This window comes from Kribbella deserti (genome assembly GCF_042434725.1).
In the GTDB taxonomy this organism is placed as follows: Bacteria; Actinomycetota; Actinomycetes; order Propionibacteriales; family Kribbellaceae; genus Kribbella; species Kribbella deserti.
Genome location: NZ_JBHLTC010000009.1, coordinates 57,510 through 147,556 on the forward strand (window position 1 = coordinate 57,510; position 90,047 = coordinate 147,556).

The window sequence follows — 90,047 nt, forward strand, 5'->3', positions numbered from 1 at the left end:
GCTGGTAGCCCGCCTCGGCGGCGATCGTGTCGAACACCAGCGACGACTTGCCCGAACCGGAGACGCCGACAAAAACGACCAGTCGATTGCGCGGGATGTCGACATCGAGACCGGCCAGGTTGTTCGTACGGACTTGGCGCAGGGTGATGTTTCGCTCGGTCATAGCCAGCACGCTACGAGCAGATGTGGCCGGATCCTGACCGCATTTTGGGGCAGACTGGTAGCCATGGCCGATGTCACCGAACGCATGCTGGCCCTGCTATCCACCTTGCAGACCGGCCGTCGCTTCAGTGGAGAAGAGCTGACGCAGCGGCTCGGGATCAGCCCGCGCACGTTGCGCCGGGACGTGGACCGCCTCCGCGGCTACGGCTATCCGGTGGAAACGCAGCCCGGCCCGGGTGGGTTCTACCGGCTCGCCGCTGGGCGGACGATGCCGCCGCTCGTGCTGGACGACGACGAAGCGGTCGCCACGCTGCTGGCCCTCGCCGCGCTGGCCGCCACCGGGCCCGCGGCCGGAGGTGCCGGCAGCGGCGGCGGGCAGGACGCGAGCGGCGGGATTGATGACGCTGCGACCCGGGCGTACGGCAAGCTCGACCAGTTCCTGCCCGCGCGGTTGCGTCCGCGCGCGACGTCCATCCGCGCCAGCCTAGAGACCAGTCCGCAGCACGCCCCGAACGTCGCCGCCCGCCAACTCGGTCTGGTCGCGGAGGCCATCGCTCATCAGGAAACGATGACCTTCACCTACACGAACGCCCGCGGCGAGACGGCCGCGCGACGGGTGGAGCCGTACCGGCAGGTGCACCACCTACTGCGCTGGTACCTGCTGGGCTGGGATCTCGACCGTGACGACTGGCGGGTCTTCCGTCTCGACCGGCTCACCGACGCGCTGCGCACGGGCCGTCGCTACCAACCCCGGCCGCTGCCGGCTGATTCGGCGCTGGAATACCTGCGCCAAGGCCTGAACCTCGGCAAGCAGCGAGTTGACCTGCGCATCCACGCGCCGGCCACGGATGTCATGGATGCGCTGAAGTTCCAAGACGCCGAGATTCACTCGGCAGGTGACGAGCACACCGACGTAGGCCTCGCGCTGGATTCCTGGCAGTGGCTGGTCCTCAACCTGGCCTGGCTGGACGCCGATTTCGAGATCCTGACCGGTGCCGATTTCGCGACCGCCTGCCGAACTTTCGCCCGCCGCCTGCTCGCCGCGACGGCGGAAGAGGCCGAAGGATAACGCGGTCCGCGGCGCACTGTCCGGTTCTCTCGCAAACCTCTAACGTCCTGGTCGGCCGATACCGAACCTGATGCTTTCGGCCACTATTGTCACCGTCGTTGAAGTGCGAAAGCCCGGCGTGCGACGGAGGTAGTTGATGAGGTGGCGGCACCCCGGCCAGCTGGTGGTGGCGGGGTTCGCGGGCGTGACGCTGATCGGCACGGTGCTGCTGATGTTGCCGATCGCAACAACCGCGGGCCAGTCGACCGGCATGGTGTCCGCGCTCTTCACCGCCGTCTCGGCGTTGTGCGTGACCGGGCTGGTCGTGGTCGACACCCCGACTTACTGGTCCGGTTTCGGCGAAGGCGTCGTGCTGGGGCTCATCCAGATCGGCGGGCTCGGCGTCATGACGCTCGCCTCGGTGCTCGCGCTGCTCGTGGCCCGGCGCCTCGGCATGCGCCTGCAGCTGTCGGCCCAGGCCGAAACGAAGGCGCTCGGCCTTGGCAACGTACGGCAGGTGGTGTGGGGTGTGATCCGGCTCAGCCTCACCGTTGAGGCCGTGATCGCGATCCTGCTCGCCTTGCGGTTCGGCCTGCGGTACGACGAACCGTGGCCGCGCGCGATCTATCTCGGGGTTTTCCACGCGATTTCGGCGTACAACAACGCGGGTTTCGCGCTTTTCACCGACAGTTTGATCGGCTTCGCCACCGACCCCTTCATCTGCGTACTGATCATGGCCGCCGTCATCATCGGTGGACTGGGATTTCCCGTCATCCTGGAGGTGCTTCGGCGCACGCGCCGGGCGCGGCGTGGCCGGCCATGGTCGCTGCACACCCGGATCACCCTCGCGACGTACGGCGGTCTGCTCGTGCTCGGGGTGATCGCGGTGACGCTCGCCGAGTGGCGCAACCCGGCCACGCTCGGGCCGATGAACGTGACAGAGAAGCTGCTGGCCGGGACTTTCCACGGCGTCATGCCCAGAACGGCCGGCTTCAACAGCCTGGATGTGGCGCAATTCGAACCGGCCACGCTGTTGCTGAACGACGTGCTGATGTTCATCGGTGGTGGCAGCGCCGGGACCGCGGGTGGTATCAAGGTGACCACTTTCGCGCTGCTGGCGTTTGTCATCCTGGCCGAGATCCGGGGTGAGCCGACGGTCCACGTGCTGAACCGGCGACTGCCCGGCGCCGTACAACGTCAGGCTCTCACCGTTGCGTTGCTCGGTGTCGGCGCGGTCATGATCGGCACGCTCACGCTGCTGGCGATGACGTCGTTCCGGCTGGACGACGTGCTGTTCGAAACGGTGTCGGCCTTCGGCACGGTCGGCCTGTCCACTGGTATCACCGCGAAGATCCCCGCCGCGGGACAACTCGTCCTGGTCGCGCTGATGTTCATCGGCCGCCTCGGACCCATCACGATGGCCTCGGCGCTCGCGATCAGGGAACGCCCGCGCCGCTACGAACTACCTGAGGAGAGACCCGTCGTTGGCTGACTCGAAACGCTCCAACCAGACCGCACGCGTGGTGGTGATCGGCCTCGGCCGGTTCGGCAGTTCGCTGGCTCGCGAGCTGGCCCGCGGCGGGTACGAGGTGCTCGGTATCGATGCCGATCCGCGTCGGGTGCAGTCCATCTCCGACGACCTTATGCACGCGGTCGTGGCCGATACCACCGACGAGGAGGCGCTGCGCCAGCTCGACGTACCCGAGTTCGAACGGGCGGTTGTTGCCATCGGCAGCAATCTCGAGGCCAGCATCCTGACCACCTCGTTGCTGGTGGACTTCGGCATCCCGCACATCTGGGCGAAAGCCACCAACCGGCAACAGGGCCGCATCCTGGAACGCATCGGCGCGCACCACGTCGTACTGCCCGAGCACGACATGGGCGAACGGGTGGCCCACCTCGTCACCGGACGCATGCTCGACTTCATCGAATTCGAGGACGACTACGCCATCGTCAAGACGCTCGCGCCCGTGCAAACGCATGACGTGGCGCTGGGGGAGAGCCGGCTGCGCACGAAGTACGGCGTGACCGTGGTCGGAGTGAAACGGCCCGGCGAAGGCTTCACCTACGCGACCGCCGAAACGATTGTCCGCCGTGGCGACGTACTCATCGTGGCCGGGAAAACCGCCGAGGTGGAGGCCGTCGCGAATCTGCAGTGACTCATCGTTGGTGCTGCGCGCCGGTTGCTCCGTACGGCGGCGTATGGTGCTCGCGAGGAGGCGTGCATGGTTCGGGTGTGCGGACTGCAGGAGGTTTGGGACGACGGCGAGCGCAACCTGGTGGGCTGGTTAGCCGATGAGCTCGGCTACCACTGGGCGTTCGCGCCCTCGCCCGCGCCGGAGACCTGGCAGCGGCGGAACGGCGAATGGGGTACGGCGTTCGGAAATGCGGTCCTCAGTCGTTGGCCGATCTCCGAGCAGGCTGTCACGGACCTATCGGGTGACGACGGACGGACTTTGCTGTTCGCGCGGATCGATTCGCCCGGTGGGCGGCTTCCGTTCTTCACCACCCATCTGACGTCCACGGTGGGCGGATCGCCGGCACGCTGCGCGCAAGTACGGCAGGTGTGCGAGGTGATTGCCGTCAACTCACCGGCCGGCGGGTATCCAGCGGTACTCACGGGTGACCTGAACGCGGAACCGGATTCGGACGAACTGCGCTTGCTGGGTGGTCACAAAACTGCTCCACCCGTGCCGGGGTTGGTGCTCATCGACGCCTGGCGGTACGCCGATGCGGGTGATCCCGGCTTCCCTTGGCAGCGCCGGAATCCGTACGTGGCGGCGACGCTGGAACCGGACGCGCGGGTCGACTATGTACACGTCGGTCTTCCGGCCGGTGGTGGTGTTGGCCACGTCGAGTCCGTTCGGCTGGTCGGGGACGAGCCGGTGGATGACGTGTGGGCCTCGGACCACTCCGCCGTACTCGTTGAGCTTGCCGATCGCCGGGATTGAGTGGCGCCGTACGGTAGCGTACGGGGATGGGATTGTCACGGGACGACTGGACGCAGGCCGGCCTCAAGGCGTTCGGCGAGGAAGGCCTGGCGGGGCTGGCGGTTGAGCCTTTGGCCCGGCAGCTCGGTACGACCAAGGGCAGCTTCTACTGGCACTTCGCGGATCGTAACGACCTCATCCGGGCCACGTTGCAACGTTGGGAGGACGAGGACACCACCGCGGTGATCGCGGCGACCTCGGCGCTCGAGGATCCACGCGAGCGCCTCAAAGCCCTGGCGGAACGGGCTTTTGGTGACGCCCTCCGGCTCGGCTTCGATGCCGCGGTGCTCGCCGCCGCGGCCGATCCGCGGGTCGAGCCCGTACTGATCCGGGTGACGCGGAAGCGGCTGGACTACATCGTGCGGCTGTACCGCGACCTGGGGCTGGCCAAGCGCGACGCGGAGCGGCAGGCGCGGATGACGTACAGCCTGTTTCTCGGCATGAGCCAGCTCCGGATCGCGGAAGGTGCTCGGCGGCCGGGGCCTGCCGAGGCGCGTCGGTCGGTTGCTCATGTGGTCGAGACCTTGTTGAGTTCGGCCGGCCTGGAGTAGTCCGCCATACGGAGGAGTATGGTAGCTTCCATGCGCAACCGTATGGAGCTGTCGGCGGGACTGTCATGGCGGAGCCGGTTGACCCGGTGGCTGCCTGGGTTGACGATCGGGCTGGGCGTCATCCATCTGGGTTGGGTGGTGGCCGATCTGCCGGAGGAGATCCGGGCGATGCTGGCCGACGGGTTTGTCGGGGCTTCGAACAACGACTCGCGCGACTTCGCGACGTGGTTCTTCATCGGCGGGTTGGTGCTGTTGATGCTCGGGTCCACCATGCGCTGGACGATTCGCCACAGCGGTGAGGTGCCGGCTGTGCTGGGGTGGTGGATTCTGGGGATCGGCCTGTTCGACACCTTGCTGGAGCCGGACGGTGGTGGTTATGGGCTCGCGCTGCTGGGCGGTCTCGTCCTTCTGGCTCGTCCGGTTCGGCCTGTCCGGTTGTAGGTCTTGCTTGTACGCCGGTGCGGTGGCTCGCGTAGTTATGGTTGCGTGAGGCAACGACGGAAGCGGGTGTAGTCGTCGAAGTGGCGCACGGGCTCGAATCCCGCGCGTTGCAGCATCGCGACGCTGGCGTTGTTGCCGTGGCTGACTCCGGCGTACACGTCGGTGGCATCGAGCGTTGTTCGGGCGTAGTCGAGGAGCGCAAGGCAGGAGATGGTTGCGAGACCGCGACCGCAGGCGTTTGCGGCCAGCCAGTAGCCGAGCCCGTACTTCGGCGGATCGACCGGTAGTAGCTCGATCGTGCCGCACAGCAAGTTGCTTTCGTGAATGCCGAAGTTCAGTGGCGGGTCCGACGGCTGTGCGAGGTGTGCGGCGATCTGGGTGCGGGATTGTGCGACCAGGTCGGTGTAATTGCCTATTCGCGTCAGGTGTTCGGCGTTGTTCTGAACGAGCTGGTGGTATTCGTCGGTGTCCTTTGTCGTCAGGGCCTTCAGTACCAGGCCCGCTCGCGAGGTCGGGATGTCCACCCTCCCATCCTCCCTGGCTCTCGCTGTCTGGTCACCCCAGTTTCCAGCCTTCCGCCCCTTGCCGACCGTGGCGATTCGTACCGGCCTGTGGTTTCCCGCAGTTGAGGTCTGCGGAAAACCGCATTCCGCCGACCTTGCGTCGACACTAGTGTGAGTGCATGAGCGAACCCGGCAGTGGAGGCGGAAAGGTAGTGCAGCAATGGGATGCAACGACACCTGGCGTGCTGCGCCTGCCATCAGGCCGACCGGTCCGCGGCCGCGGCCTGCGCAAAGGGCTGCCACCGGGCCAAGAGCCAACTCTGGGCATCTACCTCTTGGGCAAAACCCCGCCTCCAGTCAGCTGGGAGTCCCGCTGGATCCGCTGGCCAGACTTCCGGCTCCCTGCAGACCGGCTGGAGGCACGACGGATCATGACGGAGGCGCTGGAGCGACTAGCTGACGACCGAGTCGAGTTCGCCTGCGGAGGCGGCAAAGGCCGAACCGGTACAGCCCTAGCCTGCCTCGCGATCCTCGACGGCCTCCCAGCAAGCGAAGCCGTAGCTTTCGTCCGTACCCACTACAACCGCCACGCCATCGAAACCCCTTGGCAAAAACGTTTCATCAACACCTTCTAACGCCGGCCCGGCTCCCTCGCCCTGCCCCTCCACCACCGACCGCCCTCCTCGCCTTCACCACCTCCCGATCCCACAAACCCGCCGCCCACTGGTGGTGTGGCGCAAGCCGATGAACGACGTGCCGTTGAGTCGTGCCGGGCGTGCCCTGAACCTCGTGCCGGCGTGCGCCTGGACCGCCGGCTTTTTGTAGCCGTGCCATCTGGTCACCTGTCCCACCTCGGTGAGCCATTGAAGTGGAGTTGATAGGCAAGTGGCGACTTGCATATGATGCGGCTGTGGCAGAGGATGTGTTCAAGGCGCTGGCCGATCCGACTCGCCGGCACATCTTGGATGAGCTGGTGGAGCGGAACGGTCAGACCTTGTTCGAGATCTGTGCCCGGCTGGTGTCCAAGCACGGGTTGAGCCTGTCGCGGCAGGCGATCAGTCAGCACTTGGCTGTATTGGAATCTGCTGGACTGGTTCGTTCGCGGCGGGAGGGGCGGTACAAGTTCCACGACCTCGACACCGAACCACTCGAGGTCATCGTCACCCGTTGGCTTGAGCCCGCCGAATCCGATCGGCCCGACAAGCGCGATCGGCGCGGTCAACCCGACCGACCTGAGTGACTCGGTCGGCCTGACAAGCGCGATCGGGTCGGCTGGCCGAGACGGTTCGGCTGACCCGGGTGGGTCACCGACCTCGTGGGTGCGGCTGACACTAGGTCGGTTCATTAGGCCGGTTGGTTCGAGCAAACTAATTGGTCCGGCAGGCCGGGTGGGTCTGGGCGGGCCGAGGAATGGAGATAGGGCATGAGAATTCACTTGACCAGTGTGTTTGTGGACGACCAGGACAAGGCGTTGCGGTTTTATACCGAAGTGCTGGGGTTTGTGAAGAAGACCGAGGTTCCGTTGGGGGAGGACCGTTGGCTTACGGTGGTTTCGCCGGAAGACCCTGATGGCACTGAACTGCTGCTTGAGCCGAGCGGTCACCCTGCGGTCAAGCCGTACAAGGCGGCGTTGGTCGAGGACGGTATCCCGGCTGCCTCTTTTGCGGTTGAGGATGTCGCTGCGGAATTCAAACGACTTCGCGAGCTCGGGGTCACTTTCACCCAGGAGCCGCTCGAGATGGGTCCGGTTACCACCGCGGTTTTCGATGACACTTGCGGCAATCTCATTCAGATCGCCCAGAGCAAGTAGCAGCCCTGCGTGCGTGTGAAGACCCCGGGAGCTGGAGCTCGGGGCCTTCGCACGTGTGGAGTCAGGGTGAGGTGAGGGAGGCGTAGTCCGACGCTTTGAGGGGGTCGGTGGTTAGGGCGCCGTCGGCGAGGAGAGCCTCTACTGGTGCGCCGTCGCGGATCAGGCGTACTTCGTCGACCGATGCGAGGTCGGTGATCGACAGTACGATCTGGCCGACCGCGAGCACGTTCTCCGTCGCGGAGCGGCCTTCGGTATCGCCTGCCAGTTCAAGGTCCACTCGTTGGCCTTGGTGGGCGACGACTCTCAGTTGCAGCCCGGGCGGTAAGGCCGACGCGATGGCACGGCTTCGCTCGAGATCGTTGGGGCCCTCGGTGAGCAGGCGCAGTACGGACGCAAGGCGCTCGGACGTTGGTTGCTTAGGCGCGTTGCGGCGGAGGCGGACGAGGCGGTCGTCGCGTACGAAGTAGACCGTCACTGGGGAGGTGGCGGGGTCCGACGTATTCGGGGTGGATGGCGAGTCTGTCGCGCCGCTGTGCAACTGGCTCGGTACGGCGGAGGGATCGATCCCCACCGGCTCGTCCTGTCCCGGCACCCCGCAAGCCGTACCCGCAATGAGCATTGCCACGAGCACCACCCCGCCCCACCACCGCCGAACCGCACTCCCGCCGCCCTTACCCGCGCTGCCTTCGCTCATGACAGGGCCGTGGGGAAGCGGACTACGAAGCGCGCGCCGCCGGTGGGGTGGTCGGTGCACCAGACGGCGCCTTGGTGGGCGGTGGCGGTTTCGGCTACTAGGGCTAGGCCTAGGCCGGTTCCGGAGGAGGAGCCGCGGCCGGTTCGGCCGGTGGCGAAGCGGTCGAAGATGCGTTCGCGCTCTTGAAGTGGAACGCCCGGGCCCTGGTCGTCGACCAGGATGACGGCGTCGCCTTCGGCGCGGGTGACGGTGACCGCGGTAAGGCCGCCGCCGTGGCGATCGGCGTTTTCGAAGAGGTTGCGGAACAACCTGCTGAGGCGGGCTTTGTCGCCGCGGATGCGTACTGGCTCGTCGCAGGTCAGCAGCTCCGGCTCGTGGCCAACCTCCGCGAGAACATGCGAAAGCAGTACGTCGACCTCGAAGGACTCCTGGGTGCCGTTGTCGAGCCCGGCGTCCGAGCGGGCCAGTTCGAGTAGATCGTCTAGTAGACGCCGGAACCGGTCGAGGTCGGCGGTAATCAGATCGAGGGCCTGACGTGACCGGGGCTGCAAATCCGCTCGACGGGCGTTGAGCAGGTCCACGCTTGCTACGAGCGTCGTAAGCGGCGAGCGCAGTTCGTGGCTGACATCCGCCGCGAGCCGGGCGTCACGAACGATTCGCTGCTGCAGGGTGTCGACCATGCTGTTGAACGAGCCGACGATGGTGGCGAGTTCAGGGTCTCGGGTTTCCGGGAGCCGGGTGTCGAGGCGTCCGGCGGCAATAGCGGCGGCGGTTCCGGCAACCCGGTTGAGCGGTACGACGACGGCTCGGCTGGCCCAAGCGCCGAGGCCCGCTCCAGCCGCGGTGGCTAGTAGAGCTCCGCCGATCAGCACGACGCTCAGTAGGCGCAGAATCGCCTCAAGCTCGCTCAGCGGCGCCAACTCGTAGAACTCCGCTTCGACGGATGGGAGGTGCACCCCGACCGCGAGAACAGGCCCGGCGGCAGTATGGAGGCGTTGCGTGGCGGCTCCACCTGACGCGATCTTCAACCGCAGCGCCTCCGGGACCGTCTCCCGGCCACGTTCGAGCGAGGACGCGTACCACCGGTTTCGCCACTTGAGCACGACCGTGTTGTCGGCGGGAGCACCAGCGGCCGTAAGAATGGCGGAGATGTCGGCGTCGGCGGATTCCAGCTTGCGGCGAACGAAATCGGCGTCGGCGAACGCCTGGTGCTGGACCGTTCGCTCGCGCTGGGAGAGCAGGTAGTTCCGGGACAGCTCGTACGTGCTGATCGCGAAGATCGCCGGCACCAGCAGGGAGATCGCCGCGATGGCCAGGATCAGCCGATGGCGGAGTCCGAGGGAGCCGGCCACGAAGGTCATATCGGGTCGACCCGATAACCGAGGCCCCGCACGGTCACGATCAGGCGCGGGTGGGACGGATCGCGCTCCACCTTCGTCCGCAGGCGGCGGATGTGTACGTCGACGATTCGCTCGTCGCCGTAGAACCCGTGCTCCCAAACCGAGGCCAGCAGCGCTTGGCGGCTGAGCACCCGGCCCGGTACCTGCGCCAGCTCGGACAGCAGGCGGAACTCCGTCACGGTCAGATGCAGATCGCTGCCGTCGAGCCGTACGGCGCCTCGGGAGCGGGACAGGACCAGACTGCGGCGCGGATCGGAGTCGAGTACGACGTCGGGCTCGGCCGCCTCGGCGCCGGTACGCAATCGCCGTCGCAAGGCGCGCAGCCGGGCGGTGATCTCCTTGATCTGGAACGGCTTGGTGACGTAGTCGTCCGCGCCGGCCTCCAGACCGGCGACGATGTCGTGCGTGTCCGACCTCGCGCTCACCACCACGATCGGGATATCGCTGAAGCGCCGTACCTCGCGAATGCAGGTGTAGCCGTCGATCTCGCCGAGCATCAGGTCGACGATCATCAGGTCCGGCATGGCCCGATGGACGTGGGCCAGCGCGGTCTCACTGTCGGGCGCCTCGTGCACCTCGTAGCCCTCGTCTTCGAGGGCGAGCCGCAGGACCGCCCGGATCCTGTCATCGTCCTCGACGACCAGAACTTGCAGTGGCATCCGCCCATCGTCGCAAACCCGCTTCGAACGTGTCGGCCGAGGGTGATCTCGTCATCTGATCGTAAAGAACCGGCCCGAACGAACTCAAAGTCCGGCGCCGACGCTGGAGGCCAGGTATTTCGAGGTCGGAGGCACCCGTCATGTCGCACACCATTCACAGCCCGTTGCCGCAAAAAGCGATCGTGACCGTATCGAACGAACTCCTGGCCGATGGCCTGTCCGCGTTGCGCTGGCGGCTTCGAGATCTGGTCATGGGCGGCGTGTGCCTGGTCGTGGTCGACATCTCCGACGTGGAACAAATCGAGTCGACGCTGCTGGCCGCGTTGCTCGACACCCATCGGGTCTGCCGGCAGCGCGGTGGTGGCGTCGTGATCCGCCACGCCGACCGCAAGGCCGCCGATCTGCTGCACCGGACCGGCCTGGACCGGGTCTTCGAGGTGGAAGACGAGTCGTGACCGACGGAGACCAGTCGTCCCACCGCAACGAACCACCACGACCACCCGAGGCGGATACCGAACGGAACGAGTCGACGCCTGCCGATCGTCCCGTCCACGACACCGCCGACACAGCGGAAGACGGCGTGGAAATGATCGAGTTCGCCGCGCACACGGCGTACCTCGATCCGCTCAGTGGCGCCGGCCTGTTGCTCATCCCACCACCTCGCGACGATCTGGTGCTCCCTGCGCCCCGTGAGTTCGGACGCCACGGTAGGGAGCCGAAGTCGCTGCACCGGGCCGACTGGGAGTACGCGCTGGGCGAGCTCGAGCGACTCGGCTGGATCATCTTCGACGACGAGAACGGAGTACCGGAGGTGGCCGGTACGAGCGCGGACGGGCGGCTCGCCCTCTGCCTGTTCGGCGACTCGGCGGTGGTGCGCGAACCGAGCCTGGTCGAGATCGCGCGATCTCTCTCGGCACTGCGCCGGGCCGCGAACATCGGGCGGCCGTGATCGGTGGTCCGTGCCCACCGCAGCCACCGGGCTCACCGAACTGACCGCAACCACCGAATCCACCCGGCTCAGCGGTCCGTCATCTTGGTCGGCGGGTTGTACTCGACCCTGGCGGCAACCGGGTTCGTGCCAGGCGCAACGTCGTCCTCGGTGGCGCTCAACCTCCTTCACCTGGTTCTCGGCCTCTGGGCCTTCGTGGCGGCACGGCAGCAACGCACCTCGATCGAGTACCTCATCGCCAACGGAGTCATCTCGTTGAGCATGCACGTGTACGGCGCCTCGCCGCTGGCCGAACTCCTCGCGTGGAGTCCCCCCGCTCGCTGGATGCACCTGGCGCTCACCGGCCTGACGATCACCCTCGCCGTTAGGTCGATCGCCCACCACCGCGACGACCGGCCGAACGACGACCAGCTGCACGGACCGCGCGAACGAAACCCGCATCGCTAGGTGCGTCTGCCAAGCGGTCCGCGTCGATCGGCCTAGGATCGCCGTACCGGGCACCGGAATCGGTGTGTGAGGCCGGCCCGTCTAGCGAGCGTCGAGACAACTCGACCCGGTTTGAGGAGTGGTCCATGTCGAAGATCAATCCGGTTCTGGTGGCAGTCGCGGCTCTGCCGTTGGCCCTGACGGCGTGTTCGGGCGGCTCCGACAGCGGTAGCGCCCCCGCGCCGACGACGAGTTCTACGCCGACGGTCACGCCGAGCCCAACGCCCGCGCCATCGGTCACGCCGACCCCAACGCCCGCGCCATCGGTCACGCCCACCCCGACTTCAACCGCGCCGCGTACTGCCGCGCAGCTGACGAAGGCGCTGATAGAACTCAAGGATCTGCCTTCGGGGTTCTCAATCGAGACCGACGAAGATGGTGATGACGATGTGAAGCTCGCGTCCAAGGATGCCCGCTGCGCCCGGCTGGTCACCCTGATGAACGCGGACGCCCTGCCAGGTTCGAAGGCTTCGGCTGAGCGATCGTTCTCAGGCGGCCAGGAAGGGCCATACATCGACGAGACCCTTGACGCGTTGGGATCGGCGCAGGCTGTTACCGCCTTCCAGAAGTCCCTCAAGAGCGCGATCGGCTCGTGCCGGACGATCACCGTCACGATTCCGGACGAAGGCAGTTCGCCGGTGCAGGTTCGTGAGGTCTCGGCCCCCGTCGCCGGCCAGAACCCGGTGGCGGTCCGGCTCACCGCGACGGGCGGTCCGCTCGCGGGCCTCGAACTGACCATGGTCAGCACGGGGGTCAGTGACGTGGTGCTGGGCCTGACGTTTGTGGCCGCGTTGCCGGACGACGTCGACGGCGCCACCGAAACGGCCGTGGAAAAGGCGACAAAAATCCTCGGTGCCAAGACCGGCGCCTAACCGGCTTGCGGAGGGCGTTGAACGGGTGTTTAACTAACTCCATGGAGTCAGTTGACGCCGTACCGGCGAGCGCCGTGGTGGAAGCCACCATGGCGCGGATCCGCGACGCCGCCGTACGGCGCTTCGGGTCCGACGGTTTCGGCGCCGGGCTGCGAGTGATCGCGGCGGACGCGGGGGTGACGGCCGGTCTGGTGGTCCACCACTTCGGCTCCAAGGACGGTCTGCGCCAGGCGTGCGACCGGTTCGTGCTCGGCCAGATCCGCGAGGCGAAGCTCAAGTCGACCACCTCGAAGAACACCGCGGACCTGCTCGCGCAGCTCGCGGATGTGGAGGCGTCGGCGCCGTTGGCGCTCTACGCGGTTCGCAGCCTGCAGGCGGGTGGCGAGCTGGCGCTGGCGTTCACCGAGCAGATGGTTCGCGATGCCGACGAGTACCTTGCCGCCGGTGTCGAGGCAGGCGTGATCAAGCCCAGCCGCGATCCCGCCGCGCGAGCGCGGTATCTGGCCTTGCAGTCGCTCGGCTCGCTGCTGTTGTGGGTGACGCTGCAGCCGAAGTCGGCACAGGAGGACTTCGCCGGCGCCATGCGCCGGATGTCGGACGAGGTGACCGCGCCGGCATTGGAGCTCTTCACCCAGGGCCTCTTCGTCGACCGCTCGATGCTCGATTCGTACCTGATGTATGTACCTGATCCGCCCGACGGGACCGCCGCGGCGCACTGAGCCGTGACTGGTCGTGGCTAGGCCCTGTTGCCCAGGGCAAGGAATTTCAGGACTACATCTCTCCGGGTCTGACACCCGGCTTTCAGCTGAAGAGGTCGAACGATGACTGCTGCCATCGAAATCCAGCAACTCGAAAAATCCTTCGGACGCGTGCGTGCTCTCGACGCGCTCGATCTGACCGTGCGGACCGGCGAGGTGGCCGGATTCCTCGGGCCCAACGGCGCCGGGAAATCCACCACGATCCGGGTTCTGCTCGGGCTGCTCCGCGCCGACGCCGGTGAAGTCGAGGTGCTCGGCCAGCACCCATGGCGGGACGCGGTCGCGTTGCACCGGCGTATCGCCTACGTGCCGGGCGACGTGAGCCTGTGGCCGAACCTGTCCGGGGGAGAGGCGATCGACCTGCTGTCGCGGTTGCGCGGCGGGGTCGACCAGACGCGCCGGGCCGAACTGCTCGAGCGGTTCGAGCTGGACCCCACCAAGAAGGGCCGTACGTACTCCAAGGGCAATCGGCAGAAGGTTGCCCTGGTGGCCGCACTGGCCTCCGACGCGGAACTGCTGATCCTCGACGAGCCGACATCCGGGCTCGACCCGTTGATGGAAGCGGAGTTCCAGCGCTGCATCGCCGAGGTGAAGGCGGCCGGCCGTTCGGTGCTGTTGTCGAGCCACATCCTGGCCGAGGTGGAGAAACTCTGCGACACCGTCACGATCATCCGCGCCGGCCAAGCGGTGCAAACGGGCACGCTGGCGCAACTGCGGCACCTGACCCGTACGACCATCAGCGCGGTCACCGACACACCGGCCGATGGTCTTGCCGAGCTGCCCGGCGTGCACGATCTGCGCCACGAGGGCGACCGGGTCACCTTCGATGTGGACACCGATCGCATGCCCGAGGTGATTCAGCGCCTGGCGGCCTTCGGAGTGCGGAACCTCGACAGCGCGCCGCCGTCGCTGGAGCAGTTGTTCCTGCGCCACTACGGCGACGATCTGGTTGCTGTGGGCAACGAGTCGCAGGCGGGTGTGGCATGACCACGAAGCTGACAGGGACCGGCACGTTGCTGCGGCTTGCGCTGCGGCGCGACCGGATCCGGCTGCCGATCTGGGTGCTGGCCATCGGCCTGGGCATGGTCTACGCGGTCACCGCGCTCGGTGCCGTCTACGCGACCGCGGCGGATCGGCAAGTTCGGGCCGATCTGATGAAATCGCCCGCCGCGACGATGATGTCCGGACCCGGCTACGGGCTGGACAACTACTCGCTGGGCGCGATGGTCACCAACGAGATGGTGCTGTGGCTGGCTGTTCCGGCGGCGATGATGAGCATCTTCGCGGTCATCCGGCACACCCGCGCCGAGGAGGAGACCGGCCGCGCCGAGCTGGTCCGGTCCGGAGTGGTCGGACGCGCCGCGAGCGACACCGCCGCCGTACTGCTCGCGCTGATCGCCAACGCCGCCGTCGCGATCGTGGTCGCGCTCGCGATGATGGCGGGCGGTCTGCCCGCGGCCGATTCGCTTGCCGTGGGCATCGGTATCGGCCTGACCGGGATCACCTTCGCCGCCGTCGCGCTGCTGACCTCCCAGCTCACCGCACACGCCCGGGCGGCTTCCGGGATGGCGGTGGCCGTGATCGGCGTCGCGTTCGTACTACGCGCGGTCGGCGATGCGGCTGAGCCAGGCGGCAACGCCGTGTCCTGGTTGTCGCCGTTGGCTTGGACGCAGCAAACCCGCGCCTTTGTGGATCTGCGGTGGTGGCCGTTGTTGCTGTCGCTGCCGCTGGCCGTCGCGTTCGTGGCATGCGCGTACGTCTTGGCCGGGCGTCGCGACGTCGGCGCGGGTCTTCTGCCCGCATGGCTCGGACGATCGAAGGCCTCGCACTACTTGGCCAGCCCGTTCGCGCTCGCGGCTCGCCAGCAGCGAGGTGCCTTGATCGGCTGGGGCAGCGGCCTGTTCCTGTTCGCCGTCGCGAGCGGTTCGATGAGCGAATCCGCGGCCGAAGCCGTCACCGCCAATCCCGATATGGCCCGGGTGTTCGCCGAGGCCGGCCAGAGTCCGGTCGACTCCTTCATCGCCACGATCACGTTGTTCTTCGCACTTCTGGTCGGCGCGTTCGTGGTCAGTTCGCTGCAACGCTTGCGGACGGAGGAACGTACCGGCCACACCGAGGCCGTACTCGCCACCGCCGTCGGGCGCGGCACGTGGCTGCGCGCGTGGCTGGTCTACACCGTTGCCGCCGCCGCGGTGCTCATGCTGCTGAGCGGCCTGGGCGTGGGCCTCGGTGCCGTCGCCGTCGGGCAAGACGCCTTCGGCGTCGCGATGCGAGCCGCCGTGACCCAGCTTCCCGCGGTCATGGTGGTCGCCGCGCTGACGGCCTGCCTGTACGGCGTACGGGCGGGCGCCAGCTCGCTCGGGTGGATCGTGATGACGTACGCCTTTGTCATCGGCATGTTCGGCGCCCTGCTGAACCTGCCGTCGTTCTTCGAGAAGTGGTCGCCCTTCACCCACAGCCCAACCGGAGGTGAGGTCGAGCTGGTCCCGATCGTGGTCCTGCTGGCGGTCGCGGCCCTGCTGGCGGTGCTCGCCGAGCGGGCGTTCAGCCGACGAGACCTCGAAACCGCCTGAGGCCCACCGGCGCTGGCGAGGTCTAGCCGGCGCCGGAGGTGGCCTGCCGGATGCGGGCCAGCGAAGCCACGGAATCGGGCCCGGACGGGCTGTACTCCAGACCGATCGGGCCCTCGTAACCGAGGGTGCTGAGCGACAAAAGCTGGTGCTGCCAGTCGACGTCGCCGGAGCCCGGTTCGTGGCGGCCGGGGTGGTCGGCGATCTGGACGTGGCCGATCAGATGAGCGGCTCCGGCCAGTACCTTGGCCGGTTCCTCGTCCATGACCACCGAGTGGTAGAGGTCGTACAGCAGCTTGACGTTCGGGGAGTCGACCTCGGTCAGGATCTCCAGCGCCAACGGAGTCTTGTCCAGGAAGTTGCCGACATGATCCACCCGGGTGTTGAGCGGTTCGAGCACGAGCGTCACCCCGGCCGTCTCGGCGATCGGCGCGGCGGCGCGGAGTCCGGCGACGATCGCGCTCGCCTGGTCCGCTGCCGGTACCCCCGGGCGTTCGTTGCCCGACAGCACGACCAGATTCGGCACGCCGAGCCGGCGGGCCACCTGCACTGATTCGCGAACTCCGCGCACGAACTCGTCGTGCGTGCCCGGATCGACCAGGTGGCCCGTCGGCTCGCTCACCATCGACATGACACGCAGGCCGAGTTCGCCCGTGCGGCGTTCGATCGTGTCGAGGTCCTTGCCGTGCCACGCCCAGAACTCGACCATGCTGATCCCGGCGGCGCGCACCGCCTTCAGTTGTGGTTCCGACATCGGCTCACCGTGCTCGCGGAACAACATCTCCACGCACACCGACAACTCGTACGCCATACCGCGCCCCTCTTCCGGAAGACCACCCAGCCCCGCGAGCGTACGTCGTCCCGGTCCGGCTCCGCGACGCTAGCTGTTGACGAGTTCCGCGGCCGCGCGGGTGACGTCCGGCGGGGCGGTCGCGATGACCGACTCGAGGGTCCGCAACGCCGTGGAGAGTTCGGCGATGCTCGAGGTCAGTCGGTCGCGTTCGCGGAAGAGGTCGAGCAGGAGTTCGGGGCAATCCGCGATGAGCCGGCCGCCGTCGGATCCCATACAGGGAAGGACGTCCGCGATCGTGGTCGTGGACAGCCCGGCTGCGAGCAGGTTCCGGATGTGACCGACCGTGGTCACGTCCGCCTCGGAGTACTCCCGGTAGCCGCTGGCGCGCCGCTCGGGATGCAGCAGGCCCTGCTCTTCGTAGTACCGCAGGAGTCGTTCGCTCACGCCGGTTCTGCGTTTCAACTCGCCGATGCGCATGGTTCTCCCGTTCCGACTTGACTCTCACATCAATGTCAGACTTTACCGTCGCGACATGGTTACTGGAACGACCTCTGTGTCCGCCGGCCCGCGGGAGTGGATCGGGCTGGCCGTGCTCGTACTGCCGACGATGTTGCTCGCGATGGACGCGACGATTCTCTACCTCGCGTTGCCGAGTTTGGCCGCCGATCTGCGGCCGAGCGCGAGCGAGCTGCTGTGGATCACCGACACCTATGGGTTTCTGATCGCGGGCTTCCTGGTCACGATGGGTTCGCTTGGCGATCGCATCGGCCGGCGCCGGCTGTTGATGATCGGGGCGGCCGCGTTCCTGCTCACCTCGGTACTGGCCGCGTACGCGCCCACGCCGGAACTCCTGATCGCCGCCCGCGGATTGCTCGGTATCGCCGGCGCGACGCTGATGCCGTCCACGCTCGCGCTGATCAGCAACATGTTCCGCGATGGCCGCGAGCGTGGCACGGCGATCGGGATCTGGGCCGCCGGGCTATCCGGTGGTATCGCGCTCGGCCCGATCGTCGGGGGAGTACTGCTCGAATGGTTCTGGTGGGGTTCGGCCTTCCTGGTCGCCGTACCGGTGATGGCCCTGCTGTTGGTGACCGCGCCGCTGCTCCTGCCCGAGCACCGCGACGCCGCGGCCGCGCGGCTCGACCTGGTCAGCGTGCTGTTGTCGTTGGCCGCGGTGCTGCCGATGGTGTACGGCGTCAAGCGCCTGGCGGAGCACGGGTTCGGCGCGATCGGCCTGGGCGCCTTCGTTGCAGGGGTGCTTGTCGGTACGGTCTTCCTTCGCCGTCAGGGCAAACTGCAGACACCTCTGGTCGACGTACGACTCTTTGCCGACAGGGGGTTCCGCGGCGCCCTGCTGGTCTTGTTGATCGGAGTGGCGTCTGTCGCCGGGGTCTACCTGTTCACGACGCTCTACCTGCAGCAGGAGCGAGGCCTCTCGCCGCTCGAGGCCGGGCTCGCGTTGCTGCCGTCCGCGGTGGCGATGATCCTGACGTCGGTTGCGGCTCCGGCGCTCGTACGGCGGATCGCGGTCGCCCGGGTGGTTGCCGGCTCGCTGGTGGTATCGGCGCTCGGCTTCGTCGTACTCACGCAGGCCGGCGCCGGACTGCCGCTGGTGGTGATCGGCATGGTCCTGGTCTACCTCGGACAAGGCCCGATCATGGCGCTCGGAACCGACCTGGTGGTGAGTGCGGCGCCACCCGAGCGAGCGGGTTCGGCCTCGGCGTTATCGGAGACCAGCGTGGAGTTCGGTTTGGCCTTCGGAGTCGCCGTACTGGGCAGCATCGGCCTACTAGTACAACGCGAACACAACTCCACCGCAGGCCTGGTCACCGTCGCCACGATTGCCGCCCTCGCCTCCCTGGCCCTAGCCACCCTCGCCCTCCGCACCCTGCGGGCACCGACGGTATGACCAGTCTGTCCAGCGACCAGCGCGGTGCGAACCAGATCCCGGCGGGCAAGGGGATTCCTCGCGATGATGGCACCCGGGTGAGACCGCCGCAATCGGTCGGTGCAAGTGCACCTTGCTGCAACCGCGCCAGGGCCGTTAGTCGACGTAGGTGGAGCCGACTACGCCGAGGGCTAGACCGACACCCATGAGCAGGGTGCCGACGATCATTCGGTAGCGCAGGACCCAGATCAGGCCGCCGGCAACCAGGGCCAGCCCGACGATCCAAAGCGCGGTTCCAGGGGTGGGCACCGCGCAAAGTTACCCGTCGGATCAGTCCACCCTCGGCCTTCTCACAACTCTCTAACACGCGAACAGCAGCAGGACTTGACCTAGAGCCGACTCTAGATTTTACGCTCCTGGCCCGATCGAAGGAGAGCACGTTGAGACGATTCGTTGGTCAGGTCGCATTCGTGAGCGGTGCCGCGCATGGCATCGGCCGGGCAGCGGCAGAGCGGCTTGCCGCCGAAGGCGCGATGGTGGCGGTCGCCGATATCGATACCGAGGCGGCGGCGGACGTCGCCCGTGGGCTCGGGGCGGCGGCGTTTCGCTGTGACGTGACTGACCGGGCCTCGGTCGACTCGGCCGTCGCGGAGGCGGTCGACCGGTTCGGCCGGCTCGACGTACTGGTGAACGCCGCGGGCAACAACCTGGGCGGTAACGCGGGTGCCGAGCTGAGCGATGAGCAGTGGGGGCGTCAGTACGACTTCACCTTCACCGGTGCCGTCCGGTGTATTCGCGCAGCGCTGCCGCATCTGGTGGCGGCACCGGACGGGGCCGTCGTGTTGATCGGCTCCATCAGCGGAATGGTTGCTCTCGGCACCGATCCGTACGCCGCGGCGAAGGCGGGTCTGTCGAACCTGGTCCGCAATCTCGGCGCGACGCACGGTCCGCAGGGCGTGCGGTTCAACGTGGTGGCGCCGGGCACCGTTGCCACCCGGGCGTTCGCGGGCAAGGAACAACTGCTGGAGGACCTGAAGGCGATCTACCCGCTCGGACGCGTCGGCCGGCCGGAGGATGTCGCGGCCGCGGTGGCGTTCCTGGCTTCCAGCGACGCGAGCTGGATCACGGGTGTGACACTGCCGGTCGAGGGCGGCCTGACGACCGGCCCGGGCCACCTGCTGCGGTGACCCGGGCGCAGGCCGGTCAGGCGGTGACGGCGGGCGCGGGGCCGGTCAGGCGGTGACTGCCGGGCGGGGGAGGCGGTTGGTGAGTTTGGCCATGAAGTCGTTCGGCAGCGAGAGGCGGATCACCTTGGACCAGGCCGACGCGACCTGCTTGGGCAGCGGGCCGGTGGTGTAGGTCAGGCCGTACTCCTCGAAGATCGCCTTCACGCGCGGCGCGATCTCCTGGTAACGGTTGCTCGGCAGGTCTGGGAACAGGTGGTGCTCGATCTGGTACGACAGGTTGCCGGTCATCAGGTGCATCGCCTTGCCGCCGCTGATGTTGGCCGAACCGAGCATCTGGCGCAGGTACCACTCGCCGCGGGTCTCGCCCTCGATCGAGCGGCGCTCGAACGTCTCGACGCCTTCGGGGAAGTGGCCGCACATGATGACCGAGTGGGTCCACAGGTTCCGGACCAGGTTGGCCGTGGCGTTGGCGGCGATCGTGTGCAGGAACGACGGGCCGGACAGCAACGGGTGTACGACGTAGTCCTTGGTGACCTGGCCGCGGATCTTCTTCAGTACCTGCCTGGTCCGGGCCTTGAACTCCGGGCTCTTGCGCCGCTTCTCCGAGGCCAGGTTCTTGCCGAGCTCGAGGTCGTACGCGGCGATGCCGTACTCGAACACGCACGCGTTGAGGAAGTTCCACAGCGGCTGCGCCAGGTAGAGCGGGTGCCAGCGCTGGTCCTCGTCGACACGCATGATGCCGTAGCCGAGATCGTTGTCGCGGCCGATCACGTTCGTATAGGTGTGGTGCAGCTCGTTGTGCGAGTGCTTCCACTGCTCCGACGGCGAGGCGTTGTCCCACTCCCAGGTGGTCGAGTGGATCTTCGGATCGCGCATCCAGTCCCACTGACCGTGCATGACGTTGTGGCCGATCTCCATGTTCTCGAGGATCTTGGCCACCGACAGGCCCGCCGTGCCGACCAGCCACGCGGGCGGGAACAGCGACAGCAACAGCACGGCGCGGCTGGACAGTTCCAGCTTGCGCTGCACGCTGATGACCTTGCGGATGTACGCCGCGTCGGACGCACCACGAGCCGCGATGATGTCGGCGCGGATCGCGTCGAGCCGGCGGCCGATCTCCTCGACGTCCTCGGGCGTGAGGTGCGCGATCGGGTTGTTCGCCTTTTTCTGCAGAACGGTCATAGGACGGGCTCCTTCGCGGAGGTCAGTGGTCGATGTCGCAGGCGCCGGCGGCGGCCGAGACGCAGGTTTGAATGAGTACGCCGTCCCCGGGCGCGGCGGTGGTGAGATCGCCCGAGCGCAGGTCGCGCACGGAGCCTTCTCGCAGGGGAAGCACACATGAGAAACAGATACCCATCCGGCAACCCGACGGCATCAGCACGCCGGCCTGTTCGCCGGCATCGAGGATCGGGGTGGCTCCGTCGAGCTCCACTTCGACGTTCGAACCGAGGAAGCGGACCGTGCCGCCTTCACCCGGTTCGGCCAGGGCGGTACGGAAGCGCTCGGTGTGCAGCCGGTCGGCCAGGGCGAGGCCGTTCCACTGCTCCTCGATCGCGTCGAGCAGACCCGCCGGGCCACAGGCCCAGGTCTCCCGCTCGGCAAGATCCGGTACGAGTTCGGTCAGCGCCGCCATGTCGAGGCGGCCGTCGGTGTCGGTGTGCTGCTCGACCAGCTTCAGCCGGCCGTTCTCGGCGAAGCCGCGCAGCTCGCTACCGAAGATGACGTCGTCGGCCGATGCCTCGGAGTGCACGAGTACGACGTCCGCGAGGCGGTCGAGGCCGGCCCGCAGCATGCCCATCACCGGCGTGATGCCGCTGCCGCCGGTGACGAACAGGACCTTTTGCGGCGCCGGATCGGGCAGCACGAAATCGCCGATGGCCTGGTCGAGGTGCACCAGCTGGCCGGGGCGCAACTCCTGCGAGAGGTGCGCGCTCACCACGCCGTCGGGCACCGCCTTGGCCGTGATCGAGATCAGTCCATCGGTCGCGCCGGGCGCGGACGTCAGGGAGTACGACCGCCACAGGCGGATCCCGTCGACGTCGAGGCCGATGCGAACGTACTGACCGGGCTGATGTCCGCGCCAGGCGCCACCAGGGCGCAGTACGACGGTCACGGCGTCCGCGGTCTCCGGGCGGACGTCGATCACCCGGGCCCGGAGATCGGCGCCGGAGCGCAGTGGGCGGAACATATCGAGGTAGTCAGCAGGGTTGACCGGGTGGGTGGCGGCCGCCGCAAGCTTCCAGACCCGGTCGCGCAGGCGGCCCCGGCGGGTGTCCGAGGAACCGCGGTCTGGCACGAAAGTGGTCATGGATTCCAGCATCCTCGACCCGAGGTGTAGTTTCATGACCGTAAGCGGTGAATTAATCTCGTGATCTTGTTCGGAGAGAACAAATGACCGATGTGGATCCCGTTCGGCACGCCAGCCGGACCGCTCGCGGGGCCGCGGAACTCGATCTCGGTGAGGTGGCCATCGGGCTGCTGCGCTCCCGGCTGCCGAAGGTCGCCGAGAGCACGGTACGCGCCGTCATCGTCGAGGTCCCGGGCTACGCGAACGCCTTGGCCGGCTCGATGGGCGGCAATATCCAGGGTGCGGTCCAGCTCGCGCTCGGGGGATTCCTGAACCTGGCGAGCAGCCCGCGCAACGGCGGCGATCCGGGTACGCCGCTGGCTCCCGCGCTCGAAGGTGCGTACATGCTCGGCCGCGGCGAGGCCCGCAGCGGGCGCAGCATGGACGCGCTGCTCGCCGCCTACCGGGTTGGCGCCCGGGTGTCATGGCGGGAGCTGTCCAGCATCGCCGTCGAGGCGGGTCTTTCAGCGGAGACTCTCGCCAAGTTCGCCGAGCTGGTCTTCGCGTACATCGACGAGCTGTCGGCGGCCAGCGTGGCGGGTCATACCGATGAACTCGCTACAACGGGCCGGGTTCGGCAGCGGTACCTCCAACGCCTCGGACGGAGTCTGCTGCTTGGCGAACCTGCGGACCAGCTGGCGAGTCAGGCCGGCCGGGCCGACTGGGAGCCGCCTCGCACGCTCACGGCCGTAATGCTGCCGAACGCGCAAGTGCGGGCTGTGCTGGCCTTGCTCGATCCCCGTACCTTGCGGCCCGAAGACGAAGTACCAGAACTCGAAGAAGAAGTCGGCGCCGAAGTCGCCGTACTGCTTGTTCCCGACGCGGACGGGCCCGCGCGCCTCGCGCTACTTCGCAGCCTGCGCGGACGGCAGGCCTGGGTGGGGCCGTCCCAGCCTTGGACGATGGTGCGTACGTCGTACCTGCGGGTCTTGCGGGCTCGGAGGCTCGGGTTGGTCTCGGAATCCGATGCGCCTGTTGATACCGATCGCCAGCTGGCTGCTTTGGTTGTGGCGGCTGACCCGGCCGCACTGGAAGACCTTCGGCGGAGAGTGCTTGCGCCGTTCGAGGCGCTCCGTCCGGCTACCGCGGAGCGCCTCGTTCAAACCTTGCGGGAGTGGCTGCTGCACCTCGGGCGGCGGGATGACGTTGCAGCCGCCATGCACGTTCATCCCCAGACCGTGCGCTACCGGATGGGACAGATCCGAGAACTGTTCGGCGAGCGCCTAGAGGACCCGCAGGTCGTCGTGGAGCTAACAATCGCCCTAGCCACCTACAGCCCGGCCAAGGCGGAATCTACCGACAAGCCACCTAGCTGACCGCGCCCGCCCCTCCGACTACCGGGTTGTTGCGCGACTACCGGCTTTTGGTGTGACCACTGCCGAGTTGTTGAGCCGCTACCCGGTTGCAGCCAGGTAGTCGTACCAAAAGTCGGCAGCCGGCCGTTCCGGTCGCCGCAGGCGGGCGGCCCCTCACCCGGGCAACCGGACCCATCCCACCCGGCGGATCGAGGGCTAAGTCGGCCGGCTGGCCTCTCCGGTCTGTCCAATCTGGAGGACCTGGGCGAAGTGGCAAGCGGCTTGAGCTTCTGTAGCCGCCGGCAAGATGCTCAGGGGCTTCGACCGGCACAAGTCCGCGACCCCGGCCTCAGCGGCCAGGCCAGACGCAAGTACCTGGCAGCGCGGGTGGAACCTGCAACCCGACGGAATGCGAGTGGGGTCCGGCGGCTCACCGGACAACACCATCCGTTCTTCCGACTCCGGCAGCACCGACAACAACGCCTGCGTGTACGGGTGTTGCGGCTTAGTCAGCACTTCTTCCACACTGCCGGTCTCCACGATCCGCCCCAGGTACATCACCGCGACGCGGTCCGCGATGTTCCAGGCCAGACCGAGATCGTGAGTGACTACAAGTGCCGACAGGCCTAGTTCGTCGCGCAGCCGCAGGAGCAACGCCAGGATCTCGCCCCGGACAGAAGCGTCCAGTGACGCGACAGGTTCGTCGGCCACCAGCACCTTTGGATTGAGCGCCAGCGCGCCCGCGATCACCACGCGCTGCCGCTGGCCACCAGACAACTCATGCGGATAGCGGAGGAAGAACCGCTCCGGAGGTCGCAACCCGGCTCGGGCGAGTGCCTCCGACACCACCTCTTCCTCATTGGCCAGGCCGTGGATACGCGGGCCTTCGGCAACGGCCTCGTACACCGTCTGCCGGGGGTTGAGCGAGCCCGTCGGGTCCTGCAGAACCAGCTGCACCTCCCGGCGGTAGGCCTTCAGCGCCTTCGCCCGATAGCTCAGCGGCACTCCGCCGTACAGGGTGGAACCGGACGTCGGACGTTCGAGGCCGAGCAGGGTGCGGGCGAGCGTGGTTTTGCCGCAGCCGGATTCACCGACCAGCGCGACGATCTCACCGGCGCCAACCGTGAGGTTGACCCCGTCGACGGCACGGGCCCGCCGGCCGCGCGAGCTGAACTCCACGTGCAGGTCCCGGGCCTCGAGCAGGGCGTTCATCGCACGTCCTCCTTAAGACCGGAATCAAGACCGGGGTGAAGACCGGCGTGCACACAGGCCGCCGTACGGCGCTCGCCCGCGGGCCGGAGACCGATATCGAGCGTGGCACATTCGTCCAGTGCCACCGGGCATCGCGGGTGGAACGGGCACCCCGTCGGCAACTGCATCGGATCGGGCGGATCCCCACCCAGACCGCGCGGCGCCAATCGCGAGACCGGATCGCCAACGGTCGGGAAAGCGCCCGCGAGGGCCCGGGCATACGGATGCTGGGCCTGGTGGAACACCTCGGCCGCCGGGCCTTCCTCGACCACGCGACCGGCGTACATCACGGCCAGCCGGTCGCACAGCTCCGCCAGGACCGAGAGGTCGTGCGAGATCATCAGCAGGGAAATCCCGTGCTCGGCGACCAGGTCCCTGATCAGTTGCAGCACTTGCGCCTGGACCATCAGGTCGAGTGCGGTGGTCGGCTCGTCGGCGATGATCAGACGCGGCGAACAGGCCAGCGCCATCGCGATCATCACTCGTTGCCGTTGGCCACCGGACAACTCGTGCGGGTAGCTGCGCGCACGCCAAGCGGGCAATCCAACCTGTTCGAGTAGCTCGGCCACCCGGCGGCGGGCCTGATCCGGCTTCGCCAAACCGTGTACCAGCAGGGGTTCGGCGATCTGGGCCCCGATTCGGTGCACCGGGTTGAGCCCGTGCTGCGCGCCCTGGAACACGATCGACGCCTCCGCCCACCGAACTGCGCGCAGGCGGCCCCACGACATGGCGAGAATGTCCTCGCCATCAAGCAGCACGCGGCCTTCGACGCGAGCGTCCTTCGGCAGCAGCCGGAGCAGGGCCATCGCGAGGGTGGACTTACCGGAGCCGGATTCGCCGACGACGCCAAGCGCCTCACCCGCGTCGAGGCTGAGCGAGACGCCACGCACGGCCGGTACCTCGCCGGACGCGATCCGGTACGTCACCGAGAGGTTGTCGAGTTCGAGCAGCGACATCAGCCGGCCCTCCGCAACCGCGGGTTCAGCACGGTCTCCAGCGCCCGCCCGCACAGGGTGAACGCCATCACCACCGCCACGATGCAGAGGCCGGGGACGAGCACGTACCACCAGGCTCCAGAGGTCGCCGCGCCCCAGTCGTACGAGCCGCGCAGCATCGTTCCCCACGAGGTTTTGTTCGCACTGACGCCCAGGAAGGCCAGCGTCGACTCAGTGACGATCGCACTGGCCACCTCCAAGGTGGTACTTGCCAACAGCAACGGAGCGACGTTCGGCAGCACATGTCGGGTGGTGATGTGCCAGTGCCCACCGCCGAGGGCGGTCGAGCGCTCGATGTACGGCCGGGCCTCGACCGCGAGCGTCTGCGCCCGGATCAGCCGGGCGGTACCGGCCCACGAGGTGACGCCGATCGCGGTGATGATCGTCCAGGTGCTGCCACCCAGGATGGCCGCCAGTACGAGGGCGGTGACCAGCGAAGGCAGCACCAGGAACCAGTCGGTGATTCGCATCAGCACGGCGCCGATCCAGCCGCGGAAGTGCCCGGCGGCGATACCGAACACCGTGCCGATCACCATGCTCAGCAGGGCCGCGAGGAATCCGATCAGCAGCGACGTACGCGAACCCCACCAGATCATCGCGAGAATCGACCGGCCCGACTCGTCCGTACCGAGCGGGTGATCGAGGCTCGGTGGCGCCAGCCGTTCGCCGGTGCCTTGTACGACGCTGGTCACGGTCTCGTCGATGAACAATGGCGCGATCAGCGCGAGCACCACCGCGACCACCAGCACCCCGAGCCCGGCCATGCCCGCGCGCTGATCGCGAAAGGCCCGCCAGAACCGGCCGTAGGCCATCCGTCTGCGTGTCCACGCGATACTCATGCGGACCTCACCCTCGGGTCGAGCAGGTGATAGACGACATCCGCGAGCGTGTTCATCAGAATCACCGAAACCGTGATCAGCATGAACGTGCCCTGCATCAAGGTGAAGTCCGGCACCCGGATCGCCTCGTAGAACAACTGCCCAAGCCCTGGCCAGCTGAAGATCGCCTCGACCGTAACGGCGCCACCCACGACGAAGCCGATCCGCATGAACACCAGCGTCACCGTCGGCAGCAACGCGTTCGGTACGGCGTGCCGGCGGCGTACGTCGTCATCGCGCAGGCCCTTCGCCCGGGCAGTGGTCACGTAGTCCTGGCCGACCTCGTCGAGCAGCGAGGAGCGCATCACCAGCAGGTACTGCGCGTAGACCACGCCCACCATCGTCAGACAGGGCAGCACCATGTGCTTGGCCACGTCGAAGATATAGGCGATCCCGCCGGGCGCGTCGACGCTCTCGATGCCCCGCGTCGGGAAGAGTCCCGGAATCGGTCCGATCCCCGCCGCGAACACCATCAGCAGTAACAACCCGAGCCAGAACGTCGGTACGGACCACAACACCAGCGAAACGCCCGTGGACAACCGGTCGAACCTGCTGCCAGGCCGCCAACCAGCCCGGGCGCCTTGCCAAATGCCCAGGCCGACGGCCATCACCAGCGCCGTACCGGTGAGCAGCAGCGTCGGGCCGACCCGTTCACCGATGAGGTCCAGCACCGGCCGCTTGTACTCGTACGACGTACCGAGATCGAGGTGCAGCGTCCGGTCCACGAACTGGAGGAACTGCTCCGCGAGCGGCTTGTCCAGGCCGAGGCGGCTGCGCTCCAGATCGAGCTGTTCCGGGGTCATGTTGCGGCCCTGGGCCAGCGCCCGGACCGGATCGCCGGGCAGCAGGCGGAACGCGAAGAACGTTGCCACGATCACCATCGCGATGCTGAGCAGGGCCCCAGCCGCCTTGGAGACCGCGTAACGCAGAGCTCCGTGGCGGTTGGGGCGCTCAGCCTCTTGCTCGGTGAGCAGCGCGGGTTGTTCGATCACTCGCGCTCGTCCGCGGCGCCCTTACGCCGGCGCGTCAGCAGCAGGCCGGCCAGCCCGAGTACCAGCGCACCGCCGGCGACACCGACGATGAGCCCGGTGTTGGAACCGCCGTCGTCGGCCGCGCCGTCTTCCTTCGTGACGGCCTCGACGGTGTAGAACGGCCAGTAGCCGCTACCGCCGTACAGGATGCCGTCTTCCTCGGGGATCGGGGTGATCTTGGCGATCCGGTCCTTGCGGTAGCCCTCGAGGTCGTTCGGGTAGTACAGCGCGATCACGGGCGCGTCGGTGTAGAGCCGCTCGCTCATCTGCTTGATGATCTCGGCGCGCTTCGGCCGGTCCAGCTCCTTCAGCTGCTGCTGGTAGAGCGCCTCGAACTGCGGGTCGCAGTAGAACGACTCGGTGCCACCACCTTCGCCGGAAGCGGTCGGCCGGCGGCTGCACAGGTGCGTGGCCAGGACCTCTTCGGGATCGGGGTTGACCGACCAGCCGCTGATCGCGATGTCGAACAGCGCGGTGGTGCCGGTCTCCTCGGTGAACTTGCTGGAGTCGAGCCGCTTGGTGGTCAGCGTGATGCCGATGTCCTTGAGCCAGCCGGTCAGGTACTCGGCCAGCTTCTCCTCGATCGGCGCGTCGGTGTGAATGCTGAAGCGCCACTGCAGTTTCTTCGAACCGTCCGGCATGGTCCGGATGCCGTCGGCACCCTTCTTGTAACCGGCCGCGTCGAGGATCTGGTTGGCCTTCGCCAGGTCGAAGCCGATCAGCTTGTCGCCGCCTGCCTCCCAGAAGAAGTCCTTGTACATCGGCGGAATGATCGAGCCGTTCGCGGGCTTCGCGAGACCGTTCTGCACCTCGTCGACCAGCTTCTGCTTGTCGATGGCGTGGTGCAGCGCCAGCCGGACCTTCGGGTCCTTCAGCGCCGGATGTCCGTCACCGATCGGCTTGTTGTCGCTGGTGGTCGCGCCGTGGTTGATCTGCAGATAGGTGGCGCGACGGCCCTGCTTGTTCCACTGCACCAGGTTGTCGTCCCCCTTGAGCGCCTCGAAGTCCGGCGGCGAGAGCCGGCCGATCAGGTCGATGTCACCCTTCTTCAGGCCCACCACCGAAGCGGCCGGGTTGTCGTAGAAGATGACCTGCAGCTCGTCGATCTTCGGCGCACCCCGCCAGTACGACGGGTTGGCCTTCAGCTTCACGAACTGGTCCTTCTTGTGCTCGACCGCGATGTACGGACCGCTGGTCACGGCCGGGTACTCCTCGGCCTCGTACTTGGCGATGTCCGGCACTTTCTCCCAGACGTGCTTGGGCATGATCGGCACCGGGTTGTCCAGCATCGAGGCCTGCGGGGTCTTCAGCTTGATGGTCAGGTCCTGGCCGCTGGCCGTGACACTGGCGAAGTTCTCCACCGCGGGGCCGTTCGCCGTTTTGGCGCCGTCATCGGTGAGCATCTTGTTGAAGGTCCACGCCGCGTCCTCGGCCGTGATCGGCTGGCCGTCGGACCACTTCGCCGCACGGATCTTGAAGGTCCAGGTCAACCCGTCGGGCGACGTCGTCCACGACTCGGCCAGATCCGGGCTCGGCTGCAGCGACTTCGGATCGGGCACGGTCAGGAAGCCGTACATCCAGCGGTGAATCGACGACGAGACCAGCCGGACCGCGAGGAACGGGTTCATCGAGTCCATCGCCTGGGTCGTACCCACCCGAATGACCTTGGCCGGCTCGCCATCCGCGGCCGAACCGGTCTGCACGGCCGAACCGGTCTGCACGGCCGGGCCGGTGTGCGCGGCCTGGGCGGGCTGACCGGTCGCACCCGCCAACAGCAACAGGCCCAGCCCAGCCAGACCCGCGGTCCACTTCCTCATCGAACGCTCACCTTCAGCAGAGGGTTGTTGAGAGAAAGTCACACTATGGGCCCTTATGGTGTCAACGACTGACGAAACTTTGTTTCATCATCGTGCTCTGCGGTGGTGCATCATTGCCCAACCGGCCGCTGGATCGCCAGAACGGCGGTGAGTCAGGACCGGCGGCGGGGCTTGTTGGGGCGGTTTCCGGTCTGCGGATTGCGGCCGGTTCGCTGCGGCTTTTTGGGTGCGGGCTTTTTCTTCGCGGTGGCTGCAGCCGGCTTCGCGGTGGGCTTGGGCTCCGGGCCGCGGGTGCTGTTGACGGTGCGGCCGCGGACGATGCCGATGAGTTGTTCCACCAGGTCACTGGTCTCGTCCTCGGGCCAGGACAACGCGACACTCGACTCGGGCCCGTCCACCAACGGCCGGTACGTGAGGTCCTTGCGGTGGTAGAGCCGGGCCAAGGACTGCGGTACGACGAGCAGGCCGATTCCCGCCGCGACCAGTTCGATGGCGTCCGGAGTGTTCGCGGGTCGCGCCGGCCATTGACGCCCGGGTGGCTGGTCCCAGTCGAACAGGTCGTCCAGCGGATGCAGCAGCACCTCGTCGGCGAGATCCGCGAGGGACACCTCTTCCACCGCGGTCACCACGTGATCCAGCGGCGCGACCACCACCGTGGTCTCGGTATACAGCGGGATCGCGTGCAAGCCCGTGCGGTCGATCGGCAGGCGAAGCAGAACCGCCTCGACGCCTTGCTCGCGGACCAGGGCGGCGGCGTCGGCGGCCGGGACCTGGATCAGATCCAGGGCGATCCGGGGCAACCGCTCCTTCCAGAGCCGCTCCCACTTGGTCGGCGTCACGCCGGGGACGTACCCAAGCCGGAAGGTTGCGGGCGGTACGTCGGAGCCGGTCACGCGGCCAGATTACCGGGCGTGATCGGCGGCGGCGTGGGCGATCGATACCCTGAGGCCATGACGTCGCAAAAAACTCCCCAGACGATGAAGCCCGCGACAGCGGCGAAGAAGCTGGGCGTGTACCTCGAAGCCACCCCGGCCGAGTTCCAGGAGGGCGTCGTCACCCGCGACGAGCTGAATGCCCTGCAGGCCGATCCGCCCGAGTGGCTGCGCGAGCTGCGCCGTACCGGCCCGCACCCGCGTCCGGTGGTGGCGGCCAAGCTCGGTATCTCCAACAGCGGGCTGGCCCGCGGCGGTATCACCGAGGCGCTCACCACCGAGCAGATCGAGGCCCTGAAGACCGAGAACCCCGACTGGCTCCAGCGCGAACGGGCCACCCAGGCCGAGGTCCGCGCCGAAGCCGCCCGGCTCGCCGCCGCGTCCGCTTCGGAGGCCGACGCCAACTGACATACCGGTCCGAAGAACCGGAGACCTCGTGTCCCCGGTTCTTCGGACCTGACGTTTCACCAGCTGTTGTTGGAGATCTCCGTGCCGAGGTGGGTCTGGTCGAAGGTGTTGCCGTCGTTGTCGTCGGTGTACGCGACCGCTACTTCGGCCCACGGTGAGACCGCGACCCTCATCTGCTCCTGGCGTCCGTCCGTGAACCAGCCGAGCCGCTGAGCCGCCAACCGGCCGGCGTCCGTACCGTTCGTGCCGAAGCCTCGGACCCACACGTCCGAGTCAGCCGCCTGAACGGTCCAGCCGACAACCGAGTTGGCCTGATCGTCCAGTCCGACGTCCGGGCTCTGGCCCCCGGCGGCCACCTCCACGTCGGCGAAGTGCGGGGCACCCGTCGAACCGAACGTGCGGGTCCACGCGCCCGCGGTACCGGTGTGGTCGGATTGCCAGGCGACGGCGAAGTCGCCGTTGAAGTTGGCGGCCACCGCGGCGTGGGTCTGCTGACCACCGCCGCTGGCGTTCGCCGTACGGCGCGAGAGAGTTGCGGCGCCGTTGCCGCGGCCCAGACGGATCAGGCCGATGTTGTAGTACGCGTTGGCGTCACCGTCCTCGTCCCACACCACGACCGCGTCACCCGAGGCGGTGACGGCGACATCCGGGTTGTGGTGCTGCCCGGTGGTCTGCGAGGCGGTGACCTCCCAGGCGCGGGTGGTCGGTCCGGTGAACCCGGCCGCCTTGATCATCGGCTGGGCACCGGTCTGAATGTCCTCCCACACCACGGTGAAGGCGACTGCGCCACCGACCGGAGCGCCATCGGGATCGACGGCGACGCGGGCGTTGATCTGCTGGCCGGTCGCGCTGCTGTTGGCACTGCCGGAGGCAGTGACCGTGCCGGCTGTGTTCACCACCCGGTAGGGCACGTTGTAGTACCCGTTGCCGTCCGGGTCGTCGGCCCACACCACAACGGCATTGCCCTTGTCGTCGAGTCCGACGTCCGGGTGGCGATGGCGCCAGTTGGTCACGCCACTTCCGCCGCCGGCGGACAGCTTCTTCTCGTACAGCGCCGTTCCGTGGCGGAACAGCCGCAGGAAGATCTCGCTGTGCGCGTCGTCCGCGGAGTTGGTTTCGTCCCGGTCGTCCTCCCACACGACGGCGACGTAGCCGTTGCGGTTGGTCGCGATCGCGGGGCCGTCCTGGTCACCGGTGGCCGTGCTGTTCGCGGTGATCCAGGTAGGCGTGACAGCCACGGTCGCGGCCGCGGCGGGGGTGACGGCGAGCGCCACGGATGACGCGGCCACGGCGAGGGCGATGAGCTTCTTCATGGTTGATCCCCTCATGCCGTCTGCAGGCCGGGCCGGCCCTCTTGAATCACGAACGACTTCACCGTGGTCGCCGGAGCGCCGTGTTCCGTCACCTTCGCCACGGCCCGGAAGTCGGCGCGCAGTTCGGTCGGGCTCATCGTCGTACGGACATAGCCACGGCGGTTGTTGAAGAACTTCAGCCACGGGTTGTTGCTGACATCGGGAATCGTGGTGGCGCCGTCGCCGTCACCGCCGGACGAGACCGAACTGGTGACGAGCTCGCTGCCGATGATGGCCGAGTTCGCGTTGTTGTAGTCGGCCATCAGGTTGCTCGCCCACGCGCGGTGCACGTCGCCGGTGAGTACGACGGGATTGCGCACGCCACGGTTGACCCAGCCCTGCTGGATCCGGGCCCGCGAGGCGCGGTAGCCGTCCCACGAGTCCATGCTCGCGCCGGAGGCGTTGAACCGGCGGGCGAAGAACACCTGCTGCCCGATGATGTCCCAGGTGCTGGCCTTCAACCCGAGGCCGTCGAGCAGCCAGCTCTCCTGGGCGTTGCCCGGCAGGCTCCGGCTGGCCAGATCCGCGTCCGAGCAGACCTTCCAGCCGTCGCCGCAGGCCTGGTCACTGCGGTACTGCCGGGTGTCGAGCATGTGGAAGGTGGCGAGATTGCCCCACCGGATCCGGCGGAACAGCGGAATGGCCGGTCCGTTGCTGGCCTGGGCCGGGCGCAACGGCATGTTCTCGTAGTACGCCTGGTACGCCGCGGTCCGGCGGGCGGTCCACTGCGCGGCCGTCAGGGCCGGCGTACTGTCCGCGCGGATGTTGCCCGCGTGGTTGTTCTCCAGCTCGTGATCATCCGGTACGACGATCCAGGGCGCGGCGGCGTGAGCGGCCTGGAGATCCGGGTCCGACTTGTACTGCGCATAGCGGCGGCGGTAGTCCGCCAGCGACACGATCTCCGTAGCGCCCGCGTGGGCCCGCGGACGGCCGGTGCCGGTTCCGTACTCGTAGATATAGTCGCCGAGATGCAGTACGACGCCGGGGTTGTCCTCGGCGATCCGGCGGTAAACCGTGAAGTAGCCCTCCTCGTAATGCGAGCACGAGGTGAAGGCCATCGTGAGGTTCCGCCCGGCCGCGCCGAGCGCGGGCGTGGTGCGGGTCCGGCCGACGGGGGAGAGGTGGCCCTGCGCGCGGAACCGGTAGAAGTAGTCCGAGTCCGGATTGAGGCCGCCCGCGATCACGTGCACCGAGTGGGCGCTCGCGTACGTCGCGACGACCGAGCCCGACGCCACGATCGTGGTGAACAGCTCGTTGGTGGACACCTGCCAGTCCACGGTCACGTTGGCGTTCGCCATTCCGCCGTGGCCGTCGGCGTTCAGCGGCGACGGCGCCAGCCGGGTCCACAGCACCACGCTGGCCGGGTCGGGATCACCGGAGGCGATACCGAGCTGGAACGGGTACGGCACCGCGGCGGTGGCCGCGATCACGGCGGAGTGCAACGGCAGCGCGGTCGCGCCGGCGGTGGCCAGTCCACCGAGGACTAACGACCTGCGACTGATGGGGTTCATGGGCCTCACCTTCAGGTTTCGCATGACGGCAGGCCCCCGGCCCAGCGTCCGGGAAACCCAACGGGCGGCAATTCGCTCCCATCCTGGACCCATACCTGTAACTTTTCTACTACGCACCGTGTCGAACCGGTGACAGCTTCAGGACATACCCCTCCGGCGACCGACGGCTCTCGCCGGTCAAGGGCGACGGCCGACGCGCCCTGCGGAGCGATCGTCGTTGCCTTCGCGAAGCTGTTAGAGGATCGGGAGGGTGAGCGGGAGGCCGAAGCTGGGGAACATGGCGGGGGTGTGGAAGTCCATCACCGAGGCGATCTGGTGGTGGTCGAAGGTGAATACCTGTAGGGCGTGTGCGTGGAACTCGCCGGTCGGCGCTTGGTGGTAGGTGGCGAAGCCGGGTTGGCCGTTGGCGGAGATCGGGACCAGGCGGCGGCCTTGGTTCGGGTCGAGTTTGGCGCGTAGCAGGCCGAGGACCGTGTCGTGGTTGTCGAACCAGGTGGGGATCGGCGGCATCTCCCAGCGGACCTGGTCGGCCAGAAGTTCTTCCAGTACGGCGAAATCGGCCTGTTCGAAGGCATGCGCGTATTGGTCGAGGATCTTGCGTTGTACCGGCTCGGTGGGTTCGAAGAGGTCCTGCTCTTCCGGTGCCACTTGGGCCAGTACGGCGCGAGCGCGTTGCAGGGCGGAGTTGATGGCGGCCGTGGACGTGTCGAGCAGCTGGGCGACGTCGGCGGCCGGCCAGGCGAGTACGTCGCGGAGCAGCAGGGCGGCTCGTTGGCGAGGCGGTAGGTGCTGCAGGGCCGCGACCAAGGCCAGTCGCAGGGTCTGGCGTTCGACCACGACCAAGCTGGGATCCGGTGGGGCCGAGTTGAACATGAGGTCGGGGAACGGTTCGAGCCAAGGGAGTTCGGCCGAGGGCGCGATCTCGCTCGGGTCACCTGGTGCGCCGACGGCCGACGGGATCAGGCGGCGGCTGCTGTGCTGCAAGAGGTTCAGGCATTGGTTGGTGGCGATGCGGAACAACCAGGTCCTAATCGAGGAGCGGTCCTCGAACTGGGCATAGCCACGCCAAGCTCGTAGGTAGGTCTCCTGGACGGTGTCCTCGGCGTCGTGCAAGGACCCCAGCATGCGGTAGCAGAACGAGACCAGCTCGCCGCGGTGTGGTTCGGTACGGCGCTCGAACTCGTCCGAGGTCGCCATCATCGACCAACCTCCTGAGGCGCGACAGCCGCCACCGGAGCAGGCGCGGCGCTTGGTGCGCGCCGGGTGATCCAGATGCCGGCGATACCGCCCGCTAGCGACAAGACTCCGCCCGTCGCGATAGCCCAGGCGAAACCGTCCGAGAAGGCCTGCGGCGAGGTGTAGCCGCCGGTGCTGGCGAAGACGGCGGCCATGACGGCAACTCCGGTGGCACCGCCTAGCTGACGCATCATTCCGTAGACCCCCGAAGCTACTCCGACCGCTTCTGGCGGTACTGACCCTACAACCGCGCTCTGCGTTGCCGTCATGGCAAACGAAACTCCCGCGCCTGCCACGATCACCGGCACCACCAACTCTCCGTACGTCAGGCCGTTGGTGGTCAGGGCCGCCACGGTTAGGAGGCCTAACCCCTGTAGTAGAAGGCCGACGACCACCAGCGGGCGCTCGCCAATTCGGTCGACCAATCGTCCGGCGATCGGGGAGACCACGAACAGGGTCGCCGTCCAGGGCAGGATCTGCAGACCGGCACGCAGGGGACCGGCCTGCCAGACGATCTGGGCGAACTGCGTCAGGAAGAACAGGTTGCCCAGCAGTGCCGCCGTTAGGAAGAAGCCGGCCAGGTTGGCGGCGACAAACGAGTGCAGCCGGAAGAGCGACGGCGGCACCATCGGAGCGGGCGCGCGGTGTTCCCAAACCACGAAGGCCGCGCCTAGTAGGAGCCCTGCTGCGGCCGAACCAAGGACCTCCGCGCTGGACCAACCCTGCTCGGGCCCGCGGATCAGCGCCCAAACCAGGCCTAGCAACGCGAGCGCGGCCAGTACGGCGCCAACCAGGTCCAACCGCCGTACGGCGCCACGCGTCTCGGGGATCTTCCGAAGTATTAGTGGGATTAGCACCAGCCCGATCGGGACGTTGACCCAGAACACCCAGTGCCAGTTCAGGCCTTGCGTGATGGCACCACCGACCAAGGGGCCACTCAGCACCGCCACCCCGGTCAGGCTGCCGTAGACGCCCGTAGCCCAGCCGCGGTTCGCACCGGGGAAGGCGGCTCCTACCAGCCCGATAGCGAGTGGCATAACTACAGCGGCACCAACACCTTGGACGGCGCGAGCCGCGATCAGCCAGCCGACCGACGTAGCCAGGGCACAACCGATCGAGGCCACTGTGAACAGGGCAAACCCCACGGCGAACGTACGGGTCCGTCCCCACCGGTCACCCGCAGCAGCCGCGCTCATCATGAACACAGCGAAGGTGAGGCTGTAGGCGTTCACCGTCCACTCAAGCTCCGCCAACGATGCACCGAGCTGGGACTGGATCGTCGTGAGCGCGGTCGCCACCACCAGCGTGTCGAGCGCGACCACCACCGAACCCAGTGATGCGAGGGCCAGAACCCATCGCTGCTGGGCTGTCGCGCGCGGTTGTTTTGTCATGCGTCCTCCGTCACTTGTCGTCATCTGGTTAGACAAGGGGGAGGGGCGAAAGTCATCGCGGCGATGAGTTCGGGGCTCCTTGGCTGTCAGTACCGGTAGAGACCACCAAGGAGGAACGCCATGACCACAGCAGTAGTCCGCTACCAGACCAAGCCCGACCAGGCCGACGAGAACCAGCGCCTGATCGAGAACGTGTTCGCCGAACTCGCGGCCAAACGTCCCGAGGTACTGCGATACCAGTGCGTCCGGCTAGAGGACGGTGTCACGTTTGTGCACGTCGTCCACGATGCGGAGGGCAGTGAAGCGCTGACGAGCCTCAAGGCGTTCCAGGAGTTCCAGCGTGGCCTGAAGGACCGGCTGGCCGACGAGCCCGAGCGGACGTCCGGCCACCTTGTTGGCTCGTACGTCAGTGATGCCGTACTAGCGCTGGGACAACCGACGGCCTGACTCGGCGGTGGGGCGGGACCGCGGAAATTGGGGGCGGTCCCGCCGCTGGTTGCTGAACGACGGAACCTGAACAATCCGGGACCCTCGAGAGCCCGGCGTCCTGGTCCTCCAGTGCCCGCCGATACCCGGGCCAATCATGCGTATGACCGAAATCTCGCTCAGTTGCCGGTTGTGGCCAGCGATTTGTACATGTGTACGTCGGCATTGCCACCAGGGAAACCGAGGGTCCGGCCGGTCTCGGCGTACCCGTGGCGCTGGTAGAAGTCCGGCGCCTGGAAGGTGAACGACGAGACGGCCACGCGGTCGCAGCCGCGGCGCCTGGCCTCGGCCTCGGCGGCGAGCAACACCTTCGAACCCCATCGATCGCGTCGGCTGTCCTCGCGCACCCACAACATGTCGATGCCGCAGAGTCCTCCCCAGGTCCAGGCGGTGAGACCGGCCACGAGTTCTCCGTCCGCGTCGGTGACCCGGATGGAGAACTCCTCCTGGTCGTCAGCGCCCGTGGCCGCGATGTTGAAGGCCGTCAGTTCCTCGGTTAGCCGCTTGTCGAGTTCCGAATCGGAGCCGCCGACCGTCAGAACCGGCTCATGCTTGTCGTCCACGGGCGCGGAGTCTACTGCCCACGCGGGCAAACCAGCGCGCATTTACCCCAACGGGTCAGTAGCCGACCGTGAAGCGTTTGCGGGGATGGCGAGGTCGCTCGGCCTCATCCAGTAGAGCTATTGCGAAGTCCTCTGTGGAGATTGAGGAATTGCCGTGCGCGTCGACGATCAGATCGTCCAGGCCCAGCCGGAAGCTGCCGGTTCGTTCGCCTGGTTCGAGCAAGGCGGGCGGGCTCAGGTAGGTCCAGCTGGCGGTGGTGTCGGCGCGGAACACCTCCAGTTGTTCGGTGCAGGCCGTCGCGATCGGCAGCAGGTCGGCAGGGAAGCCCGGGGCGTCGGCGACCGTCGTACCGGCTGAGTTGGGGATGACGAGACTGCTTGCGCCGCCGACGGCGATGAGGCGTACGCCGGTACTGGCGACTCCGGCGAGCAGGGCCTTGGCCGCGATGACGAGTTCGTGCTCGCTGCCGGGAACGGGCCGGGTGGCGCTGATGACGAGGTCTTGGCCGGCACTGAGTGCGGCGACATCCTCCACGTTGGCGGCATCGCCCTGCCGGACGGTGATTTCCGCGGGTAGGCCGGCCAGCCGGGCCGGGTTCCGCCCGACGGCGATGAGTTGGTGACCTCTGGACAAGGCTTCGGTGACGACCCGGCTTCCGACGACGCCGGCTGCTCCGAACACGGTGATGCGCATATCGCTCAGTTCCTTCCGGCCGATACGGGCACGGGGGCCGGGACCGGCGTACTGGTTGGGGGTGCGGGCTTCTTTTTGGTCTGGGCGAAAACGAGCGCGGCGAGCACGATCAGCCCGCCGATGACCTGCGCCGGGGTCAGACCCTGGTCGAGCGCGAGCCAGCCGAGAGCGGTCGCGACGACCGGGCTCAACAGGCCGAGAAAGGTGAGATCGGTGGGGGACAACGCCCGCAGGCCGCGGAACCAAAGGCCGTACGCAAGCGCCGATCCGATGATCGTCAGGTACGCGTAACCGGCCAGATTCGCGCCCGTGAACGACGCGGGCGGCGCGCCTTCGACCAGCAGCGCGACCGGTACCAGCAGCAGGCCGCCCGCGACGAGCTGCCATCCGGTGGTCGCCAGCATCGGCGCGGGGGAGGTCCAGCGCTTGCTCAGTACGACGCCGGTCGCCATCACCACGGCACCACCCAGGGCGGCGGCGATTCCCCAGGCGTCGAGCCGGGCGTCCGCCTTGAGGACCAGCAGGCTGACTCCGAACACCCCGGCGAGCGCGGTAAGTACGGTCCGGCGGGTCAGCTTCTCCGCAAGCAGGCCCGACGCGAGTACGGCGACCAGCAGCGGCTGCAGGGCGCCAACCGTGGCGGCGACCCCACCCGGCAGGCGGTACGCCGCGACGAACAGCAGGGCGAAGAACGCGCCGATGTTCAGCCCACCGAGCACGAACGCGCGCCACCACCAGCTTCCCCGCGGGAGGCGCCGGGTGAGCGCGATCAAGATGATGCCGGCCGGAAGCGCGCGAAGCACTCCGGCGAGCAAGGGGCGCCCTGGCGGCAGGAACTCCGTGGTGACCAGATAGGTGGTTCCCCACAGCGCGGGCGCGATGGCGGTGATCAGGAGGAGGGTGACTCGATTGCTTAGCACTAAGCTAAAGTATCTCAGCGCTAAGCAAAATGGAAGAGGTTTACCTCATCGCTAAGAAACTTGCCTCATCGCTAAGGCATCTCGTACTACCCTGAGCCGCATGGCTGATCACGTCGACCGCATCCTCGAGCAGTGGCACATCCAGCGGCCCGATATCGACGCCTCGCCGATGGCGGTGATCGGCCGGCTGTCCCGGCTCTCCCTGCTGGTCGACGGCGAACTGCGGCGTACGTTCGCCCTGCACGACTTGGATCGACCCTCGTTCGACGTGCTGGCGACTCTGCGGCGCAGCAACTCCGAGCACAGTCTCACCCCGGCCGAGCTGATGCGCTCGTCGATGGTCACCTCGGGCGCGATCACCCAGCGCCTCGACCGACTCGAAGCGCGCGGCCTCGTCTCGCGCGCGCCGAGCCCGACCGATGGCCGGGGTGTGGTCGTCACCCTCACCGAGGCGGGCCTGGCCCTGATCGACAAGGCCTTGCCGGATCACGTCGCCACCGAGCACCGTCTCCTGGCCGCCCTCTCCACCGAAGAGCGCGACGCCCTCGCCGGCACCCTCCGCACTTTGCTCGAATCCCTGGGGGACAACCGCCCCACCTGATTGGCCTGGTTACCGGGTTGGTGATGGGGTCGGTGCCACGCTGGACGGGACGCCCGCGGGGCTCGCTGGACCGTCGGCAAGCCGCGCGCCGATGACGGTGCTCGCAATGATGACCGCGACGCCACAAAGCAGTACGCCGATGGTGCCGCGCAGCCCCCTCGCGGAGTCGATCACCTTCGCCGCGGCCTCGCCGGCGGCCGTCACGAGTGGGCCCACCGCTCCGGGCTGACCTTGTGCCGTGATCGCCCTGGTCCGGGCCGGCTCGACGCCGGTGTGGAGCCGGCCCCTGGTTTCGAGTGCGGCGAGCCAGGTCCCGAAGATGAGCAGTAGGACGCCGATCAACGCCAGTGCCACCGCGAGCAGAGCGGCGGTGCGCTGGCCGACCGTGCCTACTACCTGCTGGTCGCCGCCGACGACGGCGCTGGGGATCTCGATCTTCGCCAGGATCACCGTGAAGATGATCCCGACGACTCCCGCGACCACGACCGCGGCTATTCCGGTAAGCCTGGCGAACTGGGCGTCGTACTCGCCGGGCGCGGGCTCGACCACCACCTCGGTCTTCTCGGGTGTGGTGCCTTCGGGTTTCACGGCGGGCGGCGTGGTCATGGTGCCGTCGGCGGGGGATAGTCCGGCGGTGGAGCGGTGGTCTGCATACCTCACCGTGAAAGCACCCGGGGTGATAGTCCAGCCTTCGGCGCAGGTCATGCGCTCGATGGTCAAATGAAAATGATTGTCAATTAGGTCGATCTCGGGCTACCGTCCAGGGCGTGCTGAACCTTTCTCCGGCCGAATGGTCGACCTGGATGAACCGCTGGGATCGCCAGCAGACCGCCTATCTGCCCGATCGCGAGACCGCGCTAGGCCTGATCCTCGACGTCGTTGCAGTGCTCGTCGGCGAACCCACCCAGCTGGTTGATCTCGCCTCCGGGCCCGGCTCGATCGCGCTCCGGGCCGGCGCGCGATTCCCGCAGGCGCGGGTGACGGCGGTAGACGCCGATCCGTTCTTGCTGGCGCTGGGCCAGGCGGGCGCCGGCCGAATCGCCTTTCAGCGGGCCGATCTGCTCGAGCCCGGGTGGGATGTCGTACTGGGGTCGGACCGGGTGGATGCCGTGTGCAGCGCGACATCCCTGCACTACTTCAGTGCGGCGGAGTTCGCGGGCTTGGCCGAGGTGCTTGCGCGGCGGATTCGGCCCGATGGCGTGTTCGTCAATCTCGACACGCTTCGGCTGGGCGCCGAGGTGCCGCGGTTGAGCGAGCTGGCGGCATCACTTCGGGATCACGGCTGGGACGGTTCACCACCGTCAACGCCTTCTGCGCAAGGCGGTTCGGCGGCGAGTTCCGCGGATGAAGACTGGGCGAGCTGGTGGGCGGCCGCGCGGGCCGAGCCGGCGTTCGCCCAGTTGCTCGCCGAACGCGATCGGCTGGCCATCGCTCCGACGGAGGCGAGCCCGGTCACGCTGCCCGAGATGATCGAGTCACTTCGCGCGGCCGGATTCGCCGAGGTCGGCGTACTGCGTCAAACCGCCGACAAACACCTGGTCGTCGCGATCCGCTGACGCGCGACCACTGCCAAGGCCTTAGTGGTGCTGGGCGAAGGCGGCCGTGATCTCGTCCAGGCTTTCGCCGGTGGCCAGGAGCCAGCGCAGCAGGATGCGCGCCTTGTACGGATCGAGGAAACCGCCGTCGATCAGCCCGCGCTTCAACAGGTCGGACTCGGACCCGATCGAACCGTAGGTGTTGCGCGCGATTGAGCCGGCGCCGGTCCGCGAGGTCAGTACGACGGGCATCCGGGCCGCGAGTTCGCCCAGCACGGGTGCCAGCGCGGCCGGAACATGCCCCACGCCGTACCCGGCCACGATCAGGCCCTGGTGGGTGTCGGCCAGTCCGCGAAGCAGCAGTCCGTCGTCGTCGAGCGTGACGGTGTACAGAGCGACCTTGGTGGCTTCGAGCTCGGCCGGTTCTGCCCGCGCCGGTACGCCGTCCAGCCGGGCCGGGCGGGTGAGGATCCGCACCTGCCCCTCGACCACCTGTCCGATCGGACCGGCGTTCGGCGAGGCGAAGGCCGCCGTACTCGTGCTGTGGGTCTTGCGTACCCAGCGGGCGGCGTGGATCTGATCGTTGAACACGACCAGGGCGCCCAGATCCCGCGCGGCCGGTGAGCACGCGACCTGCGCGGCGGCCAGCAGGTTGGCCGGGCCGTCGGGTCCCGCCAGCGTCGGGTTCCGCATCGCGCCGGTGAGCACAAACGGATTCGGGTGCGGCCAGACCTGGTCGACCAGGAAGGCGGTCTCCTCCAGTGTGTCGGTGCCCTGCGTGACGACGATGCCCGTCGCGCCGTCGGCGATCGCCTGAGCGGCGGCGTCAACCACCTCGAGCATGGTGGCCAGTGTCAGGTTGGCGCTCGGCACCGCCTGGACGTCCTGAACCTCCAGGGGCCGGTCGAGCTCGGCGAGCCCCGGTACGGCGGCCATCAGGTCGGCACCGGTCAAGCGGGGAACGACGCCGGCCGACGGGCCACCGGCCATCGAGATCGTGCCTCCGAGGGTGAACAGGGCGATGCTCACAGAGCTGGTCCTCTCGTCCGTGACGGGCCCGCGCAGATTACTACTTCCGCGGATTGGACTCGCGGGTGTGGGTACCGGGCGCTGGACCGAGCTTGTTCCCGATGATGTGGAGGTTGTCGCTCATGCTCGCGCCGGTGGTCCATCGGACGCTGGAGATTGACGGTATGCAGGTGTTCTACCGCGAGTCGGGCCCACCGGATGCGCCGGTGCTGCTGCTGCCGCACGGCTACCCGTCGTCCTCGTTCCAGTACCGCAACCTGATGCCGGCGCTGGGGGACAACTGGCGGCTGATCGCGCCGGACTTCCCGGGCTTCGGTTATACCGAGGTGCCTGACTCGGTGGACTTCTCGTACACCTTTGAGGGCTACGCGAACTTTCTGGAACGCTTCACCGAGCGGCTCGGGCTGGACCGGTTCGCCCTGTACTTATTCGACTATGGCTCGCAGGCCGGCCTGCAGCTCGCGACCCGGCATCACGATCGGATCGCCGCGCTGATCATCCAGAACGGCGATGCGTACGAAGAGACGCTCGGGCCGAACTACGAACCCCTCAAGGAGTTGTGGGCCGATCCGTCGGAGGAACGGAAGGCCCAGCTGGCCGCGGAGGCCCTGACCTTGGAGGGTCTGCGGGCGGAGGTTCTCGGCGAAGTGCCCGAGCACATCGCGGACCGGATCAGCCCGGATCTGTGGTTGCTGTCGTGGCCGGTCATGCAGAAGAACCGGGAGATCATGGTCGGCCTGGCGGCGGATATCCGGCACAGCGTCGAGCGGTACGGCGAGTACCAGGCCTACTTGCGCGAGCACCGGCCGCCGACGCTGATCGTCTGGGGCCCGCACGACGGGTACATGCACGAGGAAGCGGCTCGGGCCTACCTGAAGGACCTCCCCGACGCCGAACTGCACCTACTCCCGGACGCCGGCCACTGGGCCCTGGAGACCCACCTCGATGAGGCCGTGACCCTGATCCGGGAGTTCCTGGGCCGCGTCCACAAATAGGTCCGCTGCGGCCCGAGCGCGAGCGCCGTGCGGTGGCATCAGTTCATGTAATCGAGCGGCCAGGTCGCGAGTTGGCCGAGGCTGCGGCCGGTGGTGTCGATCGCCTCGACCTTGACCGCGCGTTGGTCGGGGAACGACGCATCGTTGCGGCCGATCGTGTAGACGAACCAGCCGTCGTGAACCGGCACCTCGACCGTCCGGGTATTCGTCCGCACTCTCAGCTTGGCGACGTTCAGCGGCATTCGACGTGCTTCGAACAGCAGGATCCGGCATTCGGTCTGCGCGTCGCAGACCTCGCGAGCCTTGTCGAACAGTGGTGTGCTCCGCCACGTCTTCGGCGTCATCGAGTACACCGACGCCGGTGGCGCTTGGACCGGCTTGATGTTCATGAACTGCCTGAGCTGCCACCGCAGGTACGGCACGGTCAGGAAACAACTGGCGACGTACTTGCCGGAGGGTGACACCGCCACCAAGCCGCTGGCGAGACCCGGCTCATGGGACCTGCCGACCACGGTCCAGCCGGTGATGTCGTGCCAATAGCGAGCCGAGCAACGACGGAGCACCTCGCGCTCGTCGGACGGCACATCCGGTGCTTCGACGGCAGCCCGATCTGCGGCGCTCGGCACGGTGTCACCCGGCAGCGAGCAGTCGAAGTCCTTCGGCTCGGCCGCTGAGCCGAGCACGAACCACCCGCCCGGCTGTGCCCACTTGCTGCCGAGGGCCGCCTTCGAGAAGACCTTCCCCCTGGGCGGACGCCCCAGCGCGGTGGTCCACTGCACCGTGCACCGCCGGATCGCCTCGATCGCGTCGACCCCTTCCAGCGCGGCGTCCCCGCGTCCCACGCTCGGCATCGGCGTACCGCTCAAGACGGCCGCCGTCGGCGTCCCGCCCGCGACGGGCGGCTCGACCGTGCGAACGGCGTCGAACGCGGCCGGCGCGGCGAAGGCACCACCGAGAACCAGCGCGACCGTGGCACCGGCGCCCCACCGGCGGCGTCGGCGGATCCGGTCCGCGCGCTGGATCAACGACGTCGCGTCGACCGGCTGGTACGCCTGCCGATCGGCCGCCGTACGCAGGATCGTCTTCAGGTCGTCGTCGCTCATCAGGCCTGTCCCATGCCGGCCTCGGCCGATTGCAGCGCGGCCAGTGCTTGCCGGAGGGTGTCGATGCCGCGCGCCGTCTGGCTTTTCACCGTGCCGGTGGAACAGCCGAGCATCGCGGCGGTCTCCTCGACCGACAGATCCTCGTAGTACCGCAGTACGACGCACGCCCGGCGCCGTGGTGGCAGTTGCGCCAGCGCCGCCAGCACTTCGTCCCGTTCGACGTACGCCGTGACGCCGTCGGGCTCGCCCATTCGCTCCGGCAGTTCCGCCGTGACGCGTTCACGTCGCCAGGGCCGTCGCGACGTGTCAATGGCCGCGTTCACCACGGCACGCCGGGCGTAACCGAGCACGTTGCCGGTGCGATTGACTCGCGACCACGCCAGGTAGACCTTGGTCAGCCCGTCCTGCACGGCGTCGGCTGCGTGATGCTCGTCGGCACAGACGAGATACGCCGTCCGCTGTAACGAGGCGGCCGCCCCGGCCACGAACTCGGCGAACTCCTGCTGTTTGTCGAGCATCCAGCCCCTTCCTCCCGACCTGTACGTGCGGAGTACGCCGCGAGGTTGCCTGGTGCCGCGATTTTTCTCAGCACTCGCGCATTCCGGGCGTCGTATGTCGGGTTGGGGTGGAACGGAGCGTAGAGCAGACCTTGGTCTGCGGTGGTCAGTCGGTTGGCTCGGTCGGTTCGGCGCCGGTGCCGGTGTCCGCGCCTACCTCCTTGCCCTCGTCGAGGGCCCTCTCCACCGCCGGGTCGGTGACCTCCTCGATCTCCGGCGTCGGCTCACCCGGAGTTGGAATCGGCGGATCACCGGTCAACTTGCCGGACTCGTTCTCGTCGGGAGCCATTGGTACCCCTTCCACTTGGTCGCTCTGACCTGGTACCCGGCCGTACCTAGCCCACACGCCACTTCTGCCCAGCCGGCGGCTGGGGGCGTGGGGAGGGTGGTGCCAGAGGTGGGGAAGTGGGCGCGATAGGGTCGGGGCAGGTGCGCCGGGAAGTCTGGTCGGCAGTCTGCTGTCGACCCCAGAAACGAGTGTTATGGCTGCTGAACAACGTCGAGTGCCCACCCTGTTCAGCCGGGGGTCGTGGCCCGAGGCCAGTCGTATCGCCGACATCCTGCGCAAGGAGACCATCGGCGGCGCGTTGCTACTGATCGGGGCGGTTGTCGCGCTGATCTGGGCGAACTCCCCGTGGTCCGACTCCTATGAGTCGCTGCGGAACTTCAAGGTCGGCCCGAGCGCGCTGCACCTCGACCTGAGTCTGGCGACCTGGGCCGCGGACGGTCTGCTCGCCATCTTCTTCTTCGTGGCGGGCCTGGAGCTCAAGCGCGAATTCGTCGCCGGGGACCTGCGGACACCCCAGCGGGCGGTGGTTCCGATCGCGGCGGCGGCGGGCGGCGTACTCGTGCCGGCTCTGCTGTTCCTGGTGATCAACCTGCAGTCGGGTGGTGCGTTGCGCGGCTGGGCGATTCCCACCGCGACCGATATCGCCTTCGCACTGGCCGTGCTGGCTGTGGTCGGGAGGTTCCTGCCGAACGCGCTGCGGACGTTCCTGCTGACGCTGGCGGTGGTCGACGATCTGCTGGCCATCGTGATCATCGCGCTGTTCTACACCGCGCACCTCTCGGTCGGACCGCTGCTGCTGGCGCTGATTCCGCTCGGGCTGTTCACGGTGCTGGTGCAGCGCCGGGTGCGGTCGTGGTGGCTGCTGCTGCCGTTGGCGGCCGCGGCCTGGACGCTCGTGCACGCGTCGGGTGTACATGCGACGGTGGCGGGCGTGCTGCTCGGATTCGCAGTACCGGTGCTGCGTAGCCAGAAGGCCGGTGGACCTGACGCCGGACCGGGCCTCGCGGAGCACTTCGAGCACCGGTTCCGGCCGTTGTCGTCGGCTGTCGCGGTACCGGTGTTCGCGTTCTTCGCGGCCGGGGTGGCGATCGTCGGCTCGGACAGTGGACTGGGCGCGGCGTTCAGCGATCCAGTCGCCATCGGCATCGTGGTCGGCCTGGTGGTCGGTAAGCCGATCGGTATCACCCTCGCCACCTGGCTGGTGGCCCGCTTCACCCGCGCGCGGCTGGATCCGGACCTGAAGTGGGTGGACGTGGTCGGCCTCGCGGCCCTTGGCGGTCTCGGTTTCACCGTGTCGCTGCTGATCGGCGAACTGGCCTTCGGCGCCGGCAGCGATCGCGACGAGCACGTCAAGCTCGCCGTACTGTGCGGGTCGTTGCTGTCGGCCCTGATCGCCGCGGTGATCCTCCGCCTGCGCAACCGCACTCACCGCCTCGTCCATGAGGCGGAGACCGCCGACCTCGACCATGACGGCATTCCTGACGTCTACACCACTGACGCCGACGACCGCTGATGGGCGTTTGGTGCGGCGGACGGCAGTCGCGCGGCCGGCATCGGTAGTACGGTCGGTCCGTGCGGATTCTGTTCGTCGGTAACAGCTTCACCTCGCGCAACGGCCTGCCCGGGTTGCTGACCGCCCTCGCCGGTGCGCGCGGGCGGAACGTCGAGCATCGGCTGATCTCCGCGGGCGGCGCGTCGCTTCGGCAGCACCTCAACGCCGGTACGGCGCTCGCGGCGATCGCCGAGCAGTCGTACGACGTCGTGGTACTGCAGGAGCAGAGCACCCTGCCGGCCAAGAACGCGGCCCGGATGCACGACAGCGTTCGGGATTTCCATGCCGCGATCGACCAGGCGGGCGCGCAGACCGCGCTCTACCTGACCTGGGCCCGGCGGAACGAACCCGAGAAGCAACGCGCCATCACCACCGCGTACGCGAGTATCGCCGCCGAGGTCGGTGCCACCCTCGTCCCGGTCGGCGTGGTCTGGGAACGCTTCCTGCGTACGCACGACCAGCCGGCGCTGCATGCCCCGACAACAGCCATCCGGCACTGGCCGGCAGCTACCTCGCCGCGTGCGTCTTCCTCATCTCCCTACTCGGCGAAGACCCAGTCGGCATCGACGTACCAGTCAAGGGCCTCGACTCCGAAACCGCCGCCCTGATACGCCAATCAGCCTGGGACATCTGCGAAGCCATTGCCAATGGCAACTGAAAACACGCCGAGGGCAACAAAGTATGCGCCGAAGGCAACTAAACGGCTGTTGAAGGCAACTAGTCACTAAGCGTGCGAAAGGCCTTGCGGCGACGTTCGCGATGACGTCGTTCGGGAGCGGTCGCTGGACCGTCGAGCGCCTCGGTCAGCGCCTGCGCGGCCTCGGCGTACAAACCCTGCCGGGCAAGTAGTTCGGCCCGCACGGAGTGCCAACGCGGGCTCGGCGGCAACTCCGCCAGCAAACCCAGCCCAGCAGCGGGATCACCCGCCTCTGCCGTCGCAACCGCCCGAGCCAGTACAACGGCCTGGCTCGGCGCGATTGACATCAGTAGGTCGTACAGCCGCAGGATCTCCGGCCAGTCGGTCTCGTCGTAACTAGCCGCGCGAGCGTGTTCCGCGGCTATAGCGGCCTGCAGTTGGTACGGATCCGCCTGCCGGTTAGTACGGGTCAACGAGTCATTCAACAGGGCAATGCCGCGGGAGATCGTTGAGGCGTCCCACTGGCTACGCTCCTGGCATTCCAGCAGTACCACGTCACCGTGCTCGTCAAGCCTGGACGGCCTCCGGGCCTCGGTAAGCAGTAGTAACGCCAGTACGGCGGCCGGCATGGGTTGTTCCGGTAGAAGCTCGTGCAGCAGTTCAGCCAGCCGTACGGCCTCCGCGCACGCATCCACGTCGTATGCCGCTTGACCCTCTACAGGAGCATGACCGGCCGTGTAGAGGCTGTGGATCACCCCGCATACCGCTGGCAATCGATCCGCCAATTCGCTCTCGGCCGGGACTCGGTACGGAATACCGGCCGCGGCGATCTTCTGCCGCGCCCGGGTCAGCCGCTTGGTCGTGGCCGCCTCGGTGGTCAGCAGTACTTCCGCGATCTGGGCGGGGGAAAGCCCGCACAGCGTCCGTAGCGACAGCGCGATCCGGGTCGGCGGTGAAAGCGCGGGATGGCAGCAGATGAAGATCAGCCGCAGCAGGTCGTCGTTCACCACGTCCTCCGATGGCAGATCCGGTCGCGAGAGTTCGATCAGGCGCAGCGCGTCCTGCTCCTTGTCCGGGCGGACCCGCTCCCGGCGGAGGATGTCGATGGCCTTGCGGCGCGCGGTCACCGTGAGCCAGGCCCGCGGCTGCGGCGGTATGCCCGTCACCGGCCAGGCGCCGAGTGCCGCGATACCGGCCTCTTGTACGGCGTCCTCGGCCGTCTGGACATCGCCGACCGTCCGGATCAAGGTCGCGAGAATGCGCGCGCCCTCGACCCGGATGGTCTCGGCGATCGTGTCGTGCACCTCGCCCGTGCGGTTCACGGAACTACTTGGCGAGAATGACCGGGCGCAGTTCGACGGCGCCGTTCCACGCCGCGGGCAGCTCGGCCGCGATCGCCACCGCCGCCTCGAGGTCGTCGGCCTCGATCAGGTAGTAGCCGGTCAGGGCCTCCTTCGTCTCGGCGTACGGCCCGTCGGTCGTCACCACCTTCCCGCCCCGCGCGCCTTCCACCCGGACGACGGTCGCCGTACTCGTCGGGTGCAGTACGGCGCTCGACTGGATCTCCTTCGCGTGGTCCACCCCGAACTTCCGGTACTCGGCGAGTTCGTCGGCCTGCTCGGGCGCCCACCAGTTCACGTCGGCGGTGTAGGTCATTGCGAGGTACTGCGGCATCGGAAACTCCTTCATCACCATCAGGCCCACCTGGCCTGTCAAGAATGGAACGAACACGCCCCACAAAAAAGGACATTCCCGCGCCGCAATCCAGACGGGACCTTCTGCCGCCAGCCACCTCGAACGTCTAACGGTGATGAGTTGCGGTCAGCTCTGCGGTATCCGCCGGCCTCGCCTCGCCCACCGCGGGGTGCTGCGCCCGGCTGTTCGCCTCGGACCTCACCAAGACGACTCAGACGGTCCAGAGTCCTGGCACCGGGATTGGGGTCCTAGTAGGGGAAGAGGGGGCTGAGTAGGAGTAGTAATAACCCCTGCTCAGACGCCGTTTGGGGTGCTCAGCTCCCAGGAGGTGTCGGGCTTGAGAGGAGGGGTGGGGTCAGCGGGTGGCTTCGGGGTCGGCGTCTTTGGGTCGGCCTTGCCAGGGCCAGCGGCCTTCCAGTTCGACTTCGAGGGAGAAGCTGAGGAAGGTCCGGACGGCCACGATGATCGCGAGTACGCCGACGCTGCGGAATGACGGGGAGATGGCGACCGTGCGGATGATGTCGCCCGCGACGAGGAACTCCAGTCCGAGCAGGATCGCCCGGCCGAGGCCCTGGCGGTAGCGCCGGTAGGCCTGCTGGCCGTCGGTCAGCCGCCGTACCGAGCGATAGGCGAACAACGCGGTGGCTATCGCCGCGCCGATGACGATGACGCCGACACCGGCCAGTTCCATCGCCTTGCCGACATACTCGATGAGCTCCTGGGTCCACTCCATCCTTACCCAGTGACCGATATCCCGCCGGCCAATCCCAGCGCCGTTCCCGCGGAAGCAGCAGCCGGGTCAATCCACCAGGCGGTCGAGGATGGTCGTTACCTCGTCGTCGGTGAGGGAAACGAGTTCGAGCACCAGCGAATCCGGTCGGACCATCACGTAGATCGGCGGATCGCCCGCGCGCAACCGCGCCGCCAGACCAGCCGGGTCATCCACGGTAAGTACCGCTCGCGTAACCGGCAGACCCGCCGGGTCCGGCCACAGGCGCGCTTCGATACCAGGAAGACCGGAGGCCTTCCGCGCAAAGGCTTCCACCTTCGCGGCCTCGGTGGCGATCCACGCGTCGTGATCGGCCGCCTGCCACTCGTCGAGCGCAGCCAGGACACCCACGATGGCCTCCTTCGTGGGCTTCATCCCGCGGCCGATACCCGAGTTCTGCGCCCGAACCGCCGCGACGAACTCCCGTGCGCCGACAACCAGCCCGGCCGTAGGCGACCCCAAGTACTTCTGCCCGCTGATCAGTACGGCGTCCGCGCCGGTCGCAAGCAGCTCACCTATTCGCGGGAACTGCGCCGCGCCATCGATGATCGCCGGTACGCCGCGCCGGTGCGCGGCTCGAACAGCCTCCGCGAGGTCCACCGGTTCACCCGGTTGAACCAGCCGAGACGACACCAACGACAGGCAGGCCACATCGGGACTTGCAAGCGCCTCAGCCAAGTCGTCGGGGCTGCAGCGTTCTGCTGAACCCGCGAGCACAACCTGAGCCCCGGCCAGTCGTACCGCCTGGAGGTTCGACTGCCCGTAGTCGACGGCATGCCCCGCAGGAAGTACGACCTGGTTCGGCAGGCACGTGGTGTCGGGTAAAGCGGCCACGCGGGCTGGATCCGTACCGGCCATGGCGGCGGCGATCGCGATCGTGGTGGCGGCGGCCGTGCAATGTACGACGGCTCCCGCCTCGGCGCCGGTCGCCTTCGCGATCGAGGCGCTGGCCAGATCCGCGAGTTCCTCCATCACGAAGAATTCGGGCAGTGCGGCGGCTACCGCGGCGGCGACGGCCGGGGAACTTCGCGATACGCCCAGTGGGGTCGCCGTACCGCTGGCGTTGATGGCGTTGGCCACTCCCAATTGCTTGTGGATACCCATCTAGTGTCCTGAGTCGGAAGTTCGTGCACATCTCCGGCGCCCAGGCACGCACCTCGCGGCGTTGGAGAAACGGCCACGATGCTAGAGCATCGCGACCGCTTCTCCGCCTTGCGATGCACGCACCTGGACACCGGAGCTGAAGCACGAACTTCCGACTCAGGACACTAGGCGAGATCACTTAACGCCGGGACCGGGCGGCCCGGGGGAGTGAAGGCAGCGAGCACGGTGGCGGTGATGCAGTCCGCGGCCTTGTCGGTGCTGAGGCGGCCTGCGTTGATCTCGTCGGCGGCGCTGTGCATCACGCTGTGCATGGTGCCGACCAGCCAGGAGACGGGCAGATCGGTGCGGAACACGTTTTCGGCCTGACCTCGTTCCACCAGCTGCTGGACGCGTTCCATCGGCCCGGCGTGCAGCGCGCGGATCCGCCCGGGCGGCAGCACGCTCTGCGCGGCCACCAGCAGGGAGCGGAATCGGTCCACCAGCAACCAGCTCGAGTCGATCAACCGGGCCAGCGCCTGGCGGGGATCACCGGTCAGATCGACCGTGTCCAGTGCGGCATGTCCCGCTTCGATGGCGTGGGCGAACGCCGCGTCGACCAGCTCCGCCCGCGACGGGAAGTGCCCGTAGAGCGTGACCCGGCCGACGCCTGCCGCCTTCGCGATCTCGCTGACGCTGGCCTCGGGATTGCGGCTCAGGCTCTCGGTCGCGGCGTCCAGGATCGCGGCGATGCTGCGCTGCGCGTCGGCCCGTTTGGCCGGGATCTTGGTCGTGGCCACTGGCGATCTCCCTCTTGTCGAACACCTGTGTACGAGTTACGGTACACGACATAACTCGTACATAGCTGTTCGAATTAACTTCTGGAGGTACCGGTCATGTCCGATTCCCCTGTCGCCGATCCGCGTCGGTGGCGCCTGCTGGCACTGCTTGGTGTCGCACAGTTCATGCTCATCCTCGACGTCACCGTGGTGGCGATCGCGCTGCCGCACATCGGCACGGACCTCGGTCTGGCGCGGGACACCCTGACCTGGGTGGTGAGCGCGTACACGCTGATGTTCGGCGGCCTGATGCTGCTGGGCGGCCGCGCGGCGGACCTGTTCGGCGCCCGCCGGGTGGTGCTGACCGGTCTGCTGCTGTTCACCGCCGCCTCCCTGGTGACCGGGCTGGCCGGTAGCGCCGCGCTGCTCATCGGCGGCCGGGTGGCCCAGGGCATCGGCGCCGCGATCCTCTCGCCGGCCGCGCTCTCGGTGGTCACGAAGACCTTCCACGGCGACGAGCGGAACAAGGCCCTCGGCATCTGGTCCGCTCTGGGCGGCGGTGGCGCCGCGATCGGCGTACTGCTCGGTGGTGTGCTGACAGCCGGGCCCGGTTGGGAGTGGGTGTTCTACGTCAACGTGCCGATCGGCCTGGTGGTGCTGGTGGCGCTCGCGCGAATGCTCCCGGGCGACTTGCCGCAGGAGAACCGCGCGCGGCTCGACGTACCGGGCGCCCTGCTCGTCACCGCCGGTACGGGCACCGCGATCTACGCCCTGATCAACGCGGGTGATCGCGGTTGGCTGACGTTCGCCACTCTCGGCACGCTGGCCGGTGCCGTCGTGTTGTACGCCGTGTTCGCCGCTTGGCAGCGGACCGCGCGTTCGCCGCTGATGGACCTGCGGATCCTGGCGCGCCGTCCCGTTGCCTCAGGCACCTTCCTGATTCTGATCGCGACCGCCTTGATGATCGCGGTCTTCTTCCTCGGCTCGTTCTACCTGCAGCACCTGCAGGGGTACGGCGCCATGCGCACGGGTCTGCTGTTCCTCCCAGTGGCGGTGGCAACGACGTTCGGAGCGCACTTCGCCGGTCAGAGCATCGGGCGCACCGGGTCTCGGCCGATCGCGCTGGCGGGACTGGCGATCGCGGCACTCGGTACCGGCGTACCCGCGATCTGGACCGGTCCCGTCCTGGTCGTGGCGGGTATGAGCGTTGCCGCCGCGGGGATCGGTGCGGCCTTCGTCGCGGCCTCGACGACCACCTTGTCGCAGGTGGATCACCACGAGGCCGGACTGGCGTCGGGATTGCTGAGCACCTTCCACGAGTTCGGCGCCGCGCTCGGGGTAGCGGTGGTGTCGAGCATCGCGGCGGTGAGTATCGCCGGAACCACCGATACCGGGTTCACCCGCGGGTTCGCGTTCGCCGCGATCACTGCCGCAGTGTCCGCCGTACTGGCCGGGGTCGTCGTACCGGCGGGCAAGCCGGTGGCTGGGGCGGTCGCTCATGCGCACTGACAAATCTGAGGAGTTGAAGGAGTACGTCGTGAACGAATCGACCGATATCCGCCGCGCGGGGCCGGACGACGCCAAGCTGATTCTGACGATGATCCGCGAGCTGGCCGGCTATCAAGACGAGGGCGAGTACATCACCGTCACGGTGGACCAGTGGCGCGAGTTGCTCGGCCGCGACGACGTGATCGTGCTGGTGGCGGAACGGGCCGGAGAGGCGATGGGATACGTCTCGGCGTTGCGAAGGCCGCAGCTGTGGAGTGGCGAGGACATCCTCGCGCTGGACGATCTGTACGTGCGGGAGCAGTACCGCGACGGCGGTATCGGCCGCGCTCTGATGTTCGAGCTGGCCCGTCATGCATTGCCCGAGGGCCTGACGATCAGCTGGGGTATGCGCCCGGAGAACGTCGACGGCCAGCGGTTCTACGCCCGCCTCGGGGCCACATTCCGGCCCAAGGTGGTCGCGGCCTGGCCGGTGGCGTCGTACTCCTCGGCCATCTCGCGCTAGGGCTGGGCCGGTGGCCGGTCCTGGCGGTAGACGTAGTGGAGCGGGTCGTCGATCGGGTTGTCCGGTTCCATCGGGCCTTCGCCGACCCGGTGGAACCCGGCCCGCTCCAGCGCCCGCCACGACGGCCGGTTCGCCGCCACGACCGCGACGATGATCGCCGGCGCCTCCGGCCGGGTGGCCCAGGTGTCCGCGACGAGAGCCTTGATCATCCCCGTACCAATGCCCTGGCCGGTGCTGCCCTGATCGCCGACGAAGTAGTCGATGGTGACGGCGGCCGGCGGTACGTCGACCAAGGCCTCGAACTCCTCCAGGTACTCCGAATAGTCCGCCAGCCCTGATCGCTGCATCAGCCCGACGGGCCGTCCGTCCCGGAACACCAGCAGATCCTCGGACGCCTCGAGCCCGTCGGCGGTCGGACCGAAGTCCCGCTCGATCGCCTCCGCGCTGGTCTCGTGGTTCCACCAGCGCGCGACATGCGGCTGAACCAACCACGACGTCAGCAACGGAAAATCCGCCCGCGTCATCCGCCGGAACTCGTACATCCTCACCTCACCAGCCGCTCGACGACACCACCACGCGGTACGGTACGCCCTCGTCCACCCTGGGGAGGGGACTTCATGAAGCCAGCGGTACGCCGCACCTTGGCCGCCACCACGATCTTGCTTATCGCCGCCGGAGGCTGGTACGTCGTACCCCGCCACGACGGTGGGCCACTCGCCGATGCCGGGGCGAGGCTCTGCGTTCCCGTGGGTGGCGCGACCTACGTGACGCTGACCTCGTCGCGGGTGCAGAACACGGGTTCCGCCCGTGTGGTGATCACCGACGTGTCGTTGATCGGTGCCGATCCGGAGGACGTCGAGTACGGCGGCGCGTTTCTGGATCCGAAGGGCAATCCCGGGCCGAACGTGCGGCCAGGCCGGACGTACGGCAATGGTCCGTGGGACGAGCCCGACGGTCCTCGCCAGGCGGTCGGCGCCGAGGTGTCGCCGGCGACTTCGGAGCAACCCGGTCCCGTGCTGGGGATCCACCTGAAGCGACTCGATGTACTGGGTGAGAGCCGCGTCCGGGGCATCCGCGTCGAGTACTGGTCAGGCGCGCGCCGCTTCGCCCGCGAGTACGACCTCGAGTACACCCTGCGCCCCGGGCCCTGCCACTAGCCCGCCGCTGCCAGTACCCCTCCGCGAGTGGTCGCGTGTGCACACGACCACTAGTCGGAAAACGGATGGGCGGGGGCGTGCGATTCGGCCTCGTCCGCCACACTCGCCGGGTGCTGGTGATCGCGCCTGGCACTGCGGACATGTTGTCCCCTGCGAGGACACCAGGGACTGCCGTCGGTCGCCGGGACAAGATCAGACCAGAGCATCTCGGCGCACGTGTGCACCGCGAGCAGTCGCGCAAGCCACTCGGCCCACCCCACACTCCAACCGTCCGGCTTCCCGCGGGCCAGCTACCGGGTTTCAGTCCCGCTACCGACTTTCCGCAAGCCCGCTACCGGGTCTTGTACCAGCTACCCGGCTACAACCAGGTAGCCGCACCACAACCCGCCAGTCCCCACTGAGCACCGACGCGAGCACTCGCGAACAGCCCCAAAACGAACCACAGCGATACCGAGTCCACGGCCGCTCACGCCAACCTTCAGCTCGGAACGGCCGCACGCCACGGCAGTGCATGACTCGCGGAAGTAAGGGGGCAGATGCGTCCACTCGCGGGAAGGTGTGGGGCAGACGGGTCTACTCGCGGGAAGGTGCGGGGAAAGGGTGCAGCCGCCGCGCCGGAGGGGGCGGCGCGGCGGCTGGGGTACTACTTGTTGATCTGGCCTTCTAGTTCTTTGAGGAACTGGGCGGAGGCGTCTTCGGGGGAGAGGCGGTCGAAGAGGACCTCGGTGGTGTAGCGCTGGACCATCTTCTCGACGTTGCCGCCGCCGACCGGCGGCGGGGCCGGAGCCTCGCGGAGCTCCGGCTGGATCGCCTCGATGAACTTGACCACGCTGGTCTCGGTCGGGTTGAGCTTCGGCGTCACCAGGGCACGCAGTTCCGTGTTCGGCGGAACGCCACGCTCGGACAGCATGGCCTCGGCCGCTTCCTTGCTGTTGGCAAGGAAGTTGACGAACTCCGACGCCTCCTTGGGGTGCTTGCTGCGCGCGGAGACCGACCAGAACATCGAGGCCTTGTAGTACGCGCCGTTGTCCGCGGCCTTACCGGTCACGCTGGGCATGCGCAGCAACTGGAACTCCTGGCCGGCCGCCTTGGACATCGCGGCGACCTGGTTGCTCCACGTGTAACCGAGCGCCTGCTTCTTGGTCACCATGTAGTTCTGCTCGATCGGAATCGTCATGTTCTGCGCGTTGATCGCGGCGGACGGGATCGCCTTGCTGTCGCGCAACTTCTCCAGGAACTTGAAGTAGTTGGCGACGGTTTCCGGCTTGACGCCGATCTTGCCGTCGGGCGTGAACAGCGCCTCGCCGTTCTGCCGGGCCCAGACCGCGACACCGGCCTCGTTGCTGGCGATACCCGAGCCGTGGAACTTGCCGCCGGACTTCGCGGTGAGCTGCGCGGACAGGTCGGCGTACTGGTCCCAGGTCCAGGTCTTGTCGTCGGGCATGGCGATGCCGAGCGACTTGAACATCTGCGGGTTGGCCATCAACGCGAACGAGTTGATGCCGGCAGTGATACCGAACAGGCCGCCGCTGAACTCACCGGCGCCGAGCGCGGTCGGCTCCATCTTGCTGGTGTCGACCGCGTTGTCCTTCTTGAAGTCGAGCAGTGCGCCACGGTCGGCGTACTCGCGCAGGTACTTCTCGTCCATCTGGATGACGTCGGGGGCGTCGTTCGCGGCGACGGTGGTGGCGAGCTTGTCCCAGTAGCCGCTCCACTCACCGAACTCACCCTTGATCTTGATGTTCGGGTGGCTGGCCTCGAACGCGGCGATGGCCTTCTGGGTCGCCTGGTGGCGGGTGTCGGACCCCCACCAGGAGAACCGCAGGGTCACCTGGTCGCCGTCGGAACCGCCGCCGTCCGAACCGCCACAGGCGGAGACGGTGAGAAGCATGGTGGCGAGCGCGAGGCCTGCCAGCCGGCGCCGGAGCGGGCGCCGTTGGAACTTGGTGGACATGGAAATCCTTTCAATCACAGGCCGCGGCAAGGATCGCGGCCCAGCATGGGGTGGGGCTACTTACCGCCGGTGGTGCTGATGCCCTTGACCAGGAATCGCTGGCCGATCAGGAAGGCCACGAAGACCGGCAGCAGGGAGACCACGGACATGGCGAACAGCGAGCCCCAGGAGCTGGTGCCGGTCGAGTCGACAAACGCTCGCAGCGCGACAGGCACGGTGTACTTCGAGGGGTCGGTGAGGTAGATCAGCTGGCCGAAGAAGTCGTTCCAGGTCCAGATGAACGTGAAGATCGTGGTGGTGGCCAGTGCCGGCACCATCAGCGGCAGGATGATCCGGGCGAAGATGCCGGCCCGGCCACAGCCGTCGATGCGGGCCGCGTCGTCCAGCTCGCGCGGAATACCGCGAATGAACTGGACCATCAAGAACACGAAGAACGCGTCGGTCGCCAGCAGCTTCGGCACGATCAGCGGCAGGAAGGTGTTCACCCAGCCCACCTGCGAGAACATGATGTACTGCGGCACGATCACGACGTGGATCGGCAGCATGATCGTCATCAGCATGATCGCGAACCACAGCTTCTTGCCGCGGAACTCCAGCCGTGCGAAGGCGTAGGCGGCCATCGAGCAGGACACCAGGTTGCCGATGATGGTGCCGAGGGCAACGATGACCGAGTTGATCAGGTAGTGGCCGAACGGATGCGCCAGCGCGTCCCACCCGTTCGGGTAGTTGCCGGTCTCCAGGTTCTTCAGCAGGATGCCGGGCTCACGGAAGATCTCGTCACTGGGCCGCAGCGAACTGACCACCATCCACACCACCGGGTACAGCATCAGCACGGCCGTGATGATCAGCAGTACGTGCTTCAGCGTGGGGCGCATCCAGCGGTTGCGCGGCCGGACCGAGGCCGCACCGGGCCGCGTGGGCGATGGGCTCGGCCGGTCGTCCTTGGACAGGCGCGGGGGCTTGATCTCAGTCGTCATAGAACACCCAGTACTTCGCTGCGAGGAAGTTGACGGCGGTAAAGGCCGCGATGATGACCAGCAGGACCCACGCCATCGCGGAGGCGTAGCCCATGTCGAAGTTCCCGAAGCCCTTCTCGTACAGGTAGAGCGTGTAGAACATCGTCGAGTCCGAAGGTCCACCAGTACCGCCGGAAACCACGAATGCCTGCGTGAACGACTGGAACGCGTGAATGATCTGCAGGACCAGGTTGAAGAAGATGATCGGCGTCAGCAGCGGCAAGGTGATCCGCAGGAAGCGCTGCATCTTGCCGGCGCCGTCGACCGCGGCGGCCTCGTAGTACATCGACGGGATCTGCCGCAGGCCGGCCAGGAAGATCACCATCGGCGCGCCGAAGGTCCACACGTTCAGCGTGATCAGGGTGCCGAGCGCCGTGGACGGATCGGAGATCCAGCCCTTGCCCTCGATACCGATCTGCGCGAGCAACTGGTTGACCAGGCCCTCGCCGCCGAAGATCTGGCGCCACAGTACGGCGATGGCGACGCTGGAGCCGAGCAGGGACGGCAGGTAGAACATCGATCGGTAGATCGCGAGGCCGCGCACGCCCCGGTCCAGCACGACCGCCAGCAGCAACGCGACGATCAGCTGCAGCGGAACCGAGACCAGCACGTACGTGAACGTGACCCGCAGCGAGTTGTGCAACCGCTCGTCCGACAGCATCCGGCTGAAGTTCTCCAGGCCGACCATCTTCGGCGCCTGGATCAGGTTGTAGTCGGTGAACGACAGATACAGCGACGCTGCCATCGGTCCGATCGTGATCAGCAGCAGACCCGCCAGCCAGGGTGCCAGGAACAGGTACGCGACCTTGTTCTCGGTCGGCCGGGCCGGGGCCTTGGTCTTGCCGATCCGGCTCAGTTCGCCGAGCGCGCTCATGGCCGGCCGCCGGGCCCGCTCGCGGACCGCCACGGGACCGACCGCCACGGGCCGTGCCGCGGTGGTGCCGTGGATCGCTCGGTAGCGGACATCCAGCCTCCTCGTACGTTCGCTCTCCGGCGTACCTATTTCTTCGGTACTCTGCGGAAAGCGCTATCCAAATGGTGTGAGAGACTGCCTATCACCTATCCACGGGGGAGATCAACGGTGTGGCGCGGCGCTTTCCTGATTTGTTACCGCGGAGTCGGAGGAGACATTGAAATCAGCACGCTCATCGTCGAATAACTGTCGAATTGCCGTCGTAGGGGTGCATGGTTACGGTGCGTCGCACGTCGACCGCGTCGCCCGGTTGGCCGAATCCGGCCAGGTGGTTTTCGCGGCCGTGGCCGACCCGCGTCCCGACGAAGGAAACCCTTCGCTGGCAGGCATTCCGGCGTACGGCGACCTGACCGAACTGCTCGCCGCCGAAGACGTTGACATCGTTATCGTCAGTACGCCGATACACACCCACGTCGATTTGGCCGAGCAGGCGTTACGGGCCGGCGCCGACGTGTTGCTGGAGAAACCACCCGCGCCGACGCTGTCCGATTTCCGGCGACTAGAGAATGTGGTGGCCGATACCGGTCAAATATGCCAGGTCGGATTCCAGAGCATGGGATCATTCGCGGTTCGCGCACTTGTCGAATTCATCGATACCGGCCGGCTCGGGGAAATTGAAGCCGTCGGCGGAGTCGGCGCCTGGGTGCGGACCCAGTCCTATTGGCAACGAACGCCGTGGGCGGGTCGCCGCGAACTCGACGGCCGGCAGGTGCTCGACGGTGCCGTCACGAACCCCTTCGCGCACGCCGTTGTCACCGCCCTCCGGCTGGCCGGCGCGCAGCGGGTCGAGGACGTGGTTTCGGTCGAGACCGAGCTGTTCCGGGCCAACCCGATCGAGGCCGACGACACCTCCGTCGTGCGCATCCGAACCGCCGGCGGCCCACCGGTCGTACTGGCCCTGACCTTGTGTGCGAGCGAGGTCAGGAAGCCGTCGCTGGTGGTCCGGGGCTCGGCCGGATCCGCGCGACTGTCGTACGTCGAGGACCTGCTGGAGATCACGATCGACGGCAGTACCGAGCGGACGTCGTTCGAGCGCGAGGATCTGCTGGTCAACCTGATCGAGCATCGGGCTGACCCGTCCGTGCCGCTGCTTTCCAGCCTCAGTTCGACGGGGGCCTTCGAGTGTGTGGTCGAGGCGGTTCGCCAGGCGAAACCGCCGGCGCCGATCGCCGATCAGCACGTGGTCTGGGTGCGCGATCCGCAGGCGCCCGGCGACGATCGCCCGATCGTGACGGACGTCGAGCAGTGGCTGGGCAAGGCCGTGGACTCGGTCGCTCTGTTCAGCGAGATCGGCGCGCCCTGGGCCGTCGATCAACCGGCCGAAGTCTGATCCGGAGCTGGGGAGAGCCGAACAGCCCGGCGGGGCGGCCACCGGGCTGTTCGGGTAGCGAGAGGTCAGGGCGTGTAGACCTCGGGGCGGGCGGGGGTCGCCATGCCGTCACCGATGAAGAAGCTCGGGTGCGGCGGCTGGTTGTAGGCCGTGTTCTGCCAGGCGATCGCCGTGCGGTACTGCGTGTCGTGCATCAAGGTGGTGATCCGCTGGTTGGTGCGATTCGGGGTGCTGTAGATGCGCAGCGCCCGGTTGTCCGACGTGGCCCAGATGACCTCTTCACGCCAGTCGCCGAACAGGTCCGCGGAGAGCGCGGGGGTCGACTTGGTGCCGTTGTTGGAGTGCACGCCGGACGCCGTCAGCAGGCGCGTGTCTCCGCTGGTGCCGTACTTGTCGATATGGGTGCCGTCGAGAAGCTCCCGGACCGGATCTCCATCCCACCAGGCGAGGAAGTTGGCCGAGGAGGGCTTCCGGCCGACGGCCGTGCCCCTGGGGTTACGGGCGTTGGTGTCCGCGGACGACCAGGACTCGGCTCCGGCGCTACCCGCCCAGACATCAGCCGAGACACCTCGGCCGTTGTCACCGGCGGGAGGCCTGGACCAGAGGATCTGACCGGTCCGCGCGTCGGCCATCCAGGACGCGGGCTGGTTACTGCTCTCGTCGACCTTGAAGTACTCCAGACCCGGGCGGGACGGATCCAGGTCGCCGAGGTGGCCGGCGTCGCCATGGCCGTAACGGGTGTTCCAAAGGCCGCGACCGGTGTCGTCGATGGTGGCCGCGCCGTAGACGATCTCATCCTTGCCGTCGGCATCTACATCGCCGATCGCCAGCGAATGGTTGCCCTGACCGGCATAACTACCGTTGCCCGTGGCATTGCTGTCGAACACCCAGCGCTTGGTCAGGGCACCGTTGCGGAAGTCCCAAGCAGCGATGACCGCGCGGGTGTAGTAGCCGCGCGCCATGATCAGCGACGGCCGCTGCCCGTCGAGATACGCCGTACCGGCCAGGAATCGGTCGACCCGGTTGCCGTAGCTGTCACCCCAGCTCGACACCGTGCCGCGGGGCGGGTCGTAGTTGACCGTCGACAGCGCCGCGCCGGTGGAGCCCTGGAACATCGTGAGGTACTCCGGCCCTCTCAGGATGTAGCCGTCGGCGTTGCGATGGTCGGCGCTCGCGTTGCCGATCACCTGGCCGGTGCCGTCGACGGTGGCGTCGGCGGTCTTCATCGCCACCTCGGCCGCGCCGTCGCCGTCGTAGTCGTAGACCTGGAATTGCGTGTAATGCGCGCCGGCCCGGATATTGCGGCCGAGATTGATCCGCCACAAACGCGTGCCGTTGAGTCGATATGCGTCGATATAGACGTTTCCGGTGACCCCTGCCTGTGAATTGTCCTTGGCGTTCGTCGGGTCCCACTTGAGCACGATTTCGTACTCGCCGTCGCCGTCCAGATCGCCGACGCTGGCGTCATTTGCGACATAGCTGAAATTCGAACCAGCTGCCGGTGGGGATATCGCCAGCTGGTGATAACCGGCGCCGAGCCGCAGGGCCGCGGGGGAGGCCGGCTGCTCGACGCCGTCGACCACCGCGCGCACCGTGTACGTCGCGTCGGCGGCGGCGCCGGGGTCCAGATAGTTGGTCGAACCGGTGATCGGCGACCCGGTCACCTTGGTGCTACCTCGGTAGACGTTGAAGCCGACCGAGGCCGAATCGGTTGCCAGCCAACGCCAACTCACCAGGTTGTCGGCGCCGGAGCGAACGCTGATCAGGCCACGGCCGAGCTTCTCGACCTGGCGGGGCACGGCGGCGGTGCCGCTTTCCGCGGCGGGCGCGCTGGTCGCTGGCAAGGGCATGGCAAAGGTCAACGCGGTGGCCGCCAGCAGGCCCACCGCTGTCTTGCCGGACGGAATCCTCACGAAATTCTCCTCGTACAAATCCGGGCAGCCGGGCAGGGGGCCGACACGCATTGAGAGGTGCGAAACAGCCGATCGAAGGAATGCGGCGAGCCAATATCGCCGTGGCTATTTCGGGCTTCATTGCAGCAAGCTTCGCCAAGGGTGTCAAGTTGTCAAATCGAGCCGTTTATCGTCGCATCCGTTCGATACTGGGGCAATTCAGGCGCCGGTACCGGTGTCGTGGGTAAAAGAATTGACCGATACCGGCCAGCGCCCTTGTGGGTATCACCCGACAGCGCCGACGATGCGATGAAGCCGTCCGGAAAGGGCTTACCGAGCCGCCCACCGAGGAGCGCCCTATGTCTGACCTGACCCGCCGTACTTTTCTTGGTGGGGTAGCCGCCGCCGGCGTGGCCTATGGCCTGCCGTCCACCGCGGACGCCGCAACCGCCGGCACTGCCGCGACAGGATTCGCGGCCGGACCGCCGCCACCGGCCGAGCTTCGCTGGCTGGAAGGCGGCCGGCCCAAGGTGCACGCCGGTACGACGTGGGGCGTGCCCTGGCCGCGCGGCACCGTGCCGAAGGGGCAGACGTTCGCGCTGACCACGGCCGCGGGTGAACCCGTGCCGGTGCAGACCTGGGCGACCGGCTATTGGCCCGACGGTTCGCTCAAGTGGACCGCGCACGCCGTCAGCCCTGACAGTCCCGTGGCGGAGCAGTACCGGCTCGAGCCCGGCCCTGCCGCCGTACCGGCCAAGCCGATCAAGGTGACCGAGCGCGGCCAGCACGTGATCGTGAACACCGGCGCCATCGAGGTGACGGTCCGCAAGTCCGGCGCCGACCTGATCGAGAAGATCACCCGCGACGGTCGTACGACGGTCAAACGCGGGCAGTTGGTCGCCTTGCGGCAGAACGCGGCCGAGGACGACGACACCGGCGTGGTCCGGCGGGACAAGTTCGTCAGCCAGGTCCGCAACGTGATCATCGAGCAGCGCGGGCCGATCCGGGCGGTACTGCGCCTCGACGGCATGCATCGCGCGGTCGGTCACGGCCATCGCGAGTGGCTGCCGTTCACCGTCCGGTTCTACTTCTCGGCGGGTTCTGACGCCGTGCGGATGACGCACACGTTCGTCTGGGACGGCACGGCCGATGACTACCTGCGCGGTCTGGGCATCCGGTTCGAGGTGCCGATGCAGGACGAGCTGTACGACCGGCATATCCGGTTCGGCGGTGAGGAAGGCGGTCTGCTGCGCGAGGCGGTTCGCGGCATCACGGGCCTTCGACGCGATCCCGGCGCCGCCGTTCGTACCGCGCAGGTGGCCGGTCAACGCCTGCCCGATCCGGCCACCTGGGACCAACGCGTCACCAGGCGGCTGCCGTTGATCCCGGCCTGGGGCGATTACAGCCTGAGCCAGTTGACCGCCGACGGGTACTCGATCCGCAAGCGCACCAAGCCCGGACACACCTGGGTGGACGTCGATTCCGGCCAGCGCGCGCCTGGCCTCGCGTACGTCGGTGGTGTCAGCGGCGGTCTAGCGGTCGGCCTGCGGAACTTCTGGCAGTTGCACCCGACCCAGCTGGACATCCGCGGTGCCGCCGACGAGAAGGCCGAGGTGACGGTCTGGCTGTGGTCGCCGGATGCCCGGCCGATGGACCTGCGGTTCTACCACGACGGCCTGGGCATGGACACGTTCCCGGAGCAGCTTGAAGGCCTCGAGATCACCTACGAGGACTACGAGCCCGGCTTCGGTACGGCGTACGGGGTCGCGCGGACGAGCGAGCTGACCTTGTGGGCGGTGGGAGCCACTCCGGCCAACGCGACCCTGGCCGCGATGGCCGAGGCGGTACAGACGCCGCCGCTGCTGGCTGCCGCTCCGAAGCACCTTCTGGACGCCGGAGTCTTCGGTGACTGGAGTCTGGTCGATCGGTCCACTCCGGCCAAGACGAAGATCGAGGACCGGCTGGACTTCCTCTTCGACTACTACCAGGGCCAGATCGAGCAGCGCCGGTGGTACGGCTTCTGGAACTACGGCGACGTCATGCACACGTACGACAACGACCGGCACCAGTGGCGGTACGACATCGGCGGCTATGCGTGGGACAACTCGGAACTCTCGACGGATCTCTGGCTCTGGTACGCCTACCTGCGTAGCGGCCGATCGGACATCTTCCGGGTGGCCGAGGCGATGACTCGTCACACGGGCGAGGTGGACGTCTATCACCTTGGCCAGTGGAAAGACCTCGGTACGCGGCACAACGTCTTGCACTGGGGCTGCAGCGCAAAGCAGCTGCGGATCAGTACGGCGGCCAACCGGCGGTTCTACTACTTCCTCACGGCTGACGAGCGGGTCGGCGACCTCCTGCACGAACTCGTCGATTCGGACAAGACCTTCCTGGCCCTCGATCCGCTGCGCAAGATCCGTACCGAGCCGTACGTGCCGGACCGCAAGGCCTTGGCCGTCGGCCTCGGCACGGACTGGGGTTCGCTCGCGGCCGCCTGGCTGACCGAATGGGAGCGCGGCGGCGACCCGATCGCCCGGGAGAAGCTGCTCGGCACAGTGCAGGACATCAGCGCGCTGAAGAACGGCTTCCTGACCGGCGGAGCCTTGTACAACCTGGACACGGGCCGCTTCGCCACCGATGGCGTGGGCATCAGCGTCTCCCACCTCTCGGCCGTGTTCGGCCTGGTCGAGATCTGCAGCGAACTGGTCGACCTGCTGGACGACCCCAAGTTCGAAAAGGCCTGGGTGCAGTACTGCAGGTTGTACGGCGCCACGCAGGCCGAGCAGACCGCTGAGGTCGGTTCGTCCTGGAACCGCGGCTTCCGCCAGATGCACTCGCGCTGTACGGCGTACGCGGCCGTCCGTACCGGGAACGATGCCCTCGCCCAGCGTGCGTGGAAGGAGTTCTTCGACGGCGAGTCCGGCTACGGTCCCACCACGCCCTGGACGAAGTCCCGGCTCACCGGCGCGGAGGTGTTGCGCCCGGTCGACGAGGCGGCCTTCGTCTCGACCAACGCCACGGCGCAGTACGGCCTCGCCGCCATCCAGAACCTGGCCCTGGTCGGCGACAAGCTCGGCGAGGGCCGATGAGCCGCCAGCTGCGCCGGGTGGTTTCGTTGACCACTTCGTTGACCGCGGCAACGGTCCTGTTCGGAACGGCGGCTCCTGCGACGACCTTGGCCTTGGCGGCGCCGGTGGAGAACTGCGAAGGCGTCGGTACGGCCCAGGTGCTCTGCAGCTTCGACGTGGCGCCCGGGATCTACCGGGTGGCCCTCGCGTTGCCCACGCAGGAGGCCGCCGCCGTCAGTGTCACGGCCGAGGCGCGCCGGGTGATGCTCCCGCCGGTGATGGCGGGGCGGGCCAAGCGGCATCAAGCCTTCGCGGTGGACGTACGAGCTGCCGAAGGGGAACCGACCTTGGCCACGGGCACACCCGGCCTGCAGGTCCGCCTCACTTCGGCGGACGGCGGGCCCGTACGGCTCGACAGCATCGCCGTACATCCGCTGAGGCAGGTCCGAACGTTGTTCCTGGCGGGTGATTCGACCGTCTGCGACCAGGCCAATGCGCCGTACACGGGCTGGGGGCAACGGTTACCCCAGTTCTTCAACGCACATCTGGCCGTCGCGAACTACGCCGACTCGGGGGAGGGCTCAGCCAGCTTCCTCGCGAACGACGCGTTGATGCCGGCCATGGAACAGCGGATCCGCGCGGGCGACTTCGTCATGATCCAGTTCGGCCACAACGACAAGGCAACTACCGCGGCCGACTATCGCCGTAACCTGGGCGAAATCCTGGACCGGGTAATGGCCCGCGGCGGCCGCCCGATCCTGGTCACGCCAACCGTACGGCAGCTCTTCGACAGCACGGGCCAGCTCAACCAGACCGCCTTGCACGTCAACGGCCTCGGGGTGAACCTGCCCGCCGAGATGCGCGCCCTCGCGACCGAACGCGACGTCCCGCTGATCGACCTGACCAGCCGCAGCGAGGAACTCGTCGAATCCCTCGGCCCGACCGACTCGTCGGCGCTCTACCTCCCGGAGAAGAAGGACCGCACGCACAATTCCGAGTACGGCGCCGACCAAATGGCCCGCCTCCTGCTTGCCGACCTTCCGCTTCCCCTACAGCACTACCTCCGCCGCTAAACCCACTGCAGTCATCGGTCCGAATCCGCTCCTCCGCGTAGGGACCACCGTCCGCTGGGATTCAGCGGACGGTGATCCACCACCGGAGGGGCGTTTCGCCGTTCGCGGCCGCCCCCTGCGAGTGGTCAGCCACTCCCAGGCGCCGGTCAGCGGCGTGGCTACCGGGTTACGGGCTGGCTACCGGCTTTTGGTATCCCCACTGCCGAGTTTTCGCTCGGCTACCCGGCTGCAACCGGGTAGCCGAGCAAAAACTCGGCAGCGGGCTCCCCGGCAACCACATCCGGCCGCCCAACGGCCCGCGCGTGCGCGTGTGACTCCGGCGAGTGAACCCGGCAGCCCGGGCGCAGCGACGCTCAACGCCCGCGGGGTATACGAACCACCCGGGCTGCACGGGACCAGGCGACAATCGGCCAGACCTCACCCGTCCCCCTGATAGCCGGCCCGACAATTCGAAAGACTCAGGGGGACGGGTGCCCACGGGTCCACCGGCTTCGGTGATTCAGCGCGGACGTAGGCGACGCGGCGAGGCGAATCGACGCCAGCGTGGGGATGCAGAGGTGGTTAATCGAGCAAAGCGACCAGGCGGTCGGCGATTTTGCGGTGGCCGGTGTCGTTGGGGTGGACGTTGTCGGTGGTGTCGGTGGATTCGACGATCCAGCCGTCGGTGTTGACGAAGTGCACCTTGCTGTCACCGGCGTCGGTCAGCGCCTTCACGGCCGCCTGGGTTTCCGTGCCATAGCGCTTGCGGAACGTCTTCAGCGCGTAGATCGAAGCGTCGGGATACCGTGCCCGCACTCGCTTGAGCAGCGTCACGTAGTTCGTCTGGAAGGCCGGCCCCGAGACGCCATGCCCGACGTCATTCGTGCCCAGGTTGATCACCACGATGGACGCTTTGTACTTGCCGAAGTCCCAGTTCGGCGCGTTGGACGCGATACCCGTCCGCAGCCAGCGATCCACCAGGCCGAAGCAACCGTCCGCGGCCGAGACCAGGCAGGCGCCGCCGAGGGCGATCTGGGTATGGCCCATGCCGAGGCGTTCGCCGGTCAGCCAGCCGTACGCGCTGAGGGCAGGACGGCTCGAGCCGGAGCCAACCGTGATCGAGTCGCCGATGAACTCGATGATCCGGCTCGGCACGCTGGGAACGACCGTTCGAGCGCCGCTGTCGAGGATCACGCCACGGAAGACGGCGTCACCCTTGTACGAGCCGGCCACCGGGCGGTAGCTCACTCGCAGGGTATGGGTGCCCGAGGCGAGCTTTGTCGGCGTCAGGTTGACCGTGCCGCTGACGGCCTTGTACGCGACGAAGGCGCCGCCGTCGATACTCGCGTAAAGGTCGACGGCGTTGCGCTGGCGCAGTTTGACCGTCGTACCGGTGAAGCCGACCGTGACGTAGGCGCCGGCCCACTCGGAGACGAAGGCGCTGCTGTCACTGGTGTTCCAGCGGCCGAAGTACCGGATGTTGGAGTCGGTGGGATAACCGTCGCCGGTGGCGGCCGCGGCCTCGGGCGGTGGCGGGGCGACGGTCCCGGTGAGTGCGAGCGCGGCGACGGCCGCGAAGCAGGCCAGGCGTTTCAGGACGTGCATGGTCGAACTCCTGTCGATGGGCGGAGGGGTCCGAGACAGAAAGCGCGCAGGGGAGTTCCGGAACGGACGGGCACCGGAAATCGTCGAATTCATTCGACAATTCGGCCAGAAAGAAGCCGTGGGCGGAAAGCGCTTACATCTTGGCTCGATCAATTTATGGAAAGCGGTGATTTCTGTCAACGGTGTGTGACCGACCGATCACGGCCGCGAATCGTGACCGGGCTTCCGGCGGAGCGCCGGTCGCGGCTAGGCTGGTGCCGGTGAGCGCTTCCGAGTCGACGTCATTCCCTGTCCGTAGCGGGCCTAGCCGCCTCGACTACCTGCCCTGGGAGTACGACGCGGGCGATGAGGTGGAGCGGAAACGGCAGGCCGAGCGGGTGGCCGAATTGGCCGCCGACGGGCTGATCGAACTGGCCGACGACGTCTTTCTGGCGGAATCAGCGGCGATTTTCTGCAAAGAGTTGCGAATGGGTCCTCGGTCGTATATCGGCGCGAATGCGTATGTCACTGGCGAAATCACCGTCGGGGCGGATTCGACGATCAATCCGTTCGCGGTGATCAGAGGCCGGATCACGATCGGCGACGCGGTGCGGATCGGCGCGCATTCGTCCTTGCTGGCGTTCAACCACGGCACCGGGCCGGACCGGCCGATCTTCAAGCAGGCGCATACCAGCCTCGGCATCACCATTGGCGACGACGTGTGGATCGGCTCGAACGCGATCATTCTGGACGGGGTCTCGGTCGGCTCGCACAGCATCATCGGCGCGGGCGCGGTGGTCACCCGGGACGTCGGCGAATGGGCCGTGGTGGTGGGCAACCCCGCCCGCAAGATCCGCGACCGCCGCGACACCCCCACTGCCAGCCCACCTCCGGCCGCGGCCGACGATGCTCGCCTCGTCGTGCCCGCGGAGGCGACTCGCCCGATTGTGTCCGTACGGCGTGAGGGTGGTGACCTCGCGGAGCGCCTTGCTGCGCTGGGGGAGAAGGCGCGGGACCAGCTTGGCGACGTACTGGCTCGGTGTCATGACGGTGAGCGGTTCATCGATCGGCCCGGCGTCGACCACGAAAGCGTGAATCGCGCGATCCGCCCCTGGTGCGACGCCATCGAACTGTCCGATCTCTTACTGCGCAGGGCTCCGGACGGCTACACCCGCGACGACTTGGTACGGCGCTTGCGCGCGCGGCAAGACCCGGCGTCAGGTCTAGTGGCGCCCGGCGACTTGGCCGACGGAGCGCCGATCCGCCCGGAGGCCGGGTTGTCCGCCTTCGAAGGCCCGGCCAGCTACCACGTACTTTGCGTCGGTTATGCGCTCCAGCTCCTCGGCAGCCGGTTCGAACACCCGATCCGGGCGGTGCACGAATGCCCGGCGGGAGAACTCGAGCAGCGGCTGGACGCCCTTCCCTGGCAGGCGAGTGCGTGGTCCGCCGGCGCGGGCGTCGACGCGGTCGGAACCGCCATCGCGCGAAACATGGCCGACTTCGGCGCGGACCTCGACGACGGCGGCCGGGGGCCCTTGGCAACGCTGTTCGGCTGGCTGGCGCTTCGGGTGGATCCAGCCTCGGGTCTGTGGGGTACGCCACGACCCGAGGACGGCTGGCTCCAACCAGTGAACGGCTTCTACCGGCTCACGCGCGGGACGTACGCGCAGTTCGGCCTGCCCTTGCCGTACCCGGAAGCCGCGATCCGGTCTGTACTCGCGCATGCCCACGACCGGTCCCAATTCACCGGCGCGGGGGATAACGCCTGCAACACGCTCGACGTCGTCCATCCGCTTTGGCTGGCCGGTAAGCAGACGGACTTCGGCCGCGAGCAGGGCCGCCGTTGGGCCGAGGGCGCGCTTGATCGCCTGCTCGGGCGATGGGTGGACGGGCAGGGGTTCGCCTTTGCTCCGCACGCCGATGATCATCAGAGCATTCCCGGCTTGCAGGGGACCGAGATGTGGCTCGCGATCAGCTGGCTGCTGGCCGACTACCTGGGTCATGGCGAAGCCCTCGGTTTCCGGCCGCGCGGTGTGCATCGACCGGCCCCGCTGATCGCCTTGCGGTAGGTCCGCTGATCGCCGGCCAGAGCCGCTGATCACGTTCGATAGGCCCAGTCGTCCCGATGGTCGTCATCGGGACCCTCGAACTGGAACCGGCCCGAGTCGCCTGAGCCCGCACGTACGGCGAGCCCGACGAGCGAAACCGGCCACTCGAGCCCGACCACCGCGATGACCCCATTGGTCCGAGCTGAGTGAAAACGAGGTTCGCATGGCGGACAGCGCGGGTGGGTACCGGCGTACCAGGTGAATCGGCCGGAGCAACAGGAGCGGAACGATGGAGAGTCGCGCAAAAGCACTGGGGCATGCGGTACATCCCGTCCTGATCGTTTTCCCGCTGGGACTGCTCAGTACGGCGGTCATCTTCGACGTGCTGTACCTGATCACCGATCGCGCGAGCTTCGCGACGTCGGCGGGACATACGATGGCGGCCGGCATCATCGGCGGCGTGGTCGCGGCGGTGTTCGGCCTGATCGACTGGCTGGTCATTCCGAAAGGCACCCGGGCCCGCCGGATCGGCTCGCTGCACGGCCTCGGTAACGCCGCCGTGCTGGTGCTGTTCGTGATCAGCTGGCTGCTGCGGTTCAGCCACGACAACTGGGATCCGGGCATGCTCGCGGTGATCTGCAGCGTCGCGGGTGTGGGCCTGGCCGGCGCCACCGGCTGGCTCGGTGGTGAACTGGTCGAGCGCCTCGGTATCGGCGTCGACGAAGGCGCCAACGTGAACGCCCCCAGCTCCCTCACCCAGAAACACCCCGCGAAACCGGCCTGACCCACGGCCGACACGATCACGTCAAGGCATGCGCCGCGGTCAAGGCCGAGATCGCCTGACCCGCAACCTCGGCGCGCTCCCGCACGGTCCGCTCGGACCTGCGCAGCCGGGCTCTCTGGACCGCCGCGTCGGCCGCCTTCTTGATGCCCAGGGCCGTGGTGGCGCTGACGATGCCGAAGGCGCCGGACGACATGAAGCCGACGGTGAGCAGACCGGCATCGAGCACGTAACCGAGTGAGCCGGCGATCAAGATCACTGCCAGGTCGGCCGGGGTCGATGCCTCGGTGAGCAGGTCGTGGGGCTCGAGGTTCACTGGTCACCTCTCGACCGGAGGGCCCGCAACACCAGCAGGGCGAAGTCCGCGTCGGTACCGGCCAGCAGCGCCATCAGTCGCCGCATCCCGTCATCGCCCAGCTCCGTCTGCAATGTGCGGATGATCTTGAGCTGCTGCTGCGCCGCTTCGTCGAGTCCCTGATCGAGGCTGCCGTCCGGATGTGCACCGGCCAGCACGATGTGACGAATGAGGCTGTGCAGGTCGTTGTCGGACGAGACCGCGTCCATGGCGCGCGAGCGCACGTACAAGGTGGACTGTGGTTCGGACAGCTCGTCGGCGGTGGCGACCTCGAACAGCAGATCCCGGGTTGCCACGTCGTTCTTCGACGCCAGTGCCGCGACGGCCATCCGGCGGGCCTGGTCGCGAGGCGTCGTATCGTCCCAGGCGGCCGTATGCGGCCGGCGGGCGAGATACTCCTGCGCGAGCAGGTTGAGCCCCAGCCGCAAGGTGGCCGCGTCATCGGGCGCGGGCGTCCGCGCACGGTTGAACCGATGCGTCAGCGCGATCAGCACGGCCAGCAACACCACCACACCGAACGCGATACCCCAATCTAAGGGCTGCCGGGGGCGAGCGCCCTTCAGAGCCGTGGCGGACCGGGCGTAGGCGGCAGTCGCCTGCCTACGCCCGGCCGGAGCAGCGGATCAGCGGGTGGTGAGGTGCAGGGCGGTCCAGGAGGTGGCGGGCAGGGTGAGGGTCAGCTTGCCGTCGTCAACGCTGACGGAGGTGTTCGGCTTCGGCGTGACCCGGTCCGGCTGGTCGGCGGTGTTGAACGCGTTGCGGTCGTCGTCGGAAACGGTGACCGCCTCGCGCACCCCGGTCACCGGCGTACGGCTGGTATCGATGGCGAGCTCGATCGAGCCTTCGAGCTGACGGTTGACCAGGAACACGGCAAGATCGCCGGACTGCTTGTCGTACGTCGCGACCGCGTCGACGCCGGGTACGTCGCCGAACTTGGCCGTGTTGATCGACGGCGCGTCCAGTTCGACCCGCAGGACCTGACCGGTGGCGAGCCGCGAGGTGATCGCGAACGGGTGGAAGATGGTCTGCCGCCAGGCCGGGCCACCCGGCTCGGTCATGATCGGCGCGATCACGTTCGCCAGCTGGGCGAGACACGCCACCGCGACGCGATCGCTGTGCCGCAGCAACGAGATCAGCAGGTTGCCCACGACAACGGCATCGGTGACGTTGTACTCGTCCTCGATCCGCCGCGGCGCCACCTCCCACTGATCGCCCGGACCGTCCGTGCGCATCGAACGCTTGCCGTACCAGACGTTCCACTCGTCGAACGAGATGCCGATCTTCTTGTCGCTCTTCAGCTCGGCGCCGATACCGTCCGCGGTGGCCACGACCGAGTCGATGAAGCGGTCCATGTCGACGGCCGAGGCCAGGAACGAAGCGGTATCGCCTTCTTCGTCGTTGTAGTAGGCGTGCGCCGAGATGTAGTCGACGAGGTCGTAGCACTCGCGCAGCACCTCGCGTTCCCAGGTACCGAAGGTCGGCATGCTGCGCGAGGAAGAACCGCAGGCCACGAGTTCCAGATCCGGCTCGACCATGCGCATCGCGCGCGCGGTCTCCGCCGCGAGGCGCCCGTACTCCGTGGCGGTCTTGTGGCCGACCTGCCAGGGCCCGTCCAACTCGTTGCCCAGGCACCACAACTTGATGCCGTACGGCTCGCTGACGCCGTGCTCCACACGCAGGTCGGACAGCGCGGTGCCGCCCGGATGGTTCGCGTACTCCTGCAGGTCGAGCGCCTCCTGTACGCCGCGGGTACCGAGGTTGATCGCCATCATCGGCTCCACCCCGGCCTTGGTGCACCAGCGGTCGAACTCGGACAGGCCGAACTGGTTGGTCTCGACACTGTGCCAGGCCAGATCCAGCCGGCGTGGCCGCTGCTCGCGCGGCCCGACACCGTCCTCCCAGCGATAACCCGAAACGAAGTTGCCACCGGGGTATCGCACGACCGAGACGCCCAGTTCGCGGCAGAGCTCGAGCACGTCCTTGCGGAAACCGTCCTCGTCGGCGGTGGCGTGTTCGGGTTCGTAGATGCCGGTGTAGACGCAACGGCCCATGTGCTCGACGAACGAACCGAAGGTCCGCCGATTCACCGGCGCGATCCGGAAAGCGGGATCGATGGTCAGGGAAGCAGAGGTCACGAGGTGGCTCCTGTTGTGGTTGTGGTCAAGAATCCGCGGGTGAAGTCAGCTGACACGCGGCCAGCCGTCCGCACCCCAGGTGAGTTGGCGCAGGTCGAGGCGGAAGTCACCGTTGGCTTCCGCGTCGTAGTAGTGGAAGGCCAGCGTGTCGCCGAAAACGGACTGGCCGCCCGGGCCGATCTTGCGCCCGCTGCTGCTCAGCAGAATCGTGCCGCCGCCTTGCAGCATCGACTTGCCGGCCTGGTCGACGTACGGCCCGCCGGCCGACCGCGAGCGGCCGACGGCGATCTTGTACGTGCTCTCGGTACCACGGCAGCAGAAGTCGAACGATACGAACAAGTAGTACCAGCCGCCACGCGCCAAGACGTACGGCGCCTCGATCGGGTTGGGCGGTACGCGCCGATCGGCCAATCGCAGCGGCGCGCCCTGCCCCGGAGCGGCCAGGCCCGACGGCCATTGCAGCCGGATCATCCGGATGCCACTCCAGAACGAGCCGAACGCCATCCACGGCACGCCCTGGGCATCGGTGACAATGCCCGGGTCGATCGCGTTGTAGTCGTCGGTCGGCAGGGACCGATGCACCAGCCCGCGATCGACCCAGCGGTACGCCGGATCCGCCGGGTTCAGCGTGGTGTTGGTGGCCAGCGCGATCGCGGAGCGGTTCGAGCCGAACGTCGAGGCGGAGTAGTAGAGGTAGTAGGTGCCACCGCGCTTGACGATCTCCGGCGCCCAGAGGTTCGACACCCCGGGCACCTCCGCGGACAGCCAGGCGGGAATCCGGTCGAAGACGGTGCCGGCAAACGTCCAGTGCTGCCCGTCGGTCGAACGCCGGATCTGGACCGTGCCGCCCCTGACCCGCTCGTCCCCGGTGGAGAACACGTACCAGGCGTCGGCCGTACGAATCAATGCGGGATCGTGCGTGCGAAGGTCCCCGGTCAACGTAGGCGCCGCGCTCGCAGGCAACCCGATCGCCAGTAAAAGGCAAGTAAGCAAAGCCAAAAGTCGTTTCATCTCGCTGCCTCCACGTAATGGGATGGAATCTCTCGCCGACAGTTGAGGGAGGACGTCAACCCTTGATACCTGCGTCCCCCACGCCGCGGACGACGTGTCGTTGGAACAGGGCGTAGATGACCAGCAGGGGGAGGCCGCCGAGAACGGCCGAGGCCATGATTTGGGCGTAGCGCAGGCCGTAGGAGCCCTGCACGTTGGCAAGTCCGACCGGAATCGTCATCATCGACGGATCGGTGGTGACGATGAACGGCCAGAGGAAGTTGTTCCAGGCGCCGATGAAGGTGAAGATGCCGACGGCACCGAGGATCGGCCGGGACATCGGGATCATCACGCTCCAGACGATCCGCGGCCGGGTGGCGCCATCCACCCGCGCGGCGTCTTCGTAATCCCGTGACACCCCATCGAAGAATTTTTTCAGTACGAACACCATCACGGGCGCGACTACTTGCGGTAGCACCACGCCCCAATAGGTATCGACCAGTCGCAGCGCGGTCATCTCGGCGAACAGCGGCACGATCAGCACCTGCGGAGGCACCAGAATTCCGGCCACCAGCAGGCCGAACAGCACCCGCCTACCGGGGAAATCCATCCGCGAGAAGCCGTACGCCGCCAGCACCGACACCACCAAGGTGAGGGCGGTGACGAGTACCGCGATGATCGTGCTGTTCAGGAACCAGCGCAGGATCGAGCCCTGCTCCAGCACACTCGAGTACGCCGCCGAGGTCGGATCGGCCGGCCACCAGGTGATCGGGGTCCGGGTGGTCTCGGCCTCGGGCTTGAGCGAGGTGTCCAAGGCCCACAGCAACGGCACCAGCCACACCAGCGCGAGCAGTACGGCGCCGACGGCGAGGGCCACCCGGCCGAAATCGAAGCGGCGCGTCATCGGCCCGCCTCCTTGTTCCCGGAGAAGAGCTTGAACTGGGCGATCGAGACGATCACGATCACGGCGAAGAACATGTACGAGATCGCCGAGGCGTAACCGATCCGGTAGCTGGTGAAGCCGGTTTCGTAGATGTACTGGATGATCGGCCGGGTCGCGTAGTTCGGCCCGCCGTCGGTCATCAGGTAGATCTGGTCGAAGATCTTCAGCGACGCCACCAGTTGCAGCACGATGATCAGACCGGTGGTCCGGCTCATCAGCGGCAAGGTGATCCGCGTCAGCTTCTGCCAGCCGTTCGCGCCATCGATCGCCGCGGCCTCGTACACCTGCTCCGGAATCCCTTGTAGTGCGGCGAGATAGAGCAGGAAGTTGAAGCCGACCGTCCACCAGACGGTGGTGATGACGATGGCGAGCATCGCGCGGTTCTCGGTGTTGAGCCAGTCGATCTCGGCGAACCCGGCCGAGCTGAGTACGCCGTTCACCAGACCGAAGCCCGGCTGGTAGATCCACACCCAGATCAGCGTCACCACCGTGGCCGGCAAGACGAACGGCGCGAAGTAGGAGAACCGCAGGAACCAGCCGAGAAGGCCCTTACGATTGGCGAGCAGGGCCATCACCAAGGCGATGAAGACCAGCGGGGGAGTGCTCATCAAGGTGAAGACCAGGGTGTTCTTGAGCGAGGCCCATACGGCCGGATCGCCGAACATCTCGCGCCAGTTCTGCAGGCCGAGGAACTCCCGGCCGGCACCGGCGAGGCTGGTGTTGAAGAAGCTGTTCCACAGGCCGCTGAGCGTCGGCCAGAGCAGGAAGAACGCGAACAGGACAAGGAACGGCGCGACGAACAGCAGACCGCCCCACCGTTCACTGAACGGCGGTCCGCCACGGGCAGAACCGGTCTCGACGCGAGTGCCCGGTTCGGTCCGGGCAGTCATTTGTACAGCCATGTCAACTCCCACCAGACACTAGACAGGGGACGGGGTGTCGAGCAGCTTCTGGACCGCCGTCTTGAACTGGTCCAGTGCCTGCCGGGGTGTCGCCCGGCCCGAATACACGCCGGAGAACGCCGCGCCGGCCTCGTTCTGCAGTTGTGCGCCCGAGCCGCTGAACCACGCGTCCGGATCGAACAACACCTCGTCGGCGACCGAGCGGTAGTCGGCCTGCGGCTGCAACGCCAGGTACTCCTTGCTGGTGGCGGCGGGTTGATAGGCCGGAATGTGTCCACCCGCGGCCCAGGCGGCGCTGTGCTTCAGCATCCACGCGATGTAGGTGATGGTGGCCTGGGTATCGGCCGCGTTGCGGTTGTTCTGGTGCGGTAGTACGAAGGTGTGCGCGTCGCCCGCGCAGCGCGGTACGTCGTACACCTGGGGGAACGGCGCCATGCCGAACGGCATCTTCGCGGCCTGGTAGGTGGTCACCTCCCACTCGCCGTTGAAACTCAGCCCGGCGTCACCGTTCGTGAACGTGGCCACCAGCGCGGCGTAGTCGGCCGACTTCGGCGTCAGGCCGTCGTTGGCGAGTTTCGCCATCAACTGCAGGGCTTCCAGGGCCTTCTCGTCGTCCAGCGCGAGCCGGGTGCCGCTCTCGTCGAAGAACGGGCCTTCGAGTTGTCCGTACAGCGTCCACCACAGTCGCCACGGGTTGGTCGTCTCGGTCGAGGCGGCGAACTTGCCGGTGACCTCCTTGACCGCGCGCATCGCGTCGACCAGGGCGTTGACACCCTTGAGCGGTTTGATCCGGCCGTCGGGACCGAGCAATCCGGCCTTCTCGCAGATCTCGGTGTTGTAGTAGAGCACAAACGGATGCTGGTCCAGCGGTACGGCGTACAACTGGCCGTCGACCAGGCAGCGCTGCCACGTCTCCGACAGGAAGTCGGCCTCCGAGACACCGGCTGCGCTCAGTAAATCAAGGGGAATCGGGTCCAGCAGGGTGGTCGGGCTGAAGCCCTTCAGCCGCGACAGGTGCAGCGTCGCGACCTCGGGCGCACGTCCACCGGCCGCGGACATCGCGAGCTTGGTGTAGAACGGTGGACCCCAGGCCAGGGTGTGCGCCTGGAAGTCGAGATCCTTGTGCTCGGCAACAAACTGCTCGTGGATCTGCAACAGCCGGGCGCCGTCGCCACCGCCGAACAGGTTCCACTCCCGGACCCGGGGGCGGTCGCTGAGCGAACTGGTGAGACCGGCGCATCCGCTGAGGCCGAGACCAGCGGCCAGGCCGAGCGCGCCGGTGAGTACCGCGCGCCGGGACGGCCCGCGAGACGGCGGCGGAGTTGGTTTGCGGGCAGGGTGCATCGCGTGTCCTCCTGGCGGTTGGCAAGCACGCGCCGCGAATGGTCATGGGGGTGCGGGCTGCTCGTTACGACACGTTTACACCGGTGTAAACAGGGATGATGCCCCTGCGCCGTACGGCCGTCAAGAGCTGACCTGGATCGGGGAAATCAGGCGTTCGCGGCAGTTCCGGTGGTGGATTCGCGCACCCGCAAGGCGTACGGCGCGGTGATCTCGCGCCATTCCGTGCGGTCCCCGGCCATGCGTTCGACCAGCAGTTTGACCGCCAGCCGGGCGATCTCCTTGCGGCTCGGATCCACCGTCGTCAGGGTGGGCGTGCTGTACCGCGCCTCGTCGATATCGTCGAATCCGGCGACGGCGACATCGTCGGGAATGCGCAGACCGTGCCGCGTCAGTACCCGGATCGCGCCGAGGGCCAGGGTGTCGTTCAGGCCGATCACCGCGTCGAAGCGTTTGCCGCCGGCCAGCAGCTGTTCCATCGCGTCCGCGCCGGTCGAGCGATGCCACGGCCCGGCCGGCATGGCCAGCTTCTTGGCCGGTTTCAGGCCCGCGGCCGCCATCGCCTCGAGGTAGGCGCCGTACCGGATGGCGGCCGTGCCTGCCTCCTCGCCCGGATGCACGCCGAGTACGGCGATGCGGCGGCGGCCCGCCGCGATCAGGTGCTCCACCGCGGCCTGGGTGCCGGCGACGTTGTCGATCGCGACGTGGTCCACCGGGCCGCGGAAGATGCGCTCGCCGAGCAGGACCAGCGGGGTCGTGGTGCGGAGGTGGTCCACGTCGGCGGGACCGAGCGCGAGCGGGCTGAACAGCAGGCCGTCCACCAGCTGCCCGCGCTCGCTCGACAGCACGGTCAGCTCGCGCTCCCGCCGGGCGCCGGTCTGCTCGATCATCACGGTCAGCCCGTGCTGCTCGGCGGCGTTGATCACCGCGTCCGCGAGTTCGGCGAAGTACGGCAGGCTCAGTTCCGGTACCGCCAGGCCGATGATGCCGGTCCGGCCGGCGCGGAAATTGCGGGCCGAAAGATTGAGCTGGTAGCCGAGCTCCTCCACCGAGGCGAGCACGCGGGACCGGGTCGTCTCGCGGATGTGCGGGAAGCCGCTGAGCACGTTCGACACGGTTTTCGGGGACACCCCGGCGTGCTTGGCGACGTCTCGCATGGTGACGGCCAAACCGAGTCCCCCGTTCGCGGAATCGGACGGTCCGTCGGTGTCCGCCCGGAAGCGCTCGCTTCGAGTCCACACGGTAATACACCGGAGTCGTTCCAGTCTGCGGAATCGCCAGGCGCCGGCGCCGTACCGCTGATAACCGGTCAGCGGCAGGCCCTTGCGGGATAGGAGTGTTAGCGCTAACAATATCCCGGACAGTCCAGCCCGGTGACCGGTCGCCACGTGGTGGCGCCGGTCGGGAGCTGTGTTCGTCCAGGTCAGAGATCAGCAGAGATTCGCCCGGGAGAGTTTGTGAACGTTAATCGCGCGTGTGTGGTCGGAGTCGACTTCGGCACGTTGTCCGGCCGGGCCGTGGTCGTGCGGGTTGCCGACGGCCGGCAGCTCGGCACGGCGGTGCACGCCTACTCCCACGGCGTGATCGAGGACCGCCTGCCCGGCTCCGAGGTGAGGCTGGGCCCGAGCTGGGCCTTGCAGTCGCCGTCGGACTGGGTGGACGTGCTGCGCAACGCGGTGCCCGAGGCATTGGCCGCCGCCGGCGTCAGCCCGGGTGACGTGATCGGCATCGGCACCGACTTCACCGCCTGCACGGTGCTGCCGACGCTGGCCGACGGCACTCCGCTGTGCGACGTCGACGGCCTGGCCGACCGGCCGCACGCCTGGCCCAAGCTGTGGAAGCACCACGCCGCTCAGGCGCAGGCCGACCGGATCAACGCCGTCGCCGCCGAGCGGAACGAGGCCTGGCTGCCGCGGTACGGCGGCAAGATCTCCTCGGAGTGGGAGTTCGCGAAGGCCCTCCAGTTGCTGGAGGAAGACCCCGAGCTGTACGAGCGGACCGAGCGCTGGATCGAGGCCGCGGACTGGATCATCTGGCAGCTCACCGGGCAGGAGAGCCGCAACGTCTGCACCGCCGGTTACAAGGGCATCCACCAGGACGGGCAGTACCCGTCCCGCGACTACCTGGCCGCGCTGCACCCGGGGTTCGTGGACTTCACCGCGAAGCTCGAGCACCCGCTGTCGGGTCTGGGCGCCGTGGCCGGCGGGCTCACCGCGCAGGCCGCCGCGTGGACCGGGCTGGCCGAGGGCACGACCGTTGCTGTCGGCAACGTTGACGCGCATGTCACCGCGGCCGCCGCCGACGCGGTCCGCCCGGGTCAGCTGGTCGCGATCATGGGTACGTCGACCTGCCACGTGATGTCGTCGGAACAGCCGGCCAACGTGCCCGGCATGTGCGGCGTGGTCTGGGAAGGCATCGTGCCGGGCCTGTGGGGATACGAGGCCGGGCAGTCGGGTGTCGGCGACATCTTCGGCTGGTTCGTCGACTCGGCCGTGCCGCCGGCGTACGTCGCCGAGGCCGAACGTCGCGGCCAGACCGTGCACGAGTACCTCACCACCCTCGCCGAGGCCCAGCCGGTCGGACGCCACGGCCTGGTCGCTCTCGACTGGCACAACGGCAACCGCTCAGTGCTGGTCGATCACGACCTGTCCGGCGTCATCGTCGGCCAGACCCTGGCCACCCGGCCCGAGGACACCTATCGCGCGCTGATCGAGGCCACTGCCTTCGGAACCAGGACCATCGTCGAGGCGTTCGAGTCCAGCGGGGTGCCGGTGGGCGAGTTCGTCGCCGCGGGCGGCCTGCTGAAGAACAAGTTCCTGCTCCAGACGTACGCCGATGTGCTGCGGCGCCCGATCTCGGTGATCGGCGCGGACCAGGGCCCGGCCCTCGGCTCGGCGATTCACGCCGCGGTGGCCGCGAAGGCCTACCCCGACATCACCACCGCCGCGGCCGCGATGGGCCACCGGACCGAGGCGGCGTACCTGCCGGACGCGGATCGCGCCGACCGGTACGACCAGCTCTTCGCGATCTACCACGAACTGCACGACCACTTCGGGGCGCAAGCACCCGGCAGCACCGACGTACTGCACCGTCTTCGCACGATCCGGAATGAGGTGGCCCGATGAGCCGCGCAGTGGAAGCCGCCCGCGAAACCGTCGCCCGGTTGCATGCCGAACTGGTCCGGTACCAGCTGGTGTCGTGGACCGCGGGCAACGTGTCCGGCCGGGTCGAAGGCGAGAACCTGTTCGTGATCAAGCCGAGCGGCATCTCGTACGACGAGCTGACCCCGGCGTCGATCGTGGTGTGCGATCTCGACGGCGAACTGGTGGACGGTGATCTGTCGCCGTCGAGCGATACCGCCGCGCATGCCTACGTCTACCGGGCGATGCCGCAGGTCGGTGGCGTCGTACACACGCACTCGACGTATGCGACCGCCTGGGCCGCGCGGAACGAGCCGATCCCGTGCGTACTGACCGCGATGGCCGACGAGTTCGGCGGCGAGATCCCGGTCGGCCCGTTCGCGCTGATCGGTAACGACGACATCGGCAAGGGCATCGTGGCCACCCTGGAGGGCCATCGCTCACCGGCGGTGCTGATGCGCAATCACGGCGTCTTCACGATCGGGCCGGACCCGAAAGCCGCGGTCAAGGCCGCGGTGATGTGTGAGGACGTCGCCCGCACCGTGCACGTGGCCCGGGCCGGCGGCGAGCTCGTCGGAATCGACCCGGTCGCGATCGACCGGTTGCACGAGCGATACCGCACCGCTTATGGCCAGCGCTGACCTGCCGAGTACGAGGAGATCCCGTATGACCACGCAAGCCGCCGAGATCTGGTTCCTGACCGGAAGCCAGGGTCTGTACGGCGAGGACACCCTTCGGCAGGTCGCCGAGCAGTCCCGGCAGATCGCCGACCTGCTCGGCCGGTCCGACCAGATCGAGCCGAACATCGTCTGGAAGCCGGTGCTGACCGAGCCCGAGGCGATTCACCGGATCTGCCAGGAGGCGTCGAGCACGCCCGAGTGCGTCGGTGTGATCGCCTGGATGCACACGTTCTCCCCGGCGAAGATGTGGATCGCCGGCCTGGACGCGCTGCGGACCCCGCTGCTGCATCTGCACACGCAGGCGAACGTCGCGCTGCCGTGGGCCGATATCGACATGGACTTCATGAACCTGAACCAGGCCGCGCACGGCGACCGCGAGTTCGGTTTCGTGCAGACCCGCCTCGGCGTCGCCCGCACCACGGTCGCGGGTCACGTCAGCGATCCCGAGGTCGGCCGCCGGATCGGCGTCTGGTCCCGGGCCGCCGTCGGCCAGGCGACGATGCGCTCGCTGAAACTGGCCCGCTTCGGCGACAACATGCGCGGGGTCGCCGTCACCGAAGGCGACAAGGTCGAGGCGCAGCTGCGGTTCGGCGTCTCGGTCAACACGTACGCCGTCAACGACCTGGTCCTGGCCGTGGACGCCGTCGCCGACGCCGAGGTGGACACCCTCGTCAAGGAGTACGACGACCTCTACCAGGTGGCGCCGGAGCTTCGCGCCGGAGGAGATCGGCATGACTCCTTGCGGTACGCCGCGCGCATCGAGGCGGGTCTGCGCGGGTTCCTGACCGATGGCGGGTTCGGCGCGTTCACGACGAACTTCGAGGATCTGGGCGGATTGCGCCAGCTGCCGGGTCTCGCCGTACAGCGCCTGATGGCCGACGGTTACGGCTTCGGTGGTGAGGGCGACTGGAAGACATCGTTGCTGCTGGCCACGATCAAGAAGATGGGCGCCGGCCGCAGCGGTGGGGCGTCGTTCATGGAGGACTACACGTACCACCTGGTGCCGGGGGAGGAGCGGATCCTCGGCGCGCACATGCTGGAGGTCTGCCCGACCATCGCCGGCGCCAGGCCGACGACCGAGATCCACCCGCTGGGCATCGGCGGCCGGGAAGACCCGGTCCGGCTGGTGTTCGACGCGGCGTCCGGTCCGGCCGTGGTGGTCGGCCTCGCCGATCTGGGCGATCGCTTCCGCCTGGTCGCGAACGAGATCGACGTGGTCCAGCCGGACGAGCCGCTGCCCAAGCTGCCGGTGGCGCGCGCGGTCTGGAAGCCGCGGCCCAACCTCCGCACGTCGGCCGAGTCCTGGCTGATGGCGGGAGCCCCGCACCACACCGTGCTGTCGAGCGCGATCGGCGTCGAGGAACTGACCGACCTGGCCGACATGGTCCGCACCGAACTCCTTGTCATCGACAACGACACCACCACCCGGCAGCTGACCAAGGAAATCCGCTGGAACCAGGCCTACCACCGCCTGGCCAACTCCCTCTGAGGGCCTACCCCTGAACCGACGTCTCCGCGCACCCCACCAGGGCGTGGAGACGTCGTATTACCGCCCTGGTTCGGGTTGCCAGGGCCGGGAGTTTTCTCGGTACCGATGAGTTGTGGCCAGTCCGGCTGTCAGTACCAGCAGGCGGCCGCCTTGCCATGACCATCGAGATCGAGGAATTGAACCATGACATCATCCGCTACAGCTCCGTCCGCAGTTCGAGTCGCTCTGGATTTCCTTGCTGCCTTCGCTGCCCAAGATGAGGCAGGAATGGCCGGACTGCTGGATGCCGACGTGATCTTCGAGAGTCCGAGGATCACCCTGACCGGTGCCGGGGCGGTCGGCGAAGCGATCGGCGGTTTCGCCCGGGCCGTTCAGTCGGTGACAGTGATCGCCGCGTACGGCGATGACGAGCACGCGGTGGTGATGTACGACATGGACGCCGGCCCGCTGGGCACCATCCGGGCGGCAGACCATTTTGTGGTGAGAGACGGACGGGTGGTGTCGGACCAGTTGGTCTTCGACACGCATGCCCTGCGCGAAGTGGAGAAGCCTGGCTGACCGCCTCGAGACGGCGGTCGGTCTTTGTGTTGATTCGTCGCAGATCCGCCCTCCCGCCGCTGGACCGGCAGTGGTGGGAGGCGGATTGCGACGAATCAAGGTAAGGACGACGGGCTTTCGCGGGCTGACGTATTGACGGTGGTTTGTCCGTCCCCTAGCTTTGTCGAAGCGCTTCGACAGTGCCCTCGAAACCTTTCGGCGACAGCTGGGATGTTGCGCTGACAAGCGGGTCCGACCCGCGGGTGGCACGAGCCCTCGCGGAGCCGCTGGGTGGTCCACCGACGCGCAACGCGACGACGGACCTTTCGGAGTACCGGCAGACACTCGTTTTAAGGAGAACAGCCATGCGGTCTCCCCGCAGAATGATCGCAGCGGGTGCTGCGCTGACCTCGCTCGCCTTGATCCTCGCCGGCTGTAGTGGTGGCGGTGGTGAGGAGGATGCCGGTGCCGGTACCGGCACGCTGAAGTTGTGGCATTACGAAGGCCCCGACAGCGCGATGGCGGCGGCCTGGGACAAGGCCATCGAGATCTTCAAGGCCGAGCACCAGGGCGTGCAGGTCCAGTTCGAGCGCAAGGCGTTCGAGCAGATCCAGCAGAACGCCTCGATGATCCTGGCCTCGGACCAGGCGCCGGACGTAATGGAGTACAACAAGGGCAACGCGACGGCCGGGCTGTTGTCGTCGAAGGGCCTGCTCGCCGATCTCACCGAAGAGGCCGAGAGCCGCGGCTGGGACAAGGCGCTGACGCCGAGCCTGCAGACCACCGCCCGGTACGACGACAAGGGCGTGATGGGCTCGGGCAAGTGGTTCGGTGTGCCGAACTACGGCGAGTACGTGATGGTCTACTACAACAAGGACCTGTTCCAGCAGCACGGTGTCGCCGTACCGAAGACGCTGGACGAGATGACCCAGGCGATGGACAAGTTCGTCGCGAAGAAGGTCACGCCGCTCGGCATGTCCGGCGCCGAGTACCCGGCCGGGCAGTTGCTCTACCAACTCGCGCTCGCCAAGGGCGACCGTGCGTTCGTCGACAACTATCAGCTCTACAAGGCGCCGGTGGACTTCAACGCCGACCCGATCAAGTACGGCGCCGACACGTTCCAGGAGTGGGTCCAGAAGGGCTACATCTCCAAGCAGTCCGCGAGCCTCAAGGCCGAGGACATGGGTACGGCGTTCATCGCGGGCAAGTCGCCGATGATCGTGAGTGGTTCGTGGTGGTTCGGGCGGTTCTCCACCGAGATCAAGAAGTTCGGCTGGGGCACGTTCCTCTTCCTGGGGAACAAGCTGAACGCGGGCTCGTCCGGCAACCTCTGGGTGGTCCCGGAAAGCTCCAAGAACAAGAAGCTCGCGTACGACTTCATCGACATCACCATGCGCCCGGAGATCCAGAACATTCTCGGCAACAAGGGCGGTGTGCCGGTCAAGGCCGATCTGACCAAGGTGACGGACCCGAAGAACAAGGAACTGATCGCCAACTTCGACGCGATCACCAAGGCCGACGGCCTCGCGTTCTACCCGGACTGGCCGGTCGCCGGGTACTACGACGTCCTGGTCGCCGGTGGTCAGTCGCTGATCAACGGCTCGAAGAACAGCCAGCAAGTGCGCGACGACCTCGGCAAGGCCTACGAGCAGGGCGTGCAGGAGATCAAGAACGGATGAGCGCCCGCAGGCCGAGGCGATCGGAGCGCGGCTTCTGGTGGTACCTGGTACCAGGAGCCGTGTCGTTCGCCGCCATCATCGCGATTCCGTTCGGCGCTAACATCTACCTGTCGCTGACGAAGTGGAGCGGCATCGGATCACCGCGGTTCGTCGGGCTGGCCAACTACGAACGGCTGTTCGCCGACGACGTGTTCTGGGCGTCGTTCCGGAACAGCCTGGCGATGGTCATCGCGATGGTGATCGTGCCGACGGTGATCGGATTGGTGCTCGCGGCAACGTTGTTCGACGTCATCGGCCGGCGGTTCGGCCCGCGCGCGGCCTCGTTCCTGCGGGCCACCTTCTACCTGCCGCAGGTACTGCCGGTCGTGGTGGCCGGCATCCTGTGGGGTTGGCTGCTCCGCCCCGAAGGCGCCCTCAACGCCGTACTCGGTGCGGTCGGGCTGGAAAGCCTCAGCCACGACTGGCTGGGTGATCCGAAAACCGCGCTGCCGATGGTGATGCTGGTGATGATCTGGGTGCAGATCGGTTATCCGGTGGTGATCTTCATGGCCGCGCTGCAACGGGTCGACCCTGACCTGTACGAGGCCGCGGAGATCGACGGCGCCGGCTGGGCGCGCCGCTTCCAGGCGATCACCCTGCCGCAGATCCGGCCGGAGACGTTTGTGGTCGCGTTGACCTGCACGATCGCGGCGCTGAAGGTGTTCGGCCCGATCTGGGCGCTGACCCGCGGCGGCCCGAACAACGCGACCACCGTGCCGTCGTACTTCGCGTACAACGCCTTCTTCAACAAACTGCAGGTCGGGTACGGCGCTGCCGTGGCGACCGCCCTGACCTTGGTGATCGTGATCGTCAGCCTGGCCTTCCTGCGGGTCCAGCGGCGAGCCGAAGCCGCGGAGGAACGCTGAGATGGCCGTGATCCCTGCCGCCCGGGCGGTGCGCTCCCGGCGCGACCCGGACCGCTATCGCAAGGGCCCGATGCGCTGGCTGGTGCTGGCCCTGCTGGTCGTGACGGCCGGTCTGGTGCTGGTGCCGTTCGCGTTGATGCTGCTGAACGCCTTCAAGTCGCCCGCCGACTACTCGGGTAACGGACCGTTGAGCTGGCCGTCCTCGTTCCAGCTCGACGGTCTCGCGAACTACTGGCGCCAGGTCCGGTACGAACAGAAGCTGCTCAACTCGATCGTCATCTCGGGCGCCGTCGCCGTCCTGGGCGTGCTGCTGTCGTTGCTGAACGCCTACGCGCTCGGGATCGGCCGGGTGCGCGGGCGGATGTGGATCGTCGGGTTGTTCCTGATGGCCAACATGATTCCGCAGGAGGCACTGGTCTATCCGCTGTACCACCTGGCGAAGGCGACCGGCCTCTACAACAGCCGGTTGAGCGTGATCATCATCTTCACGGTGATCCAGAGTGCGTTCGGGACCTACCTGCTGGCGTCGGTGCTCGGCACGTTCCCCAAGTCGTTGCTCGAGGCCGCCGCGCTGGATGGCGCCGGCCGCTGGACGACGTTGTGGCGGGTCGTGGTTCCGACCTTGCGCCCGACACTTTCCGTACTGCTGATCTTCTTTTTCATCTGGACCTGGAACGAGTTCTTCATTCCGCTGGTGATGCTGATCGACAACAGCACCCAGACCGTTCCGCTGGCCCTCGCGGCCTTGCAGGGCGATCGATTGATGGACGCGACGACAACCAACGCCGGCGCGCTGATCAGCCTGTTGCCGACGGTCATCTTCTTCTTGTTGTTCCAGCGCACCCTCACCCGCGGCGTGACCGTGGGCGCTGTCAAGTAACCCGCCCGTACCGACGAAAGGCACGACCATCCCATGAAGTTCACCGACGGGTATTGGCAGATCCGCCCCGGCCTGACCCGGCTGCGGCCCGCCGGCGTGGAGAGCGTGGACGCGGGCGAACGCGAGCTGACGGTCTTCGCCCCCGCGAAGAAGATCACCGATCGCGGTGACACCCTGAACCAGCCACTGTTCACGATCACCTTCACCTCGCCCGCGCCGGACGTGATCGGCGTACGCATCGAGCACCACGTCGGCGGCGTACCGGCCCGGCCGTCGTTCGCGCTGTCTCAGGGCGACGAGCATCCGGTCAAGGTGGAGGTCGATCCGCAGACCGCCCGGCTGACCACCGGTGACCTCACGGTGGTGGTCGCGCTGGACGGGCCTTGGAACGTCACATTCGAGCGCGACGGCCGCTACCTGACCGGCTCGGACGCGCGTAGCGTCGGCCTGCTCACCGATCCCGAAGGCCGTCGCTTTCTGCACGAGCAGCTCGCGCTCGGTGTCGGCGAGACGGTGTACGGCCTGGGGGAGCGGTTCGGCCCGCTGGTCAAGAACGGCCAGGTCGTCGACATCTGGAACGCCGACGGTGGTACGTCCAGCGAGCAGGCCTACAAGAACGTGCCGTTCTACCTGAGCAGCGCGGGGTACGGCGTTTTTGTCGACAGCCCGGGGCACGTCTCGTTCGAGGTCGGCTCCGAGGTGGTGTCCCGCAACCAGTTCAGCGTCGAGGACGAGATCCTGCAGTACTACGTCATCGGTGGACCCGAGCCGAAGGACGTACTGCGCCGCTACACCGCGCTGACCGGCCGTCCGGCCCGGGTGCCGGCGTGGTCGATGGGCCTGTGGCTGTCGACGTCGTTCACCACCGACTACAACGAGGAAACCACCAGTGGTTTCGTCGACGGCATGGCCGAGCGTGATCTGCCGCTGAGCGTCTTCCACTTCGACTGTTTCTGGATGCGCCAGTTCCACTGGTGCGACTTCGCCTGGGACCCGGAGGCGTTCCCCGACCCGGCCGCGATGCTGGCCCGGTTGAAGGCGCGCGGGCTGCGGATCAGCCTGTGGATCAACCCGTACATCGCGCAGCGATCCGCCTTGTTCGAGGAAGGCCGGAAGCTCGGGTACCTGCTGCGACGGCCGGATGGCTCGGTCTGGCAGTGGGACATGTGGCAGGCCGGGATGGCGATCGTCGACTTCACCAACCCGGACGCGACCGCGTGGTTCCGCGGCAAGCTGCAGGCCCTGATCGACATGGGCGTGGACTGCTTCAAGACCGACTTCGGCGAGCGGATCCCGACCGACGTGGTCTGGTTCGACGGGTCGGATCCCGAGCGCATGCACAACTACTACCCGCATCTGTACAACCGTGCGGTCTTCGACCTGCTCGAGCAGAACCGCGGCGAGGGCGACGCCGTACTGTTCGCCCGCTCCGCGACCGCCGGCGGCCAGCAGTTCCCGGTCCACTGGGGTGGCGACTGCGAGTCCAGCTTCGAGGCGATGGCGGAATCCCTGCGCGGCGGTCTGTCCCTCGCGTCGTCCGGCTTCGGCTACTGGAGCCACGACATCGGCGGATTCGAGGGAACGCCCGACGCCGCCGTCTTCAAGCGCTGGGTCCCGTTCGGCCTGCTCTCGTCCCACTCGCGCTTGCACGGCTCCGGCTCGTACCGCGTCCCGTGGGCCTTCGACGAAGAGGCCGTCCAGGTGTTGCGGGCCTTCACGAAGCTCAAGCTGGCCCTGATGCCGTACCTGGTCACGGTCGCCACCGAGGCCCACGAACAAGGCACGCCCATGATGCGGCCGATGCTGCTGGAGTTCCCGAACGACCCGGCGGTTGCTTATCTGGAACGCCAGTACATGCTCGGGCCGGACATTCTCGTCGCGCCGGTGATGAGCCGTAGCGGGGAGGTTCGGTTCTACCTGCCGGAAGGCACGTGGACGCATCTGCTCAGCGGGGAGCAGGTCGAAGGCTCGCGCTGGATCACCCAGACCTACGGCTTCGACAGCCTGCCGGTCTTCGTACGCCAAGGTGCCGTTCTGGCCTTCGGCTCGGTGGACGACCGGCCTGAGTACGACTGGGCGAACGACGTCGAACTCCGCTGGTACCACCCGACCGAAGGCGACACCGCCCGCGTAACCCTCCCCGGCCCCGACGGCACCCCCGCCGCCGTACTCGACCTCACCTACACCGCCGGCCAAGCCCACACATCAGTCATCGAAGGTACCCCCACCCACACCATCACCGTCATCCCGTAACCCCTCTTCGCGTGACCCCACGGCTTCTTTAGGAGTCTGCTGGACATTTTTGCGCCCCAGAAACGTCCAGCAGACTCCAGAAGACGGCCTACATATCCCCAGTGGACCAGCCCAACCTGGTCCTCGGCCCGCCGCGGACGCCGAGCCACGCCGGCCATCCGCCGCCGCGTCCACTCCCGCAACACGCAAGCATCGGTACGACGTCAGGCAACCGTCGTATTTCACCCACCCCTGGTGGCGCGCTCACTTGGCCGAAGCGGACCGGATTCGTCGTACGGCAGAAGGTGGCGCAGGTCACGGGCGTGGGGTGTCACAGGTGGGAAGTTCGTGGCGCCTTACGGGGGACACGTTCCAACACCGAGGAGTTAACGATGAATGCTCGTCTGGACCTTATGACCAATCCCGTTGCCGGCAAGGCGTTCAAGCACTTCTACTCGATCGCGAAGGTCCTCGCGGAGACGTCCCTGCCGGCTGCGACTCAGCAGTTGGTGATGCTTCGCGCGAGCCAGATCAACGGCTGCGGCGTATGCGTCGACATGCACACCAAGGACGCGGCCGCGGCGGGGGAGACCTCGACGCGTCTCAACATGGTCGCGGCTTGGCGGGAGGCGACCGTCTTCACCGAGGCGGAGCGTGCCGCGCTGGAACTGGCCGAACAAGGTACGCGCATTGCCGACGCGGCAGGCGGAGTGCCCGACGACGTATGGGCTGCTGCCGCCAAGCACTACGACGAGGACCAACTCGCGGCCCTGGTGCTGCTGATCGCCTTCATCAACACCGCCAACCGCCTGAACGTCATCGTCCAGAACCCGGCCGGCTCGTACGAACCCGGCCAGTTCGCCCACTAGGCGGCCAGGTACCGCTGTACGACCACACCGGAGCGAAACCGCCCGTGGTCACAAGGGTCCGATGAACCACGACACGCCTGGTAACAAGCGTCCGATGACACGCCGGGGAGGTGGTGGGCTGTGCGGGGCGGGAGGACTCCGCGGCGCCGGGAAGGTCGGCGCCGCGGAGTGGCTGGGGAGGCGTGGAGTTAGCGGACGCCGAGGAGGTGTTCCATGGCGAGCTGGTCGAGCCGTTCGAAGGCTAGGCCTCGTGCGGCTAGGGCGTCGGGGTCGAAGGTCTCGGCGCGTACGTCGGCCAAGGTCTCGCCAGCGCCGAGAGTGGGTTCGGACAACTCGTCCACCCGGGCCGCGGCCAATGCCTCAACCACCTCGGGGTCGGCGCGGAAGGCCGTCACCTTGTCCCGCAGGATCAGGTAGTTGCGCATACACGCCGCCGCCGTGCCCCACACACCGTCGACGTCTTCGGTGCGCGGCGGCTTGTAGTCGAAGTGCACATAGCCGTCGTACGCGCCCTGCAACGTGTCCACGGTCCAGAAGGCCTCGCGCAGGTTGCCCGCGCCGAAGCGCAGGTCCTGGTCGAACCGCGGTCCATGCTGGCCGTTCAGGTCGATG

Annotated in this window: 91 protein-coding genes and 1 pseudogene (1 of these 92 only partly in view); 44 read left to right on the top strand and 48 right to left on the bottom strand. The window is 67.5% G+C overall.

Annotated elements, in window-relative coordinates; all coding sequences use genetic code 11:
* Positions 1–163 carry the 5' portion of an ATP-binding cassette domain-containing protein gene (locus ACFFGN_RS08415; RefSeq protein WP_380044850.1) on the bottom strand. It extends 2,081 nt beyond the left edge of the window, so only the first 163 of its 2,244 coding nucleotides appear in the window; it begins with the start codon at positions 161–163; its stop codon lies off the left edge, out of view.
* A gap of 63 nt (positions 164–226) precedes the next feature.
* On the opposite strand from ACFFGN_RS08415, the gene ACFFGN_RS08420 reads away from it, so the two are divergent.
* From ACFFGN_RS08420 to ACFFGN_RS08445, 6 genes are all read left to right on the top strand, one after another.
* Positions 227–1,231, top strand: coding sequence for a helix-turn-helix transcriptional regulator (locus tag ACFFGN_RS08420; protein ID WP_380044852.1), 1,005 nt, complete (start codon positions 227–229; stop codon positions 1,229–1,231).
* Positions 1,232–1,367: 136 nt separating this feature from the next.
* Positions 1,368–2,702 (top strand): TrkH family potassium uptake protein, encoded by a 1,335-nt coding sequence (locus ACFFGN_RS08425; protein ID WP_380044854.1) that lies wholly within the window; start codon positions 1,368–1,370, stop codon positions 2,700–2,702.
* The gene (locus ACFFGN_RS08430) at positions 2,695–3,369 is read left to right on the top strand and encodes a potassium channel family protein (protein ID WP_380044855.1); all 675 of its coding nucleotides are present in this window, start codon (positions 2,695–2,697) and stop codon (positions 3,367–3,369) included. The genes ACFFGN_RS08425 and ACFFGN_RS08430 overlap by 8 nt, the downstream gene beginning before the upstream one ends.
* 66 nt (positions 3,370–3,435) lie before the next feature.
* Entirely contained in the window at positions 3,436–4,161 is a 726-nt protein-coding gene (locus ACFFGN_RS08435) for an endonuclease/exonuclease/phosphatase family protein (protein ID WP_380044857.1), read from the top strand.
* 26 nt (positions 4,162–4,187) lie between these two features.
* Positions 4,188–4,751, top strand: coding sequence for a TetR/AcrR family transcriptional regulator (locus tag ACFFGN_RS08440; RefSeq protein ID WP_380044859.1), 564 nt, complete (start codon positions 4,188–4,190; stop codon positions 4,749–4,751).
* A 30-nt stretch (positions 4,752–4,781) separates the two neighbouring features.
* Complete coding sequence (locus ACFFGN_RS08445) at positions 4,782–5,192, top strand: DUF6463 family protein (RefSeq protein ID WP_380044860.1); 411 nt, start codon at positions 4,782–4,784, stop codon at positions 5,190–5,192.
* Between the two features lie 35 nt (positions 5,193–5,227).
* Here ACFFGN_RS08445 and ACFFGN_RS08450 read toward each other — a convergent pair whose 3' ends face one another.
* Entirely contained in the window at positions 5,228–5,716 is a 489-nt protein-coding gene (locus ACFFGN_RS08450) for a GNAT family N-acetyltransferase (RefSeq protein ID WP_380044862.1), read from the bottom strand.
* A 158-nt stretch (positions 5,717–5,874) separates the two neighbouring features.
* Between ACFFGN_RS08450 and ACFFGN_RS08455 the strand changes: the two genes are divergently transcribed.
* From ACFFGN_RS08455 to ACFFGN_RS08465, 3 genes are all read left to right on the top strand, one after another.
* Positions 5,875–6,330 (top strand): protein-tyrosine phosphatase family protein, encoded by a 456-nt coding sequence (locus tag ACFFGN_RS08455; protein ID WP_380044863.1) that lies wholly within the window; start codon positions 5,875–5,877, stop codon positions 6,328–6,330.
* Between the two features lie 275 nt (positions 6,331–6,605).
* On the top strand, positions 6,606–6,935 hold the full coding sequence (locus ACFFGN_RS08460) for an ArsR/SmtB family transcription factor (protein ID WP_380044865.1): 330 nt from the start codon (positions 6,606–6,608) through the stop codon (positions 6,933–6,935).
* A gap of 183 nt (positions 6,936–7,118) precedes the next feature.
* Positions 7,119–7,505, top strand: a complete 387-nt coding sequence (locus tag ACFFGN_RS08465; protein ID WP_380044867.1) for a VOC family protein — start codon at positions 7,119–7,121, stop codon at positions 7,503–7,505.
* A 61-nt stretch (positions 7,506–7,566) separates the two neighbouring features.
* Here the strand turns inward: ACFFGN_RS08465 and ACFFGN_RS08470 are convergent, their stop codons facing one another.
* From ACFFGN_RS08470 to ACFFGN_RS08480, 3 genes are read right to left on the bottom strand one after another with little or no spacing between them, the layout of a single operon-like run.
* The gene (locus tag ACFFGN_RS08470; protein WP_380044869.1) at positions 7,567–8,199 is read right to left on the bottom strand and encodes a GerMN domain-containing protein; all 633 of its coding nucleotides are present in this window, start codon (positions 8,197–8,199) and stop codon (positions 7,567–7,569) included.
* The gene (locus tag ACFFGN_RS08475) at positions 8,196–9,560 is read right to left on the bottom strand and encodes a sensor histidine kinase (RefSeq protein WP_380044871.1); all 1,365 of its coding nucleotides are present in this window, start codon (positions 9,558–9,560) and stop codon (positions 8,196–8,198) included. Before ACFFGN_RS08475 ends, ACFFGN_RS08470 begins: the two co-directional genes overlap by 4 nt.
* A complete protein-coding gene (locus ACFFGN_RS08480; RefSeq protein WP_380044873.1) occupies positions 9,557–10,258 on the bottom strand; it encodes a response regulator in 702 nt (233 codons plus the stop codon). The genes ACFFGN_RS08475 and ACFFGN_RS08480 overlap by 4 nt, the downstream gene beginning before the upstream one ends.
* A gap of 182 nt (positions 10,259–10,440) precedes the next feature.
* Here ACFFGN_RS08480 and ACFFGN_RS08485 point away from each other — a divergent pair, with 182 nt between their 5' ends.
* The 7 genes from ACFFGN_RS08485 to ACFFGN_RS08515 all read left to right on the top strand — a co-directional run bounded on the left by ACFFGN_RS08485 (position 10,441) and on the right by ACFFGN_RS08515 (position 15,896).
* Complete coding sequence (locus tag ACFFGN_RS08485; RefSeq protein WP_380044875.1) at positions 10,441–10,713, top strand: STAS domain-containing protein; 273 nt, start codon at positions 10,441–10,443, stop codon at positions 10,711–10,713.
* On the top strand, positions 10,710–11,207 hold the full coding sequence (locus tag ACFFGN_RS08490) for a hypothetical protein (protein ID WP_380044877.1): 498 nt from the start codon (positions 10,710–10,712) through the stop codon (positions 11,205–11,207). Before ACFFGN_RS08485 ends, ACFFGN_RS08490 begins: the two co-directional genes overlap by 4 nt.
* Before the next feature lie 150 nt (positions 11,208–11,357).
* Complete coding sequence (locus tag ACFFGN_RS08495) at positions 11,358–11,654, top strand: DUF4383 domain-containing protein (RefSeq protein WP_380044878.1); 297 nt, start codon at positions 11,358–11,360, stop codon at positions 11,652–11,654.
* Between the two features lie 125 nt (positions 11,655–11,779).
* Positions 11,780–12,565: a hypothetical protein gene (locus ACFFGN_RS08500; RefSeq protein ID WP_380044880.1), complete on the top strand. Its 786-nt coding sequence runs from the start codon at positions 11,780–11,782 to the stop codon at positions 12,563–12,565.
* Positions 12,566–12,606: 41 nt separating this feature from the next.
* Positions 12,607–13,284 carry a TetR/AcrR family transcriptional regulator gene (locus ACFFGN_RS08505; protein ID WP_380044882.1) on the top strand — a complete coding sequence of 226 codons (678 nt, stop codon included), beginning with the start codon at positions 12,607–12,609 and terminating at the stop codon, positions 13,282–13,284.
* Positions 13,285–13,386: 102 nt separating this feature from the next.
* A complete protein-coding gene (locus ACFFGN_RS08510) occupies positions 13,387–14,310 on the top strand; it encodes an ABC transporter ATP-binding protein (RefSeq protein WP_380044883.1) in 924 nt (307 codons plus the stop codon).
* On the top strand, positions 14,307–15,896 hold the full coding sequence (locus ACFFGN_RS08515; RefSeq protein ID WP_380044885.1) for an ABC transporter permease: 1,590 nt from the start codon (positions 14,307–14,309) through the stop codon (positions 15,894–15,896). Before ACFFGN_RS08510 ends, ACFFGN_RS08515 begins: the two co-directional genes overlap by 4 nt.
* Before the next feature lie 22 nt (positions 15,897–15,918).
* Here ACFFGN_RS08515 and ACFFGN_RS08520 read toward each other — a convergent pair whose 3' ends face one another.
* The gene (locus tag ACFFGN_RS08520) at positions 15,919–16,704 is read right to left on the bottom strand and encodes a hydroxypyruvate isomerase family protein (protein ID WP_380044887.1); all 786 of its coding nucleotides are present in this window, start codon (positions 16,702–16,704) and stop codon (positions 15,919–15,921) included.
* Between the two features lie 69 nt (positions 16,705–16,773).
* Positions 16,774–17,163, bottom strand: a complete 390-nt coding sequence (locus tag ACFFGN_RS08525; protein WP_380044888.1) for a MerR family transcriptional regulator — start codon at positions 17,161–17,163, stop codon at positions 16,774–16,776.
* A 55-nt stretch (positions 17,164–17,218) separates the two neighbouring features.
* On the opposite strand from ACFFGN_RS08525, the gene ACFFGN_RS08530 reads away from it, so the two are divergent.
* Complete coding sequence (locus ACFFGN_RS08530; protein ID WP_380044889.1) at positions 17,219–18,595, top strand: MFS transporter; 1,377 nt, start codon at positions 17,219–17,221, stop codon at positions 18,593–18,595.
* 135 nt (positions 18,596–18,730) lie between these two features.
* Here ACFFGN_RS08530 and ACFFGN_RS08535 read toward each other — a convergent pair whose 3' ends face one another.
* On the bottom strand, positions 18,731–18,883 hold the full coding sequence (locus ACFFGN_RS08535) for a hypothetical protein (protein ID WP_380044891.1): 153 nt from the start codon (positions 18,881–18,883) through the stop codon (positions 18,731–18,733).
* Between the two features lie 131 nt (positions 18,884–19,014).
* Here ACFFGN_RS08535 and ACFFGN_RS08540 point away from each other — a divergent pair, with 131 nt between their 5' ends.
* Positions 19,015–19,761, top strand: a complete 747-nt coding sequence (locus ACFFGN_RS08540) for an SDR family NAD(P)-dependent oxidoreductase (protein ID WP_380044892.1) — start codon at positions 19,015–19,017, stop codon at positions 19,759–19,761.
* Positions 19,762–19,806: 45 nt separating this feature from the next.
* Here ACFFGN_RS08540 and ACFFGN_RS08545 read toward each other — a convergent pair whose 3' ends face one another.
* Positions 19,807–20,943: a fatty acid desaturase family protein gene (locus ACFFGN_RS08545; RefSeq protein WP_380044893.1), complete on the bottom strand. Its 1,137-nt coding sequence runs from the start codon at positions 20,941–20,943 to the stop codon at positions 19,807–19,809.
* A 22-nt stretch (positions 20,944–20,965) separates the two neighbouring features.
* Positions 20,966–22,069 carry a ferredoxin reductase gene (locus tag ACFFGN_RS08550; RefSeq protein ID WP_380044895.1) on the bottom strand — a complete coding sequence of 368 codons (1,104 nt, stop codon included), beginning with the start codon at positions 22,067–22,069 and terminating at the stop codon, positions 20,966–20,968.
* Between the two features lie 83 nt (positions 22,070–22,152).
* Here ACFFGN_RS08550 and ACFFGN_RS08555 point away from each other — a divergent pair, with 83 nt between their 5' ends.
* Positions 22,153–23,424, top strand: a complete 1,272-nt coding sequence (locus ACFFGN_RS08555; RefSeq protein ID WP_380044897.1) for a PucR family transcriptional regulator — start codon at positions 22,153–22,155, stop codon at positions 23,422–23,424.
* 195 nt (positions 23,425–23,619) lie between these two features.
* On the opposite strand, the gene ACFFGN_RS08560 is transcribed toward ACFFGN_RS08555, so the two are convergent.
* The 6 genes from ACFFGN_RS08560 to ACFFGN_RS08585 form a co-directional block, all read right to left on the bottom strand.
* Positions 23,620–24,615, bottom strand: a complete 996-nt coding sequence (locus ACFFGN_RS08560; RefSeq protein ID WP_380044901.1) for an ABC transporter ATP-binding protein — start codon at positions 24,613–24,615, stop codon at positions 23,620–23,622.
* Positions 24,612–25,610, bottom strand: coding sequence for an ABC transporter ATP-binding protein (locus tag ACFFGN_RS08565; protein ID WP_380044904.1), 999 nt, complete (start codon positions 25,608–25,610; stop codon positions 24,612–24,614). The genes ACFFGN_RS08560 and ACFFGN_RS08565 overlap by 4 nt, the downstream gene beginning before the upstream one ends.
* On the bottom strand, positions 25,610–26,488 hold the full coding sequence (locus tag ACFFGN_RS08570; protein WP_380044907.1) for an ABC transporter permease: 879 nt from the start codon (positions 26,486–26,488) through the stop codon (positions 25,610–25,612). The genes ACFFGN_RS08565 and ACFFGN_RS08570 overlap by 1 nt, the downstream gene beginning before the upstream one ends.
* Entirely contained in the window at positions 26,485–27,519 is a 1,035-nt protein-coding gene (locus ACFFGN_RS08575; RefSeq protein WP_380044910.1) for an ABC transporter permease, read from the bottom strand. The genes ACFFGN_RS08570 and ACFFGN_RS08575 overlap by 4 nt, the downstream gene beginning before the upstream one ends.
* A complete protein-coding gene (locus ACFFGN_RS08580) occupies positions 27,516–29,375 on the bottom strand; it encodes an ABC transporter substrate-binding protein (RefSeq protein WP_380044913.1) in 1,860 nt (619 codons plus the stop codon). Before ACFFGN_RS08580 ends, ACFFGN_RS08575 begins: the two co-directional genes overlap by 4 nt.
* 152 nt (positions 29,376–29,527) lie before the next feature.
* On the bottom strand, positions 29,528–30,268 hold the full coding sequence (locus tag ACFFGN_RS08585; RefSeq protein WP_380044915.1) for a LysR family substrate-binding domain-containing protein: 741 nt from the start codon (positions 30,266–30,268) through the stop codon (positions 29,528–29,530).
* Between the two features lie 57 nt (positions 30,269–30,325).
* On the opposite strand from ACFFGN_RS08585, the gene ACFFGN_RS08590 reads away from it, so the two are divergent.
* Positions 30,326–30,715 carry a DUF5997 family protein gene (locus ACFFGN_RS08590; protein ID WP_380044917.1) on the top strand — a complete coding sequence of 130 codons (390 nt, stop codon included), beginning with the start codon at positions 30,326–30,328 and terminating at the stop codon, positions 30,713–30,715.
* Between the two features lie 56 nt (positions 30,716–30,771).
* Here ACFFGN_RS08590 and ACFFGN_RS08595 read toward each other — a convergent pair whose 3' ends face one another.
* From ACFFGN_RS08595 to ACFFGN_RS08610, 4 genes are all read right to left on the bottom strand, one after another.
* Positions 30,772–32,028: a hypothetical protein gene (locus tag ACFFGN_RS08595; RefSeq protein ID WP_380044920.1), complete on the bottom strand. Its 1,257-nt coding sequence runs from the start codon at positions 32,026–32,028 to the stop codon at positions 30,772–30,774.
* Positions 32,029–32,039: 11 nt separating this feature from the next.
* Positions 32,040–33,578 (bottom strand): alkaline phosphatase D family protein, encoded by a 1,539-nt coding sequence (locus ACFFGN_RS08600; protein ID WP_380044922.1) that lies wholly within the window; start codon positions 33,576–33,578, stop codon positions 32,040–32,042.
* A gap of 234 nt (positions 33,579–33,812) precedes the next feature.
* Positions 33,813–34,778 (bottom strand): sigma-70 family RNA polymerase sigma factor, encoded by a 966-nt coding sequence (locus tag ACFFGN_RS08605; RefSeq protein ID WP_380044925.1) that lies wholly within the window; start codon positions 34,776–34,778, stop codon positions 33,813–33,815.
* Positions 34,775–36,205 (bottom strand): MFS transporter, encoded by a 1,431-nt coding sequence (locus tag ACFFGN_RS08610; protein WP_380044928.1) that lies wholly within the window; start codon positions 36,203–36,205, stop codon positions 34,775–34,777. Before ACFFGN_RS08610 ends, ACFFGN_RS08605 begins: the two co-directional genes overlap by 4 nt.
* Positions 36,206–36,325: 120 nt before the next feature.
* Here ACFFGN_RS08610 and ACFFGN_RS08615 point away from each other — a divergent pair, with 120 nt between their 5' ends.
* Entirely contained in the window at positions 36,326–36,652 is a 327-nt protein-coding gene (locus ACFFGN_RS08615) for a hypothetical protein (protein ID WP_380044932.1), read from the top strand.
* Positions 36,653–36,810: 158 nt separating this feature from the next.
* Here the strand turns inward: ACFFGN_RS08615 and ACFFGN_RS08620 are convergent, their stop codons facing one another.
* Genes ACFFGN_RS08620 through ACFFGN_RS08630 form a run of 3 tightly spaced genes read right to left on the bottom strand, consistent with a single transcriptional unit; the run spans position 36,811 to position 38,868 of the window.
* Positions 36,811–37,254: a GNAT family N-acetyltransferase gene (locus ACFFGN_RS08620; protein ID WP_380044935.1), complete on the bottom strand. Its 444-nt coding sequence runs from the start codon at positions 37,252–37,254 to the stop codon at positions 36,811–36,813.
* A 55-nt stretch (positions 37,255–37,309) separates the two neighbouring features.
* Positions 37,310–37,948, bottom strand: coding sequence for an NAD(P)-dependent oxidoreductase (locus ACFFGN_RS08625; RefSeq protein WP_380044939.1), 639 nt, complete (start codon positions 37,946–37,948; stop codon positions 37,310–37,312).
* A gap of 5 nt (positions 37,949–37,953) precedes the next feature.
* A complete protein-coding gene (locus ACFFGN_RS08630) occupies positions 37,954–38,868 on the bottom strand; it encodes an EamA family transporter (RefSeq protein ID WP_380044942.1) in 915 nt (304 codons plus the stop codon).
* Between the two features lie 100 nt (positions 38,869–38,968).
* On the opposite strand from ACFFGN_RS08630, the gene ACFFGN_RS08635 reads away from it, so the two are divergent.
* The gene (locus tag ACFFGN_RS08635) at positions 38,969–39,469 is read left to right on the top strand and encodes a MarR family winged helix-turn-helix transcriptional regulator (protein WP_380044945.1); all 501 of its coding nucleotides are present in this window, start codon (positions 38,969–38,971) and stop codon (positions 39,467–39,469) included.
* Positions 39,470–39,478: 9 nt separating this feature from the next.
* On the opposite strand, the gene ACFFGN_RS08640 is transcribed toward ACFFGN_RS08635, so the two are convergent.
* Positions 39,479–40,189: a hypothetical protein gene (locus ACFFGN_RS08640; protein WP_380044948.1), complete on the bottom strand. Its 711-nt coding sequence runs from the start codon at positions 40,187–40,189 to the stop codon at positions 39,479–39,481.
* 47 nt (positions 40,190–40,236) lie between these two features.
* On the opposite strand from ACFFGN_RS08640, the gene ACFFGN_RS08645 reads away from it, so the two are divergent.
* Positions 40,237–41,025 (top strand): class I SAM-dependent methyltransferase, encoded by a 789-nt coding sequence (locus ACFFGN_RS08645; protein ID WP_380044950.1) that lies wholly within the window; start codon positions 40,237–40,239, stop codon positions 41,023–41,025.
* A gap of 21 nt (positions 41,026–41,046) precedes the next feature.
* Here the strand turns inward: ACFFGN_RS08645 and ACFFGN_RS08650 are convergent, their stop codons facing one another.
* On the bottom strand, positions 41,047–42,033 hold the full coding sequence (locus ACFFGN_RS08650) for an asparaginase (RefSeq protein ID WP_380044953.1): 987 nt from the start codon (positions 42,031–42,033) through the stop codon (positions 41,047–41,049).
* A 101-nt stretch (positions 42,034–42,134) separates the two neighbouring features.
* Here ACFFGN_RS08650 and ACFFGN_RS08655 point away from each other — a divergent pair, with 101 nt between their 5' ends.
* Complete coding sequence (locus tag ACFFGN_RS08655) at positions 42,135–43,028, top strand: alpha/beta fold hydrolase (protein WP_380044956.1); 894 nt, start codon at positions 42,135–42,137, stop codon at positions 43,026–43,028.
* 38 nt (positions 43,029–43,066) lie between these two features.
* Here ACFFGN_RS08655 and ACFFGN_RS08660 read toward each other — a convergent pair whose 3' ends face one another.
* The 3 genes from ACFFGN_RS08660 to ACFFGN_RS08670 form a co-directional block, all read right to left on the bottom strand.
* A complete protein-coding gene (locus ACFFGN_RS08660) occupies positions 43,067–44,131 on the bottom strand; it encodes a hypothetical protein (protein WP_380044959.1) in 1,065 nt (354 codons plus the stop codon).
* Complete coding sequence (locus tag ACFFGN_RS08665; protein ID WP_380044962.1) at positions 44,131–44,649, bottom strand: SigE family RNA polymerase sigma factor; 519 nt, start codon at positions 44,647–44,649, stop codon at positions 44,131–44,133. The genes ACFFGN_RS08660 and ACFFGN_RS08665 overlap by 1 nt, the downstream gene beginning before the upstream one ends.
* A 145-nt stretch (positions 44,650–44,794) precedes the next feature.
* Complete coding sequence (locus tag ACFFGN_RS08670) at positions 44,795–44,977, bottom strand: hypothetical protein (protein WP_380044965.1); 183 nt, start codon at positions 44,975–44,977, stop codon at positions 44,795–44,797.
* Positions 44,978–45,170: 193 nt separating this feature from the next.
* Here ACFFGN_RS08670 and nhaA point away from each other — a divergent pair, with 193 nt between their 5' ends.
* Together nhaA and ACFFGN_RS08680 are read left to right on the top strand one after the other, a co-directional pair.
* Positions 45,171–46,490, top strand: a complete 1,320-nt coding sequence (nhaA, locus tag ACFFGN_RS08675; RefSeq protein ID WP_380044968.1) for a Na+/H+ antiporter NhaA — start codon at positions 45,171–45,173, stop codon at positions 46,488–46,490.
* 59 nt (positions 46,491–46,549) lie between these two features.
* On the top strand, positions 46,550–47,137 hold the full coding sequence (locus tag ACFFGN_RS08680; protein ID WP_380044972.1) for an SGNH/GDSL hydrolase family protein: 588 nt from the start codon (positions 46,550–46,552) through the stop codon (positions 47,135–47,137).
* A 109-nt stretch (positions 47,138–47,246) separates the two neighbouring features.
* Here ACFFGN_RS08680 and ACFFGN_RS08685 read toward each other — a convergent pair whose 3' ends face one another.
* From ACFFGN_RS08685 to ACFFGN_RS08705, 5 genes are all read right to left on the bottom strand, one after another.
* On the bottom strand, positions 47,247–48,488 hold the full coding sequence (locus ACFFGN_RS08685) for an RNA polymerase sigma factor (protein WP_380044975.1): 1,242 nt from the start codon (positions 48,486–48,488) through the stop codon (positions 47,247–47,249).
* A gap of 4 nt (positions 48,489–48,492) precedes the next feature.
* Positions 48,493–48,840, bottom strand: coding sequence for a YciI family protein (locus ACFFGN_RS08690; protein ID WP_380044978.1), 348 nt, complete (start codon positions 48,838–48,840; stop codon positions 48,493–48,495).
* Positions 48,841–49,216: 376 nt separating this feature from the next.
* The gene (locus tag ACFFGN_RS08695; protein WP_380044981.1) at positions 49,217–49,594 is read right to left on the bottom strand and encodes a DUF1622 domain-containing protein; all 378 of its coding nucleotides are present in this window, start codon (positions 49,592–49,594) and stop codon (positions 49,217–49,219) included.
* A 66-nt stretch (positions 49,595–49,660) separates the two neighbouring features.
* Positions 49,661–50,734 carry an aminotransferase class V-fold PLP-dependent enzyme gene (locus ACFFGN_RS08700; RefSeq protein WP_380044984.1) on the bottom strand — a complete coding sequence of 358 codons (1,074 nt, stop codon included), beginning with the start codon at positions 50,732–50,734 and terminating at the stop codon, positions 49,661–49,663.
* Between the two features lie 164 nt (positions 50,735–50,898).
* Positions 50,899–51,510 carry a TetR/AcrR family transcriptional regulator gene (locus ACFFGN_RS08705; RefSeq protein ID WP_380044987.1) on the bottom strand — a complete coding sequence of 204 codons (612 nt, stop codon included), beginning with the start codon at positions 51,508–51,510 and terminating at the stop codon, positions 50,899–50,901.
* A 96-nt stretch (positions 51,511–51,606) separates the two neighbouring features.
* On the opposite strand from ACFFGN_RS08705, the gene ACFFGN_RS08710 reads away from it, so the two are divergent.
* Positions 51,607–52,998: an MFS transporter gene (locus tag ACFFGN_RS08710; protein ID WP_380044990.1), complete on the top strand. Its 1,392-nt coding sequence runs from the start codon at positions 51,607–51,609 to the stop codon at positions 52,996–52,998.
* A 28-nt stretch (positions 52,999–53,026) separates the two neighbouring features.
* Positions 53,027–53,500: a GNAT family N-acetyltransferase gene (locus tag ACFFGN_RS08715; protein ID WP_380044993.1), complete on the top strand. Its 474-nt coding sequence runs from the start codon at positions 53,027–53,029 to the stop codon at positions 53,498–53,500.
* Here ACFFGN_RS08715 and ACFFGN_RS08720 read toward each other — a convergent pair.
* The gene (locus ACFFGN_RS08720; RefSeq protein WP_380044996.1) at positions 53,497–54,042 is read right to left on the bottom strand and encodes a GNAT family N-acetyltransferase; all 546 of its coding nucleotides are present in this window, start codon (positions 54,040–54,042) and stop codon (positions 53,497–53,499) included. The genes ACFFGN_RS08715 and ACFFGN_RS08720 overlap by 4 nt on opposite strands.
* A 75-nt stretch (positions 54,043–54,117) precedes the next feature.
* Here ACFFGN_RS08720 and ACFFGN_RS08725 point away from each other — a divergent pair, with 75 nt between their 5' ends.
* Positions 54,118–54,657, top strand: coding sequence for a hypothetical protein (locus ACFFGN_RS08725; protein WP_380044999.1), 540 nt, complete (start codon positions 54,118–54,120; stop codon positions 54,655–54,657).
* Between the two features lie 643 nt (positions 54,658–55,300).
* On the opposite strand, the gene ACFFGN_RS08730 is transcribed toward ACFFGN_RS08725, so the two are convergent.
* The 3 genes from ACFFGN_RS08730 to ACFFGN_RS08740 form a co-directional block, all read right to left on the bottom strand.
* Complete coding sequence (locus tag ACFFGN_RS08730) at positions 55,301–56,611, bottom strand: ABC transporter substrate-binding protein (RefSeq protein ID WP_380045001.1); 1,311 nt, start codon at positions 56,609–56,611, stop codon at positions 55,301–55,303.
* A gap of 56 nt (positions 56,612–56,667) precedes the next feature.
* Positions 56,668–57,486 carry a carbohydrate ABC transporter permease gene (locus ACFFGN_RS08735; protein ID WP_380045083.1) on the bottom strand — a complete coding sequence of 273 codons (819 nt, stop codon included), beginning with the start codon at positions 57,484–57,486 and terminating at the stop codon, positions 56,668–56,670.
* 91 nt (positions 57,487–57,577) lie between these two features.
* Entirely contained in the window at positions 57,578–58,501 is a 924-nt protein-coding gene (locus tag ACFFGN_RS08740; RefSeq protein ID WP_380045086.1) for a carbohydrate ABC transporter permease, read from the bottom strand.
* 256 nt (positions 58,502–58,757) lie between these two features.
* On the opposite strand from ACFFGN_RS08740, the gene ACFFGN_RS08745 reads away from it, so the two are divergent.
* Positions 58,758–59,930, top strand: a complete 1,173-nt coding sequence (locus tag ACFFGN_RS08745; RefSeq protein ID WP_380045004.1) for a Gfo/Idh/MocA family protein — start codon at positions 58,758–58,760, stop codon at positions 59,928–59,930.
* Between the two features lie 65 nt (positions 59,931–59,995).
* Here the strand turns inward: ACFFGN_RS08745 and ACFFGN_RS08750 are convergent, their stop codons facing one another.
* A complete protein-coding gene (locus tag ACFFGN_RS08750; RefSeq protein ID WP_380045014.1) occupies positions 59,996–61,843 on the bottom strand; it encodes a rhamnogalacturonan lyase in 1,848 nt (615 codons plus the stop codon).
* A gap of 338 nt (positions 61,844–62,181) precedes the next feature.
* Between ACFFGN_RS08750 and ACFFGN_RS08755 the strand changes: the two genes are divergently transcribed.
* Positions 62,182–64,914 carry an exo-rhamnogalacturonan lyase family protein gene (locus ACFFGN_RS08755; protein ID WP_380045017.1) on the top strand — a complete coding sequence of 911 codons (2,733 nt, stop codon included), beginning with the start codon at positions 62,182–62,184 and terminating at the stop codon, positions 64,912–64,914.
* Complete coding sequence (locus ACFFGN_RS08760; RefSeq protein WP_380045020.1) at positions 64,911–65,966, top strand: rhamnogalacturonan acetylesterase; 1,056 nt, start codon at positions 64,911–64,913, stop codon at positions 65,964–65,966. The genes ACFFGN_RS08755 and ACFFGN_RS08760 overlap by 4 nt, the downstream gene beginning before the upstream one ends.
* A gap of 561 nt (positions 65,967–66,527) precedes the next feature.
* On the opposite strand, the gene ACFFGN_RS08765 is transcribed toward ACFFGN_RS08760, so the two are convergent.
* On the bottom strand, positions 66,528–67,550 hold the full coding sequence (locus ACFFGN_RS08765; protein ID WP_380045023.1) for an SGNH/GDSL hydrolase family protein: 1,023 nt from the start codon (positions 67,548–67,550) through the stop codon (positions 66,528–66,530).
* On the opposite strand from ACFFGN_RS08765, the gene ACFFGN_RS08770 reads away from it, so the two are divergent.
* From ACFFGN_RS08770 to ACFFGN_RS08780, 3 genes and pseudogenes are all read left to right on the top strand, one after another.
* Complete coding sequence (locus tag ACFFGN_RS08770) at positions 67,549–67,740, top strand: hypothetical protein (RefSeq protein WP_380045027.1); 192 nt, start codon at positions 67,549–67,551, stop codon at positions 67,738–67,740. The two genes, ACFFGN_RS08765 and ACFFGN_RS08770, sit on opposite strands and share 2 nt — an antisense overlap.
* A gap of 496 nt (positions 67,741–68,236) precedes the next feature.
* Positions 68,237–68,398, top strand: a pseudogene (locus tag ACFFGN_RS08775) (DapH/DapD/GlmU-related protein); the annotation flags it as partial.
* A 1,468-nt stretch (positions 68,399–69,866) separates the two neighbouring features.
* Entirely contained in the window at positions 69,867–70,361 is a 495-nt protein-coding gene (locus ACFFGN_RS08780) for a DUF2231 domain-containing protein (RefSeq protein ID WP_380045030.1), read from the top strand.
* 16 nt (positions 70,362–70,377) lie between these two features.
* Here the strand turns inward: ACFFGN_RS08780 and ACFFGN_RS08785 are convergent, their stop codons facing one another.
* From ACFFGN_RS08785 to ACFFGN_RS08820, 8 genes are all read right to left on the bottom strand, one after another.
* Positions 70,378–70,674: a hypothetical protein gene (locus ACFFGN_RS08785; protein WP_380045033.1), complete on the bottom strand. Its 297-nt coding sequence runs from the start codon at positions 70,672–70,674 to the stop codon at positions 70,378–70,380.
* Positions 70,671–71,225, bottom strand: coding sequence for a hypothetical protein (locus tag ACFFGN_RS08790; protein ID WP_380045036.1), 555 nt, complete (start codon positions 71,223–71,225; stop codon positions 70,671–70,673). Before ACFFGN_RS08790 ends, ACFFGN_RS08785 begins: the two co-directional genes overlap by 4 nt.
* 111 nt (positions 71,226–71,336) lie before the next feature.
* Positions 71,337–72,848 carry an arabinosylfuranosidase ArfA gene (gene arfA, locus ACFFGN_RS08795; protein ID WP_380045039.1) on the bottom strand — a complete coding sequence of 504 codons (1,512 nt, stop codon included), beginning with the start codon at positions 72,846–72,848 and terminating at the stop codon, positions 71,337–71,339.
* 45 nt (positions 72,849–72,893) lie between these two features.
* Positions 72,894–73,859, bottom strand: a complete 966-nt coding sequence (locus ACFFGN_RS08800; RefSeq protein WP_380045041.1) for an arabinan endo-1,5-alpha-L-arabinosidase — start codon at positions 73,857–73,859, stop codon at positions 72,894–72,896.
* Between the two features lie 55 nt (positions 73,860–73,914).
* Positions 73,915–74,742, bottom strand: coding sequence for a carbohydrate ABC transporter permease (locus ACFFGN_RS08805; RefSeq protein WP_380045044.1), 828 nt, complete (start codon positions 74,740–74,742; stop codon positions 73,915–73,917).
* On the bottom strand, positions 74,739–75,683 hold the full coding sequence (locus ACFFGN_RS08810) for a carbohydrate ABC transporter permease (RefSeq protein WP_380045047.1): 945 nt from the start codon (positions 75,681–75,683) through the stop codon (positions 74,739–74,741). The genes ACFFGN_RS08805 and ACFFGN_RS08810 overlap by 4 nt, the downstream gene beginning before the upstream one ends.
* A gap of 18 nt (positions 75,684–75,701) precedes the next feature.
* The gene (locus tag ACFFGN_RS08815; RefSeq protein WP_380045050.1) at positions 75,702–77,027 is read right to left on the bottom strand and encodes an extracellular solute-binding protein; all 1,326 of its coding nucleotides are present in this window, start codon (positions 77,025–77,027) and stop codon (positions 75,702–75,704) included.
* A 146-nt stretch (positions 77,028–77,173) separates the two neighbouring features.
* Positions 77,174–78,265: a LacI family DNA-binding transcriptional regulator gene (locus tag ACFFGN_RS08820; RefSeq protein ID WP_380045053.1), complete on the bottom strand. Its 1,092-nt coding sequence runs from the start codon at positions 78,263–78,265 to the stop codon at positions 77,174–77,176.
* A 216-nt stretch (positions 78,266–78,481) separates the two neighbouring features.
* On the opposite strand from ACFFGN_RS08820, the gene araB reads away from it, so the two are divergent.
* The 9 genes from araB (at position 78,482) to ACFFGN_RS08865 (ending at position 89,435) form a co-directional block, all read left to right on the top strand.
* On the top strand, positions 78,482–80,149 hold the full coding sequence (gene araB, locus ACFFGN_RS08825; protein WP_380045055.1) for a ribulokinase: 1,668 nt from the start codon (positions 78,482–78,484) through the stop codon (positions 80,147–80,149).
* The gene (locus ACFFGN_RS08830) at positions 80,146–80,805 is read left to right on the top strand and encodes an L-ribulose-5-phosphate 4-epimerase (protein ID WP_380045058.1); all 660 of its coding nucleotides are present in this window, start codon (positions 80,146–80,148) and stop codon (positions 80,803–80,805) included. Before araB ends, ACFFGN_RS08830 begins: the two co-directional genes overlap by 4 nt.
* A gap of 25 nt (positions 80,806–80,830) precedes the next feature.
* Positions 80,831–82,333, top strand: coding sequence for an L-arabinose isomerase (gene araA, locus ACFFGN_RS08835; protein WP_380045061.1), 1,503 nt, complete (start codon positions 80,831–80,833; stop codon positions 82,331–82,333).
* Between the two features lie 183 nt (positions 82,334–82,516).
* Entirely contained in the window at positions 82,517–82,891 is a 375-nt protein-coding gene (locus tag ACFFGN_RS08840) for a nuclear transport factor 2 family protein (protein WP_380045063.1), read from the top strand.
* A 344-nt stretch (positions 82,892–83,235) separates the two neighbouring features.
* A complete protein-coding gene (locus ACFFGN_RS08845; protein WP_380045065.1) occupies positions 83,236–84,549 on the top strand; it encodes an ABC transporter substrate-binding protein in 1,314 nt (437 codons plus the stop codon).
* Positions 84,546–85,454 (top strand): carbohydrate ABC transporter permease, encoded by a 909-nt coding sequence (locus ACFFGN_RS08850; protein ID WP_380045069.1) that lies wholly within the window; start codon positions 84,546–84,548, stop codon positions 85,452–85,454. Before ACFFGN_RS08845 ends, ACFFGN_RS08850 begins: the two co-directional genes overlap by 4 nt.
* A gap of 1 nt (position 85,455) precedes the next feature.
* On the top strand, positions 85,456–86,334 hold the full coding sequence (locus ACFFGN_RS08855) for a carbohydrate ABC transporter permease (RefSeq protein ID WP_380045072.1): 879 nt from the start codon (positions 85,456–85,458) through the stop codon (positions 86,332–86,334).
* Positions 86,335–86,367: 33 nt separating this feature from the next.
* Entirely contained in the window at positions 86,368–88,587 is a 2,220-nt protein-coding gene (gene yicI / locus ACFFGN_RS08860) for an alpha-xylosidase (RefSeq protein ID WP_380045075.1), read from the top strand.
* 371 nt (positions 88,588–88,958) lie between these two features.
* On the top strand, positions 88,959–89,435 hold the full coding sequence (locus tag ACFFGN_RS08865) for a carboxymuconolactone decarboxylase family protein (protein WP_380045078.1): 477 nt from the start codon (positions 88,959–88,961) through the stop codon (positions 89,433–89,435).
* Between the two features lie 188 nt (positions 89,436–89,623).
* On the opposite strand, the gene ACFFGN_RS08870 is transcribed toward ACFFGN_RS08865, so the two are convergent.
* Positions 89,624–90,047 (bottom strand): apurinic/apyrimidinic endonuclease family protein (locus tag ACFFGN_RS08870; protein WP_512700329.1); only part of this gene is annotated, 424 nt, incomplete at its 5' end.

Coding starts and splice junctions, on each gene's coding strand:
- ACFFGN_RS08420 (WP_380044852.1), top strand. CDS start 227: ATGGCCGATGTCACCGAACGCATGCTGGCCCTGCTATCCACCTTGCAG.
- ACFFGN_RS08425 (WP_380044854.1), top strand. CDS start 1,368: ATGAGGTGGCGGCACCCCGGCCAGCTGGTGGTGGCGGGGTTCGCGGGC.
- ACFFGN_RS08435 (WP_380044857.1), top strand. CDS start 3,436: ATGGTTCGGGTGTGCGGACTGCAGGAGGTTTGGGACGACGGCGAGCGC.
- ACFFGN_RS08440 (WP_380044859.1), top strand. CDS start 4,188: ATGGGATTGTCACGGGACGACTGGACGCAGGCCGGCCTCAAGGCGTTC.
- ACFFGN_RS08445 (WP_380044860.1), top strand. CDS start 4,782: ATGCGCAACCGTATGGAGCTGTCGGCGGGACTGTCATGGCGGAGCCGG.
- ACFFGN_RS08455 (WP_380044863.1), top strand. CDS start 5,875: ATGAGCGAACCCGGCAGTGGAGGCGGAAAGGTAGTGCAGCAATGGGAT.
- ACFFGN_RS08465 (WP_380044867.1), top strand. CDS start 7,119: ATGAGAATTCACTTGACCAGTGTGTTTGTGGACGACCAGGACAAGGCG.
- ACFFGN_RS08470 (WP_380044869.1), bottom strand. CDS start 8,199: ATGAGCGAAGGCAGCGCGGGTAAGGGCGGCGGGAGTGCGGTTCGGCGG.
- ACFFGN_RS08475 (WP_380044871.1), bottom strand. CDS start 9,560: ATGACCTTCGTGGCCGGCTCCCTCGGACTCCGCCATCGGCTGATCCTG.
- ACFFGN_RS08480 (WP_380044873.1), bottom strand. CDS start 10,258: ATGCCACTGCAAGTTCTGGTCGTCGAGGACGATGACAGGATCCGGGCG.
- ACFFGN_RS08500 (WP_380044880.1), top strand. CDS start 11,780: ATGTCGAAGATCAATCCGGTTCTGGTGGCAGTCGCGGCTCTGCCGTTG.
- ACFFGN_RS08505 (WP_380044882.1), top strand. CDS start 12,607: ATGGAGTCAGTTGACGCCGTACCGGCGAGCGCCGTGGTGGAAGCCACC.
- ACFFGN_RS08510 (WP_380044883.1), top strand. CDS start 13,387: ATGACTGCTGCCATCGAAATCCAGCAACTCGAAAAATCCTTCGGACGC.
- ACFFGN_RS08515 (WP_380044885.1), top strand. CDS start 14,307: ATGACCACGAAGCTGACAGGGACCGGCACGTTGCTGCGGCTTGCGCTG.
- ACFFGN_RS08520 (WP_380044887.1), bottom strand. CDS start 16,704: ATGGCGTACGAGTTGTCGGTGTGCGTGGAGATGTTGTTCCGCGAGCAC.
- ACFFGN_RS08525 (WP_380044888.1), bottom strand. CDS start 17,163: ATGCGCATCGGCGAGTTGAAACGCAGAACCGGCGTGAGCGAACGACTC.
- ACFFGN_RS08530 (WP_380044889.1), top strand. CDS start 17,219: ATGGTTACTGGAACGACCTCTGTGTCCGCCGGCCCGCGGGAGTGGATC.
- ACFFGN_RS08545 (WP_380044893.1), bottom strand. CDS start 20,943: ATGACCGTTCTGCAGAAAAAGGCGAACAACCCGATCGCGCACCTCACG.
- ACFFGN_RS08550 (WP_380044895.1), bottom strand. CDS start 22,069: ATGACCACTTTCGTGCCAGACCGCGGTTCCTCGGACACCCGCCGGGGC.
- ACFFGN_RS08555 (WP_380044897.1), top strand. CDS start 22,153: ATGACCGATGTGGATCCCGTTCGGCACGCCAGCCGGACCGCTCGCGGG.
- ACFFGN_RS08560 (WP_380044901.1), bottom strand. CDS start 24,615: ATGAACGCCCTGCTCGAGGCCCGGGACCTGCACGTGGAGTTCAGCTCG.
- ACFFGN_RS08565 (WP_380044904.1), bottom strand. CDS start 25,610: ATGTCGCTGCTCGAACTCGACAACCTCTCGGTGACGTACCGGATCGCG.
- ACFFGN_RS08570 (WP_380044907.1), bottom strand. CDS start 26,488: ATGAGTATCGCGTGGACACGCAGACGGATGGCCTACGGCCGGTTCTGG.
- ACFFGN_RS08580 (WP_380044913.1), bottom strand. CDS start 29,375: ATGAGGAAGTGGACCGCGGGTCTGGCTGGGCTGGGCCTGTTGCTGTTG.
- ACFFGN_RS08590 (WP_380044917.1), top strand. CDS start 30,326: ATGACGTCGCAAAAAACTCCCCAGACGATGAAGCCCGCGACAGCGGCG.
- ACFFGN_RS08595 (WP_380044920.1), bottom strand. CDS start 32,028: ATGAAGAAGCTCATCGCCCTCGCCGTGGCCGCGTCATCCGTGGCGCTC.
- ACFFGN_RS08600 (WP_380044922.1), bottom strand. CDS start 33,578: ATGAACCCCATCAGTCGCAGGTCGTTAGTCCTCGGTGGACTGGCCACC.
- ACFFGN_RS08605 (WP_380044925.1), bottom strand. CDS start 34,778: ATGATGGCGACCTCGGACGAGTTCGAGCGCCGTACCGAACCACACCGC.
- ACFFGN_RS08610 (WP_380044928.1), bottom strand. CDS start 36,205: ATGACAAAACAACCGCGCGCGACAGCCCAGCAGCGATGGGTTCTGGCC.
- ACFFGN_RS08615 (WP_380044932.1), top strand. CDS start 36,326: ATGACCACAGCAGTAGTCCGCTACCAGACCAAGCCCGACCAGGCCGAC.
- ACFFGN_RS08625 (WP_380044939.1), bottom strand. CDS start 37,948: ATGCGCATCACCGTGTTCGGAGCAGCCGGCGTCGTCGGAAGCCGGGTC.
- ACFFGN_RS08635 (WP_380044945.1), top strand. CDS start 38,969: ATGGCTGATCACGTCGACCGCATCCTCGAGCAGTGGCACATCCAGCGG.
- ACFFGN_RS08655 (WP_380044956.1), top strand. CDS start 42,135: ATGATGTGGAGGTTGTCGCTCATGCTCGCGCCGGTGGTCCATCGGACG.
- ACFFGN_RS08660 (WP_380044959.1), bottom strand. CDS start 44,131: ATGAGCGACGACGACCTGAAGACGATCCTGCGTACGGCGGCCGATCGG.
- ACFFGN_RS08665 (WP_380044962.1), bottom strand. CDS start 44,649: ATGCTCGACAAACAGCAGGAGTTCGCCGAGTTCGTGGCCGGGGCGGCC.
- ACFFGN_RS08670 (WP_380044965.1), bottom strand. CDS start 44,977: ATGGCTCCCGACGAGAACGAGTCCGGCAAGTTGACCGGTGATCCGCCG.
- nhaA (WP_380044968.1), top strand. CDS start 45,171: ATGGCTGCTGAACAACGTCGAGTGCCCACCCTGTTCAGCCGGGGGTCG.
- ACFFGN_RS08690 (WP_380044978.1), bottom strand. CDS start 48,840: ATGCCGCAGTACCTCGCAATGACCTACACCGCCGACGTGAACTGGTGG.
- ACFFGN_RS08695 (WP_380044981.1), bottom strand. CDS start 49,594: ATGGAGTGGACCCAGGAGCTCATCGAGTATGTCGGCAAGGCGATGGAA.
- ACFFGN_RS08700 (WP_380044984.1), bottom strand. CDS start 50,734: ATGGGTATCCACAAGCAATTGGGAGTGGCCAACGCCATCAACGCCAGC.
- ACFFGN_RS08710 (WP_380044990.1), top strand. CDS start 51,607: ATGTCCGATTCCCCTGTCGCCGATCCGCGTCGGTGGCGCCTGCTGGCA.
- ACFFGN_RS08720 (WP_380044996.1), bottom strand. CDS start 54,042: ATGTACGAGTTCCGGCGGATGACGCGGGCGGATTTTCCGTTGCTGACG.
- ACFFGN_RS08725 (WP_380044999.1), top strand. CDS start 54,118: ATGAAGCCAGCGGTACGCCGCACCTTGGCCGCCACCACGATCTTGCTT.
- ACFFGN_RS08730 (WP_380045001.1), bottom strand. CDS start 56,611: ATGTCCACCAAGTTCCAACGGCGCCCGCTCCGGCGCCGGCTGGCAGGC.
- ACFFGN_RS08735 (WP_380045083.1), bottom strand. CDS start 57,486: ATGCGCCCCACGCTGAAGCACGTACTGCTGATCATCACGGCCGTGCTG.
- ACFFGN_RS08740 (WP_380045086.1), bottom strand. CDS start 58,501: ATGAGCGCGCTCGGCGAACTGAGCCGGATCGGCAAGACCAAGGCCCCG.
- ACFFGN_RS08755 (WP_380045017.1), top strand. CDS start 62,182: ATGTCTGACCTGACCCGCCGTACTTTTCTTGGTGGGGTAGCCGCCGCC.
- ACFFGN_RS08760 (WP_380045020.1), top strand. CDS start 64,911: ATGAGCCGCCAGCTGCGCCGGGTGGTTTCGTTGACCACTTCGTTGACC.
- ACFFGN_RS08770 (WP_380045027.1), top strand. CDS start 67,549: ATGGTCGAACTCCTGTCGATGGGCGGAGGGGTCCGAGACAGAAAGCGC.
- ACFFGN_RS08765 (WP_380045023.1), bottom strand. CDS start 67,550: ATGCACGTCCTGAAACGCCTGGCCTGCTTCGCGGCCGTCGCCGCGCTC.
- ACFFGN_RS08780 (WP_380045030.1), top strand. CDS start 69,867: ATGGAGAGTCGCGCAAAAGCACTGGGGCATGCGGTACATCCCGTCCTG.
- ACFFGN_RS08800 (WP_380045041.1), bottom strand. CDS start 73,859: ATGAAACGACTTTTGGCTTTGCTTACTTGCCTTTTACTGGCGATCGGG.
- ACFFGN_RS08805 (WP_380045044.1), bottom strand. CDS start 74,742: ATGACGCGCCGCTTCGATTTCGGCCGGGTGGCCCTCGCCGTCGGCGCC.
- ACFFGN_RS08810 (WP_380045047.1), bottom strand. CDS start 75,683: ATGGCTGTACAAATGACTGCCCGGACCGAACCGGGCACTCGCGTCGAG.
- ACFFGN_RS08815 (WP_380045050.1), bottom strand. CDS start 77,027: ATGCACCCTGCCCGCAAACCAACTCCGCCGCCGTCTCGCGGGCCGTCC.
- ACFFGN_RS08830 (WP_380045058.1), top strand. CDS start 80,146: ATGAGCCGCGCAGTGGAAGCCGCCCGCGAAACCGTCGCCCGGTTGCAT.
- araA (WP_380045061.1), top strand. CDS start 80,831: ATGACCACGCAAGCCGCCGAGATCTGGTTCCTGACCGGAAGCCAGGGT.
- ACFFGN_RS08840 (WP_380045063.1), top strand. CDS start 82,517: ATGACATCATCCGCTACAGCTCCGTCCGCAGTTCGAGTCGCTCTGGAT.
- ACFFGN_RS08845 (WP_380045065.1), top strand. CDS start 83,236: ATGCGGTCTCCCCGCAGAATGATCGCAGCGGGTGCTGCGCTGACCTCG.
- ACFFGN_RS08850 (WP_380045069.1), top strand. CDS start 84,546: ATGAGCGCCCGCAGGCCGAGGCGATCGGAGCGCGGCTTCTGGTGGTAC.
- ACFFGN_RS08855 (WP_380045072.1), top strand. CDS start 85,456: ATGGCCGTGATCCCTGCCGCCCGGGCGGTGCGCTCCCGGCGCGACCCG.
- yicI (WP_380045075.1), top strand. CDS start 86,368: ATGAAGTTCACCGACGGGTATTGGCAGATCCGCCCCGGCCTGACCCGG.
- ACFFGN_RS08865 (WP_380045078.1), top strand. CDS start 88,959: ATGAATGCTCGTCTGGACCTTATGACCAATCCCGTTGCCGGCAAGGCG.